Raw genomic sequence first — 115,100 nt, forward strand, 5'->3', positions numbered from 1 at the left:
GCTGTGGAACCACCCGATCCCATCCCGAACTCGGAAGTGAAACGCAGCTGCGCCGATGGTAGTGTGGCTCAAGCCATGCGAGAGTAGGTCATCGCCAGGGTTTACACCCAAAACCCCGCTGCTCACGCAGCGGGGTTTTTCTTTGTGCGAAGAAAATCCAGTAGATCCATGCCATGCGTGGATGCTTTGCGCGTGCAACCACAGGGCCAACCAAGGTTGGCCGCTACCGATGGCAGGACTATCAGCAGTAGACCCACGCCATGCGTGGATGCCCTCCGTACGAAGCCACGGCGCCAACCAAGGTTGGCGTCTACCCACGACAGTCCCTTTTTCCTGATCCATCACGCAAAAGCAGGCAAAAGAACGGCGCCCTGCGGGCGCCGTCTCCAATCGATCCGGTTGCACGTTCCGATCAGGCGACCAGAGCGACTTCACGCGCTTCCTGCTGGCGGAACACCGAGACCGCTTCGGTCAGTGTCCCCGCCTGCGACTGCAGTTCGCGCGCGGCAGCGGTGGCTTCCTCCACCAGTGCAGCGTTCTGCTGCGTGGCCTGATCCATCTGCACGACAGTCTGGTTGATCTGCTCGATGCCGATCGACTGTTCCTGCGAAGCGGCCGATATCTCCCGCATCAGGTGGCTGACGCTCTCGACACCACCGACGATGCCCCGCATGCGCTGGCCAGCATCGGCCACCAGCTGCGCACCTTCACCCACCTGGCGGCCGGCTTCGTCGATCAGTTTCTTGATTTCCTGCGCGGCTGCGGCGGAACGCTGCGCCAGCACGCGTACTTCGCTGGCCACCACCGCAAAGCCACGGCCCTGCTCGCCGGCACGGGCGGCCTCGACCGCGGCGTTCAGCGCCAGAATGTTGGTCTGGAACGCGATGCCGTCGATGACGCCGGTGATATCGCCGATGCGCTTTGACGCGCCCTCGATCGCCTGCATGGTGTCGACCACCCGCTGCATGGCGGTGTTGCCGTCACCGGCGGCATTCTGTGTGGAGGCGGCCAGCTCACTGGCCTGACGCGCATGGGCAGCGTTCTGGCGCACCGTGGCGGTCAGCTCTTCCATCGAAGCCGCAGTTTCCTGCAGGTGCGCGGCCTGGCGCTCACTGCGTTCGGACAGCGCGCCATTGCCGGCGGCGATCTCGCTGGCGGCGGTACTGATCGAGATGGAGCACTGCTGGATGCGGCCGACCATGCGCGCCAGCTGCCCGGCGGTGGCGTTGGCATCACGCTGGATCGCGGCGAAGGCGCCTTGGTACTCGCCGTGCATGCGCCGGTCCAGATCGCCATTGGCCAGCGCAGAAAGCATCTGTCGCACTTCGTTGACGGTGCTGCCCAGCGTATCCAGCAGCTGGTTGATGCCACCGGTCAGACCCTCCAGGAAGCTGGCACCTTCGCCCGCTTGCAGACGCTGGTCGAGATCGCCTGCGGCAGCGGCGGCAACGATGCCGGCTACAGCATTCTCAAGCGACAGTTCGTGCGTACGGTCATGCCACTCCACGGCGAAACCGAGGCGCACGCCCTGTGCATCGAACACCGGCGTGACCACCTGCGCAAAGTGCACCGGGCCGATCTGCACCTTGCCGTTGTGCGTGACCTGCAGGCCATTGAGGATCGCGCGGATGCGGTCCGGGTTGGCGTGGAAGCGGTGGATGCTGCTGCCGACCAGACGCTCGGCATCGAAGTCGGGGAAGGCCTGGCGCAGTGTCGCCTGCTGGTTGCGCAGCAGGGCTACCACCGAACGGTTCACGTAGCGGATCACGTGGTCGTTGTCGGCAATCATCATCGCGGTGCGCGAAGCGTCCAGGGCCTGGCGGATCTGTGCGTTCTCGGCATGCGCTTCAGCCTCGCGCCCGCGCTGGGCCTGCACGTGGCGGGCGGTATCGGCCAGCGCATGGGCCAGCGAACCGGGTGCATAGGCCGTGGTATCCGCATGCGCGCCCAGATCGGCACCGGTGGCGATATCGCGGGCCAGTGCAGCCAGGCGGCGTGGGCCATGGCCCAGCGCCTCGGTCTGCTGGCGCAGGCGCAGCGCGACCTGGCCGAGGAACAGTGCCAGGCCAGCAAGCAGCGTTGCCTGCAGCAGCGTTGGCCCGGCCGCGGCACCTTCCAGCAGCGGCTGCAACAGCGCGAGCGTGCCAACGCCACCGGCCAGCCATACCGGCAGGCGATCACGGTGGCTGAGCAGCACGCCCAGCAGCACCGCGATCGGCAACGCCGGCGACAGGCCGACCGCCGTGCACAGCAACGCCAGCTGCAGCGACAACAACAATGCCAGGCCATTGCGGGCGAGGCTGCGGCCCGCCTGAGGGCCGGCCAGCCAGATGGCCGGCAGCACGGCGGCCGCAGCCAACGCGGCACCCGGCACGTGGGGCCCACGCGGGGCCAGAACCAGGCCAGCCACGGCCAATGCCGCGCTGCCGATCAGCAGTCGGCGATCAGCACGGCGGGCGAGCTGCTGCAGATGCGGCAGGCGGGCGGTATCGGGGGGACGGGAGGATGCAGCGGACATCGGCGACTCCTGGATCAACAGACGGCAGCGGCCACGCCGCGACGCACGCATGAGCGCGTGGACTGGGCATGGACCGGGGATTCGGGGAATGCGACGTCATCAACGCCGCAGAGACAGGGCGCCGTGACCCCATCCTTTGGGTAACGGAGCGGTAGAGCGGGCATGCGGACTTCCTTGCAGAACCAGACACACGCCGCAGGCCCGACCGGGCCCGCGTGCTGCGGACGCAGGGGCCCGCAACTGATGTATCGGCCGCAAACGCGCGGAGTGAAGCGCGCGGAGGCGCGGACTCAGCCCGCGTTGTCGTTGCTGAAGAAGTGCAGGATCACGTCGGCAACCTGCGCCGGGTCTTCCATGTGCAGGTGATGGTTGCCGGGAAACACCGCCAGCCGTCCATCGCGCAGGTGCCGCAGGCGATCGCTGCGCATGGGCTCGGGGTAATAGGACTGCGCCGGTGTGGCGTAGATCACCTGCGTCGGGCAGGCGATGGCCTGCAGCAGATTGTCGATCTGGCCTTCGCTGAGGCGGATCGCGGTGGGCAGCATCAGCCGCGGATCACTGCACCAGCGATAGCCGCCTTCGACCGGTTCCACACCGCGCTCGACCAGCAGTCGCGCGCAGTGTTCGCTGAGCTGGTTGGTCATCATCCGTGCGCGGATTGGCGCCGCGAGGTCGGGGAACACGCGCAACTGCTTGCGTGCGAGCGCACGCGTGGCATTCACATGCTCGCGCAGGCGATGCGCGGTTTCTTCCTCCGGCCCGCGCAGGCCGCCGAGTGCTTCGATCGCCACCAGCCGTTCGATGCGGTCGCTGACCGAGGCGGTGAGGCTGGCGATGCCGGCGCCCATCGAATGGCCGAGCAGGCTGAAACGGTCCCAGCCCAATGCATCGGCCACATCAAGCACGTGGCCGATCGCGGCGGGCGTGGTGTAGCTGGCCCCCGCCGGAAGGTGCGCGCTGTGGCCATGGCCGGGCAGATCGATGGCCACCAGCTGCAGCGACGACAGATGCGGGGCCAATGGCACGAAGCTGGCGGCGTTGTCGAGCCAGCCGTGCAGGGCCAGCACGCGCGGACCCTCGCCGTGGTTGCGAAGGCCGGCGACGCGTGCGCCACCGACCTCGAGTTCAAACGGATGCAGGCTCATGCCAGCGAGGCCACAGCCAGCCGCGCCAGGGCGCGTGCGTGTTCCGGTTCGGCGTTGAGGCAGGGGATGTAGCGCATCGTCGCGCCGCGTTCGGCCAGCGTTTCGGTAAAGCCCATTGCCACTTCCTCCAGCGTTTCCAGGCAGTCGGTGGCGAAGCCGGGGCAGACCACGTCGATCTGCCTGACGCCGGATTCGGCCAGCGCCCACAGGCTGGGCTCGGCGTACGGCTGCAGCCAGCGCTCGCGGCCGAAGCGCGATTGATAGCCCATCTGCCACTCGTCCCTGCCCAGGCCCAGCGCGTTGGCAATGGCCTGGGCGCTGGCCTCGCAACGCTGCGGATACGGATCGCCGCCATCGGCCAGGCGTTGCGGGATGCCGTGGAAGGAGAACATCAGCTTCTGGCCACGGCCGTGCTGTTCCCAGTAGCGCTGGATGGAACCGGCAACGGCCTCGACCCAGCCCGGGTCGACCGAATAGTCGCGCACCAGGCTGACCGTCACGCCCGGGTTGCGGCGCTGCCAGGCATCGACGCGGTCTTCGACCGAGGCGGTGGTGGTGGTCGAGTACTGCGGATACAGCGGCAGCACCACGATGCGACGCGCGCCTTCGGCGGCCAGGCGGTCGAGCTCGCCGGCCAGCGCCGGTTCACCGTAGCGCATCGCATGGCGAACCCGGAGCGTCGGCAGCAGTGCCTGCATGGCCTGGGCCAATTGGCGCGTATGCACCATCAACGGAGATCCGTCGGGCAGCCAGACCTGGGCGTACTTGGCCGCCGAACGGCTGCTGCGCAGCGGCAGGATCAGCCCGCGCAGCAGTGGCTGCCACAGCAGAGCCGGGATCGAGACCACGCGGGGGTCGGACAGGAATTCAGCCAGGTAACGGCGTACGGCGGGGGCCGTCGGCGTCTCAGGCGTGCCTAGGTTGACCGCCAGCACGGCGGTATCGGGTGCGTCGAGCATGGGATGTATTGTCGCCGATCCGGTGCCGCGCCGGCATGCAGGGTTCGGATCGCGGGCATAGCGGGCATCTATATGAGCAGGCAACGCTCATTGGCGATTCATGGCAACACTACTAATTTCAGTCACTTGCTATATCTTCCTATGGACTGACTTCTGGAGCCTGCCATGCGTCGCCCGATCCAAGCCCTGCTGATCGCCGCCAGTCTGCTGTCCAGCCAGGCCATGGCCGGACCGCAGGAAGACCAGCGCGCCCGCAACGCCGTGCGCGTGCTGGCCGAAATCCAGGGAATCCCTGAACAGGGCATTCCGGACAAATTGCTCGACGAAGGCCGCGCGGTCATCGTCATTCCCGACACGATCAAGGCCGGCCTGGTCATCGGTGGCCGTCGCGGCCATGGCCTGATGTCGGTGCGCATGGCCAATGGCGCCTGGTCCAACCCGGTGTTCGTCAAGCTCACCGGTGGCAGCATCGGCTTCCAGGCCGGCGTGCAGTCCTCGGACGTGGTGCTGGTGTTCCGCAACGACCGCAGCCTGGACAACCTGGTCAACGGCAAGTTCACGCTGGGCGCCGATGCCGGCGTTGCCGCCGGTCCGGTCGGCCGCAATGCCGCCGCCGCCACCGATGGCCAGCTGAAGGCCGAAATCTGGTCGTGGTCGCGCGCCCGTGGCCTGTTTGCTGGTGTCGCCCTGGACGGCGCGGTGCTGCAGATCGACGATGCCGCCAATCTGGACGCCTACGGCAGCAACACCACGCCGCGGATGATCTTCGAAGGCCGCGCCGGCGGTTCGCCGTCGATGGATGTGGTCGCTTTCCGTGATCGCCTGGAAGAGGCCACCTACGCCGCGCGCAACAACCGCAACGGCAGTGGTGGCAATGCTCCGCGTCCGGCGGCCGCCCCGGCGGTGGCTCCGGCGCCTGTTCAGGCAGCGCCGGCCGCCCCGGCCGAGGCCACCACCGCGCCGCTGCAGAACGTGCCGCAGACCCCGCCGCCGCAGCAGCAGGGCTTCCAGCCGGTCAACGACGGCGAGATCCGCACGGAAACGCTGGGCGGAAACTGACTTTCGTCACGCGCGCCGGCTAACAGCCGGTGCGCTATGCTCGACAGCCTGATCACTAACGTAACGAGCGTCTTTATGGGCAGTTTCAGCATCTGGCATTGGTTGGTCGTGCTGGCCATCGTGCTGCTGGTGTTCGGCACCAAGCGCCTGACCAGTGGCGCCAAGGACCTCGGTTCGGCGGTCAAGGAATTCAAGAAGGGCATGCGCGACGAGGACAAGCCGAACGCGCAGCTGGGCGACGAGTCGCGCAGCCAGGACGCCTCGCGCACCGCGCAGGACGAGCACGACCGTAACGCTCGCTGATCCGGAGCGGTTGCGGTGTTTGATATCGGCTTCAGCGAACTGCTGGTGATTGCGGTGGTCGCCCTGGTGGTGCTCGGTCCCGAGCGCCTGCCCAAGGCGGCCCGCTTCGCCGGCCTGTGGGTGCGTCGTGCCCGCAATCAGTGGGATTCGGTGAAACAGGAGCTGGAGCGCGAACTGCAGGCCGAGGAGATCAAGCGGCAGATGCAGGACGTGCGCCAGGGCATGCAGGACACCGAAAACCAGCTGCGCGCCAGTGGCGAAGCGATCCGTCGCGAAGCCCAGCAGACGCAGCAGCAGGGCGACGATCTGGCGCAGCAAGTACGCGCGCCGGCGCCGGCCGACCTGCCGCCGCACCTGGGCGAGCCCGTGGCCGCGGAACAAGCACCGGCACAGGACGTCGCTGCGGTAACGCCCGGCGCCTCCACGGCCACTGAAACCAATGCGACGCCCCCGGCGCAGAACACGGAGCGCCCCTCATGAGTGAGCAGGAGTTCGGCGAAAGCTCGCTGGTTGAACATCTGGTGGAACTGCGCGGCCGGCTGGTGCGCGCATTGCTGGGCCTGGGCGTGGCGCTGCTGGCGCTGCTGCCATTCACCCAGAAGCTGTACAACGCGCTGGCCGAACCGCTGGTTTCGCAGCTGCCGAACGGGCAGACGATGATTGCGACCAACCCGGCCGGTGCCTTCTTCGCGCCGTTGAAGCTGACCTTCTTCGTCGCCCTGTTCGTGGCGGTGCCGTGGCTGCTGTACCAGCTGTGGGCGTTCGTTGCCCCGGGCCTGTACGCGCGCGAAAAGCGCCTGGCGGTACCGCTGCTGGTGTCGTCGGTGGTGCTGTTCTACACCGGCTGTGCGTTCGCCTACTTCCTGGTGCTGCCGGCGGTGTTCCACTTCCTCACCACCTTCAGCCCGGACGTGATTGCGATCACCCCGGATGCGAACGCCTACCTGGACTTCGTGCTGGCGATCTTCTTCGCTTTCGGCGGCAGTTTCGAACTGCCGGTGGCGATGGTGATCCTGGTGCTGCTGGGCTGGGTGACGCCGCAGCAGTTCAAGGAAGGCCGCGGCTACGCGATCGTCGGCATCTTCGTGGTGGCCGCCGTGCTGACCCCGCCGGACGTGGTGTCGCAGCTGATGCTGGCCATCCCGATGTGCCTGCTCTACGAGCTGGGCATCCACGCCGCACGCTGGCTGGTGCCGTCGTCGGTAGTGAAGAAGCCCGCCGCCTGAAAAAAGGGGACGGAGGAGATTAAGTCGTATGTGCCACTGTGCCGCTAACGACTTAATCCCCTCCGTCCCCTTTTTCCGTCAGGCGTGGAAGATGTCGCTGGAGGTCGGCGTGGTCGGGATCGGCGGCGCTGCGCGGCTGCCGCGGTGCACGAACATCTGCTTCCATGCGGCATAGACCGCGCCGACGTACAGCGGCATCAGTACCGTGGTCAGTACCAGCTGGGCGATGAAGGCTGCGGCCAGCGGGCCGCCGATCAGCATCGCGATCTGGATCACGATCACGAACAGGATGTACATGCAGAACGCGGCGATCAGGCCGAGCACGGCGAACACGATCATCGCGCCGATGTTCTCGATGCAGCCCTGCAGGCTCAGGCGCAGCGCGTGCATGCCGCTCTGCTTGTCGAACACCACCAGCGCCGGCTGGGTGAACATCGCCAGCGACAGCGCGACCGCACTCAGGAACACCAGCAGCATCCACAGCGCGATGCGCTTGGCCGGCAGGTTGGCGACCAGTGCGGCGGCATCGTCCGGCTTGATCTGCTGACCACTGCGGCTGATTTCTTCCATCTTGGTCATGACCTCGCTGAAGGCGGTGAAGCCTTCGCGGCCGATCATCATGAACAGCAGCGCGCCCAGCAGCAGCACCGCCAGCACCTGGATCGCCAGCGGCACCAGCAGGTGGCTGACGCGGTGGTCGCGGATCGGCTGCAGCAGGTGCGAGGCCAGGCCCGGTCGGCCTTCGTCGATCTCGCCCACGGCATACAGCATGCCGCCGAACATGATCGGCGAAATGGCCAGGGTCATCAGCTGCACGGCCATGCCGGCGGCGCCGGGAATCAGCGTCGACAACAGGGTCACCACCCAGCTCACCAGCAGCCAGGTCAGGCCGATCCGGGCCAGCTGCAGCGGCGCACGCCGGTACAGGGAGAACGTATCCAGCAACCACTGGGCGCCCGCCGAAGCCGGCAGCTTGCGAATCTCTTTCATGGACATCCGGGAGGGACAGGAGGGGGCCGGGCGGCTGCCCGTGGCGCCGATTATCCCTGTTTTGCCGCCGGCTGGGCTGAAGACAGCCGCGCCTGGCGGACGAAGCGGCGCAACAGCTGGCGGGCCAGCGGTGCGGCGCTGACCGCGCGTTCGATGCTGCGGGCGCAACCGCCGTGGCGGCCGATGCAGTCGGCGCGGGCGCGCACGTAGCCGCGCATGTGGTGGGTGGCGAATTCCGGATGGAACTGCACGCCCCATGCCTGGCGCGCCCAGCGGAAGGCGTGGCAGCCGTCCAGCGGCGAGCGCGCCAGCACTTCGGCACCGTCCGGTGCGCGCAGCACGGTCTGAAGGTGGGTGGCGTGGGCGGCGAAATGCTGTGGCAACCCCCGGAACAGCGGGTCCTGCGCGGCCTGCGGCTGCAGTTCCAGCTCGATCGTGCCGGACTCGCGGCCGGCCGGGTTGTAGGCCACTTCACCGCCCAGCGCGTGCGCCAGCAGCTGGTGGCCGTAGCAGATGCCGAACACCGGCAGGTCGTCGTGGGCGGTCTCGCGCAGCCATGCCGCGCTGCGCTCGCTCCAGTCGGCATGGTCGGTGACGAAGGCGGCCGAGCCGGTCACCAGCACGCCGGCGAAGCCGTGCGGATCGGGCAGGGCGCCACCGTGTTCGACATCGACCACCACCGTCTGGTGTTCTTCCAGCCCGGCGGCGACGCGGATCCAGTGCGGGAAGCGCCCGTAGCGGCGCAGTGACGGCACCGGGCGGCCGGTTTCAAGGATCAGGAACGGAGCTGGGTTCATCCGGGGGCGGCAGCACTGACAGGACTTCCTCGATTGTAGTCAGCCCCTGCGCCACCTTTTCAAGCCCGGCCTGGCGCAGGGTTCGCAGCCCTTCAGCCCGCGCGGCACGGCTGAAACCGGCCAGGTCCATGTCGGCGCGGATCTGCCCGCGCAGCCGCGAGCCCAATGGCAGCAGTTCATACAGGCCGATGCGGCCAAGGAATCCGGTGCGCCGGCACTCCAGGCAACCGACCGGCCGACAGGGCGTGGCGGCATCTGGATATGCAGCATGGCTATCAGCCAGCACCGCCCAGTCGGCGGCGCCGAGGCTGTGCGGCTGCTTGCAGTGCGGGCACAGGGTACGCACCAGGCGTTGGGCGAGGATGCCGTTGAGGGTGCTGGCCAGCAGGTAATGCGGCACGCCCAGGTCGAGCAGGCGGGTGACCGCCGAGGGCGCATCGTTGGTGTGCAGGGTGGACAGCACCAGGTGGCCGGTCAGCGAGGCCTGCACCGCCATCTGCGCGGTTTCCAGGTCGCGGATCTCGCCGATCATGATGATGTCCGGGTCCTGTCGCAGCAGGGTGCGCACGCCACTGGCGAAGTCCAGGTCGATGTTGGTCTGCACCTGCATCTGGTTGAACTCGGGCGCGATCATCTCGATCGGGTCTTCCACCGTGCACACGTTCACGTCCGGCGTGGCCAGCCGCTTCAGCGTGGAATACAGGGTGGTGGTCTTGCCCGAGCCGGTCGGGCCGGTGACCAGCACGATGCCGTGCGGGCGCTCGACCAGTGCATTCCAGCCGGCGGCCTCCTGCGGGCTGAAACCGAGCTGGTCGATGCTCTTGAACGCGGCATCCGGGTCGAAGATGCGCATCACGCACTTCTCGCCGAAGGCGGTGGGCATGGTCGACAGGCGCATCTCGACTTCGCGGCCACCCGGCGAGCGGGTCTTGATGCGGCCGTCCTGCGGGCGCCGGCGCTCGGCCAGGTCCATGCGGCCCAGCACCTTGATGCGGCTGACCACGGCGGTCATCACTGCCGGTGGCACTTCGAACACCTTGTGCAGCACGCCGTCGATGCGGAAGCGCATGCGTCCCATCTCGCGGCGCGGCTCCAGGTGGATGTCCGAGGCGCGCTGTTCGTAGGCGTACTGCAGCAGCCAGTCGACGATGTGCACGATGTGCTGGTCGTCGGCATTGACGTCGCCGGTACGGCCCAGCTCGACCAGCTGTTCGAAGCTGGGCAGGGTGGTGCTGGCTTCGCCGCGCGCATCACTGCGGGCGCCACGCACCGAACGGGTTACCCCGTAGAACTCCATGGTGTAGCGGTGCAGGTCCAGCGGGTTGACCACCGCCAGCTCGATGCGGCGCCGGGTCAGGTGCTGCAGGTCGCGGCGCCATTCCTGCACCAGCGGCTCGCTGGTGGCCACCAGCACGCGCTCGGCATCCACCGCCAGCGGCAGGAAGCGATGGCGGCGGGCATAGGCATGCGACACCAGGGCCGTCACCGCGGCGACGTCGACCCGGGTCGGGTCGATGCGCAGGTAGCGGCAGCCGGTACGCTGCGCCAGCCATTCGCTGAGGCGCTCCAGGGTCAGTTCGCCGCCGCCGGTGGCGGCCAGCTTGAGGTTGGACAACAGCACCAGCGGATGCACTTCGCTGGCGTTGCGCGCCCCCTGTGCGGAGAAGCGCATGCGCTCGCGGTCCTGCTCGGCCACCAGGCCATCGGCGATCAGCGCCGCGGCGATCTGCTCGAAATGCAGGCGGCCCCAGGGCAGCGGAACGCCGCCCGCCTCGCCGGGCGTGCCCACCGGCAGCCGATGTTCCATCTGCCTGCTCCTCCCGGGTACGGAATGCCCCGCAGGTCGGCCGTTATACTAGCGCACCCCCCTTGCCGGCCAAGAATCGTCCGCATGTCCGCGACCCCGACCGTTCCGATCACCTTCCAGGGCCTGATCCAGACCCTGAACCAGTTCTGGGCCCAGCAGGGCTGCGTGCTCATCCAGCCGCTCGACCTGGAGGTGGGCGCCGGTACCTTCCATCCGGCCACCTTCCTGCGTGCGATCGGTCCGGAAGGCTGGAACGCGGCCTACGTGCAGCCCTCGCGCCGCCCGACCGACGGCCGCTACGGCGAGAACCCGAACCGCCTGCAGCGCTACTACCAGTACCAGGTGGCGATGAAGCCGGCGCCGGACAACATCCAGCAGCTGTACCTGGATTCGCTGAAGGCACTGGGCATCGACCCGCTGGTGCACGACCTGCGCTTCGTCGAGGACAACTGGGAATCGCCGACGCTGGGTGCCTGGGGCCTGGGCTGGGAAGTCTGGCTCAATGGCATGGAGGTGACCCAGTTCACCTACTTCCAGCAGGCCGGTGGCCTCGAATGCCGACCGGTGCTGGGCGAGATCACCTATGGTCTCGAACGCCTGTGCATGTACCTGCAGAACTGCGACAACGTCTACGACCTGGTCTGGACCTATGGCCCGGACGGCCAGCCGGTGACCTACGGTGACGTCTACCACCAGAACGAGGTGGAGCAGAGCACGTACAACTTCGAATACGCCGACGTGGACGAAATGTTCCACCGCTTCGACGCCTGCGAGCGTGAAGCGCAGAAGCTGGTGGAAGTGAACCTTCCGCTGCCGGCCTACGAGCAGGTGATGAAGGCCAGCCACACCTTCAACCTGCTCGATGCGCGCCGCGCGATCAGCGTGACCGAGCGCCAGCGCTACATCCTGCGCGTGCGCGCGTTGGCCCAGGCGGTGGCCAAGGCCTACTACGAGCAGCGCGAGAAGCTGGGCTTCCCGGGCGCCAAGAAGGCCTGACCGCCGCTCTCCCCCTTACTCCGGGGCGCCGGACGCGTCGCGCGCTGCGCCCCCACCACAGGATTGAAACGATGAGCCAACTGTCCCCCCTGCTGATCGAACTGGGCACCGAGGAGTTGCCGGTCAAGGCACTGCCGGGCCTCGCCCAGGCGTTCTTCGATGGCGTTGTCGACGGCCTGCGCAAGCGCGGCGTCGCATTGGAGCTGGGCGATGCCCGCCCGCTGTCGACCCCGCGCCGCCTGGCCGTGCTGCTGCCGGGCGTTGGCCTGGAACAGCCGGAACAGCACAGCGAAGTGCTGGGCCCGTACCTGAACATCGCGCTGGACGCCGAAGGCCAGCCGACCAAGGCCCTGCAGGGCTTCGCCGCCAAGGCCGGGATCGAATGGACCGCGCTGGAGAAGACCACCGACAACAAGGGCGAGCGCTTCGTGCACCGCGCGGTGACCCCGGGCGCGCGCACCGCCAGCCTGCTGCCGGAGATCCTGCGCGAGGCGATCGCGGCGATGCCGATTCCCAAGCCGATGCGCTGGGGCGACCACGCCTGGGGCTTTGCGCGCCCGGCGCACTGGCTGGTGCTGCTGCACGGTGGCAACGTGGTCGAGGCCGAACTGTTCGGCCTGCAGGCTGGCCGTGTCAGCCGTGGCCATCGTTTCCACCACGACCAGGCCGTGTCGCTGGCACAGCCGCAGGATTACGTGGAAGCCCTGCGTGCCGCGTTCGTGCTGGTCGACCCGGGCGAGCGCCGCGCGCGCATCGTCGCCGAGGTTGAAGCCGCTGCGGCCAAGGCCGGCGGCAGCGCCCGCATCACCGAGGACAACCTGGAGCAGGTGGTGAACCTGGTCGAGTGGCCGTCGGCGGTGCTGTGCAGCTTCGAGCGCGCGTTCCTGGCGGTGCCGCAGGAAGCGCTGATCGAGACGATGGAGATCAACCAGAAGTTCTTCCCGGTGCTGGATGACAGCGGCACGCTGACCGAGAAGTTCATCGGCATCGCCAACATCGAATCGAAGGACGTGGCCGAAGTGGCCAAGGGCTACGAGCGCGTGATCCGCCCGCGCTTCGCCGATGCCAAGTTCTTCTTCGACGAAGACCTGAAGCAGGGCCTGGCGTCGATGGGCGAGGGCCTGAAGACGGTGACCTACCAGGCCAAGCTGGGCAGCGTGGCCGACAAGGTCGCCCGCGTGGCCGCCCTGGCCGAGGTGATCGCGCCGCAGGTTGGCGCCGACGCTGCGCAGGCACGGCGTGCCGCCGAACTGGCGAAGAACGACCTGCAATCGCGCATGGTCAACGAATTCCCGGAACTGCAGGGCATCGCCGGCCGCCACTACGCCGTGGCAGGTGGCGAATCGGCCGAGGTCGCGCTGGCCATCGACGAGGCCTACCAGCCGCGCTTCGGTGGCGATGACATCGCGTTGTCGGCGCTGGGCAAGGTGCTGGCGATTGCTGAACGCGTGGACACCCTGGCCGGTGGTTTCGCCGCAGGCCTGAAGCCGACCGGCAACAAGGACCCGTTCGCCCTGCGCCGCAACGCGCTGGGACTGGCCCGCACGATCATCGAGAGCGGCTTCGAGCTGGATCTGCGCGCGCTGCTGGCCAGCGCCAACGCCGGCCTGGCCGCGCGCAACGTGCAGGCCGACGTCGGCGAGCTGTACGACTTCATCCTCGACCGCCTGAAGGGCTACTACGCCGACAAGGGCGTGCCGGCCACGCACTTCAATGCGGTGGCCGAGCTGAAGCCGGCCTCGCTGTATGACTTCGACCGCCGCCTGGATGCGATCGGCACCTTCGCTGCGCTGCCGGAAGCCGAGGCACTGGCCGCGGCCAACAAGCGCATCCGCAACATCCTGCGCAAGGCCGAGGGCGACATTCCGGCCCAGATCGACACGGCGCTGCTGCAGGAAGACGCCGAGCGCGCGCTGGCTGAAGCCGTCACCGCGGCCATCGACGACACCGGCGCCAGCCTGCAGCACAAGGACTACGTGGCCGTGCTGGCCCGCCTGGCCCGGCTGCGCCCGCAGGTCGACGCCTTCTTCGATGGCGTGATGGTCAATGCCGAGGATCCGGCGCTGCGTGGCAACCGCCTGGCGCTGCTGACGATGCTGGGCGAGCGCCTGGGCAAGGTGGCGGCGATCGAGCATCTGTCGAGCTGATGCCGGTATCGGTAGTGCCGGCCGCTGGCCGGCATTGCCCCCGCGCATCGGATTGATCTGTGGGTTGCCGGCCAGCGGCCGGCACTACCGGATCACCGCCGGCGGATGTCCATCGGGGTCATTGCCGGCATCGCGCACGATGCCGGCTTCCTCGGCTGCGATCACGATGATCGCCACAAAGGCGCGTATTTTGACCGCCACTTAACAACCGATCCCGAATGACGTGATGCATTTCGCATCGTCACCTCCGGTCGGTATGCTGTGCCGCATGCAGCCAAAGAAATACGCCCTGCCGCTGATGGTCCTGTCGCTGGCCGCCACTTCCGTGGCCCACGCGCGCGGCACCATCGACAAGGTGGACATCAAGGGATTGGACAAGGGCGACGACGCCGCAATCATCGAGAACATCCAGGAATCGCTGTCGCTGTACGACACGATCGGCAAGGAGCAGGGCGAGTCGCGCCTGGAGTACCTGTTGTCGCAGGCCGAGCGGCAGACCCGCCAGGCGCTGGAACCGTTCGGGTACTACAACCCGGTGATCAAGGTTGAAGCACCGCGCGAGGATGAGCACGTGCGGGTGCTGATCCATGTCGACAAGGGTGCCCCGGTGACCGTGCGTCGTGAGCACATCGACATCACCGGCCCGGCGATCTACGACCAGTACCTGCAGGACGACCTGGCCGCGTTCAAGCCGCGCAAGGGCCAGCGCTTCGAGCACACCCAGTACGAAGCCAGCAAGATCACCATCACCCGCCGCCTGGCCGAGCGTGGCTACTTCGACGCCGACTACACCCAGCGCCAGGTGCAGATCACCCGTGCCGACAACGCCGCCGACATCGACCTGACCTGGGACAGCGGCCGCCGCTACAACATGGGCCCGGTGCGCTTCCACCAGGACTACTTCGTCGACAAGCTGTTCGACCCGCTGGTGTACTGGGACCAGGGCAGCTACTACCACGAAGGCAAGCTGGACCGGCTGCGGCAATCGCTGACCAAGCTGGACTACTTCAGCGTGATCGACATCCAGCCGCGGCCGGACCAGGCTGATGAGAACGGCGACGTGCCGGTGGACGTCAACCTGACCCGCGCCAAGCGCACCATCTACACCGCCGGCCTGAGCTACGGCAGCGAGAGCGGCCCGGGTGTGCGCGGTGGCATCGAGCGGCGGTTCCTGAACAACCGCGGCCACAAGATGAACACGCAGCTGGACTATGCGCAGAAGCGCAAGAGCCTGGTGACCAGCTACCGCATCCCGGCGTTCAACTGGCTCGACGGCTGGTACACCTTCGCCGCCAGCGCGTATGACGAGCAGACCGATTACATCGACCTGCGCAACTTCAAGCTGATCGCCAGCCGCAGCGGCGAGATCAACGAGCACTGGACCGCGATCGCCTCGGTCAACGCGCTGCGCGAGCGCTGGCGCTACGCCTCCGGCACCGAATTCACCGATGCGGTCTACAACACCTCGACGCTGGTGTACCCGCAGATGGTGGCCGACTACGTCAATGTCGACGACCAGATGTTCCCGCGCAAGGGCATCAGCGGCACCGCGACGCTACGGACCGGCATCGAGGGCGTCGGTTCGGATACCAGCTTCGTGCAGGCCAATGCCGTGCTGCGCTGGTACATCCCGGTGGGCGAAAGCAACCGCCTGATCCTGCGCGGCGAGGGCGGCACCACCTGGACCAGCGACCTGGTGGCGATGCCGCCGAGCCTGCGCTACTTCGCCGGCGGCGACCGCAGCATCCGCGGCTACGCTTACCGCGAGGTCGGCCCGCGTACCCCGGCGCCGGACAAGTACGCACTGGGCGCCAAGAACCTGGTGATCGGCTCGGCCGAGTACGAGCACTACTTCAATGGCGGCCCATGGGGCGCGGCGGTGTTCGTCGATACCGGCAGCGCCTTCGACAACACCATTGATCTGCACACTGGCGTCGGCTTCGGCGTGCGCTGGAAATCGCCGGTCGGCCCGGTGCGCATCGACGTGGCGCACGGCCTGAACAACCCGGATTCGCAGTTCCAGCTGTACCTGAACATCGGAGCGGACCTGTGAGCACGCCCGCACCCACGCCGACCCCGAACACGCCGCCGCGCGTGCGCTTCTACCGCCGCCGCCGCTTCTGGGCATGGTCCGGCGCCGGCGTGATCGGGCTGGTGCTGCTGGCCCTGCTGGCGGTGTACTGGCTGCTGCAGACCGTGGCCGGCCGCGATGTGCTGCTGGCGCAGGTGGTGGCGCGGCTGCCGGTGGGCGCCAGCTTCACCTGGGACAAGGTGGACGGCCCGGTGGCCGGTCCGCTGACCCTGTACAACGTCGACTTCCGCTATGACGACATCCATTTCCACGCCGAGCGCGCGCACCTGGAGCCGGACCTGCGCCCGTTGCTGGGCCGCAAGCTGCTGCTGGACAAGCTGGAACTGACCAACGCGACGTTGAACCTGGCCAAGAGTGACGAGCCGTTCAAGCTGCCGTCGTGGCCGGATTCGCTGCCGCAGATCGAGATGCCGCTGGCGATCCAGGCCGACGCCATCGCCATCGATGGCTTCCGCATCAGCCAGGCCAACGAGCCGGTGATCGACATCAGCCGCGTGCGCGGTGGCATCGAAATCGCCAACGGCGAATTCCAGGCGCACAAGCTGGTCGTGGACAGCGACATGGGCAATTTCACCGCCCAGGGCCGCTACATCCCGGCCAAGGACTACGACACCGACGTGACGGTCACGGCGGTGCTGCCGGCCCCGCGTGGGCGCACTGCAGCGACGGTGGGGCTGGTGGCACGCGGCGACCTCGCCCACATGGAGGTGGCGCTGGCCGGGCGTGCACCGAAGCCGCTGCACGCGATGCTGGTGTTCGACGGGCGGACCGACCCGACCTGGAACGCCAGCGTGCGCAGCGACGAACTGGATCTGTCGCTGCTGTCGCCGGCGCTGGCGAGCTCGGCGATCGCACCGTTGGCACTGGACTTCACTGCCGCTGGCAAGGGCGGCAACGCCAACCTGCATGGCAAGGTGAAGCAGGGCGACCAGGAACTGGAACTGGCACCGTCGGTGGTGTCGCTGCAGGACCAGGTGCTGAAGGTTTCGCCGTTGCTGGTGAAGGGCCTCGGCGGCGAAGCGCGGCTGGAAGGTACGGCCGATTTCAGCCAGGAAGACCAGCAGAAGCTTAATTTCTCGGTGGTCGCACGCGATCTGACCTACGTGCCGGCCGCAGACCCGAACACCGCCGGCAGCGCGCCGGTACCGGTGACGCTGAAGGAAGCGCGCTTCGGCCTGGCCGGCACGCTGAAGGCGTGGGCGGCGATCGGCCGCGCCGAGGTCGAACGCGAAAAGCAGAAGGCGCAGCTGCGCTTCGACGTGCGTGGCAATGACCAGGCCGCGTCGATCCACCAGCTGCAGGCGCAGACCCCGGGTGGCCAGCTGCAGGTGGAAGGCCAGGTCGCTTGGGCGCCACAGCTGGACTGGGACGCCAAGGCCACGCTGAAGGACTTCGACCCCGGCTATTTCGTGCCGGGCTGGAATGGCCGCCTGTCCGGCAACCTGGCCTCCAAGGGCCGCCAGCTGCCGCCGCCGGCCAACGCCGCACCGGGCACGGCCGGCACGCTGGAAGCCACGGTGGACCTGCCGTCGCTGAAGGGCGTCCTGCGCCAGCGCAACCTCGACGCGCAGGGCAAGTTCGCACTGCAGGGCGATCAAGGCCAGGGCGACCTGAAGCTGTCGCTGGGCAGCAGCCGGGTCACTGCTTCGGGCAAGGTCGGTGATCGCCTCGACATCGACGCACGCTTCGAACCGCTGCAGCTGAGTGATCTGCTGCCGGGCGCCGACGGTGGCCTGCGTGGCCAGGTGCAGGTGAAGGGCCCACGCGATGCGCCTGATATCACCGCCGACCTGATCGGCAACAACCTCAACTGGGATGGCTACGGCGCCGAGAGCGTGAGCATCAAGGGCCACCTGCCGTGGCGTGGTGACAGCGGCACGCTGGCGGTGCAGGGCCAGCAGGTCAACGCCGGCATGCTGCTGGAACGGCTGAACATCGATGCGCAGGGCAGTGTGTCCAACCTGCGGCTGGCCGCGCAGACCCGCAATGAGATGGGCGCGATCGAGCTGCAGGGCAGCGTGCGCCAGCAGGGCGCGCAGTGGCGTGGCGAGCTGGCATCGCTGCGCATCGCACCGGTGAAGGGCGATGCCTGGTCGCTGCGTGCGCCGGCCGCGTTCGCGATCAACGGCAGCACCTACACCCTGTCCGAAGCCTGCCTGGCCGCCGCCAGCAGTGGCGCGCTGTGCGCCCAGGCGAACTGGCCGCGCGAGGGCCTGGTGGTGCGCAGTGATGCGCTGCCGCTGGCGCTGGTGCAGCCATGGCTGCCGCCGCAGTCCGGCCGCCGCATCTACCTGCGCGGCGATGTCAGCCTGGATGCGCAGATCCGCCCGCGCGGCAACGCCTGGGAAGGTCATGTGGAAGTGCGCTCGAAGGAAGGCGGCGTGCGCCTGGGTGAGAACCGCACCACGGTGGGCGATGCGTCGCGTGGCGAGCTGGTGCGCTATGACCAGTTCTCGCTGAAACTGGACATGACCCCGGCCAGCATCAAGGGCTATCTGGGCATGGGCTTCCAGGGCAACGGCTTCGTCGATGCCAAGATGCAGACCGGCTGGGAAGCCAGCGCGCCGTTGAACGGTGAGCTCTACCTCAACATGTCGCGGCTGTACTGGCTGGAGCTGTTCTCGCCGGATATCGTGCGCCCGACCGGTCTGATCGAAGGGCACGTCAGCCTGCGCGGCACGCGTGGCCAGCCGTCGCTGGGCGGTGATGCGCAGCTGAGCAACTTCAAGGGTGAATTCCCGGCGCTGGGCCTGACCTTCGACCAGGGCAAGGGCAGCTTCGTGGCCCAGCCTGATGGTTCGGCCAGGATCACCGCCCAGGCCAATTCCGGCCAGGGCACGCTGTACGTGGATGGCGGCCTGTCGTGGTTCGGTGATGCACAGCCGCTGCAGTTGAAGATCCACGGCGACAACGTGCTGCTGTCCAACACCAGCGAACTGCGCATCGTCGCCAATCCCAACCTCGATTTCACCCTGGCCAAGGCGGCAATGGAGCTGCGTGGCACCGTGCATGTGCCCGAGGCCGATATCGACCTCGAACGCCTGGACCGCGGTACCTCGGTGTCCGAAGACGTGGTGGTGCTCGATCCGGTCGATCCGGAAGAATCGCGCACCTCGCCGCTGGACATGGACCTGGTTGTCAGCCTCGGCGACAAGGTGAAGATGACCGGCTTTGGCCTGAAGGGCGCACTGACCGGCAAGATGCAGGTCTGGGCCAAGCCTGGCCGCGAGATGACCGCCAATGGTGGCCTGGAAGTGAGCGGGCGCTACAAGGCGTATGGGCAGGACCTGACCATCACCCGTGGCAACCTGACCTGGAACTACAACGCGGTGTCCGATCCGCGCATCAACATCCGTGCCGAGCGCCGGGTCGGTGATGTCACGGCGGGCATCGACGTCACCGGGCGTGCGCAGCAGCCGCGTGCGGACGTGTGGTCCGATCCGGCGATGTCGCAGTCCGAGGCCCTGGCCTATCTGGTGCTGGGCCGCAGCCTGACCGGCGCCAGCAGCGACCAGACCCAGCAGGTCAACGCGGCCTCGGCGGCACTCTCTGCAGGCAGTGGCCTGCTGGCCTCGCAGCTGGGCGCCAAGCTGGGCCTGGACGATGCCGGCGTAAGCCAGTCGCGCGCGTTGGGGGGCTCGGTGATCGGCGTGGGCAAATACATCTCGCCCAAGCTGTACGTCGGCTACGGCGTGTCGCTGGTCGGTGCCGGTTCGGTGATCACGCTGAAGTACCTGCTGCGCCGCGGCTTCGACGTGGAAGTGGAATCGAGCACGGTTGAAAACCGCGGTTCGATCAACTGGCGGCGGGAGAAATAACGATCCGGTAGTGCCGGCCGCTGGCCGGCAACTGCACCGTTTCTCCCGACCTGCGTGGGTTGCCGGCCAGCGGCCGGCACTGCCGTGCACGTCGACCCAACCATCGGCCGTTGCCCCATCCGCCCCCAGCGGCTATGGTCCCGGGCTGTTCTGTCGTACCGGATTGCCCCATGTCACCACGCAAATCCCTTCCCACCGCCCTGGCCCTCGGCCTGACCCTCGCCGCCGGTGCCCACGCCGATGAAGGCATGTGGATGCCGACCCAGCTGCCGGAACTGGCCAAGCCGCTGCAGGCGGCCGGTTTCAAGGGCAATCCGGCCGACCTGGCCAACGTCACCGCGCCGCCGCTGAGCGCGGTGGTGCGTGCCGGTGGCGGCACCGGCTCGTTCGTGTCCGCCGACGGCCTGCTGCTGACCAACCATCACGTGGCGATGGGCGTGATCCAGTACAACAGCTCGCCCGAGCACGACCTGATCAACGGCGGTTTCATTGCCAGGGACCGTGCCGATGAGCGCCCGGCCAACCCGGACTTCCGCGTGCTGGTCACCGTCGGCTTCGACAAGGTGACCGACCAGGTGCTGGCGCAGGCGCGCGGCAAGACCGGCCGTGCCTACTTCGATGCGGTGGATGCGGCCAGCAAGCAGATCGTGGCCGAGTGCGAGAAGGACGGCAGCGTGCGTTGTTCGGTCGCCAACATGTACTACGGCACCGACTTCTACCGCATCGCCCAGCTGGAACTGAGCGACGTGCGATTGGTCTACGCGCCGCCGCGTGCGATCGGCAACTACGGCGACGAGATCGACAACTTCATGTGGCCGCGCCACACCGGCGACTTCACCCTGCTGCGTGCCTACGTCGGCAAGGACGGCAAGCCGGCTGCCTACAGCAAGGACAACGTGCCCTACCAGGCGCCGGCACACCTGCAGATGTCGGTGGAAGGCCCGAAGGAAGGCGATTACGCGATGCTGGCCGGTTACCCGGGTATCACCTACCGCCACCGCACCGCGGCCGAATTCGCCGGCCAGATCGATACCGTGCTGCCGCGCCGCGTGTCGGTGTTCCAGCAGATGATCGACACTATCGAAGCCGCCAGCGCCAAGGATGCGCAGGCGCGTACCCGCTACGCCTCGCAGCTGCAGTCGCTGAAGAACAACCGCAAGCGCGCCGCCGGTGAGCTGGAAGGCCTGCTGCGCAGCGACGCCAAGGCGCAGCGTGCCGCCGACGAGACGGCCATGCTGGCTGCCACCGACCGCAGGTACCAGGGCGACATCAAGGCGCTGCTGGCCAACCTGTCGCAGGGCGCGGCGGTGGGCGAGCGTGACCTGCTGCTGGATCAGATGGCCGCGCAGAGCCAGCTGCTGCGCTCGGCATTGCTGCTGGAGCGCCTGCGCATCGAGTCGGCCAAGCCCGACGCGCAGCGCGAGAGCGGCTACCAGCAGCGCGACCAGGCGATGATCGAAGGCGTGCTCAAGCAGGTCCAGCGCCGCTACGCGCCGGAGGTCGAGAAGGCGCTGCTGACCACCCTGCTGACCCGTTACCAGCAGCTGCCGGAGGCGCAGCGCGTGGCCGAGTTCGACGCCGCCTTCGGCCGCACCCCGCAGCAGCTGGCCAAGGCACTGGACACCCTGTACGCCGGCACCCAGCTGGGCGATGAAGCACAGCGCCTGTCGCGCTTTGCCGCAGCGCGCGAAGGCAAGGCGCTGGCCGCCGATCCGCTGATCGCCGTGGCCGGCCCGCTGGTGGCCGCGCAGCTGCGCATCGAGAACGAGAGCAAGACCCGCGAAGGCGAGCAGCTGCGCCTGCGCCCGGCCTACATGCAGGCGCTGTTCGCCTGGCGTGCCAAGCAGGGCCGTGCGGTGTACCCGGATGCCAACCGTACCCTGCGCATCAGCTACGGCAAGGTGGAAGCATTGCATCCGCGCGATGGCGTGAGCTACTCGCCGGTGACCACCGTGGCCGGCATCGTCGAGAAGAACACCAACGCCTATCCGTTCGATGCACCCAAGCCGCTGCTGGCTGCGATCGCCAAGGGTGACTTCGGCAGCACCGCCGATCCGGCGCTGAAGACCCAGACGGTCAACTTCCTGACCAACCTGGACACCACCGGCGGCAATTCCGGCTCGCCGGTGCTCAACGCCAAGGGTGAACTGATCGGCCTGAATTTCGACAGCAACTGGGAGTCGGTCAGCGCCAGCTGGTGGTTCGACCCGCGCTACAAGCGCGCCGTGCACGTGGACATGCGCTACCTGCGCTGGCTGCTGGCCAAGGTCTACCCGGCGCCCGAGCTGCTGAAGGAAATGGGCGTGCCGGCCCAGTAAGAAGCCGGCCACGACCAATGGTCGTGGCCTGCACCGCGTAGGCCCCCACCCTGGTGGGGGTGGTTGCCCCCAACGAGCCCGTACACCCGGCCATGCCTGGCCTACACTGCGGGTTCCTCCGACGGAAACACGCGCGTGGTCTCCAGCTGGATCCTGCTGCTGGTCTCGGTTGCCTATGCCGCGCTGCTGTTCGGCGTGGCGTGGTGGGGTGACCGCCGGCCCATGTATCCCGACCGGCCGTGGCTGCGGCCGGTGGTCTACAGCCTGGCGCTGGCGGTGTACTGCTCGTCGTGGACCTTCTACGGCGCGGTCGGCACCGCCGTGCGCAACGGCATCGGCTACCTGCCGATCTACATCGGGCCCTTGCTGCTGCTGTTGTTTGGCTGGCGCATCATCGAGCGCCTGGCACTGATCGCGCGCAGCCAGAACGTGGTCTCCATCGCCGATTTCATCTCCTCGCGTTTCGGCCGCTCGCGGCGGTTGGCAGCGCTGGTGGCGATCATCGCGCTGATCGGCATCGTTCCGTACTTGGCCCTGCAGTACAAAGCGGTGGCGATGAGCCTGCAGGTACTGACCGGCAACACCGGCCCGACCGGCTTCTTCAGTGACCCGGCGTTGTACGTGGCGTTGTTGATGGCGCTGTTCGCCACCCTGTTCGGTACCCGCCAGGTCGATGCCACCGAGCATCATCACGGCATGATGCTGGCCATTGCGCTGGAGTCCGTGATCAAGCTGGTGGCCATGGTGGCGGTGGGCGTGTTCGCCTACGTCTGGCTCAGCGACCGCAACGAAGCGGTGGTGGAGTCGGTGCATACGCTGTTCACCGGGCTGCCTCCGGTGGGCTTCCTGTCGCAGACGCTGCTCAGCTTCCTCGCCATCATCTGCCTGCCGCGCCAGTTCCACGTAGCGGTTGTCGAGTGCGGGGATGTGCGCGACGTACGCCGTGCGCGCTGGATGTTCGGCGGCTACCTGGTGCTCATCTCGGCGATGGTGCTGCCGATCGCCACCGCCGGTGTCAGCCTGTTCGGCACCGGCAGTGGCGTGGCAGATGACTCGATGGTGCTGGCCCTGCCGCTGGCGGAAGGGCGCAACGCACTGGCGTTGATTGCCTATATCGGGGGGTTCTCCGCGGCCACCGGCATGGTGATCGTGTCCTCGATCGCGCTGGCCACGATGGTCAGCAACGACCTGGTGATGCCGGTACTGCTGCGCCGAAGTGGTGATCACCAGGAAGCGGCCGACGTCGCCTCGCGCGTGCTGTGGATCCGCCGGCTGGCGATCCTGCTGCTGGCACTGATGGCCTACAGCTACTACCGCAGCAGCAGCAACGACAGCACCCTGGCCAGCTACGGCCTGATGGCGTTCGCTGCGGTGGCGCAGTTCGCACCGGGGTTGATCGGTGGCCTGTACTGGCGTGGCGCCAGCCGCCGCGGCGTCGAGGCGGGCATGCTGCTGGGCTTCGGCACATGGTTGTACACGCTGCTGCTGCCGGCGATGACGATGGCCGGCTGGATGGACGCCGGCTGGGTGCAGAACGGCCCGTTCGACATCACCTGGTTGCGCCCGCAGCAGTTGTTCGGGATGACCGGTTGGGACCCGCTGACCCATGGCACGTTCTGGTCACTGCTGGTCAACGCGGCGACGATGATGCTGGTGTCCGCGCGCTGGCGACCGGGCGTGGACGAGCGGCTGCGCGCCGCGCCGTTCCTCGATCCGTATGCCGAGCGCCCCTCGGTGGCCGGTGGCTGGCCCGGTCATGTGCACGTGGGCGACCTGCTGGCGCTGGCCTCGCGCGTGGTCGGTGAACGCCACGCGCGGCGCGCCTTCTTCGAACAGGCGCAGTCGCTGGGACGCGAGCTGCAGTCCTCGGCACCGGCCGACCGGCCCTGGGTGCAGTTCACCGAGCGGTTGCTGGCCGCATCGATCGGCGCGGCCTCCGCGCGGCTGCTGCTGACCAGCCTGCTGCGCGGCTCGGGCATGGACCTGGGCGAAGTGGTGGCGGTGCTGGATGAAGCCGGGCAGGAGCTGCGCTTCAATCGCGAGATCCTGTCGACCACGCTGGAGAACATCAGTGCCGGGGTCAGCGTGGTCGATCCGGACATGCGCCTGACCGCCTGGAACCGTCGTTACCAGGACATGTTCGGTTACCCCGACGGCATGCTGTACGTGGGGCGCCCGGTGGCGGATCTGATCCGCTACAACGCCGAGCGCGGCGAGCTTGGCGAGGGCGATATCGAAGTGCAGATCAACCGCCGCATCGGCTACATGCGCGCCGGTTCACCGCACGTGTTCGAGCGCACCCGCAGCGATGGCAAGGTGATCGAGATGCGCGGCCAGGCGCTGCCTGGTGGCGGCTACGTGACCAGCTACAACGACATCACCGATTACAAGCACGCGGAAAAAGCACTGCTGGAAGCCAACGAGACGCTGGAACAGCGCGTGGCCGAGCGCTCGCATGAGGCCGAGGTCGCGCAGCAGTCGAAGACCCGCTTCCTGGCGGCAATCAGCCATGACGTGCTGCAACCGCTGAATGCCGCGCGCCTGTTTGCCTCCGCGCTGCGTGACAGTGACCACGTCAGTGACGAGCAGAAGCATCTGGCCGAACGCGTGGATGCCTCGCTGCGTGCTGCCGAAGAACTGCTCGATGGCCTGCTGGATGTGTCGCGACTGGATGCCGGTGGCCTGCACCCGGTGATCGGCGAGTTCGACGTGAGCGCGCTGATGCGCGAACTGGCTGCGCAGTACACCCCGGTGGCCGCCGGCCGTGGCCTGCGCCTGGACCTGTTCGCGCGACCGGCGTGGGTACGCAGCGACCGCCGCCTGTTGCGCCGCGTGCTGCAGAACTTCCTGGCCAACGCGCTGCGCTATACCCGCCAGGGCCGCATCGTGCTGGCCGTACGCCACCGCGGCGACGAAGTGGAACTGCAGGTGTGGGATACCGGCCCCGGCATTCCCGAGCACCACATGCGGCAGATCTTCGACGAATTCCACCGTTACCAGCAGCCGTTCGACTGGGGCGAGCAGGGCCTCGGCCTGGGCCTGTCGATCTGCCAGCGCATCTCGCGCCTGCTCGATCATCGCCTCAATGCGCGCAGCCGCGTGGGCAGTGGTTCGATGTTCTCGATCATCCTGCCGCGGGTGGCACCGCTGCCCGGTTATACCGAGATGGCCTCGCCGGTACAGGCCGTGGCCGCACCGGTGCGCAGCGATTCGCTGGCCGGGCTGCGCGTGCTGTGCGTGGACAATGACGAGGAAATCCTCGACGGCATGCGCGCGCTGCTCGGCCGCTGGCAGGTGCAGGTGATCACCGCTGCGACCGTCGACCAGGCGCTGGAGAAGATCGCCGAGCGCCCGCAGGTGATGCTGGTGGACTATCACCTGCACGACCGCATGGACGGCCTGGATGCGCTGGTGGCCCTGCGCGATGCGGCGGGCTACCCACTGCCCGGCGCGCTGTTGACCGCCGACGGCCGCGATGAACTGAAGCGGATGGCGCGCGAGCGCGGCTACCGCGTGCTGACCAAACCCATCAAGCCGGCCTCGCTGCGCGCCTTCCTGGGCGCGCTGCGCGATGCGCAGTAGTGCCGGCCGCTGGCCGGCAACCGTGGCGTGAAACCATGCCAGGCAAGCCTGGCATCTACCAAAGCATGATCAGTCCGGCGGTAGAACCTTGCCTGGTAGTGCCGGCCGCTGGCCGGCAACCACGCATCTCTCGCTTTCGGCGCGCTAACCCACGCCGTGCAGGTGTTCGTACAGGATCGTCGCACCGATGATCACCAGGATCACGCCGCCGATGATCTCGGCGCGCTTGCCGACCATGCTGCCCAGCACGCGGCCGAGCATGATGCCGGCAGTGACCATGGTCAGCGTGCACAGGCCGATCACCGCAGCCATCACGCCGATATGCACGTCCATGAAGGCCAGGCCGATGCCCACCGCCATCGCGTCGATGCTGGTGGCAAAGCCGGTCAGCGCCAGTTTCCAGAAGCCGTGGTGCTGCGAAGGATCTCCTTCTTCCTCGGCACTGTCCGGGCGCAGGCCGTTGTAGATCATGTGGATGCCCAGCGCGCCGAGCAGGCCGAAGGCGATCCAGTGGTCGAAGGCTTCGACGTACTGCAGGGCGGCACGGCCGAGCAACCAGCCGATGAGGGGCGTGATCGCCTCGATGACGCCGAAGATGATGCCGGCACGCAGTGCATCGCGGAACACCGGCTTGCGCATGGCCGCACCCTTGCCGATTGCAGCGGCGAAGGCATCGGTGGACATGGCAAAGCCGATCAGGAGGATCGAAATGGGGGACATGGGCGGCGGCTGAGGTCGGGCTAGGACGGACGCACGGCCTGCGCTCGCGCCCAACCTGACGTTGCGCGCGCGGGCCGCTGGTCTCGCCAACCATCATGGTTGTCCACGCCACGGCGCACTGGCCGAGTATGTTGACGTGGACGATTCCTGCGAAGGAATCCGGCTACTCCCCAAGGGGACGCGAAGCTTAGCACCGTGATCCGCGCGTGGCGCATTTCCAGCGAAATGCGCAGGCAGGGCTGGTTTGTATAGCGATGGCTATACCGCGAGCACAGCGGTGCCTGGTAGTGCCGGCCGCTGGCCGGCAGGTGCAACGTCAAGAGCGTGCCAAGCAAGCTTGGCACCTACCGGAGCGGTTTCATGCGTTTCGCGCGTTTCAGGGAATTGCCGGCCAGCGGCCGGCACGACCGTCAGTCTTCTTCCGGCGGCAGCACGATGGCGTCGTCGTCGATCGCCAGCTTGCCGGCCATCAGCACCGCCTGGGTGCGATTGGTCACGCCCAGCTTGCGCAGGATCGCAGTGACATGCGCCTTGATCGTCGCTTCGGAGACGTTGAGGTCGTAGGCGATCTGCTTGTTCAAGCGGCCGGCGCCCAGCATCTGCAGCACGCGGAACTGCTGCGGGGTCAGCTCGCGCAGGCGCTGGCCCACTTCGCGTTCCTCGCTGCCGGTGGGCGGTACGTTGTGCGCTTCCGGCGGTGCCCAGGTCTCGCCATCGAGGATGGTGCCCAGTGCATGGCCGATGGTGTCCGAATCGGCCGACTTCGGAATGAAGCCGAGCGCGCCGTGGTCGAGCGCGCGGCGCATCACCGTGGCTTCTTCGCGTGCGGACACCACCACCACCGGCAGGTGCGGGTGCAGCGAGCGCATGTGCACCAGGGCGTTGAAACCCTGCGCGCCGGGCATGTTGAGATCCATCAGGACCAGGTCGGCGTCGTTGTGCTGGTCGGCCAGCGCATACAGCGCTTCCACGCTGTCGGCCTCGAACAGCTGCACGCCCGGGATGACCCGCTGCACCGCCCCACGCAGGGCTTCGCGGAACAGCGGGTGGTCATCGGCAATCAGGAGGGTGGTCATGGGTCGAGCTTATCGATCAGGAAAAGGAGCGACGTGATGGCAGGTGCAGGACGGGTCGGACACGGCCGGGTCCCTCCTCCCGGCCACGTCCCTGGCGCGTCCTGCGCCTGCAGTCACGCCATCAGCGCACCTTGCGCTCGTCCACCAGCGACGCCACCACCGACGGATCGGCCAGGGTCGAGGTGTCACCGAGCTGGTCCGGCGCGTTCTCGGCGATCTTGCGCAGGATGCGGCGCATGATCTTGCCCGAGCGGGTCTTCGGCAGGCCCGGCGCCCACTGCAGGTGGTCCGGCGTGGCGATCGGTCCGATCTCCTTGCGCACCCAGGCAACCAGTTCCTTCTGCAGTTCGTCGCTCGGTGCTTCTTCGGCCACCAGGGTCACATAGGCGTAGATGCCCTGGCCCTTCACGTCGTGCGGGAAACCGACCACGGCCGCTTCGGCAACCTTCGGGTGCGAGACCAGCGCGCTTTCCACTTCGGCGGTGCCGATGCGGTGGCCGGACACGTTGATCACATCGTCGACGCGGCCGGTGATCCAGTAGTAGCCGTCCTCGTCGCGGCGGCAACCGTCGCCGGTGAAGTAGCTGCCCGGGTAGGTACGGAAATAGGTGTCGATGAAACGCTGGTGATCGCCGTACACCGTGCGCATCTGGCCCGGCCAGGAATCACGGATGATCAGGTTGCCCTCGGTCGGGCCGTCCTGGATCTCGCCATCGGCATTGACCAGCGCCGGCTGCACGCCGAAGAAGGGCAGGGTGGCCGACCCCGGCTTGAGGTCCATCGCGCCGGCCAGCGGCGAAATCAGGATGCCGCCGGTTTCGGTCTGCCACCAGGTATCGACGATCGGGCAGCGGCTGTCGCCGACCACTTCGTAGTACCAGCGCCAGGCTTCCGGATTGATCGGCTCGCCGACGCTGCCGAGCAGGCGCAGCGAGGCGCGCGAGGTCTTCTTCACCGGCTCCTCGCCCTCGCGCATCAACGCACGGATGGCGGTCGGGGCGGTGTAGAAGATCGACACCTTGTGCTTGTCGATCACGTTCCAGAACCGCGAGGTATCCGGATAGTTCGGCACGCCTTCGAACATCAGCGAGGTTGCGCCGTTGGCCAGCGGCCCGTACACGATGTAGCTGTGGCCGGTGACCCAGCCGACGTCGGCGGTGCACCAGTAGATGTCGTCCTCGCGCAGGTCGAACACCGCTTCATGGGTGTAGGCCGCGTACAGCAGGTAGCCACCGGTGGTGTGCAGCACGCCCTTCGGCTTGCCGGTGGAACCGGACGTGTAGAGGATGAACAGCGGGTCTTCCGCGCTCATGCGCTCGGGTTCGCAGGTGGCCGGCTGGCTGTCCACCACGTCGTGGAACCAGCGGTCGCGCGGCGCCTGCATGTCCACCGCGCCGCCGGTGTGGCGCACCACCAGCACGGTTTCCACGGTATTGGTGCCGGGCAGCTTCAGCGCGGCATCGACGTTGGCCTTCAGCGGAATCCTGCGGCCGCCGCGCAGGCCCTCGTCGGCGGTGATGATCAGCTTGCTCTGGCAGTCGCTGACGCGGTCGGCGATCGAGTTCGGCGCGAAGCCACCGAACACCACCGAGTGGATCGCACCGATGCGCGCGCAGGCCAGCATCGCCACCGCAGCGTCGACGATCATCGGCAGGTAGATGGTGACCCGGTCGCCCTTCTTGACGCCCAGGTTGCGCAGCGCGTTGCCGAGGCGGCAGGTGCGCTCGTACAGCTCGCGATAGGTCACGTGCTGGGCCGGCGCGTCGGGACCATCCGGTTCGAACAGCAGCGCGGTCTTGTCGCCGCGCGTGTCCAGCTGGCGGTCCAGGCAGTTCACGCTGGCGTTGAGTTCGCCATCCTCGAACCACTTGATGTGGAAGTCGGACAGGTCGTAGCTGACGTTCTTGATCTTCGTCGGCTTGCGCATCCATTGCAGGCGCTCGGCGGCCTTGCCCCAGAAACCATCCGGGTCGGTCACCGAAGCCTGGTACTGCTGTTCGTACGACGTCTTGTCGATGCGTGCCTTGGCGGCGAACTGCGGATCGACGGGGTAGATATCAGCCATGGCACCCTCACTTGCACGTTGACTTTGTATGTGCGGTCGCAGCATCGCGGCGACCGATTCCCCTCAGTTTGCCCCATCCACCCCCGGCCGCGTCACCACTCTGGTTAGACCATGGTCGAAAGTGAGCGCCCAGCAGGGCCGGGTTCGACCAATGGCGAATAGCCGCTGTGCGCGAACGCCCCGCAGTCTCGGCTCGACCGTGCCCCACGCGCGGCATCACCTTGCCACTTGGGAGAGAGGGCAACATGAGCCACCGTACGTTGAAAGCCGTGCGCACACCTTTGGCGGCCTGCCTGTTGGTCGCCCTGGTCGCACCGGGCATGGCGTTCGCAGAGACCGCCAAAGAGAAAGCGCTGGAAGCACGCGTTGCCGAACTGGAACGCCAGGTTCAGCTGCTGCTGTCTTCGCAGCAACAACAGCAGACCCAGATCAGCCAGACCCAGCAGGCGGTGACCGAAGTCCGCACGGTGCAGGCCGGGCAGAAGCCGGTCGCACAGGTGCCGGCCGGGAAGCAGCCGATCCAGGTCACCACCCTCACTCCGGGCGCCGCGCCGGGCACCACGGTCAAGATCGGCGGCTTCATCAAGGCCGACTTCCTGGCCACCCAGACCAGCGATGGCCAGCTGGCCGACGATGCCACCGGCCGTTCGCTGTACCTGCCGGGCCAGACCCCGGTGGAAGGCGCCGGCGGCAGCGGCAAGCGTTCGGGCACCGACCTCAACGCCCACGCCAAGTTCTCGCGCTTCAACCTCGGCATCGACAACGTGAGCGAGTCGGGCAACAAGGCCGGTGCGTTCTTCGAGATGGACTTCTTCGGCAATTCGCTGGGCAACCAGACCGCTACCAACACCTATGGCGTGACCCTGCGCCACGCCTACATGTACTGGAACAACTGGCTGGCCGGCCAGACCTGGTCCAACTTCATGGACGCCGCCGCACTGCCGGAAGCGGTCGACTTCGTCGGCCCCACCGACGGCGTGATCTTCGTGCGCCAGGCCCAGGTGCGTTACACCCAGGGCGGCTTCAGCGTCGCGCTGGAAAACCCGGAAACCACCACCCTCACCGGTACCCGCAACCCGGTCACCGGCGCCTGGACCAATGCCAGTGCCAACTCCGATCGTGGCAGCCTGCCCGACCTGACCCTGCGCTATGGCTGGAAGGGCGACTGGGGCACCTTCGGTGTCGGCGGCATCGTCCGCCAGCTGAAGGTCGACAACCAGGCCACCGGCGCCAAGGCCGACAAGGTGGCCGGCGGCCTGACCCTGGGCGGCAAGTGGGTGATGGGTGACAGCGATTCGCTGCACTACCAGCTGACCGGCGGCGAAGGCATCGCCCGCTACATCGGCCTGGGCATCACCGCCGACAGCGCCTACGACGTGGCCCGCGACGAGCTCAACCCGACCGGCGTGCTTGCCGGTTATGTGGGCTGGCGCCATGCGTTCTCGCCGAAGCTGCGCACCAACCTGATCTACGCGCGCAGCGACTACGACAACGACAGCGTGCTGGGCCCGCTGGTGACCAAGAGCGTGCAGAGCGTGCGCGGCAACATCTTCTACTCACCGCTGCCCAAGGTCGATATCGGTGCCGAGCTGATGTACGGCCGTCGCGAGATCGAGAACGGCAACAAGGGTGACATCACCCGATTGCAGTTCACCACCAAATACAGCTTCTAAGAGCGTGCCGGCCAGCGGCCGGCACCTACCGAGATGGGGTGCCGGTCATGGCCGGCACCTACCGAGATTGAGTGCCGACCAAGGTCGGCACCCACCGAATTGAGTGCCGACCAAGGCCGGCATCTACAGAGGGAAAACGTCCCATGTCCAGCACTGCATCAAGCCCGCACAATCCAGCGGGTACCCTGACCCAGGGCCACAAGAAGGTCATCTTCGCATCGAGCCTCGGCACGGTGTTCGAGTGGTACGACTTCTTCCTGTACGGCTCGCTCGCCGCCATCATCGCCAAGCAGTTCTTCAGTGGCGTCAATGAAACCACCGGCATGATCTTCGCCCTGCTGGCGTTCGCTGCCGGCTTCTTCGTGCGTCCGTTCGGCGCGGCCTTCTTTGGCAGCCTCGGCGACCGCATCGGCCGCAAGTACACCTTCCTGGTCACCATCCTGATCATGGGCATCTCGACCTTCCTGGTCGGCGTGCTGCCCAACTACGCCTCGATCGGCTTTGCTGCCCCGGTCATCCTGATCGTGCTGCGCTTGGCCCAGGGCCTTGCGATGGGCGGTGAGTACGGCGGTGCCGCCACCTACGTGGCCGAGCACGCGCCGGACGACAAGCGTGGCCTGTACACCAGCTTCATCCAGTGCACCGCCACGCTCGGCCTGTTCATGTCGCTGCTGATCATCCTGGCCTGCCGCTATTTCCTCGGCAATGAAGCCTTCGAGGCCTGGGGCTGGCGCATCCCGTTCCTGGTCTCGATCCTGCTGCTGGGCATCTCGGTGTGGATCCGCCTGCAGCTGAGCGAATCGCCGTTGTTCCAGCAGATGAAGGCAGAGGGCAAGGGGTCCAAGACGCCGTTCCGTGACAGCCTGAAGGGCGGCAACCTGAAGCTGATGCTGCTGGTCCTGCTCGGCGCTGCGGCGGGCCAGGCCGTGGTCTGGTACGGCGGCCAGTTCTACGCGCTGTTCTTCCTCAGCAGCATGCTGAAGGTCGATGCCACCACCTCCTACCTGCTGATCGCTGCCGCGCTGGCGCTGGGCGTGCCGTTCTTCATCTTCTTCGGCTGGCTGTCCGACCGTATCGGCCGCAAGAAGATCATCCTGGCCGGCTGCCTGCTGGCTGCCGTCACCTACATCCCGATCTTCAAGGGCCTGACCCACTTCGCCAACCCGGCCATCGAAGAAGCCCGGACCAACTCGCCGGCACTGGTCATTGCCGATCCGAATACCTGTTCCTTCCAGTTCGACCCGGTCGCCGTACGCAAGTTCACCAGCTCCTGTGACATCGCCACCGCCGCGCTGACCAAGGCCGGCGTGCCGTACGACGTGCAGCCTGCCGCTGCCGGCTCGCTGGCGATGGTGAGCGTGGGCAGCAGCCAGGTCACCTCGTATGAAGGCGCTGGCCTGAGCAAGGAAGACGGCAAGGCAAAGGCCGATGCGTTTGGTGCGGAGCTGAAGACCGCCCTGACCACTGCTGGTTACCCGGCCAAGGCCGATGGTGCACGCATCAACATCGCCGGCACCATCTTCATGCTGTGGCTGCTGGTGCTGTACGTGACCATGGTCTACGGCCCGATCGCCGCCTACCTGGTCGAACTGTTCCCGACCCGCATCCGCTACACCTCGATGTCGCTGCCGTACCACATCGGCAACGGCTGGTTCGGTGGCTTCCTGCCGGCGATCTCGTTCGCGCTGGTGGCCGGTACCGGCAACCTGTACTACGGCCTGTGGTACCCGATCGGCATCGCGCTGATGTCGGTGGTGGTGGGTGGCCTGTTCCTGCGTGAGACCAAGAACGTGGATATCACCAAGTAACCGGCGTGCCGACCAACGGTCGGCACCCACCGGGTTTCAGGGGCCGCGGTGCAGACCGCGGCCTTTCTGTCTGGTAGTGCCGGCCGCTGGCCGGCCGGCAAATGCACGATGTCTGCCGGAGATCCATAAGGCTGCCGGCCAGCGGCCGACACTACCATTGCGTTGCGCAGCACCCCGTATAGTCGGCCCATGACCACCACCACGCCCGCCGAGCTCCCCGCCATCCTGCACACCCTGCGCAATGCCTGGCAGTCACAGCGCCCGTCGCTCGACCAGCGTGAAGCCGACCTGCGCCGCCTGCGCGAGGCGCTGAAGCCGCGCCTGGACGAGATGGCACAGGCCATCGCCGAGGATTTCGGACATCGCGCCCATGTCGAATCGAAACTGGCCGATGGCATGAGCGTGCTGTCGGCCATCGACCATCTGCGCCGCCACCTGCGGCGCTGGTCGAGGCCGCAGCGGGTGGGCGCCGGTTGGCGACTGTGGCCGGCGCGCGCGCAGCTGCGGCCGACGCCGCTGGGCGTGGTCGGGGTGATCTCGCCCTGGAACTACCCGGTCACGCTGGCACTGGTGCCGCTGGCCACCGCCATCGCCGCCGGCAACCACGTGCTGCTGAAGCCTTCGGAACACACCCCGCGCACCAGTGCATTCCTGGCCGATCTGCTGGCCAGCGTGTTCCCGCCCGATCGGGTGGCGGTGGTGCAGGGTGGGGCGGACGTGGCCGCGGCGGTGTCCTCGCTGCCGCTGGACCATCTGCTGTTCACCGGCTCGACGGCGGTGGGCCGCAAGGTGATGGCCGCTGCCGCTGAGCATCTGGTGCCGGTCACGCTGGAGCTGGGCGGCAAGTCGCCGGCGATTGTCTGTCGCGATTTTCCGCTGGACACCGCCGCCGCGCGGCTGGCCACCGGCAAGTGGTTCAACGCTGGGCAGACCTGCATCGCGCCGGATTACGTGCTGATCGACACCGCACGCCAGCGCGAGTTCGTGCAGGCATTGCAGCAGCAGGTACGCGAGCGCTACGGCGATTTCAGCGTTGCCGAGGATTACACCCGCATCATCAACGAGGGCCAGTACCGGCGCCTGCAGGGCTATCTGGCGCAGGCGCGCGAACGCGGGGTGCCGGTCATTCCGCTGGCGCAGGTGGATGAGGCACGTGCCGACCGTGAGCGCCTGCTGGTGCCGACCGTGGTGCTGGACCCGCCGGACGACCTGGAGCTGATGCGCGAGGAGATCTTCGGTCCGATCCTGCCCGTGCGCGCCTACCCGGACCTGGATGCCGCGTTGACCGACGTGCTGTCCCGCGATCGGCCGCTGGCGCTGTATCCCTTCAGCCATGACAAAGCGACGGTGGAGCGCATCCTCGGCCAGGTGGTGGCCGGTGGGGTGACGGTCAACGACACGCTGCTGCATTTCGCGGCCGATGGCCTGCCGTTCGGCGGGGTGGGCGCCAGCGGCATGGGGGCGTACCACGGGAAGGCCGGGTTCGATGCGATGAGCAAGCGGCTGCCGGTGCTGTGGCAGTCGCGCTGGGCGGCCAGCGATCGGTTGCGGCCGCCGTACTCGAAGATTGCGGGGTTGTTGAAGTTCCTCGTGCGGTAGTGCCGGCGGGGGGCATGGGGTTGCCGGCCAGCGGCCGGCACTACCCGGTAGGTGCCAACCCGCGCATCCCCTTCCGGTGGGTGCCAACCTTGGTTGGCACGCGTGAACCCCAAGCGCCAACCAGGGTTGGCGTCTACCAGACCCCACCCGGGTAGAATGCCCCCCATGAAGATCGCCTCGTGGAACGTCAATTCGCTCAATGTCCGCCTGCCGCACCTGGAGCAGTGGCTCAAGGCGTTCGGCCCGGACATCGTCGGTATCCAGGAAACCAAGCTGGAGGACCACAAGTTCCCCGATTCGGCGCTGATCGCCGCCGGCTACCGCAGCGTGTTCGCCGGCCAGAAGACCTACAACGGCGTGGCGCTGCTCTCGCGTGAGCCCGCGCAGGACGTGCAGATCGGCATTCCCGGTTTCGAGGACGAGCAGAAGCGTGTCATCGCCGGCACCTTCGGCGACCTGCGGGTGATCAACCTGTACGTGGTCAACGGCCAGGACATCGGCACCGACAAGTACGACTACAAGCTGCGCTGGCTGGAGGCCGTCCATGCCTGGATCGCCGAAGAACTGCAGCGGCACCCGAAGCTGATCGTGATGGGCGATTTCAACATCGCCCCGGACGCGCGCGATGTGCACGACCCGGAGGTGTGGAACGAAAACCACATCCTCACCTCCACTGCCGAGCGCGGCGCGCTCAACAAGCTGCTGCAGCTGGGCCTGCACGATGGCTTCCGCCTGCACAACGACGAGGCGGGCACCTTCAGCTGGTGGGATTACCGTGCCGCGGGCTTCCGCCGCAACCTGGGCCTGCGCATCGACCTGACCCTGGTCTCCGACGCGCTGAAGAGCAGCGCGGTGGCCTCGGGCATCGACCGCGAGCCGCGTACCTGGGAACGCCCGAGCGACCACGCGCCGGCATGGGTGGAAGTAGAGTCGAGCTTGCTCGACTGATCTCCCATGCAGTCGAGCAAGCTCCACTCCACAGAACGGGGCCCGACGATTGCCGGGCCCCTTGTGATGCGTCTGCCGGCCAGCGGCCGGCACGACCACCGCGTCAGCGTATGCTCTTGCGGGTGAACAGGTTGACGATCGCCAGCAGGATCACCGCACCGATCAGCGAGAACAGGAAGGTGCGGATGGTGATCGCTTCGTTGATGCCGCCGCCGAACAGCCAGCCGGAAATCAGCGCGCCGACGATGCCGACCACGATGTTGAGGATGATGCCCTGCTGGGCGTCGCGCTTCATGATGATGCTGGCCAGCCAGCCTACGATGCCGCCGACGATCAGCCAGATGATGATGCCCATGATCGAACCTCCGGTGGGGAACTGTGACCAGTTGACGCGCATGGCTGTGAACCCGTCGTGCAATTGCGTGATGGGCGCGTGCGGATGAGCCTGCCAGCCACCCTCGACGGCCCGTGGCGCTTCGGCCCGGTGACGGTCTGGCGGCGCACCCACGTGCCCGGCCAGCGCGGTGAACCGCAGGCGCGGCAGGTGCTGGCGCAGGCGCTGGGGGCCGAACCGGAGGCGCTGCCGCTGGTGCGCGACGGCAAGGGGCGGCCTGAACTGACCGGCGCACTGGCCCATTACGGAACCGGCTGGAGCCACAGCGGCGAGGTGCTGCTGGTGGCGCTGGGCGAGGGCGTGCGGCTGGGCGTGGACCTTGAGCTGCTGCGGCCGCGACCACGCCTGCTGGAGATCGTGCGGCGCTTCTTCCACCCCGAGGAAGTGGCCTGGCTGGAAAGCCTGGACGAGGCCGGGCGCGAGCACTGGTTCTTCCGCGTGTGGTGCGCCAAGGAAGCGATGCTGAAAGCCCACGGCCAAGGCATCTCGTTCGGCCTGCACCGCCTGCAGCTGGCCCCCGGCAATGACGGCGCCCTGCACCTGCGCTGGTGCGACCCGGAACTGGGCGAGGCCGCGCGCTGGCACCTGCACGAATGGCAGGCCAGCGGGCAGTTCCGCGCGGCATTGGCCTGGTATCCGCAGTGAAGCGGCGAATCAGCGCACAAAACCGGCGATAATGCAGGCATGAGCGAACACCCACTTCCCGCCAGCGTGACTGCCACGCTGGAACAGGGCCTGGCCAGCATGGGCCTGGATGCCGCGCTGGCACCGCCGCTGCTGCGCTACCTGGCCCTGCTGCACCGCTGGAACGGCACCTACAACCTCACCGCCATCCGCGACCCGCAGGAGATGGTCACCCGCCACCTGCTCGACTCGCTGGCGATGCAGCCGTTCGTGGCCGATGGCAGCCTGGCCGACCTCGGCACCGGCCCCGGGCTGCCCGGCATCCCGCTGGCCATCGCCTGCCCGGGCCTGCAGGTCACCCTGGTCGAGAGCAACGGCAAGAAGGCGCGCTTCATGCGCGAGGCGGTGCGCCAGCTCGGCCTGGGCAATGCCCGCGTGGCCGAATCGCGCGCCGAGGCGCTGGACGAGGCCGGCCGTTACGACCAGCTGACCGCGCGCGCGATGGACACCCTGGCCGGCATCGTTCGCGTCGGTGGGCACCTGCTGCGCCCCGGTGGCGTGTTGCTGGCCATGAAGGGCGTCTATCCCCATGAAGAGATCGCGGACCTGCCGGAAGGCTGGCAGGTGCGTGAGGTGACCCCGCTGAGCGTGCCCGGCCTGGCCGGCGAACGCCATCTGGTCACGGTTACAGGCCCCTGATTACCGCCGCCAGCCCCTTGTGGAACAACGGGTTGGCGATTCACGATTTCCGCAAGGGGCCGGTTGTACGCATAATGACCGGTCCCAGCACACGTCGACGAGGCACACCCGCATGGCCCGCATCATCGCCATCGCCAACCAGAAGGGTGGCGTCGGCAAGACCACGACCGCCGTCAACCTGGCCGCTTCCCTGGCCAACGCACCCAAGCGCGTGCTGTTGGTCGACCTGGATTCGCAGGGCAACGCGACCATGGGCAGTGGCGTGGACAAGCGCGAGCTGGCAGCCTCCACCTGCGATCTGCTGCTTGGCGAGAACAGTGCTGCCGACGTGCGCGTGCAGGCCGCCGAGGGCTATGACCTGCTGCCCGGCAACATCGACCTGACCGCTGCCGAGATCCAGCTGATGGGTGAGAGCGAGCGCGAGCAGCGCCTGAAGCGCGCGCTGGCGCCGATCCGCGACGAGTACGACTACATCCTGATCGACTGCCCGCCGGCGCTGTCGCTGCTGACGCTCAACGCGCTGGCCGCCGCCGATTCGGTGATCGTGCCGATGCAGTGCGAGTACTACGCGCTGGAAGGCCTGAGCGCGCTGGTGGAAACCATCGAAGCGCTGCGCACCAGCCTGAACCCGGCGCTGGAGATCGAAGGCGTGCTGCGCACCATGTTCGATGTGCGCAACAACCTGGCCAACGCGGTCTCGGCCGAGCTCACCGAGCACTTCGGCGACCGCGTGTTCCGCACCATCGTGCCGCGCAACGTGCGCCTGGCCGAAGCACCCAGCCATGGCCAGAGCATCGTCGGCTACGACCGCGCCTCGCGCGGTGGCGTGGCCTACCTGGGCCTGGCCGGCGAGATCATCCGCCGCAACAACGAACGCAACAAGGCCGCCAAGGCCGTGGAGACCGTCTGATGACCAGCAGCAAGCCGGCAGCCAAGAAGCGAGGCCTCGGCCGTGGCCTGGATGCGCTGCTGGGTCCCAAGGGGGCGGTCAGCCAGGTGCAGGCCACCACCGCGGTGATCGAGCCGCTGCCGGGTGAAGTGCTGCGCAAGCTGGCCGTGGGCCAGCTGCAACCGGGCAAGTACCAGCCGCGCCGCGAGATGGACGAGGGCAAGCTGTCCGAGCTGGCCGACTCGATCAAGTCGCAGGGCGTGATCCAGCCGATCCTGGTGCGCCAGCTGCCGGCCGGCAACTACGAAATCGTCGCCGGTGAACGCCGCTGGCGCGCCTCGCAGCTGGCCGGCCTGGACGAAGTGCCGGTGGTGGTGCGCGAGCTGGAAGACCGCACCGTCATCGCGATGGCGCTGATCGAGAACATCCAGCGCGAAGACCTCAACCCGCTGGAAGAAGCCGAAGCGCTGCAACGTCTCATCAGCGAATTCACCCTGACCCATGCCGAGGCCGCCGAGGCCGTCGGCCGCTCGCGCGCGGCGGTGTCCAACCTGCTGCGCCTGCTGGAGCTGCCGGTGGCGATCCGGCTGCTGCTGGAAACCCGCCGCCTGGAAATGGGCCATGCCCGTGCGCTGCTGACCCTGGCCCCCGAGCTGGCCGGCAAGCTGGCACAGGAAGCGGCCGACGAAGGCTGGTCGGTGCGCGAGGTCGAGCGCCGCGCGCAGGCGTTTGCCGCCGGCAAGGTGCCGAGCAACCGCCCGGTGGCCACGCCGAAGGTGCAGCAGGCCGACATCGCCTCGTTGGAAACCGAGCTGTCCGAAGCGCTGGGTGCCAAGGTGGCGATCAACCACGGCCGCGGCGGCAAGGGCAAGCTGATCATCCATTACACCGATCTGGACACGCTCGACGGCGTGCTGGAAAAGCTGCGTACGCGCCAGGGCTGAGCCCGGTGCAGCAACGGGGGACGCGGCCCGTTCCTGCCGTGTCCCGCGAATGACAGGGAACGTACCGCCGCGCGCGCCGTGGGATGTACTGCCTTCCGGCCCGTGGCCTCATCCAGGGAGCAGGACATGAGCAACGCATTCGACGACGTCAGCCCGGGCGGCAGCCCGATCATGGTGCACAGCCGCCAGAAGGACTTCACGCCGGCGCAGGGCGAAGAACACATCGAGGCCATCGGCGCGCACATCGAGCGCCATCTGGGCCCGGTATCCGGCGTCTTCCACGAGATCATCTCCGACCTGGTTCACATCGACGTGCACGTGGTGCCGGCCAATGAGCAGTTCCCGTACCTGCGGCTGGTGACCTCCGGCATGAGCGACCTGCCGATGACCGTGCCCGCCGAGGTGGATGCGGACGTGCCGCGCTACATGGAGCTGATGGTGACCCTGCCGGCCGACTGGCCGATCTCGCAGGACGCCTTCGAGGACGAGCGCAATTACTGGCCGGTGCGCCTGCTGAAGGGCATGGCGCGGCTGCCGCACGAGTACGACACCTGGCTGGGCTTCGGCCACACCATTCCCAACGGACACCCCAGCGAGCCCTATGCGCCGGGCGTGGGCTTCGACGGTGCCATCGTGCTGCCGCCGGTCACCACGCCGGAAGATTTCGCCGAGCTGGTGCTTGAGGATGGCAAGACCATCGCCTTCATGGCCCTCATGCCGCTGTACCCGGAAGAGATGGACCTGAAGCTGAAAAAGGGCGCCGAAGCACTGCTCGACCGCTTCGATGCGAAGAACATCCAGGACGTGATCGAACCCGGCCGCAGCAATGTGGCCAAGAAGCGTTTCGGGCTGTTCTGAGCCCGCAGCGTATCCTCTGCATCTGTACTCATTGATTTCCAGGCAACTGCAATGACCCTCCTGCTCACCGGCGCTGCCGGCTTCATCGGTGCCTACACCGCCCGCGCGCTGCTGGAGGCTGGCCAGCCGGTGGTCGGCCTGGACAACTTCAACGACTACTACGACCCGCAGATCAAGCGCGACCGCGTGGCCGCGCTGTGCCCGGCGCTGGACCTGCGCACGCTGGACCTGACCGACCGCGATGGCCTGGCCGCGCTGTTTGATGAGGTGCAGCCGAGCGCGGTGATCCACCTGGCCGCGCAGGCCGGCGTGCGCTATTCGCTGGAAAACCCGCATGCCTACGTCGACAGCAACCTGGCCGGCTTCGTCAACATGCTCGAACTGTGCCGCCACCGTGGCGTGCAGCACCTGGTGTATGCGTCGAGCAGCTCGGTCTATGGCGACTCGGCCACGCCGCCGTTCTCCGAAGACCAGCGCGTGGACCAGCCACGCTCGCTGTACGCGGCAACCAAGGCCGCCAACGAGCTGATGGCCTACACCTACGCGCAGTTGTATGGCCTGCATGCCACCGGCCTGCGCTTCTTCACCGTGTATGGCCCGTGGGGCCGGCCGGACATGGCACCGCTGCTGTTCTCGCGCGCGGTGCTGGCCGGTCGGCCGATCGACGTGTTCAACGAAGGTCGCATGCAGCGCGATTTCACACATGTCTCCGACATCGTGGCCGGTATCCTTGGCGCCCTCGCGCATCCGGCCGACGGTCCGGTGCCGCACCGGGTGTTCAACCTCGGCAACCATACGCCGGTCGAGCTGGAGCGCTTCATCGGCGTGATCGAGCAGGCTGCCGGCCGCCCCGCGCAGAAGGTCTACAAGCCCATGCAGCCCGGCGACATGGTGCGCACGATGGCCGATACCCGGCGCGCCCATGACGCCTTCGGCTTCGACGCGGTGACCCCGATCGAAGTGGGACTGCCACCCGTCGTGGAATGGTGCCGCGAGTACTTTGGTGATCGCGCCTGAGGACGGATCCTCACGCCGCCGGGTTCATCTTCGGATAACCTCGGTTTCGGAGAATGCGCGGTCTTTGTCCCCCTTTGGCCGAGTGCCTTATGAGCCAACCCGAGCTTTCCGTTGTCGTCCCCGTGTTCAACGAGCGCGACAATGTCACCCCGCTGGTCACCGAAATCACCGCGGCGCTGCGTGGCCGGGTACCGTTCGAGATCATCTACATCGATGACCACTCGCGCGATGACACCCTGGCGGTCCTGCAGGGCCTGAAGGCGACCACGCCGGAACTGCGGGTGCTGCACCACGTGAACCAGAGCGGGCAGAGCACCGCCGTGCGCACCGGCGTCAAGCATGCGCGGGCGCCATGGATCGCCACCCTGGATGGCGATGGCCAGAACGATCCGGCCGACATTCCCAAGCTGCTGGCCGCGCGCGATGCGGCCGAGGCGCAGGTGAAGCTGTTTGCCGGCTGGCGCGTCAACCGCCAGGACAGCGGCAGCAAGCGCTGGGCCAGCCGCTGGGCCAATGCCATCCGCGCGCGCATGCTGCGCGATGACACGCCCGACACCGGCTGCGGCATCAAGCTGTTCGAGCGCAACGCCTTCCTCGACCTGCCGTACTTCGACCACATGCACCGTTACCTGCCGGCGCTGATGCAGCGTGCCGGCTGGAAGACCATCAGCGTGCCGGTCAACCACCGCCACCGTACCGCCGGCGTGTCCAAGTACAACAACCTGGGCCGCGCGCTGGTCGGCATCCGCGACCTGCGCGGCGTGGCCTGGCTGATCACCCGCAGCAAGCGCACCGCGGTGGAAGAGCGGTGATGGGCCTGGCACTGCACTGGCTCGACCAGCCGCTGACCTGGCTGTACTGGACCGGCCTGCACGTGACCGGCTGGAAGCTGATCGGCTATACCGGCGCGCTGATGTTCGGCGGCCGCTGGCTGGTTCAGTTCATCGCCTCCAAGCGTGCCGGCAAGCCGGTCATCCCGCGCCTGTTCTGGTACATGAGCGTGGTCGGCAGCCTGATGACGCTGAGCTACTTCCTGTTCTCGGCCAAGCAGGACTCGGTGGGCGTGCTGCAGAACCTGTTCCCGGGCGTTCACCGCGCTGTACAGCCTGCAGCTGGACATCAAGCACCGGGGCTGGAAGCGGGACAGGGCCAGCCACTGAGGGCCCGGTAGATGCCGGGCACGCCCTCCGCGGGCGAAGGGGGGATGATCCCCCTTCGCCGATGTATTTACTGCGGCCGACAAACGATGTGGAAAGGATTCTCGTCTTGACCATACCGGGCATATAGCACTTCTGCGACAGCGATCTGTGCGGCCTCTGCACTGGGAGCCTCTTGATCAATGGTGCCTTCTCCAATGATGACCGAGGGCTCCCCCCGACTAACCACATAGTCGCAGGTAAACATGGCAGCTTTAGCCTCAACGGCCATCGCTGCGGAGAGGGTCGCGCCAATCACCACGGCATGGAACATGCGCATATTCTTTTCCTCCAACTTGAATCTGGATGGGTAACATCGACGTATCGGCGGAGGTTCTGGCTCCGTCGAAATCGAGCTTTTCATGTGCAGGGCTGGAAAGATGTGGGAGATTGCCGTGAAGTATGATCAGGACTTCCCGCTCAATTGATCAGATGCAGGACCTTCGTCCCATGCCACGGGCGGTGGGCGGTGCCATGATCGGGGTCTGCCTTCCCGGGAACCTGTGCTCGTGAAAACCCGTCTTGCCGTTGCCCTGCTGATTGCCCTGTCCACCCCCGCCGTGGCCCTGGCCGCACCGCCCGCCACCGCTGCACCGGCCAGCGTGGCCACCGAATCGCCCGCCGACGCCGCCTTCCGTGCGGTGTACGAGAAGGAATGGAAGTGGCGCCAGGACGGCGGCGGTGAGGCCAGTGAGGACGAAGATGCCCCGGCCAATGCCACCCGCATGCCCGACGTCGGCCCGGCCGCACAGCAGGCACGCCTGAAGGTGTGGGACGAGACCCTGGCCGCGCTGAAGAAGATCGACCCGAAGACCCTGTCGGCCGACAACCAGGTCAACTACGCGATCTACCGCGACCAGGTGTTCAACCTGGCCGAAGAGGTGCGCCTGCGCGGCTACGAGATGCCGTTCAACGCCGACTCCTCGTTCTGGTCGAACCTGTCCTTCATGGCCCGGCGCGAGATGAAGACCGTGCAGGACTACCAGAACTACATCGCACGCCTGAATGACGTGCCGCGCTACTTCGGCCAGCAGACCGAGAACATGCGCGCCGGCCTGAAGCGTGGCTTCAGCGTGCCGCGTGCCGTGCTCGATGGCCGCGAGGTGTCCATCGCCACCGTTGCCGAACTGAAGGACCCGACCGAATCGCCGCTGTACGCGCCGTTCAAGAAGCTGCCCAACAGCATTCCGGCCGCCGAGCAGGCCAGGCTGCAGGCGCAGGCGCGCGAAGCGATCAGTGGCAAGGTGGTGCCGGCGTTCCAGCAGCTGCGCACCTTCTTCGTCAGCGAGTACGTGCCGCAGGCGCGCACCACGCTGGCTGCCGAAGCGATGCCGGACGGCAAGGCGTACTACAAGCAGCAGATCCACGAATACACCACGCTGGACCTGTCGCCGGACGAGATCCACCGCATCGGCCTGGGCGAAGTCGCTCGCATCCAGGGCGAGATGAACGACATCATCAAGCAGGTGAAGTTCAAGGGCAGCTTCGCCGAGTTCCTGACCTTCCTGCGTACCGATCCGCAGTTCTACGCCAAGACCCCGGAAGAGCTGCTGTCGCGCGCGGCGTGGATCTCCAAGCGGGCTGACGGCCAGCTGGGCAAGTACATGACGCTGCCGCGCGCGCGCTTCACCATCGTGCCGGTGCCGCCGGACATCGCGCCGTTCTGGACCGCCGGCCGTGGTGGCATGGGCACCTACTGGCTCAATACCTACAACCTGCCGTCGCGCCCGCTGTACAACCTGCCGGCGCTGACCCTGCATGAATCCGATCCGGGCCACGCGCTGCAGGGTGCCATCGCCGCCGAGCAGAAGAACCTGCCCGAGTTCCGCCGCAACGCCTACATCTCCGCCTATGGCGAAGGCTGGGCGCTGTACTGCGAGAAGCTGGGCGTGGAGATGGGCATCTACGAAACCCCGTACGAGGATTTCGGCCGCCTGACCTACGAAATGTGGCGCGCCGCGCGCCTGGTGATCGACACCGGCGTGCACAGCAAGGGCTGGACCCGCGAGCAGGCACTGGCCTACCTGCGTGACCACACCGCGCTGAGTGAGCATGAAGTGACCACCGAGGTGGACCGCTACATCTCCTGGCCGGGCCAGGCGCTGAGCTACAAGCTGGGCGAGATCGCCATCGTGCGCCTGCGCGCGCAGGCCGAGAAGGAGCTGGGCGACAAGTTCGACATCAAGGGCTTCCACGACACCCTGCTCAAGCAGGGTTCGGTGCCGCTGCCGGTACTGGAACAGCAGATCCAGGCCTACATCGCTGAGCGCAAGAAGGCCTGACCGGTCCGCGGTAATGCCGGCCGCTGGCCGGCAACCTGCACGCACCGCAATCGTTCGACATTGCCGGCCAGCGGCCGGCACTACCTGGGATCGGGAAACGGGGCCGGATCATACGATCCGACCCCGTCGACCTTCACCCGCCCGCCCGCGGCTTGGCCACGCGCGCGGCAAACGTCGGCAGCACCAGCAGGGTCAGCACGGTGGCGGTGATCAGGCCACCGATCACCACCGTCGCCAGCGGCTTCTGCACCTCGGCACCGGAACCGCTGGCGATCGCCATCGGAATGAAACCGACGATCGCCACCAGCGCCGTGGTCAGCACCGCGCGGATGCGGCTCGCCGCGCCGTTGATCGCCGCCTGCAGCGGCAGGTCGCCGGCATCCAGGCGCTCGCGGATCGCCTGCATCAGCACCAGCCCATTCAAGGTGGCCACGCCGGAGACGGCGATGAAGCCGACCGCCGCCGACACCGAGAACGGCATGCCACGCAGCAGCAGCGCGAGAATGCCACCGACCAGTGCCAACGGCACGCAGCTGAACACCAGAAGGGCTTCCTTGCCGCTGCGCAGTGCCATGAACAGCAGGCTGCCGATCAGCAGGAACACCACCGGCACCACGGTGGCCAACCGCTTTTCCGCGCGCTGCAGATTCTCGAACTGGCCGCCCCAGGTCAGGTAGGCACCCGGCGGCAGTGCCACGTCAGCCACCGCGGCCTGTGCTTCACCCACGAAGCCACCCAGGTCACGACCGCGCACGTTGGCCTGCACCACCACGCGGCGGCTGCCGTTGTTGCGGCTGATCTGGTTCGGCCCTTCGCTGACCGTGATGCGCGCGACCGACGACAGCGGAATCACCAGTCCCGACGGCGTAGCGATCGGCAACGACGCCAGCTGGTCCGGATCGTTGCGCGAGGCATCGTCCAGGCGCACCACCACGTTGAAGCGGCGATCACCTTCGAAGATCTTGCCGGCTGCCGTACCACCAATGCCGGTGGACAGCGCATCACTCACATCCGCCGCGGTCAGCCCGTACTGCGCCGCCGCCACGTGGTCGATGGCCACGTTCAGCGTGGGCAGGCCGGAGATCTGCTCCACCCGCACGTCAGCCGCGCCCTCCACTGCACGCAGCTTCAACGCCACCTGGTCGGCCACCTTCTGCAGCTGGCTGAAGTCATCGCCGAAGATCATCACCGCCAGGTCGGTACGCACGCCGGAAATCAGCTCGTTGAAGCGCAGCTCGATCGGCTGGCTGAACTCGAAGCTGTTGCCCAGCTGCTGCCCGGCCAGCGTTTCGAAGCGTGCCACCAGCGCGTCCTTGCCCAGCGTCGGATCCGGCCAGTCCTTGCGTGGCTTCAGCACGATCACGCTGTCGGAGATGTTGGTCGGCATCGGGTCGATGGCGGCCTCGGCGGTACCGGTACGCGAGAACACGGTTTCTACTTCCGGCTGCTTGGCAATCGCCTTTTCCAGTGCCAGCTGCATCGCCAGCGACTGCTCCAGCGAAGTCGACGGCACGCGCAGGGCCTGCATCGCCACGTTGCCTTCGTCCAGCGTCGGCATGAACTCGCGTCCCAGCAGCGAGAACGAACCGATGCCCACCACCACCATCATCACCGCACCGGCCAGCACCGTGCGCGGATGCGCCACGGCCTTGCGCACCACCGGTTCGATGCGCGCACGCAGCACGCGGATCAGCTTGGTCTCGTGCTCGCCATCATCGGCATGCGCATCGCCATCCTTCACCTTCGGCTCGCGCACCAGCAGCGCGGCCATCGCCGGCACGAAGGTGAAGGAGAAGATGAAGGCACCGACCAGGGCCAGCATGAAGGTGGCCGCCATCGGGTGGAAGGTCTTGCCCTCCACGCCTTCCAGGGTGAGGATCGGCGCGAACACCAGCAGGATGATCAGCTGTCCGAACGCTGCCGGCCGGGCCATTTTCATGGCCGAATCGGCGGCCACGCGCAGGCGTTCCATCGCGGTCAGCGCACGACCCAGTTCGGCGCGGCGCTGGCCCAGCATCAGCAGCGTCGATTCGACCACGATCACCGCACCGTCCACCAGGATGCCGAAGTCCAGTGCACCCAGGCTCATCAGGTTGCCGCTGATGCCGAAGCGGTTCATGCCGATCACTGCGAACAGGAACGACAGCGGAATCACCAGCGCGGTGATCGTCGCCGCACGCAGGTTGCCCAGCAGCAGGAACAGCACCACCACCACCAGCAGCGCACCCTCGGTGAGGTTCTTGGCCACGGTCTTGATGGTGGAATTGACCAGTACGCTGCGGTCCAGTACCGGTGCCGCCACGATGTCGGCCGGCAGCGATGTGTTCACCTGTTCAAGGCGTGCGGCTGCGGCCTGGGCCACGGTGCGGCTGTTGCCACCCGCAATCATCAGCGCGGTACCCAGCACGGCTTCATGGCCATTGCGGCTGGCGGCACCCAAGCGCGGCGCGCGGCTCAGCTCGACCTCGGCCACATCGGCCACGCGCACCACCACGCCGTTGCGGGTGGCCACCGGGGCCTGCGCCAGATCCTCGGTGGTCAGCGCCAGGCCATCGGCACGCACCACCAGGCCTTCGCCGGCACGCTGCACGAAACCGGCACCGGCCTGCACGTTGGAGCGCTGCAGCGCGGTGACCAGGTCGGCCAGGCCGAGGCCGTGCGCGGCCAGCCGCGCGCTGTCCGGATGCACGCCGTATTCCTTGACGTAGCCGCCGACCGTATCGACGCCGGCCAGCCCCGGGCTGGAACGCATCTGCGGCGCGATGATCCAGTCCTGCACGGTGCGCAGGTAGGTGGCGCGTTCTTCCGGCGTGCGCAACAGGTTGCCTTCCGGCGTGCGGTAGACCTCACCGGCCTGCCAGCCGGCTTCACCGGGCTTGGCCAGCCTGGCCGGATCGAACGTGGTGAAGTCCACCGTCCACATCAGCACTTCGCCGAGGCCGGTGGTGACCGGCGACAGCATCGGCGACGCGCCATCGGGCAGGTCTTCGGATGCTTCGCGCATGCGCTCGGCCACCTGCTGGCGGGCGAAGTAGATGTCGGTGGCATCGGTGAAGATCGCGGTGACCTGCGAGAAGCCATTGCGCGACAGCGAGCGCGTGGTGGTCAGGCCGGGAATGCCGGCCAGCGCGGTTTCCAGCGGGTAGGTCACCTGCCGTTCGATCTGTTCCGGGGTCAGCGCCGGTGCCACCGTGTTGATCTGCACCTGGCGGTTGGTGATGTCCGGCACCGCGTCGATCGGCAGCTTGCCCAGCTGGAACAGGCCCACCGCAGCGATCAACGCCGCCAGGAACACCACCAGCCAGCGGTGGCGCACCGCTGTTTCAATGATCAGCTTGAACATGGTCGCCTCCTCAGTGGCCGTGCTCGGCTTCGCCCTTGGCCAGTTCGGCCTTGAGCAGGAAGGCATTGGCGCCGACGATGCGCTCGTTGCCGGTCAGTCCACCGAGGATCTCGATGCGGTCGCCAGCACGGCGCCCGGCCAGCACCGGCTGCGCCTTGAAGCCGCCGTCGACGGCGACGAACACCGCGCTGCTGCCATCAACGTTCTGCACCGCATCGGCGGGCACGCTGAGCGAACCGTCCTGGCCCTCGGTGACCACCACCGCCGAGACCGGTGAACCGGCCGGCGGCAGCGCGGCATTCACCGGCGTGGCACGGATCACTGCCACACCGCCCTGTTGGCGCACATCGGCGGCCGAACCGGTAACGGTGGCGGTGAAGCTGCCACCCGGCACGCTCACTTCCAGCGTCATGCCCGGCGTGACCTGCGCGGCCAGCGCCGGCGGCGCGGTGAACACCAGCTCGTTCATCGCCGGATCGGCGACGTCGGCCACTGCGCTGCCGGCGGCGACCACGCCACCGGGGGTGACCTGCACGTTGCCGACGATGCCGGCCACCGGGCTGGTGATGCGCACGCGGCCACTGGCATCGGGCGCACCGTTGGCGGCGGCCTGGGCCTGCGCGGCGGCGGCCTGGGCCTGTGCTGCCAGCGAGCGGGCGCGCGAGGCTTCCAGCTCCTGGCGGGCGACCACGCCCTGCTCGACCAGTGCCTTGTCGCGGCCATAGGCCAGGCGCGCGGCCTCGGCTTCGGCCGACGCAGCCAGCGCATTGGCGCGGAACACCGCAGCTTCGCCACTGACCACGATGGCCAGCGCCTGGTTCTGCTTCACCGCCGTGCCCGGCGCGACCAGCACGCGTTCGACGCGGCCGGTCACCGTGGAGGCGACCGAGGCACGTGCGCCTACCGACGGTTCGACCCGGCCGGACAGGCGGGTCGAACCGCCACCGCCGCGGCCGACGGCGACCACCTCGATACCGGACGCCTTGATCTGTTCCGGGGTCAGCTGCACTACGCCTTCATCTGCGTCCGCAGGCGCCTTCGCCGCTTCTGCCTTGGCTTCCTTGCTGTCGGCAGCGTGGCCGTGGCCATCGTCGGTGCCGGCCTTGGCCGTTGTGGGGTCTTCATTGGCAGGTGTCTGCGCATTGCCGGCGCAGCCGGCCAGCAACACGGTCAGCAGGAGGCCGCCGATCAGCGGGAAGGAACGGGAGAGAGTCATGGGGCCTCCACAAAGGGTGCGCGCCCTTCAAGCCGGGCGAGATCGATTTCGGCGCCGACGCGCGACAGGCGCGCGTCGACGGCGGTGCCGCGGGCGGCGATGAGGGCGCTGCGGGTGCTGCGCAGTTCCAGCTGCGAGATGCGACCGGCGTCGAAGCCGACGCGTGCGAGGCGATACGCCTCTTCGGCGGCGACCACGCTTTCATCGGCGGCGCGGGTACGGCTGCCGGCGGCCTTCAACCCGGCCACGGCAGACAGGCGATCGGCCTCGCTGTCGCGGCGCTGCTGGTCCAGGCGTGCCTCGGCCGCGCGCTGGTCGGCATTGGCGGCGCGGATGCCACCGCGGTTGCGGTCGAACAGCGGGATGCTGAGGCTGACCCCGAGGCTGTAGGCACGCTCGCCGCCTTCGCGGAAGCGGGTCTGCGCGGCAGTGACGCTGAGGTCGGGCAGGGCGCGCTTGCGCTCCACCTCCACCAGCTTGCCGGCTGCATCGGCTTCCGCTTCTGCGATACGCACCGCCAGTGCGGCGTCGGTGGCACCGCGCGGCAGCGGCGGGGCACGGTCGAGCAGGCTGTTGTCGATCGACTGCACCGGCGTATCCAGCAACGCGGCACCGGCCAGCCGCGCCAGCGCGGCATCGCGGAACGCCTGTGCTTCATCCAGCGACGCCGTGGCATTGGCCACTTCGCTCTGCGCCTGCACCGCGCGCAGCTGCGGTTCGCGTCCCTGCTTGACCATCGCGTTGACGGCGGCCGCATCATCGCGGGTCAGCGCGAGCGCTTCGCTGGCGAGGGTGTAACGACGCAACGCACTTTCCGCCTGTGCGTAGACCACCGCCAGTTGACTGGCGACATCACTGCGGCTCTGCGAACCACGCAGGGCAGCGGCTTGTGCCTCGGCCCGGGCGGCACGGACGCGCGCGCCACGCTGGCCCCAGACCTCCAGCGGCTGGGACAGGGTGAGCACGGTGTCGGCCTTGCCCATGCCGCCATAGGAGCCGGTGCCCCAGGCATTTTCGGCCGAGTAGGAGAGGGAAGGGTTGGGCAACGCACGGGCCTGGTCGGCGCGCGCATCGGCGGCCTCGGCCAGTGCCGTGCCCACACGGGTGCCGGGCAGCTGGTCCAGGCGTTCAAGCAGGGTGTCGTAGGAGGGGGCGGCTTGCGCCATCACCGATGCCGCCGGGGCCAGGCCCAGCAGCACAGCGACGACCAGCCCGGCCGCGCGCGGCGACCGAGGTGTCAGGATCGACATAGGGGGATTCCGGTTGTGAGTGAAACGGGAGCCCGCAATCGCGGGACGCGCTCAACTCACCCCCGGGGAGGACGCGTCAATTCATCCTGGGCGACCGCATAGGTCGCCGCATCGCCTGCATTCATCCAGCGCGCCGGCAGCGGCGCGCCGAAGGCGGCAAGCGTGTGTGCCGGCAGGCTCAGGTTGGAGTGGTGGCAGTGGTTGTGACCACAGGCACCGACATGCTTGCCGTCGGCATCGCCATCGGCATCCGGTGCGGACTCCACGTGCACCGTGCTGGCATGCGGTTCCACCGTGCACGCCAGTGCGTCGGCCACCGGCACGACCACGAACGCCGCCATCAGCAGCATCAGCAGGTACGAGCGGAGGTGGCGGGAGATCCGGCGCATGAAGGGGAGGCTAGCAAGCGGTTTTCGCCGGATACAATATCAATGGCCGCTTCGGGAATTCGTCGGAATCTCCCGTTCAGGTGGGCGGCATGGGGGCCTTCTGCCCTGGTGGGTACCGACCTCCTGCCCTGGTAGGTGCCGACCTCCTGCCCCGGTGGGTGTCGACCTTGGTCGACACGCCTTTCGATGCTGCCGGCCAGCGGCCGGCACTACCGGTCTGCAGGCAGCTTCGCGATCACCTTGATCTCGAACTGGAACCCGTACAGCCAGGTCACGCCGATGCCGGTCAGGGTCGGATGCGGCGCTTCGCCCCAGTACTCGGGCACGATCGCCCACGCCTTCTCGAAGTTGGTTTCCGGATCGACCAGGAACACGGTCACGTCGATCACGTCATCGAACGTGCAGCCTGCGGCAGCCAACACTGCATTGAGATTGTCGAAGGCGCGGCGCACCTGCGCTTCGAAGTCCGGCTCGGGCGAGCCGTCCTCGCGGCTGCCGACCTGGCCAGAGACGAACAGGAAGCCATCGGATCGGATTGCCGGCGAGTAGCGGTTGCGCTCGTACAGGGCCTGGCGCCCGGCGGGGAAAACGACATCACGCTGTGACATGGGGAAGATCCCGTGGGAGAGAACGCCATCCTCCCCGCCGGCGCTGTCTGGATAAACCGCGATGATCGGCCTAGATTGATTGCCAATTCCAAACAATAACGACCTGCCATGGACCGCTTCGAGGCGATGCGGGCATTTGCCCGGGTGGTGGAGACCGGCAGCTTTACCCGCGCCGCTCACACCCTGCAGGTCAGTCGCACCACGGTCACCCAGCTGGTACAGCAGCTGGAGGCGCACCTGCGGCTGCGCCTGCTCAACCGCACCACGCGGCGAGTCAGTGTCACCGCCGACGGCGCGGCCTACTACCCGCGCATCGCCCGCCTGCTGGCCGAGCTGGAAGAGGTGGAGGGTGGGCTGGGTGATGCGGCCACCCAGCCGCGTGGGCGCCTGCGGGTGGACGTGCCCGGGCCCTACGCGCGGCTGCGGCTGGTGCCGGCGCTGCCGGATTTCCAGGCGCGCTACCCGGAGATCCAGCTGGATATCGGCGTCAGTGATCGCGAAGTCGATGTCATCGCCGACAACGTCGACTGCGTGATCCGTGGCGGCACCCCGGCCGACCCGGCACTGGTGGCGCGGCCGCTCGGCGCGCTGCCGATCGGCTTCCACGCCAGCCCGGGCTATGTGCAGCGCTTTGGCCTGCCGGCCGACCCGCGCGCGCTGGAAGGGCCCGATCACCACATGGTCGGCTTCCTCAGCCCGCGCAGTGGCCGGGCGAGAGTGTTCAGCGCGCAGCGTGGCGATGAACGCATCGAGGTGCAGGGCCGCTACACGGTCGGTTTCGACGACGGCAATGCCTATCTGGCCGCGGCGTTGGCGGGGCTGGGCGTGGTGGCGTTGCCCAGCTACATGGCCGAACCGCACGTGGCGCGTGGCGAGCTGCTGCCGGTGCTGCAGGACTGGCAGTTGCCACCAATGCCGATGCATGTGATGTTCCCGCCGAACCGGCACATGAGCCAGCGGCTGCGGGTGTTCATTGATTGGGTGGTGGAGGTGCTGGGGTGAGCATCTGCAACGTTTCCGAACCCGCTCACGCGGCTGCACGTGCGAAAATCACCACGGCACGCAACAGGAAACCTGGTCACGCATGAGCCGCATCGTCGCACTGGATACCGAAACCACCGGCATCTCGCACCGCTTGGGGCACCGGGTGATCGAGATCGGTGCCGTCGAACTGATCGATGGCCAGCTCACCGGGCGCCAGTTCCACACCTACCTGCAGCCGCAGCGCAAGGTCGACTGGGGCGCACAGCGCGTGCATGGCATCAGCGATGCGATGCTGGTGGGCAAGCCGCTGTTCTCCAGCAAGGCCGCCGAACTGCTGGCGTTCCTGCGCGGCAGCGAGATGGTCGCGCACAACGCCACCTTCGATGTGGGCTTCCTCGACAACGAGCTGCGCCTGTCCGGCATTCCCGGCACGCTGGCCCAGCATTGCCGGATTACCTGCAGCCTGAAGCTGGCGCGCGGGCGCTGGCCCGGCCAGGGCAACAAGCTGGACGATGTACTGCAGCGCCTGCGCATTCCGGGCAACCGAGGCCTGCACGGTGCGTTGAAGGATGCCCATCTGCTGGCGCAGGTGATTCCGCACCTGCGTTGAGGCCCGCCGCCGGGCGCGTTCAGCCACAGCCTGTGGGTAACTTGCGCAAGTGATTGAACCCGTGCATAATGCGCGGCTCGCTGTGTCCGGTTTTCTACCGGGCGGCGCCCCCGGGAGCACGTCCCCGGCCGCCCAACGCCAGCGTAACCCTTTGATTCTCTTGACGTGTGGTGGGCAACCACCGAGGCCGCCGTCTCCCGGGCTACGGGCTGACACAACTTACTATCGAGGTGCGCCATGTCCCGCGTATGCCAGGTTTCCGGCAAGCGAGTGCAGACCGGTAACAACGTCTCGCACGCCAACAACAAGACCCGTCGTCGTTTCCTGCCCAACCTGCACGAGCGCCGCTTCTGGGTTGCCAGCGAGAACCGCTGGGTGAAGCTTCGTGTTTCCGCGCATGCACTGCGCACCATCGACAAGAACGGCATCGATTCCGTTCTGGCTGAGCTGCGTGCGCGCGGCGAAAAGGTCTGAGGAGTAGACGATCATGGCAGGCAAGCGCGATAAGGTCCGTATGATTTCGACCGCCGGTACCGGTCACTTCTACACGACTGACAAGAACAAGAAGAACACCCCGGGGAAGATGGAATTCTCCAAGTACGATCCGGTCGTGCGCAAGCACGTCCCGTACAAGGAAGGCAAGATCAAGTAATCCGCACGGATTGCTGGTCCCCGCGAAGAAACCCGCCCTTGTGGCGGGTTTTTTCATGCCCGGCATTTCCTGGTGGCTGCCGACCGCTCCGATACTGATGTGGTGGCTTCCGACCGTTGGCCGGCACGCTGTCCCCACACCCGGTAGGTGTCGACCTTGGTCGACACGCTGGTTCAAAGCAGTCGAGCAAGCTCGACTCTACACACCCCGCTGGGCAGAATGGCCCATCACCTCCCGACGGGCGACGCGATGCTGTTCGAGTGGTTGCTGGGTTCGTACCTGCTGCTGATCGACTGGCTGATCCGGCTGGTCGCGCTGTGCTGGATCCCCACCCGCACCACGCCGGGGGCGGCGCGCAGCTGGCTGCTGCTGGTCGGCTTCGTGCCGCTGCTGGGCCTGCCGCTGTACCTGCTGTTCGGCCACCCGTGGCTGTCGCGCGAGCGCATCCGCCGCCAGGCCGAGGCCTCGCAGGTCATCCGCGAGGAACAGGCGCTGCAGCATCGCCTGCGCTGGACCCCGCAACCGGACACCGCCTGCGCCGAGATCGTGCCGCTGGTGCAGCGCCAGGGCGATTTCATGCCGGTGCACGGCAACGCGGTCGATCTGCTGACCGACTACGACGAATCGCTGCACACGCTGATCGCCGACATCGACCAGGCCGAAGACCGCGTGCACCTGCTGTACTACCTGATGTTCGATGATGCGGTGGGCGAGGCAGTGGTCGAGGCGCTGCAGCGTGCGGCCGCACGTGGCGTGCAGTGCCGCGTGCTGCTCGACGCGGTGGGCGCCAAGCGCGGCCTGCGCGCCTATCGCAAGCGCCTGCAAGCGCGCGACATCGAAGTGCGCGCGATGCTGCCCGGGGGCCTGCGCTGGCGCCGCAGCGGGCGCATGGACCTGCGCAACCACCGCAAGATCGCGGTGATCGACAACGAGGTGGCCTACGTCGGTTCGCAGAACCTGGCCGGCCCCGGCTTCGTGCCCGGCCACCCGAACCGCGAGCTGGTGGCGCGTGTGCGTGGCCCCGCGGTGGCGCATCTGGAGGCGGTGTTCGCCAGCGACTGGTACATGGAAACCGGCCAGCGCCTGGACGTGATCGCCGATGTGCCCGAGTGCAGCGACGACATCGCCACCCAGCTGCTGCCCAGCGGCCCGGCCTACCCGTACAGCAACGCGCGCGATGCGGTGGCGGCGCTGATCCACCTGGCGCGGCGCCGGCTGGTGATGGTCACCCCGTACTTCGTGCCCGACGAAGCCACGCTGAGCGCGCTGCGCATCGCGGCGTTGTCCGGCGTGCAGGTGCAGCTGATCCTGTCGGCCAGCAACAACCAGCGGCTGACCTCGTGGGCGCAGGAGGCGTACTACGACGAGCTGCTGCGCTGTGGCGTGCGCATCGCCCTGTACGAACCGCAGTTCCTGCACGCCAAGCACATGAGCGTGGACGAGGACATCGCCGTGCTTGGCTCGATCAACATGGATATCCGCTCGTTCGCGCTGAATGCCGAAATCGGCCTGATCTGCTACGACCGCGCGCTGGTCCAGCAGCTGTGCGCGATCGAGGACGGCTACCTGCGCGAGTCGCGGCAGCTGGACCTGCAGCAGTGGCGCAGCCGCCCGACGTGGCGGCGCAGCCGCGAAGGCATCGCACGCCTGGCCGATGCGTTGATGTGAGGCCGCAGTAACCGCCCGCTTCGGCACGCCGGCCTGTCATCGCCGATGGCCTACAATCGGCCCATGACTGATTCACCGCGTAATGGCGAACTGGACCTGGCGATCATCGGTGGCGGTGCGGCCGGGGTGCTGGTGGCGATCCAGGTGTTGCGCCAGGCCCGTGCGCCGCTGGCGCTGGCCATCTTCGAGCCGGCCTCGAAGCTGGCACAGGGCATCGCCTATGCCACGCCGTGGCCGGAGCATCTGCTGAACGTGCCGGCGGCGAAGATGAGTGCGTTTGCCGACGCGCCCGGCGATTTCCTCGACTACCTGATGGCCGCCAACGCCTACCCGGGCGAGGCGCGCGAGGTGCTGGGCGAGCGCTACGTGTGCCGCCACTACTTCGCCGCCTACCTGCAGCAGCGCCTGCAGGACGCCGCCGCGGCCAGCCCGGCGCAGCTGCAGGTGATCGCGCAGCCGGTGCTGGGCCTGCAGCCGGATGACCATGGTTACCAACTGCAGCTGGGCGATGGCCAGACGCTGCACGCCGCACAGGCGGTGCTGGCCACCGGCAACAGCATGCGCCCGCTGCCGGTGGCTGGCGCCGATGCGCTGCCTGCCGACGATGTGATCGAGGCCTGGGACTACGACGGCGTACGCACCCTGGCCGGCGAGCAGGCCGTGGCCATTGTCGGGTCTGGCCTGAGCATGGCCGACACCGTGCTGGCATTGGTTGCTGCCGGCCATGGCGGGCAGCTGTATGTGATCTCGCGCCATGGCCTGCTGCCGTTGCCGCATGCCCACGGTGGCCTGCCCAGCTTCGACCCGGCCACGCTGCTGCCGATGAACCTGCGCCAGCGCCTGCGCGCATTGCGCGGCTTCGCGCGCCAGGCACAGGCTGAAGGCCTGCCGTGGCAGGGCGTGATGGACCGCATCCGTCCGCACGGGCAGGCACTGTGGTGCAGCCTCGATGAGGCCGACCAGCGCCGCTTCCTGCGCCATGTGGTGCGCTATTGGGACGTGCATCGCCATCGCATCGCCGAAGAGGTGGATGCGCAGTTGCAGGCGCTGCAGGACAGTGGCCAGCTGCGCATTCACCGCAGCCGCCTGCAACGCGTCTGGCGCGAGGGCGGCGCCGTGCAGCTGTCCGGCCGCGATGCCTCGGGCAATGAACAGCAGTGGACGATCGGCGGGGTGATCAACGCCACTGGCGTGGAGACCCGTGCCAGCGCGCTGCGCAATCCCTTGCTGCAACAGCTGCAGGCCGAAGGGCTGGCCCGCCCCGGCCCGCACGGGCTGGGCCTGGACAGCACGGTGCCGGGCGATCGCCTGCGCGCCGCCGGCGGCCAGTCGCAGGCACGATTGGGCGTGCTCGGCAGCCTGCGCATCGGCAGCCTGTGGGAAAGCCTGGCCGTGCCTGAACTGCGTCAGCAGGCGCAGGCACTGGCCACCCAGGTGGTCGCAGGAGCAGCGACGGCGATGCCGTAAAATGGGGGCATGGATGTCTCCCACCTGCTTGATGGCCTGAACCCGGCCCAGCGCGAAGCCGTCTCCGCTCCCCCCGGCCACCACCTGGTGCTGGCCGGTGCCGGTTCCGGCAAGACCCGCGTACTCACCCACCGCATCGCCTGGCTGCATGAAGTCGATGGCGTGCCGACCCACGGCATCTTCGCGGTGACCTTCACCAACAAGGCGGCCGGCGAAATGCGCCACCGCATCGACGCGCAGCTGCCCAACGGCAGCCGTGGCATGTGGATCGGCACCTTCCACGGCCTGGCCAACCGCCTGCTGCGCCTGCACTGGCAGGACGCGAAGCTGCCCGAAGGCTTCCAGGTGATGGATTCGGACGACCAGCTGCGGCTGGTCAAGCGCGTGGTGCAGGCGCTGGAACTGGACGACGGCAAGTACCCGGCCAAGCAGATCGCGTGGTGGATCAACGCGCAGAAGGACGAAGGCCGCCGCCCGCAGCACATCCAGCCCGAACCGAACGACGCGTGGCTGGAAACCATGCGCCAGGCCTACATCGAGTACCAGGCGCGCTGCGACCGCGCCGGCCTGGTCGACTTCGCCGAGCTGCTGCTGCGCGCGCACGAGCTGCTGCGCGACAACCCGGCGCTGCTGTCGCACTACCGCGCCCGCTTCCGCGAAATCCTGGTGGACGAGTTCCAGGACACCAATGCCATCCAGTACGCCTTCGTGCGGGTGCTGGCCGGTGATTCCGGCCACGTATTCGTGGTTGGCGACGATGACCAGGCCATCTATGGCTGGCGCGGTGCCAAGGTGGAGAACGTGCAGGGCTTCCTGCGTGACTTCCCGGGCGCGCAGACCATCCGCCTGGAACAGAACTACCGCTCCACCGCCAACATCCTCGGCGCCGCCAACGCGGTGATCGCGCACAACCCCGACCGCATCGGCAAGCAGCTGTGGACCGACAGCGGCGACGGCGAGCCGATCGACCTGTATGCCGCGTACAACGAGATGGACGAAGCGCGCTATATCGTCGAGCGCGCGCGCCAGTGGGTGCGCGACGGTGGCAGCTACACCGAAGTGGCCGTGCTCTACCGCAGCAACGCGCAGTCGCGTGCGCTGGAAGAAGCCCTGCTGAGCGAGCAGGTGCCGTACCGCGTGTACGGTGGCATGCGCTTCTTCGAGCGTGCCGAAATCAAGGACGCGCTGGCCTACCTGCGCCTGCTGTCCAACCGCAACGATGACGCGGCGTTCGAGCGCGCGGTCAATACGCCCACCCGTGGCATTGGCGACCGCACGCTGGACGAAGTGCGCCGCGAGGCGCGCGCGCAGGGCATCTCGCTGTGGGAAGCGACCATGCTGGTCACCCAGGGCAGCGCGCTGGCCGCACGTGCGCGCAATGCGCTGGCCGGCTTCCTGGTGCTGGTCAACGAGCTGCAGGCGCAGACCCTGCACATGACCCTGGCCGAGCGCGTGGACCACGTGCTGGCCCGCTCGCAGCTGCGCGAGCACTGGAGCAAGGAAAGCCGCAACGCGCTGGATTCGGAATCGCGCACCGACAACCTCGACGAACTGGTCTCGGTGGCTTCGCGCTTCGTGCGCCGCGCCGACGACATCGAGGAAGTGGGCGAGGACATGGACGAGCTGGTCGCGTTCCTGGCCTATGCGGCGCTGGAGGCCGGCGAAGGCCAGGCGCAGGCGGGCGAGGACGGCGTGCAGCTGATGACCCTGCACTCGGCCAAGGGCCTGGAATTCCCGCTGGTGTTCCTGGCCGGCCTGGAAGAAGGCCTGTTCCCCAGTGCACGCTCGCTGGAGGAAAGCGGTCGGCTGGAAGAAGAGCGCCGCCTGGCCTACGTGGGCATCACCCGCGCGCGCCAGAAACTGGTGCTGAGCTACGCCGAATCGCGCCGCATCCATGGCCAGGACAACTACAGCCTGCCGTCGCGCTTCCTGCGCGAGATCCCGCGCGAGCTGCTGCATGAAGTGCGGCCGAAGGTGCAGGTCTCGCGGCCGGCCTCGTTGGGCAGCAGCCGGGTGATGGGCCATGCCTCGATCGAGGCACCGCCGCTCAAGCTCGGCGCGCTGGTCACCCATCCCAAGTTCGGCGAAGGCATGGTGACCGACTACGAAGGTAGCGGCGCGCACGCCCGCGTGCAGGTCGAATTCGCCGACGCCGGCAGCAAGTGGCTGGTGATGGCGTATGCCAACCTGACGGTGATCTGATCACCGTCCTGCTTCTTCTGTAGAGCCGAGCCATGCTCGGCTGCTTCTGGTGGGGAAAGAGCAGTCGAGCAAGCTATGCCGGTCGTCCTGACCGGCACCCTTCGGGCCGTCGCAAGCGACGTTGGCAGCGGCTCCTGCCGCTACCTTCGACTCTACAATGGGGCCTGACATCTTCCAGGAACGCCCCGATGACCGAACCCACGCTGCACGTCACCGTGAAGTTGAACGCCCGGCTGCAGCCGGAGCACCGCCATGAACTGTTCGAGGATCCGCTCGATGCGCTGCTGCAGGCGGCCCAGGTGGGCGAGCTGACCGGCGGCGGGACCGCGATGTCCGACCTGGGCGAGGTCGAGTACGGCGATATCGAAGTGGCGCTGATCGATGCGAGCGGCGTGCCGAAGCTGATCGATCTGCTGGAGCAGCTGGGTGCACCGAAGGGCTCGCAGCTGCAGGGTGCGGGCGAGGCCGACCGCAGCTTCGGCGTGACCGAAGGCCTGGGCATCTACCTGGACGGCCTCACCCTGCCGGACGAAGTCTACGAGCAGTGCGATTCCAACCACGTGTTCGAACAGCTGTCGGAGAACATCGACGGCCTCGGTGAGATCTGCAGCTGGTGGCAGGGCCCGACCGAGACCGCGCTGTACATGTACGGCGAATCGTTCGAAGCGATGCGTGATGCGATCGCGGAATTCGTGGCCAGCTACCCGCTGTGCCAGAACGCACGCGTGGTGCAGATCGCCTGAGCCAGGCGGGTTACCGGCCGGCCGCCTGCCGCGCATTGTCGCGCAGCGCCATGTCCTTGCCGATCTGGTAGCCGCCGAACAGCACCGCCAAGGCGATGATCGCGGCGACCAGGATGGATGTCTGGGAACTCCAGGCGGGCGGTTTGTTGTCCTGCATGTCGGTCGTCCTTGGGCGCGGCAGTGCGCCGCCCGCCGAGCATGCGCCGCACTGACCGGCGCGTGCAAGCGGGCGATGCGCACACGCCGCTGCGCGGCGCCGGATTGATCCTGCTCAAGGCGCGGCCTGCACATCCGGTGTGCAATGGTGTTGTTCCCATCTGGCAGATCGCTACGGAGCCCCACCATGTACAAGCGCATCCTGATTGCCACCGACGGGTCCGAGCTGGCCGACAAGGGCCTGGCCAAGGGCCTGGAGCTGGCCAAGGACCTCAATGCCGAGGTCGATATCGTGACCGTTTCCGAGCCGTGGGCCGTCGGCATGTACGACGCCATGGGCTGGAGCGTGGGCTACATGAACAGCCCCGAGTACAAGGCCGACCGCGAGGAAGGCGCACAGAAGGTGCTGCAGCCGGCGCTGGCCAAGGCCGCCGAGCAGGGCATTACCGCCAACCCGGTGCATGTGCTGGACCGCTACGCGGCCGACGGCATCATCGAGACGGCGGGCGAGCGCAACAGCGACCTGATCGTGATGACCTCGCATGGCCGCCGCGGCGTCACCCGCGTGCTGCTGGGCAGCCAGACCGCCGAAGTGCTGGCACGCAGCACGCTGCCGGTGCTGGTCATCCGCTGATCCACACCCGCTGATTCACGCGTTCCCGGGGAGGGGACCCGACGCCGGCCGCAGGATGCGCGCCGGCGTTGTCTTTTTTGTGGGGTGGTGGGCGTCGGTGTATCCACGCCATGCGTGGATGGGCCGTGCCGATCGCCTTGATGGGGTCGGAGCCCGTTCCTGTGGAAAGGGATCCGACCCCCGGTCACATCACCAGCTGTACAGCTTCCAGTACACCGGCGACACGCCGTCCTTGTCGTTGTCGAAACGGCCGTCGCCGTTCTTGTCGTACATGTAGTACGGCGCGCCGCGCGACGGGGTCACCTTGACCATGCGCAGCTGGCCGGACACGCGGTATTCCTCGATGGTGTCACCGTTGTCCATGGTGCGCTTGGAGACATCGGCGCCCTTGACGTCCACCGGGGGAGCACCTGCACCGCCCATGCTGGCGCAGCCAGCGAGCAGGAGCACGGAAGCCAGCATCAGGGTCTTCATCGGCGGGGGCCTTTGCCTGGATAGAGCCCTGATTATGCCCCATCGCCGGGTGCGTGCCGTGTCGTCGCGGTGCAGGCACGGGCGCGTAGAATCGGCGCATGAGCAGATTAGTCCTGATCGACGGGTCCAGTTACCTGTACCGCGCGTTCCACGCGCTGCCGCCCCTGTCCAATGCACAGGGTGAACCCACCGGCGCGCTGTTCGGCGTGGTCAACATGCTGCGCTCGACGCTGAAGGAACGCCCGGCCTACGTCGCGTTCGTGGTCGATGCGCCCGGCAAGACCTTCCGTGACGACCTGTACGACCAGTACAAGGCCAACCGGCCGCCGATGCCCGACGAGCTGCGCAGCCAGGTCGAACCGATGTGCCGCATCGTCGAGGCGCTGGGCATCAGCATCCTGCGCATCCCCGGCGTGGAAGCCGACGATGTGATCGGCACGCTGGCCCTGCAGGGCCTGGCGCAGGACCTGAAGGTGACCATTTCCACCGGCGACAAGGACTTCGCCCAGCTGGTGCGTCCGGGCATCGAGCTGGTCAATACCATGACCGGCAGCCGCATGGATTCGGACGCGGCAGTGATGGACAAGTTCGGCGTGCGTGCCGACCAGATCATCGACCTGCTGGCACTGATGGGTGACACCGTCGACAACGTGCCGGGCGTGGAGAAGTGCGGGCCGAAGACCGCTGCCAAGTGGCTGGCCGAGTACCAGCACCTGGACGGGGTGATGGCGGCCGCGCCGACCATGAAGGGCAAGATCGGCGAGAACCTGCGCGCCGCGCTGGAGCGGCTGCCGCTGAACCGCGAGCTGGTGACCATCCGCACCGACGTGGCGCTGGATGCCAGCCCGACCACGCTGGCCCTGCGCGAGCAGGACGTGCCGGAGCTGACCGAGCTGTATACGCGCTACGGCTTCACCCAGGCGCTGAAGGAACTGGGAGCACCGCTGCCGGCGCCCACTGCTGCCAGTGAGGCCACCCCGAGCCTGCGCGGTACCGCGGCCGGCTTCGCCCGTGGCAGCGCCGAAGCGCCGGCCGCCGGCACGCTGGACCCGGCGCTGGCCGCGCCCGGTGAATATGAGACGGTGCTGACCACCGAGCAGCTGCAGGCCTGGGTCGAGCGCCTGCAGCAGGCCGACCTGATCAGCTTCGATACCGAGACCGATGCGCTGGACGCGATGCGTGCGCGCCTGGTCGGCGTCAGCCTGGCCGTCGAGCCGGGCAGGGCCGCCTACATTCCGGTCGGCCACGATTACCCGGGTGCGCCGGCCCAGCTGCCGATGCAGCAGGTGCTGGACGCGCTGCGCCCGGTGCTGCAGGACCCGGCGAAGAAGAAGCTGGGCCAGCACGGCAAGTACGACCTGCATGTGCTGCGCCGCCACGGCGTGGACGTGCAGGGCTACCACGACGACACCATGCTCGAGAGCTTCGTGCTCAATTCCACCGCCACTCGCCACGACATGGACTCGCTGGCCCTGCGCTACCTGGGCTACAGCACCATCAAGTTCGAGGACGTGGCCGGCAAGGGCGCCAAGCAGATTCCGTTCTCGCAGGTGGGCATCGACGAAGCCAGCCGCTACGCGGCCGAGGACGCCGACATCACCCTGCGCCTGCACCATGCGCTGCAGCCGCAGCTGCTGGCCGAACCGGCGCTGGACAGCGTGTACCGCGACATCGAGATGCCGCTGGTGCCGGTGCTGGCCAGCATCGAAGCCAATGGCGTGCGGATCGACACCGACGAACTGCGCCGGCAGAGCCAGGACCTGTCCTCGCGCATGCTGGCCGCGCAGCAGAAGGCCACCGAGCTGGCCGGGCGCAGCTTCAACCTGGATTCGCCCAAGCAGCTGCAGGCGGTGCTGTTCGATGAGCTGAAGCTGCCCGCGGTGGTGAAGACCCCCAAGGGCCAGCCCAGCACCAATGAAGAGGCGCTGGAGGCGATTGCCGAGCAGCACGAGCTGCCGCGGGTGATCCTGGAGTACCGCGGCCTGGCCAAGCTGCGCAGCACCTACACCGACAAGCTGCCGGAGATGGTCAACCCGGACACCGGCCGCGTGCACACCAGCTACCACCAGTCCGGTGCCGCCACCGGCCGCCTGTCCTCGTCGGACCCGAACCTGCAGAACATCCCGATCCGCACCGAGGACGGCCGCCGCATCCGCCGCGCGTTCATCGCGCCGGAGGGCTTCCAGCTGCTGGCGGCCGACTATTCGCAGATCGAGCTGCGGATCATGGCCCACCTGTCCGAGGACCCGGGCCTGGTGCGCGCCTTCGAACAGGGCGCCGACGTGCACCGTGCCACCGCCGCCGAGGTGTTCGGGCGCACGCTGGAGGAAGTGACCCCGAACGAGCGCCGGGCCGCCAAGGCGATCAACTTCGGCCTGATGTACGGCATGAGCGCGTTCGGCCTGGCCCGCAACCTGGGCATCGACCGTGGCCAGGCGCAGGACTACGTGGCGCTGTACTTCAGCCGCTACCCGGGCGTGCGCGACTTCATGGAGCGGATGCGCCAGCAGGCCCGCGACCAGGGCTACGTGGAAACCCTGTTCGGCCGCCGCCTGTACCTGAACGACATTCATGCCCGCAACCAGGGCCTGCGCGCGGGTGCTGAACGCGCGGCGATCAACGCGCCGATGCAGGGCACCGCCGCCGACATCATCAAGCGTGCGATGGTGGACGTGGACCAGTGGCTGCGTGACAGCGGCGCACCGGCACGGATGATCCTGCAGGTGCACGATGAACTGGTGTTCGAAACCGAAAGTAGTTTCGTCGAAGACTTGCGTTTGCAGGTGGTGGAACGCATGTCGCAAGCGGCCAAACTGCGGGTGCCGCTGGTGGTCGATACCGGCATCGGCAGCAACTGGGACGAAGCGCACTGACCCCGTTTCAGGCCGAAAACGACGTGAATTTGTTCATCAGTCGGAGGTTTCTGACTCGATCATGAATGTTCCCCCGATTGAAGTTCATTAAATTGGGCCCCTTCACGAACCGTTAGTGTTCGGAGTGCTTCTATAACTCTCGACAGGCGCAATGCCTGTTGTGGATCTCTCCCATCCCCTGGAGCAGATCTCGGAACGGGGACTCCTCCCCAAGTGCCCGTTCCCCGGCCCCGTTGACCTCCCCCTGGTCAGCGGGGCTTTTTATTTGTGCCGTTGCCAGATTCCCTGGTCTGCGCCACGCTGGGCCACCGCTCCGCAGGGGAAAACGATGCCCGATCTGTTCGCACTGGCGATGCCGTGGTGGGAGTTCATCCTGCGCGCGGTGGTGGTCTACGTCGTGGTGCTGGGCATGGTCCGGCTCAGCGGCAAGCGCGCGCTGGGGCAGATCACGCCGTTCGACGTGCTGCTGATCGTGCTGCTGGGCAATGCCGTACAGAACGCCCTGCTGGGCACCGACACCTCGCTGGGCGGCGGCCTGCTGCTGGCGGCGACCCTGATCCTGCTCAACTACGGGGTGGGCTGGGTCAGTACCCGCAACCGGCGGATCGAGCGCCTGGTGGAGGGAGAGCCGGTGGTGATCGCGCGCGATGGGCGCCTGTTCGACACCGTGCTGCGTCGCGAACAGGTCACCCGCGCTGATTTCGAGGCTGCCATGCGCCAGCAGGGCTGCCTGGGCGTGGAGGATGTCGAGCTGGCCCTGCTGGAGATCAACGGGCACATCACCATCATCCCCAGGAAGAGCACCTGACCTGGTAGCGCCGAGCCTGGGCCCGGCTGCACGGTGCATCAGCCGGGCGGGGGACCGGTGCTACCCAGCCCCGGTCATGGCGTGCAGCGGTCGTTGCTCGCCGCAGGCTTGCGCTCGTAGTAGGCGAAGCGGTTGCCACCGTCGATACCGGCCAGGTTGCCGTTCTGCAGCAGCTGCAGCACGAAGTCGCTGCCGAGTTCGCGATGGATGAGGATGCGGCCGTCGCGCAGGCTGGCGCGCAGTGGCTGCTCGCGGCCCCCGGCTTCGACCACGCCATCCTGGAGGAAGCGCAGCTGCGACAGCACGCTGCGTTCGGCTTCAAAGCTGCCGCAGGGCAGCGCGCTGGCCGTGACCGGTGCCAGCGCCGTGCCGGGAGCGCTGGCCAGCACGCCGAGATCCTTGGCCGGCCCGCAGGCCGGGGCATCCGCGCGCTGCGCACACGACAGTTGCAGCGCCTCGCGGGCCTGCTGCAGGCGGCCACTGCTCCACAAGGTCTCGGCGGTGTCGGCGCAGAACGTTTCGCCCTGCTGTACGCGGCACAAGGCGATCAGTTCATCCAGCTGTGCCGGCGGCAGCGGCGCATCCACCGAATGCTGCAGGCCGAGCAGGGCCTTGCCCATCATTTCCGAGGCGACCTGCCTGGCCACCGCCGTGCAGCCCTCGGCGTCGAACGACGGTGACTCCTCCTTGCAGATCTCGGGCATCGGCGGCTCCGCCGTGCTTGGCGAAGCGTCCTTGGCCTGCTGGTGGTAGGTTTCCAGCAGGCGCATGCAGGCGGCGCCCACGCCCTCGGCGCACCAGGCATGCAGCTTCTGCGGTGCGGCCTCCGGCAGCGCTTCCAGGCACTCGGAGGTATTCATCACGCAGCCGTCTTGGATGGGCTCTGGCATCACCTTGCATGCGGCGGAGCGCTCACGGGTGAACTCGCGGTAGGGCGTGCTGAGGGTGCGTTCGTTGTCGGAGAAGTACCAGTTCTCCAGGCGGCCCGTGGACAGGTTGCCGGTGCCGAGCACGTCGTCCTGGCGGGCGATGCGCAGTTCCTCGGTGGCCTGGTAGGGACCTGACAGGAAGCCGTGGCCCTCGCTTTCAAGGGTCAGCGTGGTGTTGCCGCTGCTGTCCTTGTAGGTGCCGCAGGCCATCGATTGCGCGGCGGCCGGCAGGCTGGCCGAGGCCAGCACGAGCAGCAGCAGGGAGCGCCAACCCGCAGCGCGGGGACGAAGGGAAACAGACGCGGGCATGACATCATCCTTGAGGAAAAAAGACGACCTGTCCGGTGCACGACGCACCGCAGGCGTGGGGATGGCACCAAGCGTCAGGCGTGGTGCCGGAAGATCAGAGCCAGTCGCGCGGCACCAGGTAATCCGCCAGGCGTGCCTCGGCACTGCCGGCGTCCGGGTTGAAGCCGTATTCCCAGCGCACCCGCGGCGGCAGGCTCATCAGGATGCTTTCGCTGCGGCCACCGCTCTGCAGGCCGAACAGCGTACCGCGGTCGTAGACCAGGTTGAATTCCACGTAGCGGCCACGGCGGTACAGCTGGAACTCGCGTTCGCGCTCGCCATGGGGCGTGTCCTTGCGCTGCTGCACGATCGGCAGGTACGCCTCCAGGAAGCCATCGCCGACCGCGCGCAGATAGTCGAAATCGCGCTCGAAATCGCCATGCAGGTCATCGAAGAACAGGCCGCCGACGCCGCGTGTTTCGTTGCGGTGGCGCAGGAAGAAGTACTCATCGCACCAACGCTTGTGCTCGGCGTAACGTTCCTCACCGAATGGCGCACACAGATCGCGTGCGACCCGGTGCCAGTGCTGCACGTCCTCGTCGAACGGATAGAAGGGGGTCAGGTCGAAGCCGCCGCCGAACCAGCTGGCCACCACTTCGCCGTCGCGCTGCGCCTGGAAAAAGCGCACGTTGGCGTGGGTGGTCGGCACGTAGGGATTGAGCGGGTGGAACACCAGCGACACGCCGGTGGCGCGCCACGAGGCGCCGGCCAGTTCCGGTCGGTTGGCCGAGGCCGACGGCGGCAGGCGGCTGCCAGCCACGTCGGAGAAGCCGATGCCGGCCTGTTCGAACACTGCACCATCGCGCAGCACGCGGGTACGCCCGCCGCCGCCCTCGGCCCGCTGCCACAGGTCTTCCTGGAAGCGGGCCTGGCCATCGACGGCCTCGATCGCCGCGCAGATGCGGTCCTGCAGGTCGGTGAGGTAGGCGCGCACGCGCTCGAATTCGTTCATGGCGCGTACTTTACCGCAGGGCCCGGCCGGGCCGTGCGATGCACGGCGGTCAGCGCCGTGGTGGGCGGCACCGGCCCGCGTCGGTCACTGGCCGGTAACGCTCGTAGGCGGTCTGAATGTCCATGCCGAGCAGGTCGCCATTGCCCAGCTGGCGCAGCACGAAGGTTTCGCCGTGCTGCTGCAGCTGGACGGCACCTTCGTGCAGCCGGGCCTGCATGCCATCACTGAAGTCGAAACTGTCGAACTGGCCACCGTCGGCCTGGTAGCGGCCACACGGCACCCGCTGCAGCGGCACCAGGCGCAGATCGGTACCGAGTTCACGCAGCGGCGCGGTACGTTCGCAGGCACTGACGCGGCCGCCATCGCAGGTGACCTGCAGGGCCTGCACCGCCAATGCGGGCTGCAGCGCGGTCAGCTGCTGCGCGGCTACTTCAACGCAGAAGCGGCCACCCCGGTGCTGCAGGCACAACTGCTGCAGGCGATCACGCGCAGCGACCGGAAGCGGCGAATCCAGCGTGTCTTCGTCTTCCTGTGCCAGCCGTTGGTCCACCCGCCGCATGGCGGTGGCCAGTGCATCGTCGGTCATGGCTTCGCAGGCCTGCCGATCGTGCCCGGCGGTGTGTTCGCGGCACGGCGGCGGGCGCTCGAAGAAGGCCGGGCCGGCGTCATCGGCAGCATCCGCCGCACCGCCCTCACGCATCAGCCGCAGCAGCGCCGAGCAACCCGCACCCACGCCCTCGTCGCAGGCGCGCCGGGCCTGGCCGGGCGAGGCCGTTGGCAGCTGCACCATGCAGTAGCTGCCAGCAGCGCGGCAGCTGCCGGCCACCGCGCTGGGTTCGGCGGCGCAGGCCCGGGACTGGCGCAGGGTGTAGACCACCGACACGCTGTCCTCGATGCGCTGCCCATCGGCGCTGATCCGGATTGGCTCCGCCACGCCATCGTCGAGCATGACCAGGCGGGCCTGTGCCGCACTGCGATCGACCCACAGCGGCTCCGGCTCATCGATGCCGTTGTGGCGGTAGCCGCTGCTGGGGCTGGTGAACACCAGTGCCATGCCGTCATCGAGGCTGCGATACTCGCCGCAGCGCAGGGCATCGGCGCTGGCAGGCAGCGCGGTGAACAGCAGCAGGGCAGGGAAAAGAGCCAGCAAGCGCATGCGACGGTCCTTGTCGTGCGAGAAGGGGATGGGGCTCAGCGGAAGCGCGAGCGGATATCGGGCCGCAACAAGCGCCAGGCCAGCCAACCCTGCAGGCCCAGGAACAGCACTGAAGTGCCGAGCAGGGTGAAGGTCATCATCCAGCGACGCGGCTGCAGCGACTGCTGCATCTCCGGCCCGTCGGCGAGCAGCACGATCATGTCGCGCATGAACACGTCCCACCACCAGGTGATCGCGAAATTGGCCAGCGCGCTCAACAGCAGCATCACCACGAAGCTCCATAGGCCCCAGTAGCGTTCGCGCAGCAGCCCCCAGCTGGCCACGGCCGAGACCAGGCAGAGCAATGCAGCGATCATCGAGGCACCCACCGGGTGCGCCAGCAGCCAGGTCAGGCTGTGCATCTGCCGATGCTGTGCTTCACCCGCCAGCAGCTGCCAGAGTGGAACGTCGTGCAGCGGCCACACCAGCAGCCCCTGCAGCACGAAATAGCCGGCCAGCAGTGCGGATAACCAGAAGGACGCCTGGACCAGTGGCCGGATCCACGCGTGGTAGGGCGAAGGCTGCAACGAGGGCGGCGGGAGCGGCACTGACATCCGGTGTCCTTGCAATCGGCACCCGCGCGGTCAGCGGGCCGTCACCCGGGTGGCGACGGCCGGCAGGATATGGTGTTCGCTCAGCGGTGCCAAGGGCAGGCCGTGTGGCGGCTGCAGCGGCACCCAGGCCAGTTCGGCAATCTCGGCGCGCGCCTGCGGGGTACCGTCCACCTGCACCCACCACGCCTGTGCCTGCACGCGATGGCCGGGCTCGTTCACCGCCCAGTCTTCAAAGGCGCCCAGCGGGAGGGCGGCATCGGCGCGCAGCTGCACGCCCAGTTCCTCGTCCAGCTCGCAGGCCAGCGCCTGCAGCGGCGCTTCGCCGGGTTCGGGTTTGCCGCCCGGCTGGATGAAGCGGTGGGCGCCGTGCTTGCGCACCACCAGCGCCCGGCCACGGTCATCCAGGATGACCGCGGCCACGATCTCTATCGTGGCCGCGGCAGTGCTCACTTCAGGTTCTGCTCGAACAGCTTGAGGATGCGCTTGTACTGGTCCAGCCAGGAATCGGCACGGACATAGCCGTGGCGTTCCAGCGGGTACGGCGCGATCGACCAGTTGTCCTTGTGCAGTTCGATCAGGCGCTGGGTGAGGTTCACCGAGTCCTGGAAGAACACGTTGTCATCCATCATGCCGTGGGCGATCAGCAGGTTGTCCTGCAGGTTCTGCGCGTACTCGATGGGCGAGGACACGCGGTACGCCTCCGGATCGATGTCCGGGGTGTTGAGGATGTTGCTGGTGTAGCCGTGGTTGTACTGGTGCCAGTCGACCACCGGACGCAGCGCGGCGCCGGCCTTGAAGGTGCCCGGCGAGCGGAACAGCGCCATGAAGGTCATGAAGCCGCCGTAGGAACCGCCGTAGATGCCGGCGTGGTCGCGGTCACCCTGCTGGGTATCGACCAGCCAGTCCAGGCCGTCCTTGTAGTCTTCCAGTTCCGGGTGGCCCATGTTGCGGTAGATCGCCGTACGCCAGTCGCGGCCGTAGCCCTCGCTGCCGCGGTAATCCATGTCCAGCACGATGTAGCCCTTCTGCACCAGCAGGTTGTGGAACATCTGCTCGCGGAAGTAGGCCGGGTAGCGCTGGTGCACGTTCTGCAGGTAGCCGGCGCCGTGCACGAACATCACGATCGGGTACTTGCGGCCCGGCTCCTTGTTTTCCGGTTCGTAGTACTTGGCCCAGACCACGCCGGCGCCATGCTTGGACGGCACCGCCACCAGCTTCGGCTGGACCCACTGGCGCGCCTTGTAGCCGGCGGTGCGGGTATCGGTCAGCACGCGCGCCTGGCCACCGGCAATGGGCAGCACCGCCAGCTGCGGCGGCAGGTAGGCGCCGGAGTAGCGCACCAGCAGCTGCTGGCCATCCGGCGACAGCGAGAAGTCCTCCACGCCGTTGAGGCTGGTCAGCTCGCGCACCTGGCGGCTGCCGGTGTCGACCGCGCAGACTTCATAGTCATGCGGGGCCTGCTGGTTGCACAGGAAGTAGAAGCCCTTGCCATCGGCCGACGGTACCGGCGCCGAGGTTTCCCACTTGCCGCTGGTCAGTGCCTGCGGCTTGGCGCTGCCGGCCTGGGTGTACAGGTGCGAGAAGCCCGATTCCTCGGACAGCAGCCACAGCGTGCGGCCATCGGCCATCCAGCCGAAATCGTTGAAGCCCCAGTTGATCCAGGCGTTGTCGGTGAGGCGGTGGCGGTTCTGCACGCGGCCGTCGGCGGCGTTGACGCTGATGATCCAGCGGTCCTTGTTGTCGTTGGCACGCAGCATTACTGCAGCCTGCTGGCCGTCGGCGCTCCAGCGGATGCCACCGCCCATGAAATCACTCATCACCTGCAGGCTGCGTTCGCCCTTCAGTGCGTCCTTGCCGGCCTTGCGGCGCAGTTCGGCCAGCGGATCGGTGCCGATGCCCGGCAGGCCCGACAGCGAGAGCTTCTCGGCCTTGCCGGTGCGCACGTCGACGTACCACAGGGTGTGCGGCTCGAAGCCGTTGCGGCCAACGCGGGTGCGGGTGTCCTCGGTTTCCTCGTAGCCTGATTCGGTCACGTACAGCGGCATCTTGCCGCCGCGACCGTCATCGAAGTCCTTCGGCTTGGTCACCACGATCAGGTGGCCCAGGTCCGGCGACAGCACGCTGTCGGCAATCTCCACATCGGTGCCCAGGTACACCGGGCCGGGCGCGCGGGTCGGGTCGGCCTGGCGCCAGCGCTGGTCCTGGTCCTTCAGCGCCTCGCGCTGGTCGCGGTCGCGACGCAGGGTTTCCAGCGTACGCAGCTGCTGGTCGCGCAGCACGTCGGCCTTCGGCGGCGTACGCGGGTCCTTCTCGGCCTTCAGGCTGGCCACCTGCTGCACGCCGCTGGCGGCAGTCCAATGGAACCAGTTCTGGCCGACGCGCCAGATCACGCCGTTGTCGGCCGCGAAGTTCACGTTGCCTGCGCGCTCGTTGCTGCGGGTCAGCTGGGTCAGCGCGCCGCTGCGCAGGTCGCGCACGAACACGTCGCCATTGCGGACGAACGCACTGCGGCTGCGGCTGCGGTCGTAGACCGGCTCGGCCACGTCCAGGGTGCCGCGCTGGTCATCGGCCACCTGTGCGGCCACGCCACCGGCCACCGGCTGGCGGAAGGTGTCGCGCACCGGGCTGCCGTTGCGCTTGAGCTGGTACTCCACCTGCTGGCTGTTCCACGACCACCAGGCCTTCTCGACCGGCGGCCCGATCCAGTCCGGGTCGGCCATGGCCTGTTCGATGGTGATCGGCGTCGGCGCGGCATGCGCGGCCGGTGCGGCCAGCACGGCCGACAGCAGGAGGGACAGGGGCAGCACTCGGGACATGGGCGGACGGCACCGGAAGAGGAAACCGGGCAAGGGTAGCAGCCGCCCCGGCCGCGGGCAGGGGCCACAGGTCATGGCAGCGGAATCGGCAAACTGCTGCAACCGGTTGCCGGGCTCGCGCATCCATTGTCCTGAACCCGCATCATCCACCGAACAGGAGTCCGACCATGCAGGAACTGATCCCGATCACCCTCTTCATCTGCATCGCCTATGCGATCCACGCCATTGCCGATGCCCGCGCCCGCAGCAAGCTGGTGGCCCCACACGTGCCGGAGGAGGTGATCCGCTCGCTGGCCGTGCTGGAAGAGGAGCGCCGCCGCCAGGGCGCGCTGCGCTGGGGCATCAGCCTGGTCTGCCTGGCGCTGGCGATGGCCCTGCTGGAAGCCATCGGTGCCCGTGACCTGACCTTCGGTGCCGCCGCCGCGCTGGTTGGCAGCGCCGGCCTCGGCCAGCTGCTGGCCTGGCACTTCACCCGTCCTGCGGCGCGCAGGGGCTGAGCTGGCCCATGCCACGGGCACAGGGGGCGCCCCGTAGATGAGCCTGCTCGGCGAAGCATTGTCGGCACTGCGGGGCCGTCGCCGCCAGAACATGGTGGCGATCGCAGCACCTGCCGAGCCACTGGATGCGGATCAGGCCCTGGTGCGGGCGATCATCGATGGCTCGCAGGCGGCCTTCGCGCACCTGGTGGAGACCCATCAACGCACCTGCGCGCACGTGATCGGGCGCATGGTCGGCGACCGCGACCAGGTGGCCGACCTGCTGCAGGAGACCTTCCTGGCGGTGTTCCGCCAGCTGCACCGGTTCCGCTTTGAATCCTCGCTACGCACCTGGGTCTCGCGGGTGGCCTACACCACTGCATTGCAGCACCTGCGCCGGCGGCGGCTGGAGGCGCAATGGATGGTGGCGGTGGAGGTGCCTGAGGAACTGGGCATCGGCGATGAAGGCCCCGGGCCGGCCGAGTTGAGCGAGGCGGTGCAGGCCGGGCGCCAGCTGGGCGCGGCACTGGAGCGATTGAGTGCGCCGCAACGACTGATTGTAGGCCTGCATTATCTGGAGGACTTCGATCTGGCCGAGATCGAGCAGGTCACCGGGCTGGCGCGCGGTACCATCAAGAGCCACCTGTACCGCGCGCGGCAGGTCCTGAAGCAGGAGTTGACGCGACGCGCCACCCCCGGAGAACTGCTGTGAGCCAATCGACTGACCCTCGCGATGCGGACGAGCGCGCGCTGGCACAGGCGTTGCGTGAACAGGAACAACGGCACGCCGTGCCTGATGTGAGCGAGGCGCTGCAGCAGCGGCTGCAGGCGGAAACGCGCGACAGCGGTGTGCTGTACGTGGTGGTGCAGGTGCTGTTGTTCGGCGCGCTGCTGGCTGCCGCGGCCTGGTATTTCTGGAACTGAGGCGCCCTCCGGGCGGTGGGCCTGGTAGATGCCGACTTTGGTCGGCGTTTGGGCCTGTGTGCCAACCAAGGTTGGCAGCTACCAGAGCGGTTGACCCCTGCGACAAAGTGAAGCAGCGCGTCACCCGGTCGCATCCCGGCTTAACCAAATCCTCCTAAAGTGGTCCGGTATCCCACCGGTCGCAGGCAGGAGGCGTCCCTTGGACGCGTTGTTGTTGTCCCGGATCCAGTTCGGATTCGTCATCAGTTTCCACGTGCTGTTCCCGGCCTTCACCATCGGCACGGCCAGCTGGCTGGCCTTCATTGAATGGCGCTGGCTGCGCACGAAACTGCCCGTGTGGCGCGAGCTGTACTTCTTCTGGCAGAAGATCTTCGCCGTGTCGTTCGGCATGGGCGTGGTCAGCGGCATCGTCATGGCCTTCCAGTTCGGTACCAACTGGCCGCGGCTGAGCGAAGTGGCTGGCACGGTCATCGGCCCGCTGCTGACCTATGAAGTGCTGACCGCGTTCTTCCTGGAAGCCAGCTTCCTCGGCGTGATGATGTTCGGCTGGGGGCGGGTGTCTCCGCGCCTGCATTTCCTGTCCACCTGCATGGTCGCGCTGGGCACGCTGTTCTCCACGTTCTGGATCCTGTCGTCCAACAGCTGGCTGCATACGCCGGCCGGCTACGAGATGGTCAACGGCATCGTGCACCCTGTGGACTGGTGGCAGGTGGTGTTCAACCCCTCGTTCCCGTACCGCCTGGCGCACATGGCGCTGGGTTCGTTCATCACCACCTGTTTCGTGATCGGTGGCGTCGGCGCGTGGTACCTGCGCAAGGGCACGCACGTGGAAGCCGGCCGGCGCATGCTGGTCGCGGCGGTAGCGTTCGCGGCGCTGACGGTGCCAGTGCAGATCTTCGTCGGCGACATGCATGGCCTGAACACGCTCAAGCATCAGCCGATGAAGATCGCGGCGATGGAAGCGCACTGGCATGAAACCAAGGAAGGCGAGGGCGTGCCGCTGGTGGTGTTCGCGCTGCCCAACGAAAAGGAAGAGCGCAACGATTTCGAAGTGGCGATCCCGAAGCTGGGCAGCGTGATCCTCACCCATTCGCTGGACGGCAGCTTCGATCCGCTCACGTCGGTGCCGGCCAGCGAACGGCCGCCGGTGACGCCGGTGTTCTTCGCCTTCCGCATCATGGTCGGGCTGGGCACGCTGATGCTGCTGCTGGCCTGGGTCTCGGCATTCCAGCTGTGGCGCCGGAAGCTGCTGGATTCACCCTGGCTGCTGCGCGGCTGGAACTGGATGTTGCCGAGTGGCTTCATCGCACTGCTGTCCGGCTGGTTCGTCACCGAAATGGGGCGCCAGCCGTGGGTGGTGTATGGCGTGCTGCGCACCGCCGACGCAGTGGGCCCGCAGAGTGCGTGGATGACCGCGCTGTCGCTGGGTGTCTACGTGGTCGGCTATGCCTTCGTGTTCGGCTGGGGCATCTGGTACCTGGTGAAGATCCTGCGCCATGGGCCGCAGCCGTATGCCGAGGGGCCGTCGCTGGACCACGGCAGCCATACCCCGGCGCGCCCGCTGTCGGCAGCCGACGAACCGCTGGAGGATCGCTGACATGGACCTGATGACCTGGCTGCCGGTGGCGTGGTTCGCGGTGATCGGTTTCGGTGTACTGATGTATGTGGTGCTGGATGGCTTCGTGCTCGGCATCGGCATCCTTGCGCCGTTCGCCGAAGACGAGGAACAGCTGGACCTGATGATGAACACCGCCGCACCGATCTGGGACGGCAACGAGACCTGGCTGGTGCTGGGTGGCGCCGGCCTGCTGGCGGCGTTCCCGAAGGCGTACGCGGTGCTGCTGTCGGCGCTGTACCTGCCGGTGCTGCTGCTGGTGGTGGCGCTGGTGTTCCGTGGCGTGGCCTTCGAGTTCCGCTTCAAGGCGCACCGCTCACGCCGGTTGTGGAGCGTGGCGTTCGCGCTGGGCTCGCTGCTGGCCACCTTCGCCCAAGGCGTGATCCTGGGCACGCTGGTGCAGGGCCTGCCCCTGCAGGACGGCGTCTATCACGGCGGCCCGTTCGCCTGGTTCAGTCCGTTCGCGATGTTGACCGGCGCCGCGCTGGTGGCCGGCTACGCGCTGTTGGGCAGTACCTGGCTGATCCTGAAGACCGAAGGCCGGGTACAGGCGCTGGCGCGGCAGATGACCCGGCCGCTGGTGGTGGCGGTGATCGCAGCGATGGGCCTGGTCAGCAGCTGGCTGCCGTTCCTGCAGTCGCGCCTGATGGACCGCTGGTTCAGCGATGGCAACTTCTGGTGGCTGTCGCCGGTACCGCTGCTGACCCTGGCGGTGGCGGCCGCGTTGTGGCGCAGCGCCACCCATCCGCGCCGTGACCTGCCGCCGTTCCTGCTCAGCCTTGCCCTGTTCGTGCTCGGCTTCCTCGGCCTGGTGCTGGGCATGTGGCCGTACCTGCTGCCGCCATCGATGACCCTGTGGCAGGCCGCTGCGCCGGCATCATCGCTGGGCTTCACCCTTGTCGGGCTGGTGATCCTGCTGCCGGTCATCCTCGGCTATACGGCGTGGTCCTACCGGGTGTTCCGCGGCAAGGTGCACGCCGACGCCGGCTATCACTGAGCACCGGGCCAAGGCTGAACGCCGTCGCCACATTGCTGAACCTCGTCGGGGAAACACCGTCGATCACGCCGCCATCGTCGGCTGACGGCTTTCCCCGGTGTCGGCTTTCCGACACAATCATGGCTCTTCCCGGGTTATTGTCCCGCGGACATGCACGCCTACGTCTATAAAAGCCAACTCAAGCCGGACACCTACGTCTACGTTCCCCGACGCGAAGATTTCAGCGCGCTGCCTGCGCCGCTGCTCAAATCGCTGGGGACGCTCACTTTCGTGCTGGACGTCGCCCTGGATGCCCAGCGCCGCCTGGCGCAGGCCGACCCGGACAAGGTCCGCAGCGAAATGAGCGAACGCGGCTTCTACCTGCAGGTGCCGCCTTCGGTGGCCAGCCTGATGCCGCGGCACTATGACTGATCCCTCCCGTCCGCGCGCGCTGTCGATCGCCTTCACTGTTGGCGCCGTGCTGGCGCTGGGCGCTGCCGTGGGCGGCGTCCCGGGCGCCCTGCTTGCCGCATTGGCGCAGCCTGCGTTCGCGCTGGGCGTGTCGTGGTGGCGGCGCAGCCGCGCGCTGCTACCGTTGAAGGTGGTTGCTCGCCAGGATCTGCCGGCGCTGCTGGCGCTGTGGGCGGCCGCACCGGTCCTGTTGGCGCTGCTGCTGGCCTGGCCGCTGGCCGCGTTGCGTGACAGTGGCAGCCTGGCCGCGGTGCTGGGCCTGAGCGTGCTGGTCAGTGCCGGCCTGCTGGCGGCCTGGCGTACCTGGCCGTTGTGGAACGATGTCGAACGCCTGGATGGCAGCCTGGCCCAGCACTGGCAGGCGCTGGCAGGGCGTGACCTGACCGCCTGGCGCGGCCTCGGTGTGGCCGCGCTGGTGATCGCGCTGGCGGCACTGGTGGTGCTGCCGGCCTGGCCGGGCCTGCTGCCGGAAAGTGCACGATGGCCGGCCGCGCTGGCGGTGGTGGTGCTGTCGCCGCTGCTGCACCTGCTGCTGCAGCGGGTGGCGCCCGCACCGCTGGTGTCGTTGCGTACCGGCGCGTTGAACGCGACCAGCCACGAACACGAACCGATGTTCGCCGCCGCGGCCGAGACCGCGCCGCTGGAGGCGATGGCGCCGCAGGAACTGACCCCGGCCCTGTACGAAGCCGCCCGCCATGGCCGCATCGACCGCGGCCTGCAGCTGCTGCAGGCCGGTGCCGATCCCTATGCATTGCCGGACCCGAACTGGCGCGACCAGCGCAGCCTGGCGGTACTGGCCGCGGTGCTGCCCGACCTTCGCCTGCTGCGCGAACTGATCGCCCGCGGCGTCGACGTGAACGCGCCGCACCGCGGCATGACCCCGCTGCTGGCGGCGACCCGTGACAGCTGGCATGGTCGCCCCGAAGCGGTGATGACCCTGCTCGCCAACGGCGCCGATTCGCGCGCCACCGACGGCGACGGCAACACCCCGCTGCACCATGCCGCGCGCAGTTCCGACCCGGGCGTGGCGGCGCTGCTGCGCGATGCCGCGGCCGAAGTCGATGCGCTGAACAGTGATGGCTGGTCGCCGCTGGCGGTAGCCTGCCAGGTCGGCAACTGGCGCCTGGCGCGTTTCCTGCTCGAACGCGGTGCCCGCAGCGAGCCGGCCGAAGGCACTCCGGTGCTGCTGGCTGCCGCCGCCACCGAAGACGACGATCCGGCCGGCGTACAGCTGCTGCTCAAGCACAAGGCACGCGCCGACGCGCGTGATCGCCAACGCCGCAGTGCGCTGCACGAGGCCGCATTGGCGGGCCACGTCGAGATCATCGGCGTGCTGCTCGGTGCCGGCGCCAACCTGGAAGCACGCGATGCGCTGGGCCGTACGCCGTGGCTGGAAGCGGCCCGTGCCGGTCGCGCTGCGGTGATCGAGCACCTGCTGCCGCACAAACCCGACCTGGTTGCAGTGGACGGCGAAGGCCGCAACGCAGTGCAGCTGGCGGTGATGGCCGAGGATGTCTCGCCGCTGCTGATCAAGCGCCTGGTCGAGCTGGGCATCGCCGCCGATGCCGCCGATCCGGTCGGCCGCCGTGCGGTGGACTATGCCGCCGAAGCGGGCCGCTGGGCGATCGTGGCCCTGCTGGACCCGTCCTATCCGTTGCCGGCCGCCGTCAGTGATGGGCTGGCCGAGCGCGGCGAAGCGGCCATGGCCAGCGGCCTGCTGCCGGACCGTCCGCCGCTGACCCTGCTGCGGGAAGCGCTGGGTTTCGGCAACACCGAAGGCATGGCCGCGCTGGCCAGGCTGTGCCAGCCGGAAGAACTGGGTGGCCTGCTGCTCGATCCGGAGCTGGCGCTGGAACCGCGTGCGGTCGACTGGCTGCTGGGCCACGGCGCCGATCCCTATGTGCGTGACGCCTGCGCCGACACGCCGATGTTTGCGCTGCTGTCGCGCGGCATCGATGCGGTGCCTGCACTGCAGGTGATGCTGCAGCGTGGCCTGTCGCCGGCCGGGCGCGGTGGCCTGGCGCGCTTCCTCGCCGCCTGCGCCCAGCACGACCAGGCCGCCCGAGGGCTGGAACAGCTGGCGCTGGAATTGCTGGAACGTGGTGCCGATCCGTTTGCGGCCTCGCCGGCCGGCGATCCGCCGCTGTCGCTGGCGGTACGCCTGGGTTGGCTGCGCCTGCAGCAGGCTCTGTTGAAGGCTGGCGTCGATCGCGAAGCGCGCGACAGCCACGGCATGACCGCCTTGCATCTGGCCACCGCGCTGGCTCGCGAAGGTGCATTGAAGCTGCTGGTGCAGCACGGCGCCTCGCCGGAAGCACGCGCCGCCGATGGCCAGACGCCGCTGGGCGTGGCGCTGTCGATTGGTCGCCGTGACCTGGCCGACTGGCTGGACTGGCGGGTGTGGCCGTTGCCACGCCGCACCCTGCGCGAGGCCGATCTGCCGGCCGCCGCGATGGCCGGTGACGTCGATGCAGTGCGCCGCCTGATCGATCTTGGATTCGCCGTCGACGCGGTTGATGCACAGGGCTGCACCGCGCTGCTGCGTGCGGCCGGTGGCGGCCATCTGGCAGTGACCGACCTGCTGCTGGCGCGTGGCGCCGATCCGCAGCACGCGGCGGCCAGTGGTGCCACGCCGTTGTCGGCGGCGGTCAGCATGCGCCAGGTGGACATCGTCTCGGCCCTGCTCGATGCCGGTGCCAAGCTGGAACATCGCCTGCCGGGCGGAGTGACGGTGCTGATGCTGGCCTCGGCGCTGGGCCTGCCGGACATCGTCGCGCGCCTGCTCACCGCCGGTGCCGACGTGCACGCCGGTGACGCGCAGCAGCTGGGTCCGCTGCACTGTGCCGCGCTGTATGGCTTCAGTGCCCGTGACCGCTCGCGCCTGCTGGCCCTGCTCGACACCCTGCTGCTGGCCGGTGCCGAGCCGGACCAGGCTGCTGCCGGTTCGGTTACGCCGTTGCTGCTGCTGCTGGGCGCACGCGCCGAGCCGGGTACCGCCTGCGACGAGCAGGTGGTGATGGCCGCGGTGGAGCGCCTGCTGGACGAGGACGTGAGCCTGGACGTGCGTGACCCGCGCGGTTTCGGCCCGCTGCACCTGGCCGCCCTGCACGGTTTGCCGCTGCTGGTGCAGCGCCTGCTGCGTGCCGGTGCCGATCCGGAAGTGCGCGACAGCCTCAACCGCAGCCCACGCGAGATCGCGGTGATGCGCGGCTTCATCGACGTGGCCGGTGAGTTCGAGCCGCGCGTGCCGGGTGTTTCCTCGATGGCCCGGTTCCTGCGCGACAACGGCTGATCCCAGCGGCCGGCACGACCGGGTTCGCGAACCATCGGGTGGGTGCCGACCTTGGTCGGCACGCCTACGTGTCGTCGCTTTCCGCGTCGGCCTCGAACAGGTGCATCAGGTCGTTGCGCGCATCGCGCGAGGTCTGGATCACCGCGGCCTCGTCGTCGTAGACCAGGTACTGGTCGCGCAGCAACTGCTCGTCGTGTTCGCGGAAGCGCTGCACATGGCGTTCGGCCACGTTCGGGGCCACGCCCAGCGCGGTCAGCACGCGCCCGCTCATTTCCAGGCTGGTGCCGAACACTTCGCGGAACGGCTCGGCCGACATGTCCATCAGCCGCCACGCATGCTGGCGGTTGCGCGCGCGGGCCAGCACCGTTGCATCCGGATACAGCCGGCGCACCATGCGCACCGCGCGCAGGTTGGTCTCCGGGTCATCCACGGTGATCACGAACACATCGATGTGCTCGCCACCGGCCGCGCGCAGCATTTCGGGCCGGGTCGGGTCGCCGTAGTACAGCTGGTTGCCGAAGCGGCGCAGGTCGGCCACGGTGTCCGGGTTCGCCTCCAGCGCCACGAACGGCACCTTCTGCGCGGTCAGCAGACGCGCGATCACCTGGCCGAAGCGGCCCATGCCGGCGATCAGCACCTTCGGCCGGTTGTCCGGTGCCACCTTGTCAGCCTCGGCGGCCTGGCGCGGTGCGGCCTTTTCCTGGCCGAGCAGCCTGAGCAGCGCGATCATCAGCAGCGGCGTGATCGCCATCGACAGGCCGACGATGGCCACCAGCCGGTCATGGTTGGCGTTGCCCAGCAGGTGCGCGCGCTGCGCTTCGTTGAACACCACGAAGGCGAATTCACCGCCCAGCCACAGCACGCTGCCCAGCAGCAGCGACTGTCGCGAACTGAGCCTTGCAATACGCCCGATCACGTACAGCAGGCCGAACTTGACCACCAGCAGGATGCCGACGCCGGCGGCGATCAGCCACGGCTCGGACGCGATGCGGTCGAGGTCGATGCCCATGCCCACCGCAATGAAGAACAGGCCCAGCAGCAGCCCCTTGAACGGCTCGATCTGTGCTTCCAGTTCGTGCCGGAATTCCGAGTCGGACAACAGCACGCCGGCCAGGAATGCACCCAGGCTGGGGCTGAGGCCGGCTTCCTGCATGAACCAGGCGGTGCCCAGCACCACCAGCAGGGCGGTGGCGGTGAACACTTCCGGACTGCGGGTGCGCGCGATGATGCTGAACACCTTGCGCAGCACCGGTCGCCCGCACAGGATCACCACCGCCAGCGCACCCAGCGCCACGGCGGCATCCTCCCAGCGCAGCGTCTCGTTCTTGACCCCGCCCAGCAGCGGGATGGCCGCCAGCAGCGGGATCGCGATCAGATCCTGGAACAGCAGGATGGCAAAGCCCAGCCGGCCATGGTCGCTGTTGATCGCCTTGTGCTCGGACAGCAGCTGCAGGCCCACCGCGGTGGACGACAGCGCCAGCGCTACACCCACCACCAGCGCGCTTTTCCACTGGAAATGGTCGAGCAGCAGCAGGCCGCCCAGCACCAGCCCGGACAGCGCCACCTGCGCCGCACCGGCACCGAACACCGAGCGCCGCATCACCTTCAGGCGTGCCGGCGACAGTTCCAGGCCGATCACGAACAGCAGCATCACCACACCGATCTCGGCGGCGCCGAGGATGCGGTCGGCGTCCTGCACGAAGCCCAGCCCGTCCGGGCCCAGCACCACGCCGGCCGCCAGGTAGCCCAGCACCGCGCCGAAGCCGAACTTCTTGAACACCGGCACGGCGATGACCGCCGCCAGCAGCAGTACCAGCGCCAGTTCCAGACCGCCGCTATGCATGGGAATACCTGGTCATCGGGGAAACCGGCCGCGCGTCCGTTCGGAGGAGGAAAGACATGGCGAACGCCACCGCGACATTATGCGCGCCGGTGCGTGTACGCACGAGGACACGCGTGCGGGCAACGCTGTCGGCTGGCCCTGGGTTGACCTGCATGCCCGGCAGGTCCAGACTCCCCGCCGCTGGCGGCGCGTCCGCCGGCACACGCATCCCGGAGTCCCCAACCCATGTCCAGCGACAGTAGAAGTCGACCTCGTTCGACGCCAGCGATGGCCACCGCCTGACATCGGGACGGTTTGCCTGCGTTGGCGTTGCGCGAGGTCGCACCCCCACAAGGCAGAACCGATGAACCAGAAGCAATTGCTGCGCGCAGGGGCCGATGCTGCTGCCCTGGCCGCACCCCTGGCGAACTACAACACCGCCGACGCGGTGGAGTTCCTCAATACGCTGGAGCTGACGCGCGCCGCGGACACGCTGGCGGCGCTGCCGTTGCCTCGTGCGGTGAAGATGCTCGAAGCGCCGGAACTGCACCGCAGTGGCGAGCTGGTGGCCGCGTTGCCGCCGGCCCGTGCCGCCGCCCTGCTCGGGCTGATGGCCGACGACCGTGCCACCGACATCGTGCACGAGCTGGACGAGGACGAGCGCGCGCGGTTGATCCCACTGCTGGGCACCGATGCGCGCCAGGCCATCCAGAAGCTGCTGAGCTACCCGCCCAACACCGCTGGCGCGCTGATGACCACCGAGTACGTGGCGGTGCCCGCCAGCTGGACCGTGGCGCAGACCCTGCAGCACATCCGCCAGGTCGAGCGCACCCGCGAAACGGTGTACGCGATCTACGTTCTGGACCCGGCCAGCCAGCACCTCCAGCAGGTGGTGACCATGCGCCGGCTGATCACCGGATTGCCGGAGGAATCGATCCTGGACGTAGCCCAGGTCAACCCGCCGGTGACCGTTGACGCGCTGATGGACCAGGAAGAAGTGGCACGGCTGATCCGCCGCCACGACCTGCTGGCGATCCCGGTGGTCGACGCGCAACAGCAGATGCTCGGCATCGTCACCGTCGATGACGTGCTGGATGCGCTGATCGAGGAATCCACCGAGGATGCGCACAAGTTCGGCGGCATGGAAGCGCTGGACAAGCCGTACATGCAGATCGGCTTCCTTGAGATGCTGCGCAAGCGTGCTGGCTGGCTGAGCGTGCTGTTCCTGGGCGAGATGCTCACCGCAAGCGCCATGCAGCATTACGAGGACGAGCTGGCACGCGCGGTGGTGCTGACCCTGTTCATTCCATTGATCATGAGTTCGGGTGGCAACTCCGGCTCGCAGGCCACCTCGCTGCTGATCCGCAGCCTGGCGCTGCGCGAACTGCGCCTGCGCGACTGGTGGAAGGTGGCCCTGCGCGAGATCCCGACCGGTATGGTGCTCGGCGCCATCCTCGGCTGCCTGGCCATCGTGCGCATCGTGATCTGGCAGCTGGGCGGCCTGCACGACTACGGCGAGCACTGGATCCTGCTGGCGATCACCATCGGTGCGGCGCTGGTCGGCATCGTCACCTTCGGCTCGCTGTCCGGCTCGATGCTGCCGTTCATCCTGAAGCGCCTCGGCTTCGACCCTGCCAGCGCCTCGGCCCCGTTCGTCGCCACCCTGGTGGACGTGACCGGCCTGGTGATCTATTTCAGCATCGCCGCGATGATCCTGCACGGCACGCTGCTGTAAGCCGGAACCCCGCCTTTGGTAGGTGCCGACCTTGGTCGGCACGCAGAACAAAAAGGGGACGGAGGGGATTAAGTCGTTTGTGCCACAAACGACTTAATCCCCTCCGTCCCCTTTTTGGGTACCGTAGGCGCATGAGTACCTACCATCTGCAGTCCGTGTTCCGCCCGCAGTCGGTCGCGGTGATCGGTGGCAGCCCGCGTGAGCGTTCGGCCGGCCGGGCGGTGATGCGCAACCTGCGTGGCACCGGCTTTCCCGGCAAGGTGGCCTGGATCAACCCGCGACATGCCGAGATCGATGGCATCCGCACGGTCAAACGGCTGAAGGACCTGGACTGGGTGCCGGACCTGGTGGTCATCACCGCGCCGGCGGCGATCGTGCCTCAGGTGGTGCGCACCGCCGCCGAGCGCGGCGTGCAGGCGGCGATCATCCTCACCGCGCACCTGGGCGAAGGCCCCGGCTCGCTGTCGGCGCAGGTGGAGGCGGTGGCGCGCACGCATGGCCTGCGCATCCTTGGCCCGCACTGCCTGGGCGTGATCGCGCCGCATGCGCGGCTCAACGCCAGCATTGCCGCGCATTTCCCGCAGGCCGGCGACCTCGCGCTGATCTCCGAATCCTCGGCCATCGCCGCCGCACTGGTGGAATGGGGCGTGGCGCGCTCGGTCGGATTCTCTGCCGTGGTCTCGCTGGGCGACACGATGGATGTCGACTTCGGCGATCTGCTCGATTACTTCGCCACCGACTACCGCACCCGCGCCATCCTGCTCTACGTCGAGCAGATCAAGGACGCGCGCAAGTTCATGTCGGCCGCGCGTGCGGCCGCCCGTGCCAAGCCGGTGGTGGTGGTGAAGTCGGGCCGCGCCGAACGCGTGCAGCCGGGCAGCCGCGATACCCACGTGCAGGCGCTCGCCCGCGCCGACGATGTCTACGGCGCGGCGTTCAACCGCGCCGGCCTGCTGCGCGTCGGCGCGCTGGACGAACTGTTCACTGCCGCCGAGTCGCTGGGGCGGCTGGGCACCTTCCCCGGCCGCCGCCTGGCCATCCTCAGCAACGGCGGCGGTGTCGGCCGCCTCGCGGTGGACCAGCTGATCGCATTGCGGGGCACGCTGGCCAACCTGTCCGAGAGCACCATCGAAAAGCTCGACGCGGTGCTGCCGCAGGGCTGGTCGCGCAGCAATCCGGTCGACATCGTGGTCGATGCCGACGGTGACCGCTACGCCTCGGCCATCGAAGCGCTGCTGGCCGACAACGAAAACGACGCGGTGATGGTGGTCAACGTGCCGACCGCGTTCACCTCGTCCGCCGATGCAGCGCAGGCGCTGACCCGCACGCTCGGCCTGCGCCCGCGCCACCACCGCGACAAGCCGGTGTTCGCGGTGTGGCTGGGCAACGACGACCAGGCCACCGCCACGCTCAACGCGGCGCGGGTGCCGACCTATCCGACCGAGGCCGAAGCCGTGCGTGGCTTCCAGCATCTGGTGCGCTACCGCGAAGCGCAGAACGCGCTGATGGAAACGCCGCCCAGCCTGCCACAGGATTTCAATGTCGATGCGGCGGCTGCGCGCGCGCTGGTCGATGCCGCGCTGGCCAATGGCCAGCAGTGGCTGGACCCGCTGGCCACCCATGAGCTGCTGAAGGCCTATGGCATTCCGTCCGCGCCGGTGATGCACGCGCGCGATGCGCACGAGGCGATGGACCTGGCGCAACCGCTGCTGGAGCGCGGCGCCAGCGTGGCGTTGAAGATCCTGTCGCCGGACATTCCGCACAAGTCGGAAGTGGATGGCGTGCGCCTCAACCTGGGCACGCTGCCCGCGGTGCAGAGCGCGGCCAATGCAATCCTGTCGCGTGCCCGCCAGCTGCGGCCCGATGCACGCATCGATGGCCTGCTGGTGCAGCCGACCATCGTCCGGCCGAAGGCGCGCGAGCTGATCGTCGGCATCGCCGACGACGCCACGTTCGGCCCGGTGATCGTGGTCGGCCGTGGCGGCACTGCGGTCGAAGTGATCAACGACAAGGCGCTGGCACTGCCGCCGCTGGACCTGCGCCTGGCCCACGAACTGATCGGCCAGACCCGTGCCTCGCGCATCCTCAAGGCCTACGGTGACGTGCCAGCGGCCGACGAGCGTGCACTGGCGCTGGCATTGGTGAAGCTGGCCCAGCTGGCCGCCGATATTCCCGAAGTACGCACGCTGGACATCAATCCGCTGCTGGTCGATGGCAAGGGCATCCTCGCCCTCGACGCACGCATCGCCATTGCGCCCTCGCGCATCCTGCACAAGGGCCGCGGCCACCCCCGTTTCTCGGTGTTCCCGTACCCCAAGGAGTGGGAGCGCACCATCGAACTGTCCGACGGCGGCCGCGCCTTCGTACGGCCGGTGCGGCCGGAAGACGACGCGCTGTTCCGCGCGTTCTTCGCCCGTGTCAGCGACGAGGACCTGCGCCTGCGCTTCTTCCAGTCGGTGAAGCACTTCAGCCACGAATTCATCGCGCGCCTGACCCAGCTGGACTACGCGCGCTCGATCGCACTGGTGGCGATTGAACCGCGCAGCGGCGAGATGCTCGGCGCGGTGCGCCTGCACGCTGACGCCGATTACCACCGCGGCGAGTACGGCATCCTGATCCGCTCGGACCTGAAGGGCCACGGTATCGGCTGGCGGCTGATGGCGATCATGATCGAGTACGCCAAGTGGCTGGGCCTGGACGTGGTCGAGGGCCAGGTCCTGCGCGAGAACAGCACCATGCTGGCGATGTGCCAGAGCCTGGGCTTCAAGACCAAGCTGGACCCGGACGACCCGACGGTGATGATGGTGACCCTGCCGGTGCAGCAGGTCGAGGTGCCTGAGGTGCCCCCGGTGGAGTGAATCACGCCCGGCGGCACACCGGCCTCAGCGCAGGGGTTCCACCACCACCGCCGTGCCATAGCACAGCACCTCGGTCAGCCCGGTCATCACATCGGTGGCGTCGTAGCGCATGCCGATGATCGCGTTGGCGCCCAGTTGCCGCGCGTGCTTGACCATGTCGCGGTAGGTTTCCTCGCGGGCCTGTTCGCACAGTTCGGTGTAGATGGTGATGTTGCCGCCGAACAGGGTCTGGATGCCGCCGAGGAAATTGCCGACGATCGAGCGCGAGCGCACGGTGATGCCACGCACCACGCCCAGGTTGCGCGCCACACGGTAGCCGGGCAGCTCGAAGGCGGTGGTGACCAGCGAATCGTCGAAGCGCAGCGCCGGAGGGGAGGGGATGCCGCTGTTGTAGGGGTCTGCCATGGTCGCGTCCGTGTCGTTGCCTTCTGTAGAGTCGAGCCATGCTCGACTGGCTGTGGAGCCGTCTCGCAAGCTCGACTCTACAACCCAACGGCCCGATGCGGCATGGCTCTGTCACTGTACTGGCGCGACAATACCGCCATGACCGACCGTATTCCCCTGCTGCTGCTCCCCGGCCTGCTCAACGATGCCGAGCTGTGGCGCGCCCAGCTGGCCAACCTGGCCGATATCGCCGACTGCACGGTGGGCGACCAGACCCGGGGCGAAACCCTGCAGGCGGTGGCCGAAGACGTGCTGGCGCAGGCACCGGAGCGGTTTGCGCTGGCCGGCTTCTCACTCGGTGGCTTCGTCGCCCAGCAGATCCTGCGTATCGCTCCGGAGCGGGTAGTGCAGCTGGCATTGATCGACACCTCGATCCATGCCGACTCGCCCGAGCGCGCAGAGCAGCGTCGCAGCCAACGTGCCAGCGTGCGCCTGCCGGGGAAATTCCATGGCTTCGGTGATGCACTGATGCGCAGCTACATCGATGCCTCGCGGCTGGACGACTACGTGCTGGTTCAGCGCGTGCGCGACATGACCGCGCGGCTGGGCGCCGAAGTGTTCCTGCGCCAGAGCGCGCTGGAGCGCCGCGATGGGCATGACGTGCTGGCGGGTTACCGTGACCCGCTGCTGATCGTGTGCGGTGCCAACGACCGCATCACGCCGCTGGCAGTGAGCGAGGAAATGCACGCGCTGGTGCCGCATTCGCAGCTGGTGGTGGTGCCCGATTGCGGGCACCTGGCGCCGATGGAGAAGCCGGAAGAAGTGAGTGCCGCCATGCGTGGCTGGTTGCTGCAGGAGGAGGGATAACCCCGCCTTCGGTAGGTGCCGACCTTGGTCGGCACGTTGTTTCAGCGATCGATCACAGGTCAGTGCCGACCAAGGTCGGCACCCACCGATTCGGTGCCGCAAACACGGTCGGGATCAATCCCAGGCCGGGGCGATGCCTTCCGGGTTGGCCAGGCGATGGCCGCGGTCGAGCTTGGCGATCTGCGCCATGTCTTCGTCGGTCAGGCGCACGGCCGCCGCGTCGAGGTTGGCGGCGAGGTTGTCGCGCTTGGTCGACGACGGAATGACCGAGAAGCCCTGCTGCAGCGCCCAGGCCAGCGCTACCTGTGCCGGGGTGGCCTGGTGGCGGCCGGCGATGGCCTGGATCACCGGGTCCTTCAGCACTTCGCCATAGGCCAGGCTCATGTAGGCGGTGATGTGGATGCCGTTGTCCTGCAGGAACTTCACCAGCAGGCGGTTCTGCAGGTACGGATGGATCTCGACCTGGTTGGTGGCGATCGCGTCGGCACCGAGGATCTCGATCGCCTTGCGGGTCTGCGCGATGGTGAAGTTGGAGATGCCGATCTCCCGGGCCAGTCCCTGCGCCTTGGCTTCGGCCAGTGCCGGCAGGTATTCCTCCATCGGCACGTCGACCTTGTCGTTCGGCGACGGCCAGTGGATCAGCGCCAGGTCGACGCGGTCGGTGCGCAGTTTTTCCAGGCTGGTGCGCAGGCTGGCCAGCAACGCATCGTGCTTGAACTCGGTGATCCACACCTTGGTGGTCAGGTACAGATCGTCGCGCGGCACACCGGATTCGGCGATGGCCTGGCCGACTTCGGCTTCATTGCCGTAGATCTGCGCGGTATCAACGGCGCGGTAGCCGACCTCCAGCGCTTTGCGCACCGAGTCGATCACGGTCTGGTCCTTCAGGCGGAAGGTGCCGAGACCAAAGGCGGGGACAGTCATGGGAAGCTCCAACGGGGGGAAGGGAGTAGCAGGAGAAGAGGGTAGGGCAGGCACCGTATGCATGCCGGCAACGGTGCATTGCATGAATCAATGCGCGGTGGCGGCAATGCCGTCGGCGCGCGGGTCGATACCATCGCGACGGTCGAGGCGACCACTGAGCGCGGTCAGCGCGTAGGCGCCAACCACCACCAGCGCGCCCAGCCACGGCGTATGCATCAGGCCGATGTGCTCCACCACCAGCCCACCCAGCGAGGCGCCCAGGGCGATGCCGATGTTGAATGCGGCGATGTTCAGGCCCGAGGCCACATCGGTGGCCTGCGGCGCATAGCGCTGCGCCTGCTTGACCACGTAGACCTGCAGGCCCGGCACGTTGCCGAAGGCCACGGCCCCCAGCGCCAGCACCGTCAGCAGCATCAGCACGCTGTTGGAGGCGGTGAAGGTGAGCACGAACAGCACGATGGCCAGCAGCGCGAAGATGTGCTTCAACGCCGGCACCGGGCCCAGGCGGTCGGCGAGTCGACCGCCCCACAGGTTGCCGATCGCCACCGACACGCCGTAGACCAGCAGCACCAGGCTGACCGCATTGGCCGAGAAGCCGGTGACGTCCTGCAGGATCGGCGCCAGATAGGTGAAGGCCAGGAAGGTGCCGCCGTAACCCAGTGCGGTCATTGCGTAGACCAGCAACAGGCGCGGCTGGCCCAGCACCGCCAGCTGCTGGCGGAAGCTGGCCGGTGCGCTCTGCGGCAGGTTGCGCGGAACGAACAGCAGCGCGCCCAGCAGGGCGATCACGCCGAGGCCGGCCACGGCCAGGAAGGTGGCGCGCCAGCCCAGGTGCTGGCCGATGAAGGTGCCCAGCGGCACACCGGTCACCAGCGCCACGGTCAGGCCGGTGAACATGATCGCGATTGCGCTGGCGGCCTTCTCCTTCGGCACCACGGCAGTGGCGATGATCGCGCCGATCGAGAAGAACACACCGTGCGCCAGGCCGGTGAGGATGCGCGCGGCGATCAGCGAGGTGTAGCCCGGCGCCATGAAGGCGATGACGTTGCCGAGGGTGAACAGCACCATCAGCGCCACCAGCAGGGTCTTGCGCGGCACGCGGCCGGTCAGCGCGGTCAGCACCGGCGCACCGATGGCCACGCCCAGTGCATACAGCGAGACCAGCAGGCCGGCCGAGGGCAGGCTGACCTGCAGGTCGGCGGCGATGGTCGGGATCAGGCCGACGATGACGAATTCGGTGGTGCCGATGGCGAACGCGCCGAGGGTCAACGCCAGCAGGGCGAGGGGAATGCCACGGATCATGACAGGGTCCAGCAGGGGAAGAGGCTGCGCAGTCTGCGCCGCCGTCTTTGGCTGAAAAACCGGTCTTCACGCCAATCACTCTTGCCGTGCAGTCAATAATGGCGGCATGAAGACGACGCTTGATGAAATGCAGGCCTTCCTGGCAGTGATCGACAGCGGTTCGATCAGCGCCGCCGCCGAGCAGCTGGGGCAGACGCCGTCGGGCGTGAGCCGCGCGCTGGGGCGGCTGGAGGACAAGCTGGGCACCACCCTGCTGACCCGCACCACCCGCCGCCTGCACCTGACCGCCGAGGGCGAGGCGTACCGGCGCCATGCGCGCGCGATCATCGATGCGGTGGAGTCGGCGGAGGAACAGATGGCGGCACGCCGCGAGCGCCCGGCCGGGCGCCTGCGCGTGGACGCGGCGATGCCGTTCGTGCTGCACGTGATCGCGCCACTGGTGGCCGGTTATCGAGAGCGCTACCCGGACGTGCAGCTGGAGTTGAACAGTTCCGACCGCTACATCGACCTGCTGGAGAGACGCACCGACCTGGCGATCCGGATCGGGCCGCTGGCCGACTCCACCCTGCATGCACGGCCGCTGGGCCGCTGCAGGCTGCGGCTGGTGGCCAGCCCGGCCTATCTGGACAGGTCGGGCGAGCCGAGCACGGTCGCCGCGCTCGGCCAGCACACCCTGCTCGGTTTCAACGAGCCGGAATCGCTGAACCGCTGGCCGCTGCCCGGGGAGTCGGAGGGATTGCTGCTGGTGCGCCCGGACATGGCGGTGTCCAGTGGCGAGACGCTGCGCCGGCTGGCGGTGGAAGGGGTGGGCATCACCTGCCTGTCCGACTTCGTCACCGATCGCGACCGCGCCGCCGGCACGCTGGTGCCGGTGCTGGCCGCGCAGACGCTGGAGGTGTACCAGCCGATCCATGCGGTGTACTACCGCAACACGGCGGTGTCGGCGCGGATCAGCTCGTTCCTGGATTATCTGGCCGCGGCGATGGCGCAGAGCGATTACCTGCGATAAGCGTTGCCGCCGGGTTGCCGGCAGCGGCCGCCACTACCGCAGGCTCCGGTGGATGCGGACCGTTGGTCCGCACCGATCCTGCCGTCGCCCGACCCACGGTCGGGCACTACCCATGTGGCGTTGGGCACTGCCGGCCAGCGGCCGGCACTACCCATGTCCGCGTTCCACGGTAGTGCCGGCCGCTGGCCGGCAACCGGATCAATCAGGCTGCACGTTGCAGCGCATCCTTCGCCGCTGCCGTGGTCGACAGGTCAAATACATCCACGGCGTCGATCAGGCGGTTCGCCTGTTGCTCCAGGCTGCGTGCAGCGGCGCTGGCCTCTTCCACCAGCGCAGCGTTCTGCTGGGTGGTGCCATCCATCTGGATCACGGTCTGGCTGACCTGCTCGATGCCAGCGCTCTGTTCCTGCGACGCGGCGGAGATCTCGGCCATGATGTCGGTCACCCGCTGCACCGAGGCCACGATCTCGGCCATGGTGTCGCCGGCCTCACGCACGCGCTGCGCGCCGTGCCCGACCTGTTCCACCGAGGCCTCGATCAGCGCCTTGATCTCCTTCGCCGCAGCGGCCGAACGCTGTGCCAGCGTGCGCACCTCGCTGGCGACCACCGCGAAGCCGCGGCCCTGTTCGCCGGCACGCGCGGCTTCCACCGCAGCGTTCAACGCCAGGATGTTGGTCTGGAACGCGATGCCATCGATCACGCTGATGATCTCGGCGATCTGCCGCGACGAGGTCTCGATCGCGCCCATCGTCGCCACCACCTGGCCGACCACGCTGCCGCCCTGCGAGGCGACGCTGTGGGCGCCGATCGCCAGCTGGTTGGCCTGGCGTGCGTGCTCGGCATTCTGCCGCACGGTGGAGGTCAGTTCCTCCATCGACGCGGCGGTCTCTTCCAGGTTGGCAGCCTGCTGCTCGGTGCGACGCGACAGATCGTTGTTGCCGGCGGCAATCTCCGCCGCAGCCGTGTGGATGTTGCCGGAGGCGTGCTTGATGTCGGTGACGATCGTCGCCAGCTGGGCGGCGGTGGTGTTGGCGTCGCCGGCGATGCGGGCGAACACGCCCTGGAAGTCACCGTGCATGCGTGCGCCGAGGCGGCCATCGGCAATCGCGCGCAGCATGCCGGAGACCTCACCCAGGTTCAGCTCAGTGGCCTGCATCAGGCGATTCAGGCCGTCGACCATCGCGCGGAAATCATGTTCGAAGCGCGCGCTGTCGCCGCGCTGGCTGAAGTCGCCGGCGGCGGCGGCTTCGGCCAGGCGGCGGATCTCGCCATTGATGGTGCCCAGATTGGCCTTGGCGGTATCCAGCGCTTCGGTGATCACCGCCTTCTCGCCGGGCAGGCGTTCCATGTCCTGGCTGAGGTCGCCGATGGCATAGCGGCCCATGATCGCGATCGCGCGCATCTTCACCTGGATGTGCGCGTCCACCAGCGCGTTGCTGTCGGCCACCATCTCGCCGAACGCGCCGGGAAAGGCGCTGGCATCCATGCGATGGCTGATGGTGCCGGCCTCGTGCGCCTGTGCCATCGCGCCCTGTGCGTCCAGTACGCCGCGCAGCGTGGATTGCACCGCCTGCATCGCCTGCGCGAGGCGGCCGATCTCATCGCGGCTGCTCACCCGCACCACGTGCTGCAGGTCGCCGGCGGCGACCGCGCGTGCGGCAGCTTCCACCGCCAGCACCGGCTGCACCACCGCACGCCGCAACCACCAGGCCAGGCCCATCAGCAGCAGCACCGCGGCCAGCACGGTCAGTGCCGCGCACAGCAGCAGGGTCTGCCGCGCCTGCTGCGAACGCGCCGCCAGTGCCGCTTCGGCCACCTGCGTGGCCTGCGTGCTCAGCGCATCCAGTGCGGTGGCCACCGGACGATCCTTGCCACGCACCAGGGTGTCGCCAGCGGCGGGATCGTAGCCGGCGGCGGCGAAGGCCTGCAGCGCGGCGTGATAGTCCTTCTGCAGCTGCGCATGCAGTCCGATGAAGGCCTGCGCCTGCTCGCGCGTGCGCGCATCCGGGCTGCTGGCGAGGCCCTTGGCCAGTTGTTCGACCAGACGGCCTTCGCTGTCGAAGGCCTCCAGGTGACGCTGACGCAAGGCATCGTCGTGCCCGCGCAGCAGCACGTTCTTCCATTCCTGCACCTGGCCGCGGAACTCGCGCTGCAGGCGTTCGGCATCGCGACTGTGCGCGACTTCGGGCGGGACATCGGTGGACAGCTTCAACCAGGCGGAAGCAAGACCTGCCAAGGCGCACAACAGGACTACGGCCAGGCCAACGGAAACCGCGCCGAGCAGCTTGGACTGCAGGCGGGGTGCACGGACAGACGCATTCATCGGAAGGGGCTCTCGGGAAGGGGCGATGCGGTATCGACCGGTTTCGAGCACCTCTGAAGTGCGACGTTCATCACATTAGCGTTTCGTTTAGCGAAGTGAAGGAAACGTTTCATAGGACAAATGTGTCCATATGGAACGAAAGCAGACTCTGGACAGGGGATTTAAATGTAACTATTGTTGTTACATGAAATCCGCGAACCCGCTTTCCGACGCCCTGCACGTGATGGCGCACCTGGTCGGCCAGGCCGCACCGCGCACCTCCGAACAGCTGGCGTCGTGCCTGCCGACCCATCCGGTGGTGATCCGGCGCCTGCTGGCGCAGCTGCACAAGGCCGGCCTGGTGCGCAGCGCACGCGGCCATGGCGGCGGCAGCCAGCTGGCCCGCGACGCCGCCACCATCACCCTGCACGACATCTATCTGGCCGTGGGCGCGCCGCCGCTGGTACAGGTGGGTGCCCGCGATTCAGGGCGTGGCTGCCCTATCCAGCATCTGGTCAACAGTGCCCTGCTGGAGGGCGCACGCGAGGCGCAGCGCCTGCTCGAACAGCGCCTGCAGGCAGCCACGCTGGACCAGCTCGGCGCCGAGTTCGCCCGCCATCTCGCCCATCACCGCTCCCTGGAAGGTCACCATGAATCCTGATGTGCTCATCGTCGGCGGCAGCTATGCCGGCATCGCCGCCGGCCTGATCCTGGCCCGCGCCCGTCGCCCGGTCACCGTCATCGACGCCGGTTCGCCGCGCAACCGCTTCGCCAGCCATTCGCACGGCGTGCTGGGGCTGGATGGCGTCAGCGGCGCCGAGCTGCTCAAGACCGCCCGCCAGCAGCTGCTGGACTATCCCAGCGTGCGCTGGGTGCATGCCGATGCGGTGCATGCCCGCAGCACCAACGATGGGGTTGAAGTGGAGACCGCCGACGGCCAGGTGCTGGCCGCGCGCAAGCTGCTGCTGGCCAGCGGCATCGCCGACCAGCTGCCGGAGCTGCCGGGCCTGGCCGAACGCTGGGGCAGCACCGTGCTGCACTGCCCCTACTGCCATGGTTATGAAGTCGGTGGCGGTGCGATCGGCCTGCTCGGCGGCCACCCGATGTCGGCCGCCAAGGCGCCGCTGTTCGCCGACTGGGGCAATGTCACCTTCTTCAGCCAGGGCCTGCCGATCACCGATGACGAACGCGCCGCCATGCAGCAGCGTGGCGTGCAGATCGAGACCTCGCCGGTACTGGGCGTGCAGGGCGACCAGCCGAGCTGGCTGGAAGTGGAACTGGCCGATGGCCGTCGCGTCGCGCAGCGGGCACTGTTCGTTCCGGCCACCCAGGCGATGGCCACGCCGCTGGTGCAGCGGCTGGGCTGCACGTTGGCCGAGAGCCCGCTGGGCGTTTTGATCGAGGTCGATGCGATGAAGCAGACCTCGGTGCCGAACGTGTATGCCGCAGGCGATGCGACCACGGTCGGCAACATCACCCTGGCCACCGCCGAAGGAGTGCGCGCGGGTATCGGCATGCATCATGCGCTGGTGAGCGAAGACAGCGTGCCGCGCTGATCGGGCTTGTTCTGTAGATGCCGACCCTGGTCGGCGCCGCTGCATCCACGCATGGCGTGGATCTACTGCAGGGTGGTCGGGCGCCATTGAGGCACGGTGGGTGCCGGCCTTGGCCGGCACCGTTCCCTCATCCCTTCACGCACAGCACCTGGCGCAGGGTGTGCACCACGTCCACCAGGTCCAGCTGCGCCGCCATCACGTCATCGATCGACTTGTACGCCGCCGGTGACTCGTCCAGCACGCCGCTGTCCTTGCGGCATTCCACATGCGCGGTCGCTTCGCGGTGCTGGGCCAGCGTGATCTGCTGGCGCGCAGTGCCACGGCTCATCACCCGGCCGGCACCGTGGCTGCAGCTGTGGAAGCTGTCCGCGTTGCCCTTGCCACGCACGATGTAGCTGCGCGTGCCCATGCTGCCGGGAATGATGCCCAGCTCGCCCTCACGCGCGCTGACCGCGCCCTTGCGGGTCACCAGCAGTTCCTGGCCGTGGTGCGTTTCCTTCTGCACGTAGTTGTGGTGGCAGTTCACTGCCATCGCCGCCAGCTGGAACTTCGGCAGCCGGTGGCGCATCTCGGCCAGCACGCGCGACATCATCGCCTCGCGGTTCTGCCGGGCGTAGTCCTGCGCCCATGACACCGCTTCGACGTAGTCATCGAACAGCGGCTCGCCTTCCATGAAGAACGCCAGGTCCTTGTCCGGCAGGTGGAAGCCGAGCACGCGCCGGGCCAGCTCCTCGCGCGCCTTCTCGATGAAGTAGGTGCCGATCAGGTTGCCGGTGCCACGCGAGCCGCTGTGCAGCATCACCCACACCGCGTCTGTCTCGTCCAGGCACAGCTCGATGAAGTGATTGCCGCCGCCCAGCGTGCCCAGCTGGCGGTCAAGCTTGTCGGTGCGGATCCGGCGGTGCTTGTCCTTGATCTTCTCCAGCCCGGCGGCCAGCCCGGACTGCAGCAGCCGAGTGTGGATGCTGTCGGGCATGCGGTGGTGCTCGCCGCCGCGGCCGTTGCCGACCGGGATGCTGCGCTCGATGCTGTTGCGCAGCTGCCGCAGGTCATCGGGCAGGTCGTTGGCGCGCAGCGTGGTACGCACGGCGGCCATGCCACAGCCGATGTCGACGCCGACCGCGGCCGGGATGATCGCGCCGCGGGTCGGGATCACCGAACCCACGGTCGCGCCCTTGCCCAGGTGCACGTCCGGCATTACGGCCACCCACGGCCCGACGAACGGGATCGCGGCGATGTTGCGCAGCTGCTCATGCGCCTGCGCTTCCAGCGGCACCCCGTTGACCCAGCCCTTGATCGGCGTGGTGCCCTCGGCGTGCAGCCATTGATAGTTGTGTTGAGTGTCCATGTCTTCGTGTATGTCCTTGATGGGCCGGCGGCGCGTCCCTGCGCCGCCGCTACCCCCTACCTGATCGTCACCAGCTGCTTCAGCACGCCGTCCAGGCCGCCGAACACGGTGAGCGTGTCGATCTTCTCGGTGACCTTCTCCAGCGCCTCCAGCTCCTTCAAGCGCATCAGCACCGGGTTGTCCTCGATCAGCTTTGCGGTGTTGAGCTGCGAACGCGTGGCATTGGCCTCCTCGCGCCGACGGATCACGCTGGCCTGGGCCTGCTTCTCGGCCAGCACCACGCCGTTGAGGATCTCCTTCATCTCGCCCGGCAGGATCACGTCCTTGATGCCGACGCCGAGCAACCGCACGCCGTGGCCCTCGATCGCCGCCTGCACATGCGCGGCGATCTCGCCGTCCAGTGCCGCCTTGTCGCCCAGCAGCTCGTCCAGGCTGCGCGCGGCGATCGCCTGGCGCAGGCCGAACTGCAGTTGCCGGTAGACGAACTCGTCGGCATTGCTGAGCGTGCGGTGTGCCCGCACCGGGTCAACCACCTGCACGGTCGCGGCCAGGTTCACCCGCAGGGTCACCTTGTCGCGGCTGAGCAGTTCCTGGCCGGACACGTCCAGCGAACGTGCACGCAGCTCCACGCGCTCCACCGACACGTTGCCGTTGAAGTTCCAGAACGCGTGCAGGCCGGCGTCCAGCGTCTGCCGCAGCGTGCCATCGATGAACAGCAGGCCGACCGACTCGCTCGGCACGGTGCTGATCACTGCCACACGCGGCAGCACACCCAGTTGGCCCAGGCGCTGCTGCACGTCCACCGCAATGCGCGGCTCGTCACCCAGCGCCATCACCCGCACCTGGGTGTCGACCGAACCCCGCCAATACAGGCGGCGGCTGCCCGGCGGCAACACTTCATCGATGCGGCCATTGCGCAGCAACAGGCCGACCTCGCTGGCGCCGACATTGGCCAGCACGAAGTGCGTGTCCAGCGTCGCGCCCAGTGCCTCGATCAGGCTGTCCTGGTCGCTGCCGGTGTAGGCCGCGCCCTTCGATGCGGTGTGGATGTCCACGTGCGGGCGGCCGCCGAACGGCGACAGGCGGTGCACGCCCGGCAGCAGGATCTGCTGGAAACGACGGTTGCGATACACCAGGCCGCGCTCGCCGTCGCCGATCACGACCTTGATGGTCCAGAACATGGGAATCTCTCCTTGTATGGCTCTGGTGGTTCGACCCGATGCGATGAAACGCCATGACCCGGGCCGATCAGGTCGTGGCGTGGCCGGCTGCACAGCGTGTGCAGCCCGCGGAAGAGGGCGGCCATCGCGGGACGGTCCGCACGCGGAGCCTGCGGCGCGTCATCACCCGTGCCATCGTCGTTGCCGGCAGGCAGCGCCGGTGCGGAGCGGAGCAGCAGATGGCGACGGGCCAGGGCCCGGCGTGTGGTCCGTTGCCTTCCTGGCCGCGCCCGAAGGCGGTGGCAGGGAAGGCAACGATGGCCGCTGGGGCTTGCGCCCCGGGTGTTGTTTCAAGTCATGACGTGACAGGTCATGTGGTTGGAGTGGGAATCGAACCCACGACAGACGGAATCAGGATCCGTTGCTCTGACCAAGCTGAGCTATCCAGTTGGGGACCGCGCGGAATCGAACCGCGTACCGGCGAACCGGCGCCTGCGTCCAGCAGGCGATCCAGGCGATGGCCTGTCCGCGACCTCCGGCATACGCCACGGCAACGCCGCGCGCACCAGCCCGTGGTGGAAACGGGACCGTTGGAGAATCGAGGGTGCAGGCCACCGACATTATCGCGAGCGATAATGTTTGGGTGCGATGCAGATAATGTCCAGGCGCTGCCGGTCGCGCGAAGTAAATCCTTCGGCGGGGCGGGGAAACCTGGGTCAGTGAGCGGCGGGTTGCCGCGCGGGCAGCAGTTCTGGCATCGCGGGTCCTCGTGCCGACGCAAACGAAAACGCCCCCGGGACTTGCGTTCCGAGGGCGTCGTCAGGCCTCGGAGATCGGGGTGGCCGATCTCCGCAGGGCGGGTATCATGCCGTTGTCAGCTGGACGTCCTTGCCGAACGCGCGCGCCAGCACGTCCATGCGCAGGCATGGCAGCAGTTTGGCGATGGCGACGGAATGCGCGTTCAAGGGAAGTTTCCAGTGGTTGTTGAAACGAGGTGCGCACGATAAACCACGATTTAGTCGTGCGCAACCATTTTGTTCAATTATTTTCTTCGCTGTTGTGCAGTGCCGGCCAGCGGCCGGCACTATCGGGTCTCAAGCTTCTTTGCTGGCAGCATCCAGCTGCGCGACATCCTGCACGCTCAGCGACACGTTGGCCGCCGCCAGCAGATCGTGCAGCTGCTCGACGCTGGTAGCGCTGACGATCGGTGCGGTGATCGACGGCCGCGCGATCTGCCACGCCAGCGCGATCTGCGCGGCGCTGGCGTTGTGCTTGCTGGCCACATCATCCAGCGCCTCCAGGATGCGCAGGCCGCGCGGGTTGAGGTAACGCTTCACCACGTTCTCGCCCCGCGCCGGGCTCTTGGCCGCATCGGCCGCGGTGCGGTACTTGCCGCTGAGGAAGCCACTGGCCAGCGCGTAGTAACCGATCACGCCGATCTGCTCGCGCTGCACCAACGGTTCCAGTTCCTTCTCATAGCCGGCGCGGTCGTACAGGTTGTACTCCGGCTGCAGGGTTTCATAGCGCGGCAGCTTGTAGTCGGTGGACACCTTCAGCGCATCGGCCAGGCGCGTGGCGCTGTAGTTGGAGGCACCGATGGCGCGTACCTTGCCGGCTTCGATCAGACGGCCGAACGCGGCCAGCGTGGCTTCCAGCGGCGTCGACTCGTCATCCTCGTGGGCCTGGTACAGATCGATCACGTCGGTCTGCAGGCGGCGCAGTGAATCCTCGACGGCGGCATTGATGTTGTCCGGGGTCAGGCCCGGGCGCTCGGCCCACTTGGCGACCTTGGTCGCCAGCACCACCTTGTCACGCTTGCCACTGCGGGCAAACCACTTGCCGATCAGCGTTTCCGATTCGCCGCCGGTATTGCCCGGCACCCACGCCGAATACACGTCGGCGGTGTCGACCAGATTGAAGCCGGCGTCGACGAAGGCATCGAGCAGGGCGAAGCTGGCCTTCTCATCGGCGCTCCAGCCGAACACGTTGCCACCGAAGGCGAGCGGACGTACATGCAGGCCGGAACGGCCCAGTTCGCGGGTTGCCGTCATGGGCACGGACTCCTTGGGGGGAAGTGTTCCAGAATAGAACGCGTTGTGTGACCGCGCTGCGGCGGCGACCACAAAACAGTGTTCCGCCGCGCGCCCCTGGCTAACGCTTTGTGAACACCTGGGACGCCGCGACTGCTAGTCTCGCCGCATCTTCCGCTGGAGTCGCCCCGATGATGCCTGCTTCGTCCCTGCGTGGTTGCCGCCTGCTGCTTGCCTCGGCCCTGCTCGCCGCTGTTCCCGCGTTCGCCGCACCGGCCACGGTGGCACCGGCGAAGATCCAGGTCTCACCGGCCATCGATGCGGCGGTGAAGGCGTCGACCCGTGATGCCAATAACGTCAAGCGCGATGGCTTCCGCCATCCGGCGCAGACGCTGTCGTTCTTCAAGGTCGCGCCTGACAAGACCGTCATCGAGATCACCCCCGGCAATGGCTGGTACTCGGAAATCCTGGCGCCGCTGCTGCACGACAAGGGCCACTACGTTGCCGCCGTGGTCGATCCGATGGCGGTGCCCGAAGGCCGCGGCCGTGACTACCAGCAGCGCAGCCGCGACAGCCTGGAAAAGAAGTACGCCGCTGCACCGGCAGAGTTCGGCAAGACCGCCGTGGTCGCCTACGATCCGGCCAAGCCGGTGTTCGGCCCAGCCGGTTCAGCCGACGTGGTGCTGACCTTCCGCAACGTGCACAACTGGCGCAAGGCCGGCCAGGCGCAGGGCATGTTCCAGGGCTTCTTCAACGTGCTCAAGCCGGGCGGCGTGCTGGGCGTGGTCGAGCATCGCGCCAAGGCCGATGTGGCCGACGACGATGACACCGGCTACGTCGGCCAGCAACAGGTGATTGCGATGGCCGAGGCGGCCGGCTTCAAGCTGGATGCGCGCAGTGAGGTCAACGCCAACCCGCGTGACACCAAGGACCACCCGAACGGCGTGTGGACGCTGCCGCCGACCAACCAGCACGACAAGGCCGACGACGCGAAGTACCAGGCAATCGGCGAAAGCGACCGCATGACCCTGCGCTTCATCAAGCCGTAAGGCGGCACGCTGCATTGCCCGCGCGGAGCGCCCACCATGGAGCCGGGCCCATGCCCGGCTCACCGCGCGCGCCGGGGTTCAATCGTACTCAAGGACATGGACTGTTGAAGAAGATCCTTTACATCGCCGTCGCGGTACTGGTGCTGACGCGGCTGATCGATTTCGTGTTCTACGGCGGCCACGCCCACGACCTGGTCGGGACTGTTGGTTTCGGAGTGCTGTTCGCCGGCGTCCTGCTGGAGGATCGTGCACGCAGCGCCCGCCCGCCGTCCGCACGCCTGCGGCGCCGCGCCACTATCATCGCGGCGTGCGGCATCGCGCTGGTGCTGGGGTCGTTCCTGCTGGAATGGAAGGTGTTCGGCTGAGCCGGCGGTGATCGCGGCGGCGGCGCGGGAATGGGACAATGCCGTACCCGCCGCCTGCCGCACCCGCGATGCTGATTGCCTTCAACAAGCCCTTCAACGTGCTCTGCCAGTTCACCGACCGCAGCGTGCCGCCGCGGCCGACCCTGGCGGGATTCGGCCTGCCGCCGCGGGTGTACGCCGCCGGCCGCCTGGACCACGACAGCGAAGGCCTGCTGCTGCTGACCGACAACGGCACGCTGGCGCACAAACTCACCGACCCGAAGCACAAGGCCGACAAGACCTACTGGGTGCAGGTGGAGGGAACGCCCAGCGACGAACAGCTGCAGCAGCTGCGCGACGGCGTGCTGCTCAATGACGGGCCGACCCTTCAGGCGAAGATCGAACGCCTCGATCCAGAACCTTCGCTGTGGACACGCGATCCGCCCGTGCGCTTCCGCAAGACCGTGCCCGATGCGTGGCTGGCGATCACGATCCGCGAGGGCCGCAATCGCCAGGTGCGGCGGATGACCGCGGCGGTGAACCTGCCGACGCTGCGGCTGGTGCGGGTGGCGATGGGGCCGTACCGGCTGGACGACCTGCAACCGGGGCAGTGGCGGCAGATCGGCTGAACGCACCGCAGAAAAGGCAAGGGCCGGAGCGCCTCCCGTGGAAGCGGTCCGGCCCTGGCAACGCGCGATGCCTCAGGCGTCGCTGCCGATATCGCTGTGCTCGTCAACCACGGTGGCATTGCGGCGGTCGCGTGCGCTGATGCGCTGCGCCTGCCCATTCACCACGTGGCCATTGGCGGCCTTCTTCTTCTGCTGCTTGCGGTACAGCGCATAGCCCAGCAGGCCGACACCCACCGCGGCTGCGGCCACGGCCACTGCCGGGTTGCGGCGCACGAACTTGGTGGCGGCCTTGCCGCCGGTCTTCACTGCGCCGATGGCGGCACCGGTCTTGATCCAGTCCGCATTGCGCAGGCTGCCACCGGCGCTCTTCAGGCCATCGCCGGCGGTGTGGGCCAGCTCCAGGGCGCGCTCCAGAGCGCGGTCGGTGATTACAGTCAGCTTGCTCATGCGGGGGTCCTTTGCCTCGGGTCGAAGTCCAGTGTCGCGTGTTGCCCGTAAACGGTATGTCAGGCGGGGCCGTGCGTGGCGTGACTCCAGCGCAGCCATTCAGGATCAGGCAGGGTCTGCAGCCGGCACAACCGGTCAGGTCCCGCGCGGCTTGGCGCGGTGCGTCGCGGTGGCCGTCCACGGGTCATCCGGCCACGGATGACGCGGGTAACGGCCCTTCATTTCCTTCTTCACTTCGGCGTAGGTGTTTTCCCAGAAATTGCGCAGGTCCTGGGTGACCTGCAGCGGGCGGCCGCCGGGCGAGAGCAGGTGCAGGGTCAACGGCACGCGGCCCTCGGCGATGCGTGGGGTGTCGGCCAGACCGAACAGTTCCTGCAGCTTCACCGCCAGCACCGGCGGCAGCGGTTCGCCGTTCTCGCTGTCCAATGCATAGGTGATCGGCCGCTCCAGCCCGGAAGGCACGGTGATGCGGGTCGGCGCATGGCGTTCGACCTGCTGCCGTTGTGACCACTCCAAGGGCGACTTCAGCGCCTCGCCGAAACTGGCCTCGTCCAGCGCATCCAGGCGGCTCTTTCCGGCGAACGCGGGTTGCAGCCACTGCGCGCGGTTGGCCAGCAGGGCGGCGTCGCTGCAATCGGGCAGTTCCAGCTCCGGCATCCAGCGCCGCAGCGATTCCACCCGGGCCTGCCACTGGCGCAGGCCTTCGGTCCACGGCAGCGCCTGCAGGCCGAGCTCGGCCACCGCATCGGTCAGCGCCTGCGCGGCCTGCTGCGGATCGACACGGCCGGCCGAGCGGCTGTCCAGCACGATGCGGTCGAAACGGGTCTCGCGCAGCGCCACCAGGGCGCGACGCTCGCCGTCCCAGCGCACCACATCTTCGGTCACGAAGCGTTCCGGCCACGCCGTGCGCAGCTGGCCTTCATCCACCGGTGCGGCGCGCAGCAGCAGCGCATCGCGCGCCTCGAAGCGCAGCTCGCTGGCCACCAGCCAGGGCTCGCCGCGCAGGTCGCTCAGTTCATGCAGGCGCGCGCTGCGGCCATTGGCCAGCAGATAGCGCAGCGGATCGCTGGGGTGCTGGACGCCAATGCGGTCGGGGAAGGCATGCGCCAGCAGGTCACCGAGTTCGTGCGCCTCGACGCTGTTGGGCGGAGTGGCCTCGCAACGCAGGCGTCGCCGCCACTGCTTGGCGGCCGCATCGATGGCGGCCAGCCCGCTGCGGTTGGCATCGCCCGGCGCACGGCCGTTGCGGAACGCCGCCAGCGCCCGCCAGCGTGCCGCCAACGCGTCACCGCCCTGGCGTAGCGGATCGCGCGCCTCCAGCAGCGCGGCCAGATCGGCCGCCAGCGCCTGCGCACGTGCGTCCGGTGCGGCCAGCAGCATCGCCGCCATCCGCGGATGCGTGCCCAGCGCCAGCACGCGGCGACCGAGCGCGGTGATCGCGCCGGACTCGGACAGCGCGCCCAGTCGTTGCAGCAGTTCGCGTGCCGCGCCCATCGGGCCGGCCGGCGGCGGGTCGAGGAAGCGCAGGTCGCTGCTGCCCCAGGCCGCCAGTTCCAGTGCCAGCCCGGCCAGTTCCACCTGGTCGATCTCGGCACGGCGCTGTGGTTCCAGCCGTTGCGACTGCGGCCACAGCCGCCAGGCCACGCCTTCGGCCACGCGCCCGGCACGGCCGGCGCGCTGGTCGGCCGAGGCCTGCGCGATGGCCACCACATCCAACCGGGTGAAGCCGCTGTTGGGGTCGTAGCGCGGCTCGCGTGCCTGGCCGCTGTCGATCACCACGCGCACGCCAGGCAGGGTCACCGAGGACTCGGCCACGTTGGTGGCCAGCACCACGCGGCGGCGGCCATCGCTGGCGGCCTGCAGTACGCGCGCCTGCTGCTCCACCGGCAGTTCGCCGTGCAGGGCCAGCACCTCGACACCTCCATCGATAGATTCCTGCAGGCCGGCCTGCACCCGCGCGATCTCGCGCTGGCCGGGCAGGAACACCAGCAGGTCACCGGGATGTTCTGCCAGCGCCTGCTGCACCGCGCGGCGCACCTGCAGTTCCAGTGCTTCGTCGCGACGTGCCGGGAAATGGCTGATCGCCACCGGGTAGCTGCGGCCCTCGCTGCTCAAGCGCGGTGCATCGAGGAAGCGCGTCAGGCGCTCGCCATCCAGCGTCGCCGACATCACCACCAGGCGCAGGTCGTCGCGCAGTTGCGCCTGCACGTCCAGCGCCAGCGCCAGGCCAAGGTCACCACTGAGGTGGCGTTCGTGGAATTCGTCGAACAGGATCGCGCCGACCTGTTCCAGCATCGGGTCGTCCTGCAGCATGCGGGTCAGGATGCCTTCGGTGACGACCTCGATGCGGGTGCGCGCCGAGACCTTGTTCTCGAAGCGGATGCGGTAGCCGACCGTGCCGCCCACCTCTTCACCCAGCTGCCGCGCCATGAACAGCGCCGCGCTGCGTGCGGCCACCCGCCGTGGTTCCAGCAGGATGATCTTCCGTCCCTGCAGCCACGGCGCATCCAGCAGCGCCAGCGGCACCTGGGTAGTCTTGCCGGCGCCCGGCGGGGCTTCCAGCACCAGCCGCGGCTGTGCGGCCAGGTGCTGCTGGATCTGTGGCAGCAGTGGGGAGATCGGGAAGAGCGGGGCGTTCATGTGCAAAGGATAAGGGGCCACGGCGGGCGCAGGTACAATGCGCGGGCACTTTTCCCCCGCGATGACCATGCACCTGATCGATATCGGCGCCAACCTGACCCACGACTCCTTCGACCGCGACCGCGATGCCGTGCTGGACCGCGCGCGCCAGGCCGGCGTGGTGCAGATGGTGATCACCGGCGCCAGCCGCGAGCACTCGCCGCTGGCCCTGCAGCTGGCGCAGCAGCATCCGGGCTTCCTGTACGCCACCGCCGGCGTGCACCCGCATCACGCGGTGGAGTACACCGAGGAATGCGATGCCGAGATGCGCGCGCTGCATGCCCATCCGGAGATAGTGGCGGTGGGCGAGTGCGGGCTGGACTACTTCCGTGACTTCTCGCCGCGCCCGGCCCAGCATCGCGCGTTCGAACGCCAGCTGCAGCTCGCCGCAGACAATGGAAAGCCGCTGTTCCTGCACCAGCGCGACGCGCACGCCGATTTCATGGCGCAGATGAAGAACTTCGAAGGCCGCATCGGTCCGGCGGTGGTGCATTGCTTCACCGGCGAACGCGATGAACTGTTCGATTACCTGGACCAGGACTGGTACATCGGCATCACCGGCTGGTTGTGCGATGAGCGCCGGGGCGCACACCTGCGCGAGCTGGTGAAGAACATCCCGGCCAACCGCCTGATGATCGAAACCGATGCGCCATACCTGCTGCCGCGCACGCTGAAGCCGCTGCCGAAGGACCGCCGCAACGAACCGATGTTCCTCTCGCACATCGTGGAGGAACTGGCACGCGACCGTGGCGAAGACGTGGCGGTGACCGCGGCCAACGCGACCGCAGCAACCCGTGCGTTCTTCCGTCTGCCCGACGCCGGTTGATCCGGTAGTGCCGGCCGCTGGCCGCCAATCAGACGGTGCTGCCGGCCAGCGGCCGGCACTACCGGTTCAACCGCGAAGATCCGTATCTGCCAAGGCGCGCAGCCCTTCCCGATAGGTCGGAAACCGTGGCTCCCAGCCCAGCGCTTCGCGCGTGTCACGGCTGTCGATGCGCTTGTTGCTTTCGTAGAAGCGCCGCAAGGTCGGGCCCAGCAGCGGGTCGTCCCACGCCACGGCAGGCGGCATCGCAAAACCACCCAGCTGCGCGGCGAAGGCCAGCACGTCCTGCGGCGGTGCCGGCTCATCATCGGCTGGCAGGTACACCGCATGAGGTGTGGGCCGTCGCATCGCAGCGATGATCACCGCCGCCAGGTCCTGCACATGCAGCCGGTTGAACACCAGGCCAGGCCGCACCACATGGCGTGCGCGCCCCTGTGCCAGCTGCAGCAGCGCATTGCGTCCAGGCCCATACAGGCCGGGCAGGCGCATCACTGCCGAGGCGATGCCGCGTTGTTCGGCCAGTGCACGCCACTGTGCTTCGGCCTGCCTGCGTTGCTGGCCGGCGGCTTCGGTGGCATCCGCCACGCTGGTTTCGTCGATCCAGCCGCCGGTCCGGTCGGCGTACACCGAGGTTGACGACAGATAGCCGACCCAGCGCAGCGCGGGGCTGGCCTGCAGTGCCGGCAGCACCAGGCGCAGTGCAGGATCGCCTTCAGCGTCGGGTGGCACGCTGCACAGCACGGCGTCGGCCTGCGCGACTTCGTCGAGCAGAGCCGGTGACAGTGTCGCGTCGGCCCGCAGTTGATGGCGCCGCACGCCGTCGTGCGGTGCCGACGCCGGATCACGCACCGTGCCAGCCACATGCACGCCCCGCGCCTGCAGCTGCGCGGCCAGCACGCGCCCGCTCCAGCCCAGCCCGAGGATCAGCACCCTTGCGGGCAAAGCATTCGCGGGCGAGGCCAGGCTCACGCGCTGCGCAGCGCCTGGTAGGCCTGCAGGCTGCTGTAGGCGACCTGCAGCAGCAGGGCTTCCTGGTCGGCCTTGCGCGCGCGCGCCAGCATGTCGCCGACGATCTGTTCGGCCTCCACCTGCTGGCCGGTTTCCAGGTCGCGCAGCATCGACGCCTTCAGCGCCGAACCGGACTGGGTCAAGGTGCCGCGCGCGGCCTCCTGCGCAGCATCGGGAACCGGCTCGCCGGCCGCCTCGGCCACGGCCAGGCATTCGTCGTACAGCCCCCGCACGATGGCCTGCCCATCATCGGTGGCGACGATGCTGCCGATATCCGCGCGCAGCAGGCAGGTGGCGGCAGCCAACGCGGTGAGGAAGGTGTACTTGATCCACTGCTCCTGGCCGATGTGTTCGCTGGCCAGGTGATCGAGGCTGGCCTGCGCACAGGCGGCGGCGAAGGCCTGCACGCGCGCGGAGATCGCGCCGCCATCACGCTCGCCGAAGGTCAGCTTGGCCGGCTTGCCCAGATGCAGCACCGCGCCATCGGGCGCCTTGGTTGCGCTGATGAAGCACAGGCCGCCGAGCACGGCGTCGCGGCCGAAGCGCGCGTCCAGCACGTTGTAGTGATGCAGGCCGTTGAGGATCGGCAATACGGTGGTGCTCAAACCCACCGCAGGGGCGATGGCGTCAATCGAGCTGTCCAGGTCGTAGGCCTTGCAGCTGAGGATGACCAGATCGAACGGTCGCTGCGCGGCGAGCGCGGGCAGGGCGTCGGCGGTGACGTGCTGCACCGGGAAACTGGCATCGCCCAGCGGACTGCGGATGACCAGGCCGTCGCGGTCCAGCTGGGCGGCGCGTGCAGGGCGGACCAGGAAGGTGACGTCCACGCCGGCCTGGGCCAGCCGACCGCCGAAGTAACCGCCGGTACCACCGGCGCCGAGAATCAGGATGCGCATTGCACGTTCACCGTTTCTGGGGGAATCAGACCTGCGATTGTGCCGGAGATTGCAGGCAAAAAAGAGCCGAGCATGGGCTCGGCTCTATGCGCACTACCTTAACCACGCCTGGCGTGGATCCATCGTGTCGACCAAGGTCGACACCCACCAGGAGCGGGTCATGCCATCCAGACAGATCGCAGAGAACTGTCGAAGGCGGGGTGGGTCCGGTTGCGGGGGTGTCCGCGGCATGGATGCCGCGGCCAAGCCCCCATGGATGGGTTTACGGCGTCCCCCGCAACCGGACCCACCCTGCCATCCCGCGGAATGCCTGCTGTTGCTTTTGCCGTTGAAGTTGACGTTGATTCGGCGGGTGCAGGGCCGCAGGCCCTGCGCGCAGAACTCAACTACGCATGCCCACGCCACGGCGCAGCAGCCACAGCGCCAGCGCCGTCAGCACCACCACGAAACCGATCATCAGCCCGTAGGCCATCGGCAGCGGTACATCGCTGCTGCCCAGCAGGCCATAGCGGAACGCATTGACCATGTAGAAGATCGGGTTCGCGTGCGTGGCCGCCTCGGCCCAGCCCGGCAGCAGCTTCACCGAATAGAACACGCCACCCAGGTAGGTCAGCGGGGTCAGGATGAAGGTCGGCACGATCGCCACGTCATCGAACTTCTTCGCGTATACCGCGTTGATGAAGCCGGCCAGCGAGAAGATCGTCGCGCCCAGGATCACCGTGGTCAGCATCACGATCGGGTGCGGGATGCGCACCGGGGTGAAGAACATCGCGATGATCAGCACGATCACGCCCACCATCAGGCCACGCAGCACCGCACCGGCCACATAGCCCCACAGGATCACCCAGTTCGGCATCGGGCTGACCAGCAGTTCCTCCACGTGGCGGCCGAACTTGGCGCCGAAGAACGAGGAGCTGATGTTGCCGTAGCTGTTCTGGATCACGCTCATCATCACCAGGCCCGGCACGATGAACTGCATGTAGGTGTAGCCGCCCATGTCACCCACGCGCGACCCGATCAGGTTGCCGAAGATCAGGAAATACAGGGTCATGGTGATCGCCGGCGGCACCAGGGTCTGGCCCCAGATGCGCATGATGCGGGCGACTTCGCGGCGCACGATGGTCATCAGCGCGACGCGGTTGCGCTGGCCGTCGGTCAGCTCGGTGGTGCTCATGCGGAGGTCTCCAGGTTGCCGGTGAGGCGCACGAACAGCTCCTCCAGGCGGTTGCTCTTGGTACGCATCGAACGCACGCGGATGCCGGCCTCGTTGAGCGTGGCGAACACGCGGTTGAGGTCCATCGCGCGCGGCATGTCGATGTCCAGCGTGTGCGGGTCCGGTGCGGTCAGGGTCGCGCCCTCGATCACCGGAAGCTGCGCGGGCAGCTCACCGTCGATGTCCAGCAGGAAGCCTTCCACGTCCAGCTTGGCCAGCAGGGCGCGCATCGGGCCCTGCTCGACGATCTGGCCGTGGTTGATGATCGCCAGGTGGCGGCACAGGTACTCGGCTTCTTCCAGGTAATGCGTGGTGAGGATGATCGTGGTGCCGGCCGCGTTGATTTCCTTGAGCACGCGCCACATGTCGCGGCGGATCTCGATGTCCACGCCGGCGGTCGGCTCGTCCAGGATCAGCAGGCGCGGGCGGGTCATCATCGCGCGCGCGATCATCAGCCGGCGCTTCATGCCGCCGGACAGCGTGCGGCTCATCACCTGCGCCTTCTCCCACAGGTGGGCACGCTTCAGTTCCTCTTCGGCGCGCTGCTCCGCTTCCTCGCGCGGCACGCCATAGAAGCCGGCGTAGTTCACCAGGATGTCGAAGGGCTTCTCGAACAGGTTGAAGTTGATCTCCTGCGGCACCAGCCCGATCAGGCGCATGGTGGCGCTGCGGTTGCGCACCAGGTCGCTGCCGAACACCTCCACCTGGCCCTCGCTGAGGTTGACCAGGGAGCTGATGATGCCGATCAGGGTCGACTTGCCGGCGCCGTTGGGGCCGAGCAGGGCGAAGAAGTCGCCCGGGGCCACTTCCAGGGAAACCCCCTTCAGGGCCTGGGTGCCGTTGTCGTAGGTCTTGCGCAGGTCGCGCACGCGCAGGGCGGGCGCAGTTTCGTTCAGGGATGCCAAGCTCGAAGCCTTCGCGCCCATGGGCTGGCGCTGGAGAGGGGGCGGGGAGGGGCTATTATAGAAGACCCCGAGGGCTTGCCCCGGCTACACACTGTCCCGAAAAGTCGTGCCTGTTCAATTCCCCCTCAAGCTGGTCGGCCGTCGCATGCTGGCCCCGACCGTCGGCCACTACCAGTTCGTGCGTGACGATGGACAGCCGCTGGATTTCCAGCCCGGCCAGTTCATCCAGGTCCATTTCAGCTACGCCGACGGCACCGAAACCAAGCGCAGCTACTCGCTGGCGACCATCCACGACCACGCGCTGGGCCCGGGCGAGGCGGTGGATATCGCGGTCAGTTTCGTGCCCGGCGGCGCCGCCACGGCCCTGTTCGAGGCGCTGGAGGACGGTGGCCAGGTCAGCGCGTCCGGCCCCTATGGCCGCTTCTGCCTGAATCCCGGTGACCACAACGGCCGCTACCTGCTGATCGCCACCGGTACCGGCGTCACGCCCTACCGCTCGATGCTGCCGCTGCTGGAAACGGAGATGGCCGAGCGTGGCGTGCAGATCGTGCTGCTGCAGGGCGCGCGCAGCCCGGGCGAGCTGCTGTACAGCGAAGACTTCTACAGCTTCGCCGAAAAGCACCCGAACTTCCGTTATGTTCCGTGCCTGTCGCGCGAACTGCCGGCTGATCCGCACCCGGACGTACAGCACGGCTACGTGCAGCAGGCGCTGGCTGGCTTCACCCCGGACCCGGCCACCGACATCGCCTACCTGTGCGGCAACCCGGACATGGTCGATGCCTGTGCCGAGCTGCTCAAGGCCGCCGGCCTGGGCAACCCGCAGATCCGCCGCGAGAAGTACGTCAGCAGCAAATGATTGCGGGTCGTGCCGGCCGCGGGCCGGCAATCCGAACAACCGGAGGCGGCATCACGCCGCCCCCGGTGCCGTGACTCAGTACTCGATCCAGGCATCACGCCAGGCAGAGCCGGTGCCCGGGCGGTAGGCCTCGGCATTGATGTTGCACCAGGCGCCTTCCGGGAACGGGCGGCAGGCGTACAGCTTGCCATCGGTGCCCTTCACCACGGTCTGGCCCGGGATGTAGCTGCCGATACCCGCCGGGTACACGAAGTCGTAGTCGCCAGGCGGCGGATCGACCGGATCCGGATCCGGCATCCGGGTATCGAGCTGGAACAGATGGCCTGGCGTGAGGTACACGCGGTTCTCGGTAGCCGATGCCACCGGCGTGATCACGCCATTCTTCAACACACCCACGCGGGCATTCTGCGCGCTGGCATTGACCTTGCGGGCCAGGGCCAGCGGCCACTGCGTTGCGCCGGTCTGGCCGGCAGCCAGGGTGATTTCCGGGCGTTCGAGGTCGTTGCCGTTGCCATTGAACACGCGCAGGGTCAGGGTCGTGCCCACTTCCAGCGCGCCACGGGCAGTGACCGGGCCGGCGTCCTGCCACTGCGGGGGCGGGGTTACGCCGCCACCGTCTTCAAAGCGCACGTCCATGCAGGTGTAGAACGCTTCGGTGGAATCGGAGCGCTGCCAGGTGTTGTAGATCACGTGCTGGCCGCTGCGCTTGGGCAGCGGGCAGTCCAGCTTGTAGACGTCGCCGGAAAGCGGCACGTTGCCCAGCGTGCAGAACTCCTGCAGGTCGGCCCAGCGCAGCGGGCTGCCCGGTTGCCAGCCCTCGCGGGTGACGTAGAACTTCCAGTCGCGGGTGGCGTGGGGTGCCGGTGCCTTGAATTCGAAGGTATAGCGACCGCGCGCGTCGGCACGGATCGGTGAGGTCTGCCAGTCACTGCGGTTCAGATCCAGCCCGCGGTACTTGCTGTTGCCACCGCTGCACAGCTCGCCATCGGGCACCACGGCCTGGTGGTTGCCATTGGCGCCGGCCTGGTTGATGCCTGCCCAGTCATAGAAGGGTTGCGCGCCACCGATGGCCTTGGCTGCCGCACAGGCCGGGTTGGTCGGGTTTTCAGGGTTGCCCTGGTAACAGGAATAGACACGGCTGGAGGGCTTGGACATGGTGCCGTGGGCGAACGCGCTGCCTGAAGCGGCTACGCCGGCGATCACGGACAGCGCGAGGACGGCCCGGTGGGACAGATGCATGGAGATCTCCTGTGGGTGGTGGAACCCGGTGAAGTCTCGGTATGCCGGCTGCCTGTATCCATCGGATTACTTTGAAAAAAAAAGCTGCGTGATCTCGAGTGGGAACGACTTCACGCTTGCAAGCCAGTGCGTTTCACGATTTGCAGGGAACGGTGCTCAGGCACCGTTCCCTGCATCCGGTCTCAGTACGCGATCCACGCATCGCGCCAGGCTGCGCCCACGCCCGGCCGGTACGCGTCGGCGTTGACGTTGCACCAGGCGCCTTCCGGGAACGGGCGGCAGGCATACAGCTTGCCGTCGCTGCCCTTCACCACGGTCTGGCCGGGCACGTAGCTGCCGATGCCGGCGGGGTACACATGATCGAAATCGCCGCCCGGCGAGGGCGTGCCCGGCTCCGGTAGCTGGGTGTCGAGCTGGAAGCGGTTGCCGTTCTTCAGGTACACCCGGTTGCCGGTGGCCGAGGCGGCGGGTGTGATCACGCCGTTGCTGAGTACACCCACGCGCGCATGCTGGGCGCTGGCATTGACCTTGCGTGCCAGCGCCAACGGCCATTGCGCGGGCGCGGTCTGGCCACTGGCCAGCGTCGCCTCCACGCGCTCGACATCGTTGCCGTTGGCGTTGAACACCCGCAGGGCCAGGGTGGTGCCGACCGGCAGTTCGCCACGTGCGGTCACTGGGCCGGCATCCTGCCATTGCGGCACCGGCGTGGTGCCACCGCCGTTGCCTTCAAAGCGAACGTCCATGCAGGTGTAGAACGCTTCGGTCGAATCCGAGCGCTGCCAGGTGTTGTAGATCACGTGCTGGCCGCTGCGCTGCGGCAGCGTGCACTGCAGCTTGTAGGTGCCATCTGCCGACAGCGGCGTGTTGCCCAGCGTGCAGAACTCCTGCAGGTCGGCCCAGCGCAGCGGGCTGCCCGGCTGCCAGCCGTCGCGGGTGACGAAGAAGCGCCAGTCGCGCGTGGCGTGCGGCGCGGTCGCCTTGAAGACGAAGGTGAACCTGCCATTGGCATCGGGCTGGATCGGCGTGGTCTGCCAGTCGCTGCGGTCCAGATCCAGGCCGCGGAAGGTCGGGTTGTTGCCGCTGCACAGCTTGCCGTCGGGGACCACGGCCTGGTGATTGCCGTTGGCATTGGCCTGGTTGATGCCGTTCCAGTCGTAGAACGCCTGCGAACCGCCCACTGCCTTTGCGGCGGCGCAGGCCGGGTTGGTCGGGTTCTCCGGGTTGCCCTGGAAACAGGCATAGACGCGGCTGACCGGCGTGGTCATGGTGCCGTGGGCGGACGCGGTGCCGGCCAGGGCAAGGCCTGCGGCAGCAAATGAGGTGGCCAGCAACAGCGGTGTGGATCGGAATGACATGGCGCATCCTTGTGGTCGTCGAAAGGGAGCGGTGACCGCAGGAACTGCGCTGCGCGGCGGACTTCCGGCGCCACCCCGGCGAGTATCGAGTCGCACTGCAGGGTGTGGAACCCTGGACGCTCCGATCCGTGACTGCGCATGTGAAGCCCTTCCCGCAGGCTTCACGTGGGGCTGAACGGATGCGCTGGGCGTCACGCGATCGGCGTGGCGCCGATCACGTCATGGAGGCCACGCTACGCGCCCTGTGCATCGACCCTGTCCGCCTGGCACGAGAAGCAGCCATGCGCGGCGTTGTGCAACTGCACGAACGCCACCGCCGCGTTGGCGAACAGCGCATCCAGCTGCGCGGCGACCTCGGTGCCCGCACAGACCTGGGCACCGAGCATCAGCGCAGACCGGTCGTAGGCACGCACCGAGATCATCCGCCGCTGCACATAGGACGGCACCACGCCGGGTGGCAGCACGCACCGGGTCACGCCGCGCTGTACGAAGATCGGGCCGGACGCGTGATAGGGCGAGTGCAGGGGCAGATGGACATGCGACAGCAGGAGCAGCTCGCTGCCACTGGGCGGGTCGCTCAGGCTGATCCGGCAGGGATGGCCGCCGCCGTCGCCCGCCCAGCGGCGCTGGATGCCCAGCGCGGCAAGCGCAGTGTCGTTCTTCTCGAACAGGTGCTGGAAAGGGCGGTGGTCGAGGCCACCGAGGTACCACGCGTGCATGGGCAGCTCCTTGGGTTTGCGCAGATTCTGCGTGCGCATCGATGGCATTGCTCGCCGTTTTCCGACCTCGCATCCGCACCGGGCCACGGAACGCTGCAGGCATCGCGCGGCAAGGCGCTAAGATGCGCGCGCCGCCCCGGTCGACGAGCGCCGCATGTCCCTGGATTTCCCCACCATCACCGTGCTTGGTTTCCTGCTCTGCATCGGCATTGCCGTGGGCTTCTCGCTGCTGCTGGTGGTGCTGCGCGGGCAACCGGTACTGCGGCAGTGGACCATCAGCCTGTGGCTGCTGACGCTGGGGGTGACCCTGCTGGCACTGCGGCCCTACCTGCCGCTGGCGCCTGCGGTGCTGGCCGGCAATGCAGCGATGGCCGGCTGTGGCCTGATGATGCTGCGCGGGGTGGCGCTGCATCTGCAGCAGCCACTGCCGCTGTGGCGGCCGCTGCTGATGGCAGCGGCGTTCATGGCCTGCATTTTCGCGTTCCTGGTGCTCTGGCCGGACCTGCACATGCGCCTGCAGGTGTTCAGTGTGTTCGCACTGACCGTCGATGGCTGGATTGCCTGGCTGCTGCTGCGCCATGCGCCGGCGCAGCAACGCACCAGCTGCCGGCTGGCGGCGGTGGTGTTCCTGGCCGAAGCCACGCTGTATGCCGTGCGCCTGTTCCTGCCGGTGGCGCCCGGCGCTGGCGAGGACATCATGCGCACCGGCTCGCCGATGTTCGCCACCTATATTGCCGGGGTGATGCTGGAGCTGGCGCGCTGCTTCGCCATGGTGTTGCTGCTGGTCGAGCGCATGCTGGTCGACCTGCGGCACGCGGCGCGTACCGATGGCCTGACCGGCCTGCTCAACCGCAGCGCGGTACTGGCCGATGGCCAGGCGCAGTTGCAGCGCGTCCGCCAGCAGGGCCGTCCGCTGGCGTTGTTGCTGGTCGATGTCGACCATTTCAAGCAGATCAACGACCGTTGGGGGCACCTGGCCGGTGACCAGGTGCTGCGCCACTTCTCTGCCGTGCTGCAGCACTGCACGCAGGGGCGGGCCCACCTGCTGGGCCGCTATGGGGGAGAGGAATTCGTGCTGGTACTGGCAGGCAGCACGTCGAGCGACGCAATCATGCTGGCGGCGCTGATCCGCACCCGCCTGCAACGACACCCGGCAGTGCTGGCGACGGGGCCGGTTGCGGTCACCGCCAGCGTGGGGCTGGCCATGGACGAAGGCCGGGGTGACCTGTCCACGCTGCTGGCCGCCGCCGATGCGGCGCTGTACCAGGCCAAGGCCGCCGGGCGCGATCAGCTGGCCTGCGCACCGGCAGCGGCGATTTCGCCGTTTCCCATCGCCGTCGAGGCCGTGCCCGTGTAAGTTGGGTCACATCTTCCGCGGCAGCCCGTCGTGGTCGACAGGAACGCCTCCAGGGGAAACGAGCACGATGCAAAGACACCACCTCGCGCTGGCCGGAATGCTGGCCAGCCTGATGCTTGCCGGTTGCAGCCAGCCGCCGTCAGCCGACACCCGGGGCGACAGCGACGCCCCAAGCCGCCGCTTCGGCGCCATCGAATTCCAGCCCTGCACGCTGTCCACCGAAGGTGCCAGCGCCAATGTCGAAGCCCAGTGCGCGACCCTGCAGGTCCCAGAGGACCGCGCCCACCCCGGCGGCCGCCAGATCGACCTGCGCATCGCCTGGCTGGAATCGGGCAGCAGCGGAGCCGGCCAGCCTGATCCGGTGTTCTTCCTGGCCGGTGGCCCCGGGCAGGCCGCCAGCGAAGTGGCGGTCATCGTCGACAGCGCGCTGCGCCAGGTGCGCAAGCAGCGCGACGTGTTCCTGATCGACCAGCGCGGCACCGGCGGTTCCAACCCGCTCAGCTGCCTCGGCGCGGATGGCAAGGAGCTGCAGATGGACGAGGACGCGGCCCCCACCGAGGCCTCGCTGCGCGATTACGCGCAGCGCTGCGCGGCCTCGCTGCAGGGGCGCGCCGATGCACGCTTCTACACCACCGCCGAGGCCATCGCCGATCTGGACGCCGTACGCCAGGCGCTGGGCGTGGACAGGCTGAACCTGGTCGGCGGTTCCTACGGCACGCGCGTCGCCCAGCGCTACGCGATCGCCTACCCGCAGCACACCCGCAGCCTGGTCATCGATGGCGTGGTGCCCAACGACCTGGTGGTCGGCGGCGAGTTCGCCCGCACGTTCGACAACGCGATCACCCTGCAGTCGGCGCAGTGCCGCAAGGATGCCGCCTGCAGCAAGCGGTTCCCGGTCGATACCCGGGAACAGCTGCGCGCCGTGGCCGAGACCCTGCGGCGTGCGCCGGTCACGGTCGATTACCGCGATCCCGGCACCAATGCGCCCCGCCAGGACGTGCTGTCTCCGGACAGCGTGGTCGGCCTGGCCTTCGCATTCTCCTACGTGCCCGAGTACTCCTCGCTGCTGCCGCTGGTGCTGGATGAAGCGGCGCAGGGCCGATACGCGCC

General features: G+C 67.9%; 94 protein-coding genes, 1 tRNA gene, 1 rRNA gene, 1 pseudogene and 1 riboswitch (1 of these 98 running past the window's edge). Of the genes and pseudogenes, 55 read left to right on the forward strand and 42 right to left on the reverse strand.

Features of this window, described 5'->3' with window-relative positions; all coding sequences use genetic code 11:
- Positions 1-100 (forward strand): 5S ribosomal RNA (gene rrf / locus AC5P7U_RS17625); the annotation flags it as partial.
- Between the two features lie 312 nt (positions 101-412).
- Here rrf and AC5P7U_RS17630 read toward each other — a convergent pair.
- The 3 genes from AC5P7U_RS17630 to hemH all read right to left on the reverse strand — a co-directional run bounded on the left by AC5P7U_RS17630 (position 413) and on the right by hemH (position 4,622).
- The gene (locus tag AC5P7U_RS17630) at positions 413-2,518 is read right to left on the reverse strand and encodes a methyl-accepting chemotaxis protein (RefSeq protein WP_197564590.1); all 2,106 of its coding nucleotides are present in this window, start codon (positions 2,516-2,518) and stop codon (positions 413-415) included.
- A 290-nt stretch (positions 2,519-2,808) separates the two neighbouring features.
- A complete protein-coding gene (locus tag AC5P7U_RS17635) occupies positions 2,809-3,663 on the reverse strand; it encodes an alpha/beta fold hydrolase (RefSeq protein ID WP_006477611.1) in 855 nt (284 codons plus the stop codon).
- A complete protein-coding gene (gene hemH, locus AC5P7U_RS17640; protein WP_006477610.1) occupies positions 3,660-4,622 on the reverse strand; it encodes a ferrochelatase in 963 nt (320 codons plus the stop codon). Before hemH ends, AC5P7U_RS17635 begins: the two co-directional genes overlap by 4 nt.
- A 165-nt stretch (positions 4,623-4,787) precedes the next feature.
- Between hemH and AC5P7U_RS17645 the strand changes: the two genes are divergently transcribed.
- The 4 genes from AC5P7U_RS17645 (at position 4,788) to tatC (ending at position 7,210) form a co-directional block, all read left to right on the forward strand.
- Positions 4,788-5,681 carry a lipid-binding SYLF domain-containing protein gene (locus AC5P7U_RS17645; RefSeq protein WP_006477608.1) on the forward strand — a complete coding sequence of 298 codons (894 nt, stop codon included), beginning with the start codon at positions 4,788-4,790 and terminating at the stop codon, positions 5,679-5,681.
- A gap of 75 nt (positions 5,682-5,756) precedes the next feature.
- Entirely contained in the window at positions 5,757-5,984 is a 228-nt protein-coding gene (gene tatA, locus AC5P7U_RS17650; RefSeq protein WP_005420453.1) for a Sec-independent protein translocase subunit TatA, read from the forward strand.
- Positions 5,985-5,999: 15 nt separating this feature from the next.
- Positions 6,000-6,464 (forward strand): Sec-independent protein translocase protein TatB, encoded by a 465-nt coding sequence (gene tatB / locus AC5P7U_RS17655; protein ID WP_053510508.1) that lies wholly within the window; start codon positions 6,000-6,002, stop codon positions 6,462-6,464.
- A complete protein-coding gene (gene tatC / locus AC5P7U_RS17660) occupies positions 6,461-7,210 on the forward strand; it encodes a twin-arginine translocase subunit TatC (protein ID WP_006477603.1) in 750 nt (249 codons plus the stop codon). Before tatB ends, tatC begins: the two co-directional genes overlap by 4 nt.
- A gap of 78 nt (positions 7,211-7,288) precedes the next feature.
- Here the strand turns inward: tatC and AC5P7U_RS17665 are convergent, their stop codons facing one another.
- The 3 genes from AC5P7U_RS17665 to AC5P7U_RS17675 are packed head-to-tail and all read right to left on the reverse strand — an operon-like array spanning position 7,289 to position 10,804.
- Entirely contained in the window at positions 7,289-8,200 is a 912-nt protein-coding gene (locus tag AC5P7U_RS17665; RefSeq protein ID WP_049455838.1) for a BPSS1780 family membrane protein, read from the reverse strand.
- A gap of 50 nt (positions 8,201-8,250) precedes the next feature.
- Positions 8,251-8,997 carry a glutamine amidotransferase gene (locus tag AC5P7U_RS17670; RefSeq protein ID WP_197564591.1) on the reverse strand — a complete coding sequence of 249 codons (747 nt, stop codon included), beginning with the start codon at positions 8,995-8,997 and terminating at the stop codon, positions 8,251-8,253.
- Positions 8,969-10,804 (reverse strand): ATPase, T2SS/T4P/T4SS family, encoded by a 1,836-nt coding sequence (locus AC5P7U_RS17675; protein WP_197564592.1) that lies wholly within the window; start codon positions 10,802-10,804, stop codon positions 8,969-8,971. Before AC5P7U_RS17675 ends, AC5P7U_RS17670 begins: the two co-directional genes overlap by 29 nt.
- An 84-nt stretch (positions 10,805-10,888) precedes the next feature.
- On the opposite strand from AC5P7U_RS17675, the gene glyQ reads away from it, so the two are divergent.
- From glyQ to AC5P7U_RS17705, 6 genes are all read left to right on the forward strand, one after another.
- The gene (gene glyQ, locus AC5P7U_RS17680; protein WP_197564593.1) at positions 10,889-11,800 is read left to right on the forward strand and encodes a glycine--tRNA ligase subunit alpha; all 912 of its coding nucleotides are present in this window, start codon (positions 10,889-10,891) and stop codon (positions 11,798-11,800) included.
- Positions 11,801-11,871: 71 nt separating this feature from the next.
- Positions 11,872-13,947: a glycine--tRNA ligase subunit beta gene (glyS, locus tag AC5P7U_RS17685; protein WP_197564594.1), complete on the forward strand. Its 2,076-nt coding sequence runs from the start codon at positions 11,872-11,874 to the stop codon at positions 13,945-13,947.
- Positions 13,948-14,203: 256 nt separating this feature from the next.
- Positions 14,204-16,000, forward strand: a complete 1,797-nt coding sequence (locus AC5P7U_RS17690) for an autotransporter assembly complex protein TamA (RefSeq protein WP_080357197.1) — start codon at positions 14,204-14,206, stop codon at positions 15,998-16,000.
- Positions 15,997-19,857 carry a translocation/assembly module TamB domain-containing protein gene (locus AC5P7U_RS17695; protein ID WP_197564595.1) on the forward strand — a complete coding sequence of 1,287 codons (3,861 nt, stop codon included), beginning with the start codon at positions 15,997-15,999 and terminating at the stop codon, positions 19,855-19,857. The genes AC5P7U_RS17690 and AC5P7U_RS17695 overlap by 4 nt, the downstream gene beginning before the upstream one ends.
- A 170-nt stretch (positions 19,858-20,027) precedes the next feature.
- The gene (locus AC5P7U_RS17700; protein WP_414555574.1) at positions 20,028-22,175 is read left to right on the forward strand and encodes a S46 family peptidase; all 2,148 of its coding nucleotides are present in this window, start codon (positions 20,028-20,030) and stop codon (positions 22,173-22,175) included.
- Between the two features lie 135 nt (positions 22,176-22,310).
- Positions 22,311-25,757 carry a hybrid sensor histidine kinase/response regulator gene (locus AC5P7U_RS17705; RefSeq protein WP_414555573.1) on the forward strand — a complete coding sequence of 1,149 codons (3,447 nt, stop codon included), beginning with the start codon at positions 22,311-22,313 and terminating at the stop codon, positions 25,755-25,757.
- A gap of 144 nt (positions 25,758-25,901) precedes the next feature.
- Here the strand turns inward: AC5P7U_RS17705 and AC5P7U_RS17710 are convergent, their stop codons facing one another.
- The 3 genes from AC5P7U_RS17710 to acs form a co-directional block, all read right to left on the reverse strand.
- Complete coding sequence (locus AC5P7U_RS17710) at positions 25,902-26,477, reverse strand: manganese efflux pump MntP (protein ID WP_006477310.1); 576 nt, start codon at positions 26,475-26,477, stop codon at positions 25,902-25,904.
- A gap of 88 nt (positions 26,478-26,565) precedes the next feature.
- Positions 26,566-26,655: riboswitch (yybP-ykoY riboswitch) on the reverse strand.
- A 232-nt stretch (positions 26,656-26,887) separates the two neighbouring features.
- Complete coding sequence (locus AC5P7U_RS17715; protein ID WP_006477308.1) at positions 26,888-27,553, reverse strand: response regulator transcription factor; 666 nt, start codon at positions 27,551-27,553, stop codon at positions 26,888-26,890.
- Between the two features lie 121 nt (positions 27,554-27,674).
- The gene (acs, locus tag AC5P7U_RS17720; RefSeq protein WP_308308598.1) at positions 27,675-29,618 is read right to left on the reverse strand and encodes an acetate--CoA ligase; all 1,944 of its coding nucleotides are present in this window, start codon (positions 29,616-29,618) and stop codon (positions 27,675-27,677) included.
- Between the two features lie 245 nt (positions 29,619-29,863).
- On the opposite strand from acs, the gene AC5P7U_RS17725 reads away from it, so the two are divergent.
- From AC5P7U_RS17725 to xth, 4 genes are all read left to right on the forward strand, one after another.
- Positions 29,864-31,291, forward strand: a complete 1,428-nt coding sequence (locus AC5P7U_RS17725; protein ID WP_197563319.1) for a DcaP family trimeric outer membrane transporter — start codon at positions 29,864-29,866, stop codon at positions 31,289-31,291.
- A gap of 143 nt (positions 31,292-31,434) precedes the next feature.
- Positions 31,435-33,099: an MFS transporter gene (locus AC5P7U_RS17730; RefSeq protein ID WP_197563321.1), complete on the forward strand. Its 1,665-nt coding sequence runs from the start codon at positions 31,435-31,437 to the stop codon at positions 33,097-33,099.
- Between the two features lie 189 nt (positions 33,100-33,288).
- Positions 33,289-34,698: a coniferyl aldehyde dehydrogenase gene (locus AC5P7U_RS17735; RefSeq protein WP_495221297.1), complete on the forward strand. Its 1,410-nt coding sequence runs from the start codon at positions 33,289-33,291 to the stop codon at positions 34,696-34,698.
- Between the two features lie 165 nt (positions 34,699-34,863).
- Entirely contained in the window at positions 34,864-35,646 is a 783-nt protein-coding gene (xth, locus tag AC5P7U_RS17740; protein ID WP_414555175.1) for an exodeoxyribonuclease III, read from the forward strand.
- Between the two features lie 103 nt (positions 35,647-35,749).
- Here xth and AC5P7U_RS17745 read toward each other — a convergent pair whose 3' ends face one another.
- Positions 35,750-36,001 (reverse strand): GlsB/YeaQ/YmgE family stress response membrane protein, encoded by a 252-nt coding sequence (locus AC5P7U_RS17745; protein ID WP_005411656.1) that lies wholly within the window; start codon positions 35,999-36,001, stop codon positions 35,750-35,752.
- Positions 36,002-36,085: 84 nt separating this feature from the next.
- Between AC5P7U_RS17745 and AC5P7U_RS17750 the strand changes: the two genes are divergently transcribed.
- The 8 genes and pseudogenes from AC5P7U_RS17750 to AC5P7U_RS17785 all read left to right on the forward strand — a co-directional run bounded on the left by AC5P7U_RS17750 (position 36,086) and on the right by AC5P7U_RS17785 (position 42,231).
- Positions 36,086-36,685 carry a 4'-phosphopantetheinyl transferase superfamily protein gene (locus tag AC5P7U_RS17750; RefSeq protein WP_197563325.1) on the forward strand — a complete coding sequence of 200 codons (600 nt, stop codon included), beginning with the start codon at positions 36,086-36,088 and terminating at the stop codon, positions 36,683-36,685.
- Between the two features lie 39 nt (positions 36,686-36,724).
- Positions 36,725-37,363 carry a 16S rRNA (guanine(527)-N(7))-methyltransferase RsmG gene (gene rsmG / locus AC5P7U_RS17755; RefSeq protein WP_008267674.1) on the forward strand — a complete coding sequence of 213 codons (639 nt, stop codon included), beginning with the start codon at positions 36,725-36,727 and terminating at the stop codon, positions 37,361-37,363.
- A gap of 112 nt (positions 37,364-37,475) precedes the next feature.
- A complete protein-coding gene (locus tag AC5P7U_RS17760; RefSeq protein ID WP_006476989.1) occupies positions 37,476-38,273 on the forward strand; it encodes a ParA family protein in 798 nt (265 codons plus the stop codon).
- Positions 38,273-39,196 (forward strand): ParB/RepB/Spo0J family partition protein, encoded by a 924-nt coding sequence (locus AC5P7U_RS17765; RefSeq protein ID WP_008267278.1) that lies wholly within the window; start codon positions 38,273-38,275, stop codon positions 39,194-39,196. Before AC5P7U_RS17760 ends, AC5P7U_RS17765 begins: the two co-directional genes overlap by 1 nt.
- Before the next feature lie 126 nt (positions 39,197-39,322).
- The gene (locus AC5P7U_RS17770; protein ID WP_133935922.1) at positions 39,323-40,054 is read left to right on the forward strand and encodes a suppressor of fused domain protein; all 732 of its coding nucleotides are present in this window, start codon (positions 39,323-39,325) and stop codon (positions 40,052-40,054) included.
- Between the two features lie 51 nt (positions 40,055-40,105).
- On the forward strand, positions 40,106-41,071 hold the full coding sequence (locus AC5P7U_RS17775) for an NAD-dependent epimerase/dehydratase family protein (RefSeq protein WP_006476986.1): 966 nt from the start codon (positions 40,106-40,108) through the stop codon (positions 41,069-41,071).
- Positions 41,072-41,160: 89 nt separating this feature from the next.
- On the forward strand, positions 41,161-41,883 hold the full coding sequence (locus AC5P7U_RS17780; protein ID WP_197563331.1) for a glycosyltransferase family 2 protein: 723 nt from the start codon (positions 41,161-41,163) through the stop codon (positions 41,881-41,883).
- Positions 41,883-42,231: pseudogene (locus AC5P7U_RS17785) on the forward strand (lipid-A-disaccharide synthase N-terminal domain-containing protein). The gene AC5P7U_RS17780 and the pseudogene AC5P7U_RS17785 overlap by 1 nt, the downstream one beginning before the upstream one ends.
- A gap of 67 nt (positions 42,232-42,298) precedes the next feature.
- Here AC5P7U_RS17785 and AC5P7U_RS17790 read toward each other — a convergent pair.
- The gene (locus AC5P7U_RS17790; RefSeq protein ID WP_049455816.1) at positions 42,299-42,547 is read right to left on the reverse strand and encodes a hypothetical protein; all 249 of its coding nucleotides are present in this window, start codon (positions 42,545-42,547) and stop codon (positions 42,299-42,301) included.
- Between the two features lie 229 nt (positions 42,548-42,776).
- Here AC5P7U_RS17790 and AC5P7U_RS17795 point away from each other — a divergent pair, with 229 nt between their 5' ends.
- Positions 42,777-44,549 (forward strand): DUF885 domain-containing protein, encoded by a 1,773-nt coding sequence (locus AC5P7U_RS17795; protein ID WP_049455815.1) that lies wholly within the window; start codon positions 42,777-42,779, stop codon positions 44,547-44,549.
- A gap of 133 nt (positions 44,550-44,682) precedes the next feature.
- On the opposite strand, the gene AC5P7U_RS17800 is transcribed toward AC5P7U_RS17795, so the two are convergent.
- The 5 genes from AC5P7U_RS17800 to AC5P7U_RS17820 form a co-directional block, all read right to left on the reverse strand.
- On the reverse strand, positions 44,683-47,892 hold the full coding sequence (locus tag AC5P7U_RS17800; RefSeq protein WP_495221298.1) for an efflux RND transporter permease subunit: 3,210 nt from the start codon (positions 47,890-47,892) through the stop codon (positions 44,683-44,685).
- 10 nt (positions 47,893-47,902) lie between these two features.
- Entirely contained in the window at positions 47,903-49,108 is a 1,206-nt protein-coding gene (locus AC5P7U_RS17805; RefSeq protein WP_495221299.1) for an efflux RND transporter periplasmic adaptor subunit, read from the reverse strand.
- Complete coding sequence (locus tag AC5P7U_RS17810) at positions 49,105-50,358, reverse strand: TolC family protein (RefSeq protein WP_495221301.1); 1,254 nt, start codon at positions 50,356-50,358, stop codon at positions 49,105-49,107. Before AC5P7U_RS17810 ends, AC5P7U_RS17805 begins: the two co-directional genes overlap by 4 nt.
- A gap of 56 nt (positions 50,359-50,414) precedes the next feature.
- Positions 50,415-50,747, reverse strand: a complete 333-nt coding sequence (locus AC5P7U_RS17815) for a hypothetical protein (RefSeq protein WP_495221302.1) — start codon at positions 50,745-50,747, stop codon at positions 50,415-50,417.
- A gap of 209 nt (positions 50,748-50,956) precedes the next feature.
- Positions 50,957-51,355 carry a RidA family protein gene (locus tag AC5P7U_RS17820; RefSeq protein WP_133935915.1) on the reverse strand — a complete coding sequence of 133 codons (399 nt, stop codon included), beginning with the start codon at positions 51,353-51,355 and terminating at the stop codon, positions 50,957-50,959.
- 108 nt (positions 51,356-51,463) lie between these two features.
- Here AC5P7U_RS17820 and AC5P7U_RS17825 point away from each other — a divergent pair, with 108 nt between their 5' ends.
- The 8 genes from AC5P7U_RS17825 (at position 51,464) to AC5P7U_RS17860 (ending at position 59,681) form a co-directional block, all read left to right on the forward strand.
- The gene (locus AC5P7U_RS17825) at positions 51,464-52,357 is read left to right on the forward strand and encodes a LysR family transcriptional regulator (protein ID WP_006476843.1); all 894 of its coding nucleotides are present in this window, start codon (positions 51,464-51,466) and stop codon (positions 52,355-52,357) included.
- Between the two features lie 82 nt (positions 52,358-52,439).
- Entirely contained in the window at positions 52,440-52,949 is a 510-nt protein-coding gene (dnaQ, locus tag AC5P7U_RS17830; RefSeq protein WP_049456343.1) for a DNA polymerase III subunit epsilon, read from the forward strand.
- 237 nt (positions 52,950-53,186) lie between these two features.
- Complete coding sequence (rpmB, locus tag AC5P7U_RS17835; RefSeq protein ID WP_005411638.1) at positions 53,187-53,423, forward strand: 50S ribosomal protein L28; 237 nt, start codon at positions 53,187-53,189, stop codon at positions 53,421-53,423.
- A 10-nt stretch (positions 53,424-53,433) separates the two neighbouring features.
- Positions 53,434-53,601, forward strand: coding sequence for a 50S ribosomal protein L33 (gene rpmG / locus AC5P7U_RS17840; protein WP_170272460.1), 168 nt, complete (start codon positions 53,434-53,436; stop codon positions 53,599-53,601).
- A gap of 249 nt (positions 53,602-53,850) precedes the next feature.
- Positions 53,851-55,269 carry a cardiolipin synthase gene (gene cls / locus AC5P7U_RS17845; RefSeq protein WP_053451157.1) on the forward strand — a complete coding sequence of 473 codons (1,419 nt, stop codon included), beginning with the start codon at positions 53,851-53,853 and terminating at the stop codon, positions 55,267-55,269.
- A 45-nt stretch (positions 55,270-55,314) separates the two neighbouring features.
- Entirely contained in the window at positions 55,315-56,736 is a 1,422-nt protein-coding gene (locus AC5P7U_RS17850) for an FAD/NAD(P)-binding protein (RefSeq protein ID WP_495221303.1), read from the forward strand.
- A gap of 9 nt (positions 56,737-56,745) precedes the next feature.
- Complete coding sequence (gene uvrD / locus AC5P7U_RS17855; RefSeq protein WP_053451155.1) at positions 56,746-58,938, forward strand: DNA helicase II; 2,193 nt, start codon at positions 56,746-56,748, stop codon at positions 58,936-58,938.
- A 188-nt stretch (positions 58,939-59,126) separates the two neighbouring features.
- A complete protein-coding gene (locus tag AC5P7U_RS17860) occupies positions 59,127-59,681 on the forward strand; it encodes a hypothetical protein (protein ID WP_312560853.1) in 555 nt (184 codons plus the stop codon).
- A gap of 10 nt (positions 59,682-59,691) precedes the next feature.
- Here AC5P7U_RS17860 and AC5P7U_RS17865 read toward each other — a convergent pair whose 3' ends face one another.
- Positions 59,692-59,838, reverse strand: a complete 147-nt coding sequence (locus AC5P7U_RS17865) for a hypothetical protein (protein ID WP_006476817.1) — start codon at positions 59,836-59,838, stop codon at positions 59,692-59,694.
- Positions 59,839-60,024: 186 nt separating this feature from the next.
- On the opposite strand from AC5P7U_RS17865, the gene AC5P7U_RS17870 reads away from it, so the two are divergent.
- Positions 60,025-60,471, forward strand: a complete 447-nt coding sequence (locus AC5P7U_RS17870) for a universal stress protein (protein ID WP_005411629.1) — start codon at positions 60,025-60,027, stop codon at positions 60,469-60,471.
- A 189-nt stretch (positions 60,472-60,660) separates the two neighbouring features.
- Here the strand turns inward: AC5P7U_RS17870 and AC5P7U_RS17875 are convergent, their stop codons facing one another.
- Positions 60,661-60,945: a DUF2782 domain-containing protein gene (locus AC5P7U_RS17875; RefSeq protein WP_040006855.1), complete on the reverse strand. Its 285-nt coding sequence runs from the start codon at positions 60,943-60,945 to the stop codon at positions 60,661-60,663.
- 98 nt (positions 60,946-61,043) lie between these two features.
- Between AC5P7U_RS17875 and polA the strand changes: the two genes are divergently transcribed.
- Positions 61,044-63,818, forward strand: a complete 2,775-nt coding sequence (gene polA / locus AC5P7U_RS17880; RefSeq protein ID WP_197563346.1) for a DNA polymerase I — start codon at positions 61,044-61,046, stop codon at positions 63,816-63,818.
- A gap of 328 nt (positions 63,819-64,146) precedes the next feature.
- On the forward strand, positions 64,147-64,626 hold the full coding sequence (locus AC5P7U_RS17885; protein ID WP_008266839.1) for a DUF421 domain-containing protein: 480 nt from the start codon (positions 64,147-64,149) through the stop codon (positions 64,624-64,626).
- A 74-nt stretch (positions 64,627-64,700) separates the two neighbouring features.
- Here the strand turns inward: AC5P7U_RS17885 and AC5P7U_RS17890 are convergent, their stop codons facing one another.
- The 6 genes from AC5P7U_RS17890 to AC5P7U_RS17915 form a co-directional block, all read right to left on the reverse strand.
- Positions 64,701-65,864 (reverse strand): hypothetical protein, encoded by a 1,164-nt coding sequence (locus AC5P7U_RS17890; protein WP_495221304.1) that lies wholly within the window; start codon positions 65,862-65,864, stop codon positions 64,701-64,703.
- A 94-nt stretch (positions 65,865-65,958) separates the two neighbouring features.
- Positions 65,959-66,855 carry an oxygen-dependent coproporphyrinogen oxidase gene (hemF, locus tag AC5P7U_RS17895; protein WP_197563350.1) on the reverse strand — a complete coding sequence of 299 codons (897 nt, stop codon included), beginning with the start codon at positions 66,853-66,855 and terminating at the stop codon, positions 65,959-65,961.
- Between the two features lie 49 nt (positions 66,856-66,904).
- Positions 66,905-68,011: a hypothetical protein gene (locus tag AC5P7U_RS17900; RefSeq protein ID WP_197563352.1), complete on the reverse strand. Its 1,107-nt coding sequence runs from the start codon at positions 68,009-68,011 to the stop codon at positions 66,905-66,907.
- Between the two features lie 35 nt (positions 68,012-68,046).
- The gene (locus tag AC5P7U_RS17905; protein ID WP_197563354.1) at positions 68,047-68,604 is read right to left on the reverse strand and encodes a hypothetical protein; all 558 of its coding nucleotides are present in this window, start codon (positions 68,602-68,604) and stop codon (positions 68,047-68,049) included.
- A gap of 30 nt (positions 68,605-68,634) precedes the next feature.
- Positions 68,635-69,054: an NUDIX domain-containing protein gene (locus AC5P7U_RS17910; RefSeq protein ID WP_197563356.1), complete on the reverse strand. Its 420-nt coding sequence runs from the start codon at positions 69,052-69,054 to the stop codon at positions 68,635-68,637.
- Positions 69,051-71,420, reverse strand: a complete 2,370-nt coding sequence (locus tag AC5P7U_RS17915; protein WP_197563358.1) for a prolyl oligopeptidase family serine peptidase — start codon at positions 71,418-71,420, stop codon at positions 69,051-69,053. Before AC5P7U_RS17915 ends, AC5P7U_RS17910 begins: the two co-directional genes overlap by 4 nt.
- Positions 71,421-71,587: 167 nt before the next feature.
- On the opposite strand from AC5P7U_RS17915, the gene AC5P7U_RS17920 reads away from it, so the two are divergent.
- The 7 genes from AC5P7U_RS17920 to AC5P7U_RS17950 all read left to right on the forward strand — a co-directional run bounded on the left by AC5P7U_RS17920 (position 71,588) and on the right by AC5P7U_RS17950 (position 79,174).
- A complete protein-coding gene (locus AC5P7U_RS17920) occupies positions 71,588-71,917 on the forward strand; it encodes a hypothetical protein (RefSeq protein WP_303637224.1) in 330 nt (109 codons plus the stop codon).
- 37 nt (positions 71,918-71,954) lie between these two features.
- On the forward strand, positions 71,955-72,608 hold the full coding sequence (locus tag AC5P7U_RS17925) for an RNA polymerase sigma factor (RefSeq protein ID WP_495221305.1): 654 nt from the start codon (positions 71,955-71,957) through the stop codon (positions 72,606-72,608).
- A complete protein-coding gene (locus tag AC5P7U_RS17930; protein WP_495221306.1) occupies positions 72,605-72,820 on the forward strand; it encodes a hypothetical protein in 216 nt (71 codons plus the stop codon). Before AC5P7U_RS17925 ends, AC5P7U_RS17930 begins: the two co-directional genes overlap by 4 nt.
- Positions 72,821-73,019: 199 nt before the next feature.
- Positions 73,020-74,417 (forward strand): cytochrome ubiquinol oxidase subunit I, encoded by a 1,398-nt coding sequence (locus AC5P7U_RS17935; protein ID WP_008266442.1) that lies wholly within the window; start codon positions 73,020-73,022, stop codon positions 74,415-74,417.
- 1 nt (position 74,418) lies between these two features.
- Positions 74,419-75,432: a cytochrome d ubiquinol oxidase subunit II gene (gene cydB / locus AC5P7U_RS17940; protein ID WP_006476247.1), complete on the forward strand. Its 1,014-nt coding sequence runs from the start codon at positions 74,419-74,421 to the stop codon at positions 75,430-75,432.
- A gap of 150 nt (positions 75,433-75,582) precedes the next feature.
- Positions 75,583-75,843, forward strand: a complete 261-nt coding sequence (locus AC5P7U_RS17945; protein ID WP_006476245.1) for a YcgL domain-containing protein — start codon at positions 75,583-75,585, stop codon at positions 75,841-75,843.
- On the forward strand, positions 75,836-79,174 hold the full coding sequence (locus AC5P7U_RS17950; protein ID WP_197563362.1) for an ankyrin repeat domain-containing protein: 3,339 nt from the start codon (positions 75,836-75,838) through the stop codon (positions 79,172-79,174). Before AC5P7U_RS17945 ends, AC5P7U_RS17950 begins: the two co-directional genes overlap by 8 nt.
- Positions 79,175-79,238: 64 nt before the next feature.
- Here the strand turns inward: AC5P7U_RS17950 and AC5P7U_RS17955 are convergent, their stop codons facing one another.
- Complete coding sequence (locus AC5P7U_RS17955; RefSeq protein WP_006475963.1) at positions 79,239-81,017, reverse strand: monovalent cation:proton antiporter-2 (CPA2) family protein; 1,779 nt, start codon at positions 81,015-81,017, stop codon at positions 79,239-79,241.
- 343 nt (positions 81,018-81,360) lie between these two features.
- Here AC5P7U_RS17955 and mgtE point away from each other — a divergent pair, with 343 nt between their 5' ends.
- The gene (mgtE, locus tag AC5P7U_RS17960; protein ID WP_053451136.1) at positions 81,361-82,731 is read left to right on the forward strand and encodes a magnesium transporter; all 1,371 of its coding nucleotides are present in this window, start codon (positions 81,361-81,363) and stop codon (positions 82,729-82,731) included.
- A gap of 131 nt (positions 82,732-82,862) precedes the next feature.
- Positions 82,863-85,589, forward strand: a complete 2,727-nt coding sequence (locus tag AC5P7U_RS17965) for a bifunctional acetate--CoA ligase family protein/GNAT family N-acetyltransferase (RefSeq protein WP_197563364.1) — start codon at positions 82,863-82,865, stop codon at positions 85,587-85,589.
- A gap of 24 nt (positions 85,590-85,613) precedes the next feature.
- Here the strand turns inward: AC5P7U_RS17965 and AC5P7U_RS17970 are convergent, their stop codons facing one another.
- Positions 85,614-85,994 carry a YbjQ family protein gene (locus AC5P7U_RS17970; RefSeq protein ID WP_006475882.1) on the reverse strand — a complete coding sequence of 127 codons (381 nt, stop codon included), beginning with the start codon at positions 85,992-85,994 and terminating at the stop codon, positions 85,614-85,616.
- Between the two features lie 138 nt (positions 85,995-86,132).
- On the opposite strand from AC5P7U_RS17970, the gene AC5P7U_RS17975 reads away from it, so the two are divergent.
- Complete coding sequence (locus AC5P7U_RS17975) at positions 86,133-86,840, forward strand: alpha/beta fold hydrolase (RefSeq protein ID WP_197563370.1); 708 nt, start codon at positions 86,133-86,135, stop codon at positions 86,838-86,840.
- Positions 86,841-86,954: 114 nt separating this feature from the next.
- On the opposite strand, the gene dkgB is transcribed toward AC5P7U_RS17975, so the two are convergent.
- Positions 86,955-87,764 (reverse strand): 2,5-didehydrogluconate reductase DkgB, encoded by an 810-nt coding sequence (gene dkgB / locus AC5P7U_RS17980; RefSeq protein ID WP_006475881.1) that lies wholly within the window; start codon positions 87,762-87,764, stop codon positions 86,955-86,957.
- 87 nt (positions 87,765-87,851) lie between these two features.
- Complete coding sequence (locus AC5P7U_RS17985; RefSeq protein ID WP_006475880.1) at positions 87,852-89,066, reverse strand: MFS transporter; 1,215 nt, start codon at positions 89,064-89,066, stop codon at positions 87,852-87,854.
- 106 nt (positions 89,067-89,172) lie between these two features.
- Between AC5P7U_RS17985 and AC5P7U_RS17990 the strand changes: the two genes are divergently transcribed.
- Positions 89,173-90,075, forward strand: a complete 903-nt coding sequence (locus tag AC5P7U_RS17990) for a LysR family transcriptional regulator (protein ID WP_006475879.1) — start codon at positions 89,173-89,175, stop codon at positions 90,073-90,075.
- Between the two features lie 202 nt (positions 90,076-90,277).
- On the opposite strand, the gene AC5P7U_RS17995 is transcribed toward AC5P7U_RS17990, so the two are convergent.
- On the reverse strand, positions 90,278-92,398 hold the full coding sequence (locus AC5P7U_RS17995) for a methyl-accepting chemotaxis protein (RefSeq protein ID WP_495221308.1): 2,121 nt from the start codon (positions 92,396-92,398) through the stop codon (positions 90,278-90,280).
- Positions 92,399-92,582: 184 nt separating this feature from the next.
- On the opposite strand from AC5P7U_RS17995, the gene AC5P7U_RS18000 reads away from it, so the two are divergent.
- Together AC5P7U_RS18000 and AC5P7U_RS18005 are read left to right on the forward strand one after the other, a co-directional pair.
- Positions 92,583-93,038, forward strand: a complete 456-nt coding sequence (locus AC5P7U_RS18000) for an Rrf2 family transcriptional regulator (protein WP_197564816.1) — start codon at positions 92,583-92,585, stop codon at positions 93,036-93,038.
- Positions 93,028-93,933: an NAD(P)/FAD-dependent oxidoreductase gene (locus AC5P7U_RS18005; RefSeq protein ID WP_308309596.1), complete on the forward strand. Its 906-nt coding sequence runs from the start codon at positions 93,028-93,030 to the stop codon at positions 93,931-93,933. Before AC5P7U_RS18000 ends, AC5P7U_RS18005 begins: the two co-directional genes overlap by 11 nt.
- A 127-nt stretch (positions 93,934-94,060) precedes the next feature.
- Here the strand turns inward: AC5P7U_RS18005 and AC5P7U_RS18010 are convergent, their stop codons facing one another.
- The 4 genes from AC5P7U_RS18010 to AC5P7U_RS18025 form a co-directional block, all read right to left on the reverse strand.
- A complete protein-coding gene (locus AC5P7U_RS18010; protein WP_481458703.1) occupies positions 94,061-95,281 on the reverse strand; it encodes an RtcB family protein in 1,221 nt (406 codons plus the stop codon).
- Between the two features lie 56 nt (positions 95,282-95,337).
- Positions 95,338-96,462 (reverse strand): slipin family protein, encoded by a 1,125-nt coding sequence (locus AC5P7U_RS18015; RefSeq protein WP_308308252.1) that lies wholly within the window; start codon positions 96,460-96,462, stop codon positions 95,338-95,340.
- Between the two features lie 354 nt (positions 96,463-96,816).
- Positions 96,817-96,888: transfer RNA gene (locus AC5P7U_RS18020), tRNA-Gln, on the reverse strand.
- Between the two features lie 647 nt (positions 96,889-97,535).
- Positions 97,536-98,492 (reverse strand): aldo/keto reductase, encoded by a 957-nt coding sequence (locus AC5P7U_RS18025; protein WP_197564811.1) that lies wholly within the window; start codon positions 98,490-98,492, stop codon positions 97,536-97,538.
- 170 nt (positions 98,493-98,662) lie between these two features.
- Here AC5P7U_RS18025 and AC5P7U_RS18030 point away from each other — a divergent pair, with 170 nt between their 5' ends.
- From AC5P7U_RS18030 to AC5P7U_RS18040, 3 genes are all read left to right on the forward strand, one after another.
- Positions 98,663-99,520, forward strand: coding sequence for a class I SAM-dependent methyltransferase (locus AC5P7U_RS18030; protein WP_495221310.1), 858 nt, complete (start codon positions 98,663-98,665; stop codon positions 99,518-99,520).
- Between the two features lie 104 nt (positions 99,521-99,624).
- Positions 99,625-99,885 carry a hypothetical protein gene (locus tag AC5P7U_RS18035; RefSeq protein ID WP_308308249.1) on the forward strand — a complete coding sequence of 87 codons (261 nt, stop codon included), beginning with the start codon at positions 99,625-99,627 and terminating at the stop codon, positions 99,883-99,885.
- Between the two features lie 68 nt (positions 99,886-99,953).
- Entirely contained in the window at positions 99,954-100,493 is a 540-nt protein-coding gene (locus tag AC5P7U_RS18040; RefSeq protein ID WP_478424897.1) for a pseudouridine synthase, read from the forward strand.
- Positions 100,494-100,565: 72 nt separating this feature from the next.
- On the opposite strand, the gene AC5P7U_RS18045 is transcribed toward AC5P7U_RS18040, so the two are convergent.
- A complete protein-coding gene (locus tag AC5P7U_RS18045; RefSeq protein ID WP_008266133.1) occupies positions 100,566-100,940 on the reverse strand; it encodes a hypothetical protein in 375 nt (124 codons plus the stop codon).
- Between the two features lie 135 nt (positions 100,941-101,075).
- Positions 101,076-103,580: an ATP-dependent helicase HrpB gene (hrpB, locus tag AC5P7U_RS18050; RefSeq protein WP_197564808.1), complete on the reverse strand. Its 2,505-nt coding sequence runs from the start codon at positions 103,578-103,580 to the stop codon at positions 101,076-101,078.
- 67 nt (positions 103,581-103,647) lie between these two features.
- On the opposite strand from hrpB, the gene AC5P7U_RS18055 reads away from it, so the two are divergent.
- The gene (locus tag AC5P7U_RS18055) at positions 103,648-104,445 is read left to right on the forward strand and encodes a TatD family hydrolase (protein ID WP_197564807.1); all 798 of its coding nucleotides are present in this window, start codon (positions 103,648-103,650) and stop codon (positions 104,443-104,445) included.
- Between the two features lie 66 nt (positions 104,446-104,511).
- Here AC5P7U_RS18055 and AC5P7U_RS18060 read toward each other — a convergent pair whose 3' ends face one another.
- The 4 genes from AC5P7U_RS18060 to AC5P7U_RS18075 all read right to left on the reverse strand — a co-directional run bounded on the left by AC5P7U_RS18060 (position 104,512) and on the right by AC5P7U_RS18075 (position 108,485).
- Positions 104,512-105,411 (reverse strand): NAD-dependent epimerase/dehydratase family protein, encoded by a 900-nt coding sequence (locus AC5P7U_RS18060; protein ID WP_495221312.1) that lies wholly within the window; start codon positions 105,409-105,411, stop codon positions 104,512-104,514.
- Entirely contained in the window at positions 105,408-106,346 is a 939-nt protein-coding gene (gene panE / locus AC5P7U_RS18065) for a 2-dehydropantoate 2-reductase (protein ID WP_495221313.1), read from the reverse strand. Before panE ends, AC5P7U_RS18060 begins: the two co-directional genes overlap by 4 nt.
- Positions 106,347-106,728: 382 nt before the next feature.
- Entirely contained in the window at positions 106,729-107,520 is a 792-nt protein-coding gene (locus AC5P7U_RS18070; RefSeq protein ID WP_008267475.1) for an ABC transporter permease, read from the reverse strand.
- Positions 107,517-108,485, reverse strand: a complete 969-nt coding sequence (locus tag AC5P7U_RS18075) for an ABC transporter ATP-binding protein (RefSeq protein ID WP_006428385.1) — start codon at positions 108,483-108,485, stop codon at positions 107,517-107,519. Before AC5P7U_RS18075 ends, AC5P7U_RS18070 begins: the two co-directional genes overlap by 4 nt.
- A gap of 85 nt (positions 108,486-108,570) precedes the next feature.
- On the opposite strand from AC5P7U_RS18075, the gene AC5P7U_RS18080 reads away from it, so the two are divergent.
- Positions 108,571-109,320, forward strand: a complete 750-nt coding sequence (locus tag AC5P7U_RS18080; RefSeq protein ID WP_006428387.1) for a ferredoxin--NADP reductase — start codon at positions 108,571-108,573, stop codon at positions 109,318-109,320.
- Between the two features lie 75 nt (positions 109,321-109,395).
- On the opposite strand, the gene AC5P7U_RS18085 is transcribed toward AC5P7U_RS18080, so the two are convergent.
- From AC5P7U_RS18085 to AC5P7U_RS18095, 3 genes are all read right to left on the reverse strand, one after another.
- Positions 109,396-110,559 (reverse strand): lytic polysaccharide monooxygenase, encoded by a 1,164-nt coding sequence (locus tag AC5P7U_RS18085; RefSeq protein ID WP_495221314.1) that lies wholly within the window; start codon positions 110,557-110,559, stop codon positions 109,396-109,398.
- Positions 110,560-110,741: 182 nt separating this feature from the next.
- Positions 110,742-111,914, reverse strand: coding sequence for a lytic polysaccharide monooxygenase (locus tag AC5P7U_RS18090; protein ID WP_495221315.1), 1,173 nt, complete (start codon positions 111,912-111,914; stop codon positions 110,742-110,744).
- 233 nt (positions 111,915-112,147) lie between these two features.
- Positions 112,148-112,633 carry a DUF1203 domain-containing protein gene (locus tag AC5P7U_RS18095; protein ID WP_495221316.1) on the reverse strand — a complete coding sequence of 162 codons (486 nt, stop codon included), beginning with the start codon at positions 112,631-112,633 and terminating at the stop codon, positions 112,148-112,150.
- Positions 112,634-112,787: 154 nt separating this feature from the next.
- Here AC5P7U_RS18095 and AC5P7U_RS18100 point away from each other — a divergent pair, with 154 nt between their 5' ends.
- Both AC5P7U_RS18100 and AC5P7U_RS18105 read left to right on the forward strand, forming a co-directional pair.
- Positions 112,788-113,990, forward strand: a complete 1,203-nt coding sequence (locus AC5P7U_RS18100; protein WP_197564835.1) for a GGDEF domain-containing protein — start codon at positions 112,788-112,790, stop codon at positions 113,988-113,990.
- Between the two features lie 67 nt (positions 113,991-114,057).
- Positions 114,058-115,100, forward strand: the 5' portion of a protein-coding gene (locus AC5P7U_RS18105; protein WP_414555919.1) for an alpha/beta fold hydrolase. Its footprint extends 484 nt past the window's final position; only the first 1,043 of its 1,527 coding nucleotides appear in the window; the start codon lies at positions 114,058-114,060; its stop codon lies beyond the right edge, outside the window.

The sequence above is a fragment of the Stenotrophomonas sp. YJH_SMC_57 genome, assembly GCF_059369755.1.

Coding starts and splice junctions, on each gene's coding strand:
- AC5P7U_RS17630 (WP_197564590.1), bottom strand. CDS start 2,518: ATGTCCGCTGCATCCTCCCGTCCCCCCGATACCGCCCGCCTGCCGCAT.
- AC5P7U_RS17635 (WP_006477611.1), bottom strand. CDS start 3,663: ATGAGCCTGCATCCGTTTGAACTCGAGGTCGGTGGCGCACGCGTCGCC.
- hemH (WP_006477610.1), bottom strand. CDS start 4,622: ATGCTCGACGCACCCGATACCGCCGTGCTGGCGGTCAACCTAGGCACG.
- AC5P7U_RS17645 (WP_006477608.1), top strand. CDS start 4,788: ATGCGTCGCCCGATCCAAGCCCTGCTGATCGCCGCCAGTCTGCTGTCC.
- tatA (WP_005420453.1), top strand. CDS start 5,757: ATGGGCAGTTTCAGCATCTGGCATTGGTTGGTCGTGCTGGCCATCGTG.
- tatC (WP_006477603.1), top strand. CDS start 6,461: ATGAGTGAGCAGGAGTTCGGCGAAAGCTCGCTGGTTGAACATCTGGTG.
- AC5P7U_RS17665 (WP_049455838.1), bottom strand. CDS start 8,200: ATGAAAGAGATTCGCAAGCTGCCGGCTTCGGCGGGCGCCCAGTGGTTG.
- AC5P7U_RS17670 (WP_197564591.1), bottom strand. CDS start 8,997: ATGAACCCAGCTCCGTTCCTGATCCTTGAAACCGGCCGCCCGGTGCCG.
- AC5P7U_RS17675 (WP_197564592.1), bottom strand. CDS start 10,804: ATGGAACATCGGCTGCCGGTGGGCACGCCCGGCGAGGCGGGCGGCGTT.
- glyQ (WP_197564593.1), top strand. CDS start 10,889: ATGTCCGCGACCCCGACCGTTCCGATCACCTTCCAGGGCCTGATCCAG.
- glyS (WP_197564594.1), top strand. CDS start 11,872: ATGAGCCAACTGTCCCCCCTGCTGATCGAACTGGGCACCGAGGAGTTG.
- AC5P7U_RS17690 (WP_080357197.1), top strand. CDS start 14,204: ATGCTGTGCCGCATGCAGCCAAAGAAATACGCCCTGCCGCTGATGGTC.
- AC5P7U_RS17700 (WP_414555574.1), top strand. CDS start 20,028: ATGTCACCACGCAAATCCCTTCCCACCGCCCTGGCCCTCGGCCTGACC.
- AC5P7U_RS17710 (WP_006477310.1), bottom strand. CDS start 26,477: ATGTCCCCCATTTCGATCCTCCTGATCGGCTTTGCCATGTCCACCGAT.
- AC5P7U_RS17715 (WP_006477308.1), bottom strand. CDS start 27,553: ATGACCACCCTCCTGATTGCCGATGACCACCCGCTGTTCCGCGAAGCC.
- acs (WP_308308598.1), bottom strand. CDS start 29,618: ATGGCTGATATCTACCCCGTCGATCCGCAGTTCGCCGCCAAGGCACGC.
- AC5P7U_RS17725 (WP_197563319.1), top strand. CDS start 29,864: ATGAGCCACCGTACGTTGAAAGCCGTGCGCACACCTTTGGCGGCCTGC.
- AC5P7U_RS17730 (WP_197563321.1), top strand. CDS start 31,435: ATGTCCAGCACTGCATCAAGCCCGCACAATCCAGCGGGTACCCTGACC.
- AC5P7U_RS17735 (WP_495221297.1), top strand. CDS start 33,289: ATGACCACCACCACGCCCGCCGAGCTCCCCGCCATCCTGCACACCCTG.
- xth (WP_414555175.1), top strand. CDS start 34,864: ATGAAGATCGCCTCGTGGAACGTCAATTCGCTCAATGTCCGCCTGCCG.
- AC5P7U_RS17745 (WP_005411656.1), bottom strand. CDS start 36,001: ATGGGCATCATCATCTGGCTGATCGTCGGCGGCATCGTAGGCTGGCTG.
- AC5P7U_RS17750 (WP_197563325.1), top strand. CDS start 36,086: ATGAGCCTGCCAGCCACCCTCGACGGCCCGTGGCGCTTCGGCCCGGTG.
- rsmG (WP_008267674.1), top strand. CDS start 36,725: ATGAGCGAACACCCACTTCCCGCCAGCGTGACTGCCACGCTGGAACAG.
- AC5P7U_RS17760 (WP_006476989.1), top strand. CDS start 37,476: ATGGCCCGCATCATCGCCATCGCCAACCAGAAGGGTGGCGTCGGCAAG.
- AC5P7U_RS17765 (WP_008267278.1), top strand. CDS start 38,273: ATGACCAGCAGCAAGCCGGCAGCCAAGAAGCGAGGCCTCGGCCGTGGC.
- AC5P7U_RS17770 (WP_133935922.1), top strand. CDS start 39,323: ATGAGCAACGCATTCGACGACGTCAGCCCGGGCGGCAGCCCGATCATG.
- AC5P7U_RS17775 (WP_006476986.1), top strand. CDS start 40,106: ATGACCCTCCTGCTCACCGGCGCTGCCGGCTTCATCGGTGCCTACACC.
- AC5P7U_RS17780 (WP_197563331.1), top strand. CDS start 41,161: ATGAGCCAACCCGAGCTTTCCGTTGTCGTCCCCGTGTTCAACGAGCGC.
- AC5P7U_RS17790 (WP_049455816.1), bottom strand. CDS start 42,547: ATGCGCATGTTCCATGCCGTGGTGATTGGCGCGACCCTCTCCGCAGCG.
- AC5P7U_RS17800 (WP_495221298.1), bottom strand. CDS start 47,892: ATGTTCAAGCTGATCATTGAAACAGCGGTGCGCCACCGCTGGCTGGTG.
- AC5P7U_RS17805 (WP_495221299.1), bottom strand. CDS start 49,108: ATGACTCTCTCCCGTTCCTTCCCGCTGATCGGCGGCCTCCTGCTGACC.
- AC5P7U_RS17810 (WP_495221301.1), bottom strand. CDS start 50,358: ATGTCGATCCTGACACCTCGGTCGCCGCGCGCGGCCGGGCTGGTCGTC.
- AC5P7U_RS17815 (WP_495221302.1), bottom strand. CDS start 50,747: ATGCGCCGGATCTCCCGCCACCTCCGCTCGTACCTGCTGATGCTGCTG.
- AC5P7U_RS17820 (WP_133935915.1), bottom strand. CDS start 51,355: ATGTCACAGCGTGATGTCGTTTTCCCCGCCGGGCGCCAGGCCCTGTAC.
- AC5P7U_RS17825 (WP_006476843.1), top strand. CDS start 51,464: ATGGACCGCTTCGAGGCGATGCGGGCATTTGCCCGGGTGGTGGAGACC.
- dnaQ (WP_049456343.1), top strand. CDS start 52,440: ATGAGCCGCATCGTCGCACTGGATACCGAAACCACCGGCATCTCGCAC.
- rpmB (WP_005411638.1), top strand. CDS start 53,187: ATGTCCCGCGTATGCCAGGTTTCCGGCAAGCGAGTGCAGACCGGTAAC.
- cls (WP_053451157.1), top strand. CDS start 53,851: ATGCTGTTCGAGTGGTTGCTGGGTTCGTACCTGCTGCTGATCGACTGG.
- AC5P7U_RS17850 (WP_495221303.1), top strand. CDS start 55,315: ATGGCCTACAATCGGCCCATGACTGATTCACCGCGTAATGGCGAACTG.
- uvrD (WP_053451155.1), top strand. CDS start 56,746: ATGGATGTCTCCCACCTGCTTGATGGCCTGAACCCGGCCCAGCGCGAA.
- AC5P7U_RS17860 (WP_312560853.1), top strand. CDS start 59,127: ATGACCGAACCCACGCTGCACGTCACCGTGAAGTTGAACGCCCGGCTG.
- AC5P7U_RS17865 (WP_006476817.1), bottom strand. CDS start 59,838: ATGCAGGACAACAAACCGCCCGCCTGGAGTTCCCAGACATCCATCCTG.
- AC5P7U_RS17870 (WP_005411629.1), top strand. CDS start 60,025: ATGTACAAGCGCATCCTGATTGCCACCGACGGGTCCGAGCTGGCCGAC.
- AC5P7U_RS17875 (WP_040006855.1), bottom strand. CDS start 60,945: ATGAAGACCCTGATGCTGGCTTCCGTGCTCCTGCTCGCTGGCTGCGCC.
- polA (WP_197563346.1), top strand. CDS start 61,044: ATGAGCAGATTAGTCCTGATCGACGGGTCCAGTTACCTGTACCGCGCG.
- AC5P7U_RS17885 (WP_008266839.1), top strand. CDS start 64,147: ATGCCCGATCTGTTCGCACTGGCGATGCCGTGGTGGGAGTTCATCCTG.
- AC5P7U_RS17890 (WP_495221304.1), bottom strand. CDS start 65,864: ATGCCCGCGTCTGTTTCCCTTCGTCCCCGCGCTGCGGGTTGGCGCTCC.
- hemF (WP_197563350.1), bottom strand. CDS start 66,855: ATGAACGAATTCGAGCGCGTGCGCGCCTACCTCACCGACCTGCAGGAC.
- AC5P7U_RS17900 (WP_197563352.1), bottom strand. CDS start 68,011: ATGCGCTTGCTGGCTCTTTTCCCTGCCCTGCTGCTGTTCACCGCGCTG.
- AC5P7U_RS17905 (WP_197563354.1), bottom strand. CDS start 68,604: ATGTCAGTGCCGCTCCCGCCGCCCTCGTTGCAGCCTTCGCCCTACCAC.
- AC5P7U_RS17915 (WP_197563358.1), bottom strand. CDS start 71,420: ATGTCCCGAGTGCTGCCCCTGTCCCTCCTGCTGTCGGCCGTGCTGGCC.
- AC5P7U_RS17920 (WP_303637224.1), top strand. CDS start 71,588: ATGCAGGAACTGATCCCGATCACCCTCTTCATCTGCATCGCCTATGCG.
- AC5P7U_RS17925 (WP_495221305.1), top strand. CDS start 71,955: ATGAGCCTGCTCGGCGAAGCATTGTCGGCACTGCGGGGCCGTCGCCGC.
- cydB (WP_006476247.1), top strand. CDS start 74,419: ATGGACCTGATGACCTGGCTGCCGGTGGCGTGGTTCGCGGTGATCGGT.
- AC5P7U_RS17945 (WP_006476245.1), top strand. CDS start 75,583: ATGCACGCCTACGTCTATAAAAGCCAACTCAAGCCGGACACCTACGTC.
- AC5P7U_RS17950 (WP_197563362.1), top strand. CDS start 75,836: ATGACTGATCCCTCCCGTCCGCGCGCGCTGTCGATCGCCTTCACTGTT.
- AC5P7U_RS17955 (WP_006475963.1), bottom strand. CDS start 81,017: ATGCATAGCGGCGGTCTGGAACTGGCGCTGGTACTGCTGCTGGCGGCG.
- mgtE (WP_053451136.1), top strand. CDS start 81,361: ATGAACCAGAAGCAATTGCTGCGCGCAGGGGCCGATGCTGCTGCCCTG.
- AC5P7U_RS17965 (WP_197563364.1), top strand. CDS start 82,863: ATGAGTACCTACCATCTGCAGTCCGTGTTCCGCCCGCAGTCGGTCGCG.
- AC5P7U_RS17970 (WP_006475882.1), bottom strand. CDS start 85,994: ATGGCAGACCCCTACAACAGCGGCATCCCCTCCCCTCCGGCGCTGCGC.
- AC5P7U_RS17975 (WP_197563370.1), top strand. CDS start 86,133: ATGACCGACCGTATTCCCCTGCTGCTGCTCCCCGGCCTGCTCAACGAT.
- dkgB (WP_006475881.1), bottom strand. CDS start 87,764: ATGACTGTCCCCGCCTTTGGTCTCGGCACCTTCCGCCTGAAGGACCAG.
- AC5P7U_RS17985 (WP_006475880.1), bottom strand. CDS start 89,066: ATGATCCGTGGCATTCCCCTCGCCCTGCTGGCGTTGACCCTCGGCGCG.
- AC5P7U_RS17990 (WP_006475879.1), top strand. CDS start 89,173: ATGAAGACGACGCTTGATGAAATGCAGGCCTTCCTGGCAGTGATCGAC.
- AC5P7U_RS17995 (WP_495221308.1), bottom strand. CDS start 92,398: ATGAATGCGTCTGTCCGTGCACCCCGCCTGCAGTCCAAGCTGCTCGGC.
- AC5P7U_RS18000 (WP_197564816.1), top strand. CDS start 92,583: ATGAAATCCGCGAACCCGCTTTCCGACGCCCTGCACGTGATGGCGCAC.
- AC5P7U_RS18005 (WP_308309596.1), top strand. CDS start 93,028: ATGAATCCTGATGTGCTCATCGTCGGCGGCAGCTATGCCGGCATCGCC.
- AC5P7U_RS18010 (WP_481458703.1), bottom strand. CDS start 95,281: ATGGACACTCAACACAACTATCAATGGCTGCACGCCGAGGGCACCACG.
- AC5P7U_RS18015 (WP_308308252.1), bottom strand. CDS start 96,462: ATGTTCTGGACCATCAAGGTCGTGATCGGCGACGGCGAGCGCGGCCTG.
- AC5P7U_RS18025 (WP_197564811.1), bottom strand. CDS start 98,492: ATGACGGCAACCCGCGAACTGGGCCGTTCCGGCCTGCATGTACGTCCG.
- AC5P7U_RS18030 (WP_495221310.1), top strand. CDS start 98,663: ATGATGCCTGCTTCGTCCCTGCGTGGTTGCCGCCTGCTGCTTGCCTCG.
- AC5P7U_RS18040 (WP_478424897.1), top strand. CDS start 99,954: ATGCTGATTGCCTTCAACAAGCCCTTCAACGTGCTCTGCCAGTTCACC.
- AC5P7U_RS18045 (WP_008266133.1), bottom strand. CDS start 100,940: ATGAGCAAGCTGACTGTAATCACCGACCGCGCTCTGGAGCGCGCCCTG.
- hrpB (WP_197564808.1), bottom strand. CDS start 103,580: ATGAACGCCCCGCTCTTCCCGATCTCCCCACTGCTGCCACAGATCCAG.
- AC5P7U_RS18055 (WP_197564807.1), top strand. CDS start 103,648: ATGCACCTGATCGATATCGGCGCCAACCTGACCCACGACTCCTTCGAC.
- panE (WP_495221313.1), bottom strand. CDS start 106,346: ATGCGCATCCTGATTCTCGGCGCCGGTGGTACCGGCGGTTACTTCGGC.
- AC5P7U_RS18070 (WP_008267475.1), bottom strand. CDS start 107,520: ATGAGCACCACCGAGCTGACCGACGGCCAGCGCAACCGCGTCGCGCTG.
- AC5P7U_RS18075 (WP_006428385.1), bottom strand. CDS start 108,485: ATGGGCGCGAAGGCTTCGAGCTTGGCATCCCTGAACGAAACTGCGCCC.
- AC5P7U_RS18085 (WP_495221314.1), bottom strand. CDS start 110,559: ATGCATCTGTCCCACCGGGCCGTCCTCGCGCTGTCCGTGATCGCCGGC.
- AC5P7U_RS18090 (WP_495221315.1), bottom strand. CDS start 111,914: ATGTCATTCCGATCCACACCGCTGTTGCTGGCCACCTCATTTGCTGCC.
- AC5P7U_RS18095 (WP_495221316.1), bottom strand. CDS start 112,633: ATGCACGCGTGGTACCTCGGTGGCCTCGACCACCGCCCTTTCCAGCAC.
- AC5P7U_RS18100 (WP_197564835.1), top strand. CDS start 112,788: ATGTCCCTGGATTTCCCCACCATCACCGTGCTTGGTTTCCTGCTCTGC.